This is a genomic window from Enterococcus sp. DIV0755f (assembly GCF_051713725.1).
In the GTDB taxonomy this organism is placed as follows: domain Bacteria; phylum Bacillota; class Bacilli; order Lactobacillales; family Enterococcaceae; genus Enterococcus_D; species Enterococcus_D casseliflavus.
The window spans coordinates 519,045-630,000 of sequence record NZ_JBIOQL010000001.1; the positions used below are offsets into that span (position 1 = coordinate 519,045).

At 40.6% G+C, this 110,956-nt stretch carries 91 protein-coding genes, 2 rRNA genes, 1 other RNA gene and 2 pseudogenes (1 of these 96 running past the window's edge); 67 read left to right on the top strand and 29 right to left on the bottom strand.

The window, feature by feature from the left end; all coding sequences use genetic code 11:
• The first annotated feature begins 828 nt into the window (after positions 1–828).
• From IGI73_RS02415 to IGI73_RS02460, 10 genes and pseudogenes are all read left to right on the top strand, one after another.
• Positions 829–1,581 (top strand): GntR family transcriptional regulator, encoded by a 753-nt coding sequence (locus IGI73_RS02415; protein ID WP_003128371.1) that lies wholly within the window; start codon positions 829–831, stop codon positions 1,579–1,581.
• A gap of 2 nt (positions 1,582–1,583) precedes the next feature.
• Positions 1,584–2,771 (top strand): glycoside hydrolase family 88 protein, encoded by a 1,188-nt coding sequence (locus tag IGI73_RS02420; RefSeq protein ID WP_005227400.1) that lies wholly within the window; start codon positions 1,584–1,586, stop codon positions 2,769–2,771.
• A gap of 17 nt (positions 2,772–2,788) precedes the next feature.
• The gene (locus IGI73_RS02425) at positions 2,789–3,289 is read left to right on the top strand and encodes a PTS sugar transporter subunit IIB (RefSeq protein WP_005227402.1); all 501 of its coding nucleotides are present in this window, start codon (positions 2,789–2,791) and stop codon (positions 3,287–3,289) included.
• Positions 3,290–3,302: 13 nt separating this feature from the next.
• On the top strand, positions 3,303–4,133 hold the full coding sequence (locus tag IGI73_RS02430) for a PTS mannose/fructose/sorbose/N-acetylgalactosamine transporter subunit IIC (protein WP_117474734.1): 831 nt from the start codon (positions 3,303–3,305) through the stop codon (positions 4,131–4,133).
• The gene (locus tag IGI73_RS02435) at positions 4,123–4,938 is read left to right on the top strand and encodes a PTS system mannose/fructose/sorbose family transporter subunit IID (RefSeq protein WP_003128376.1); all 816 of its coding nucleotides are present in this window, start codon (positions 4,123–4,125) and stop codon (positions 4,936–4,938) included. The genes IGI73_RS02430 and IGI73_RS02435 overlap by 11 nt, the downstream gene beginning before the upstream one ends.
• Before the next feature lie 54 nt (positions 4,939–4,992).
• On the top strand, positions 4,993–6,894 hold the full coding sequence (locus IGI73_RS02440; RefSeq protein WP_034868816.1) for a heparinase II/III family protein: 1,902 nt from the start codon (positions 4,993–4,995) through the stop codon (positions 6,892–6,894).
• A 2-nt stretch (positions 6,895–6,896) separates the two neighbouring features.
• A complete protein-coding gene (locus tag IGI73_RS02445; protein WP_003128381.1) occupies positions 6,897–7,340 on the top strand; it encodes a PTS sugar transporter subunit IIA in 444 nt (147 codons plus the stop codon).
• A 399-nt stretch (positions 7,341–7,739) separates the two neighbouring features.
• On the top strand, positions 7,740–10,940 hold the full coding sequence (locus IGI73_RS02450; RefSeq protein WP_438759032.1) for a polysaccharide lyase 8 family protein: 3,201 nt from the start codon (positions 7,740–7,742) through the stop codon (positions 10,938–10,940).
• A 76-nt stretch (positions 10,941–11,016) separates the two neighbouring features.
• Positions 11,017–11,811, top strand: coding sequence for a hypothetical protein (locus tag IGI73_RS02455; protein ID WP_438759033.1), 795 nt, complete (start codon positions 11,017–11,019; stop codon positions 11,809–11,811).
• A gap of 80 nt (positions 11,812–11,891) precedes the next feature.
• Positions 11,892–12,587 (top strand): annotated as a pseudogene (locus IGI73_RS02460) (phage tail protein); the annotation flags it as partial.
• 1,235 nt (positions 12,588–13,822) lie between these two features.
• Here the strand turns inward: IGI73_RS02460 and IGI73_RS02465 are convergent.
• Together IGI73_RS02465 and IGI73_RS02470 are read right to left on the bottom strand one after the other, a co-directional pair.
• Positions 13,823–15,116 (bottom strand): annotated as a pseudogene (locus IGI73_RS02465) (ISL3 family transposase).
• A 319-nt stretch (positions 15,117–15,435) separates the two neighbouring features.
• Positions 15,436–16,506, bottom strand: a complete 1,071-nt coding sequence (locus IGI73_RS02470; RefSeq protein WP_438759034.1) for an MATE family efflux transporter — start codon at positions 16,504–16,506, stop codon at positions 15,436–15,438.
• 390 nt (positions 16,507–16,896) lie between these two features.
• On the opposite strand from IGI73_RS02470, the gene IGI73_RS02475 reads away from it, so the two are divergent.
• The gene (locus IGI73_RS02475; protein ID WP_008377855.1) at positions 16,897–17,412 is read left to right on the top strand and encodes a hypothetical protein; all 516 of its coding nucleotides are present in this window, start codon (positions 16,897–16,899) and stop codon (positions 17,410–17,412) included.
• Between the two features lie 13 nt (positions 17,413–17,425).
• Positions 17,426–18,712 carry a hypothetical protein gene (locus IGI73_RS02480; RefSeq protein ID WP_413159445.1) on the top strand — a complete coding sequence of 429 codons (1,287 nt, stop codon included), beginning with the start codon at positions 17,426–17,428 and terminating at the stop codon, positions 18,710–18,712.
• A gap of 270 nt (positions 18,713–18,982) precedes the next feature.
• Here the strand turns inward: IGI73_RS02480 and IGI73_RS02485 are convergent, their stop codons facing one another.
• Positions 18,983–19,291 carry a hypothetical protein gene (locus IGI73_RS02485; protein ID WP_008377858.1) on the bottom strand — a complete coding sequence of 103 codons (309 nt, stop codon included), beginning with the start codon at positions 19,289–19,291 and terminating at the stop codon, positions 18,983–18,985.
• An 883-nt stretch (positions 19,292–20,174) separates the two neighbouring features.
• Here IGI73_RS02485 and IGI73_RS02490 point away from each other — a divergent pair.
• The 13 genes from IGI73_RS02490 to IGI73_RS02550 all read left to right on the top strand — a co-directional run bounded on the left by IGI73_RS02490 (position 20,175) and on the right by IGI73_RS02550 (position 38,996).
• On the top strand, positions 20,175–21,869 hold the full coding sequence (locus IGI73_RS02490) for a DUF2075 domain-containing protein (RefSeq protein ID WP_438759036.1): 1,695 nt from the start codon (positions 20,175–20,177) through the stop codon (positions 21,867–21,869).
• A complete protein-coding gene (locus IGI73_RS02495) occupies positions 21,832–22,167 on the top strand; it encodes a nucleotide pyrophosphohydrolase (RefSeq protein WP_061053736.1) in 336 nt (111 codons plus the stop codon). The genes IGI73_RS02490 and IGI73_RS02495 overlap by 38 nt, the downstream gene beginning before the upstream one ends.
• A gap of 474 nt (positions 22,168–22,641) precedes the next feature.
• Positions 22,642–23,385, top strand: coding sequence for a hypothetical protein (locus IGI73_RS02500; RefSeq protein ID WP_074934368.1), 744 nt, complete (start codon positions 22,642–22,644; stop codon positions 23,383–23,385).
• Between the two features lie 707 nt (positions 23,386–24,092).
• Positions 24,093–25,373, top strand: coding sequence for a PTS cellobiose transporter subunit IIC (celB, locus tag IGI73_RS02505; protein ID WP_413159467.1), 1,281 nt, complete (start codon positions 24,093–24,095; stop codon positions 25,371–25,373).
• Positions 25,374–26,273, top strand: a complete 900-nt coding sequence (locus tag IGI73_RS02510) for a DUF7916 family protein (protein WP_438759037.1) — start codon at positions 25,374–25,376, stop codon at positions 26,271–26,273.
• A gap of 178 nt (positions 26,274–26,451) precedes the next feature.
• Positions 26,452–27,270, top strand: coding sequence for a MerR family transcriptional regulator (locus IGI73_RS02515; RefSeq protein ID WP_413159465.1), 819 nt, complete (start codon positions 26,452–26,454; stop codon positions 27,268–27,270).
• A gap of 119 nt (positions 27,271–27,389) precedes the next feature.
• Positions 27,390–27,833, top strand: coding sequence for an SAM-dependent methyltransferase (locus IGI73_RS02520; RefSeq protein WP_438759284.1), 444 nt, complete (start codon positions 27,390–27,392; stop codon positions 27,831–27,833).
• A gap of 166 nt (positions 27,834–27,999) precedes the next feature.
• Positions 28,000–28,581 carry a GNAT family N-acetyltransferase gene (locus tag IGI73_RS02525; RefSeq protein ID WP_413159463.1) on the top strand — a complete coding sequence of 194 codons (582 nt, stop codon included), beginning with the start codon at positions 28,000–28,002 and terminating at the stop codon, positions 28,579–28,581.
• A 344-nt stretch (positions 28,582–28,925) separates the two neighbouring features.
• Positions 28,926–31,163 (top strand): ATP-binding cassette domain-containing protein, encoded by a 2,238-nt coding sequence (locus tag IGI73_RS02530; protein WP_438759038.1) that lies wholly within the window; start codon positions 28,926–28,928, stop codon positions 31,161–31,163.
• 241 nt (positions 31,164–31,404) lie between these two features.
• Positions 31,405–32,883 (top strand): helix-turn-helix domain-containing protein, encoded by a 1,479-nt coding sequence (locus tag IGI73_RS02535; protein ID WP_438759039.1) that lies wholly within the window; start codon positions 31,405–31,407, stop codon positions 32,881–32,883.
• A gap of 374 nt (positions 32,884–33,257) precedes the next feature.
• The gene (locus IGI73_RS02540) at positions 33,258–37,838 is read left to right on the top strand and encodes a hypothetical protein (RefSeq protein WP_438759040.1); all 4,581 of its coding nucleotides are present in this window, start codon (positions 33,258–33,260) and stop codon (positions 37,836–37,838) included.
• A 293-nt stretch (positions 37,839–38,131) separates the two neighbouring features.
• Positions 38,132–38,527 carry a hypothetical protein gene (locus IGI73_RS02545; protein WP_115231767.1) on the top strand — a complete coding sequence of 132 codons (396 nt, stop codon included), beginning with the start codon at positions 38,132–38,134 and terminating at the stop codon, positions 38,525–38,527.
• Between the two features lie 121 nt (positions 38,528–38,648).
• Positions 38,649–38,996 carry a DUF7006 family protein gene (locus IGI73_RS02550; protein ID WP_231473253.1) on the top strand — a complete coding sequence of 116 codons (348 nt, stop codon included), beginning with the start codon at positions 38,649–38,651 and terminating at the stop codon, positions 38,994–38,996.
• Positions 38,997–39,368: 372 nt separating this feature from the next.
• Here IGI73_RS02550 and IGI73_RS02555 read toward each other — a convergent pair whose 3' ends face one another.
• On the bottom strand, positions 39,369–40,112 hold the full coding sequence (locus tag IGI73_RS02555; RefSeq protein WP_218212312.1) for an EAL domain-containing protein: 744 nt from the start codon (positions 40,110–40,112) through the stop codon (positions 39,369–39,371).
• A 134-nt stretch (positions 40,113–40,246) separates the two neighbouring features.
• On the opposite strand from IGI73_RS02555, the gene IGI73_RS02560 reads away from it, so the two are divergent.
• The 3 genes from IGI73_RS02560 (at position 40,247) to IGI73_RS02570 (ending at position 42,738) form a co-directional block, all read left to right on the top strand.
• Positions 40,247–41,371, top strand: coding sequence for a GGDEF domain-containing protein (locus tag IGI73_RS02560; protein WP_231473252.1), 1,125 nt, complete (start codon positions 40,247–40,249; stop codon positions 41,369–41,371).
• Between the two features lie 448 nt (positions 41,372–41,819).
• On the top strand, positions 41,820–42,137 hold the full coding sequence (locus tag IGI73_RS02565) for a hypothetical protein (protein ID WP_231473251.1): 318 nt from the start codon (positions 41,820–41,822) through the stop codon (positions 42,135–42,137).
• Between the two features lie 58 nt (positions 42,138–42,195).
• The gene (locus IGI73_RS02570) at positions 42,196–42,738 is read left to right on the top strand and encodes a DUF3267 domain-containing protein (protein WP_413159459.1); all 543 of its coding nucleotides are present in this window, start codon (positions 42,196–42,198) and stop codon (positions 42,736–42,738) included.
• A 193-nt stretch (positions 42,739–42,931) separates the two neighbouring features.
• On the opposite strand, the gene IGI73_RS02575 is transcribed toward IGI73_RS02570, so the two are convergent.
• Together IGI73_RS02575 and IGI73_RS02580 are read right to left on the bottom strand one after the other, a co-directional pair.
• Entirely contained in the window at positions 42,932–43,351 is a 420-nt protein-coding gene (locus tag IGI73_RS02575) for a DUF2000 domain-containing protein (RefSeq protein ID WP_413159458.1), read from the bottom strand.
• On the bottom strand, positions 43,344–44,177 hold the full coding sequence (locus IGI73_RS02580) for an AraC family transcriptional regulator (RefSeq protein ID WP_231473250.1): 834 nt from the start codon (positions 44,175–44,177) through the stop codon (positions 43,344–43,346). The genes IGI73_RS02575 and IGI73_RS02580 overlap by 8 nt, the downstream gene beginning before the upstream one ends.
• A gap of 367 nt (positions 44,178–44,544) precedes the next feature.
• Between IGI73_RS02580 and IGI73_RS02585 the strand changes: the two genes are divergently transcribed.
• Positions 44,545–44,649, top strand: a complete 105-nt coding sequence (locus tag IGI73_RS02585) for a putative holin-like toxin (RefSeq protein ID WP_411798430.1) — start codon at positions 44,545–44,547, stop codon at positions 44,647–44,649.
• 159 nt (positions 44,650–44,808) lie between these two features.
• On the opposite strand, the gene IGI73_RS02590 is transcribed toward IGI73_RS02585, so the two are convergent.
• Entirely contained in the window at positions 44,809–46,200 is a 1,392-nt protein-coding gene (locus IGI73_RS02590) for a PLP-dependent aminotransferase family protein (RefSeq protein WP_438759041.1), read from the bottom strand.
• 90 nt (positions 46,201–46,290) lie between these two features.
• Between IGI73_RS02590 and IGI73_RS02595 the strand changes: the two genes are divergently transcribed.
• Both IGI73_RS02595 and IGI73_RS02600 read left to right on the top strand, forming a co-directional pair.
• Positions 46,291–47,259, top strand: a complete 969-nt coding sequence (locus IGI73_RS02595) for an ornithine cyclodeaminase family protein (protein WP_016609698.1) — start codon at positions 46,291–46,293, stop codon at positions 47,257–47,259.
• Complete coding sequence (locus IGI73_RS02600) at positions 47,256–48,134, top strand: PhzF family phenazine biosynthesis protein (protein ID WP_438759042.1); 879 nt, start codon at positions 47,256–47,258, stop codon at positions 48,132–48,134. The genes IGI73_RS02595 and IGI73_RS02600 overlap by 4 nt, the downstream gene beginning before the upstream one ends.
• On the opposite strand, the gene IGI73_RS02605 is transcribed toward IGI73_RS02600, so the two are convergent.
• Positions 48,118–49,280, bottom strand: a protein-coding gene (locus IGI73_RS02605) for an IS3 family transposase (protein WP_438759043.1) whose coding sequence is annotated in 2 segments (ribosomal slippage) — positions 48,118–49,004 and positions 49,004–49,280 — 1,164 coding nt in all. Because the reading frame shifts where the segments join, the coding sequence is not laid out codon by codon here. The two genes, IGI73_RS02600 and IGI73_RS02605, sit on opposite strands and share 17 nt — an antisense overlap.
• Positions 49,281–49,688: 408 nt before the next feature.
• On the opposite strand from IGI73_RS02605, the gene IGI73_RS02610 reads away from it, so the two are divergent.
• Genes IGI73_RS02610 through IGI73_RS02630 form a run of 5 tightly spaced genes read left to right on the top strand, consistent with a single transcriptional unit; the run spans position 49,689 to position 55,233 of the window.
• Complete coding sequence (locus IGI73_RS02610) at positions 49,689–51,728, top strand: BglG family transcription antiterminator (RefSeq protein ID WP_413159428.1); 2,040 nt, start codon at positions 49,689–49,691, stop codon at positions 51,726–51,728.
• Positions 51,725–52,006, top strand: a complete 282-nt coding sequence (locus IGI73_RS02615) for a PTS sugar transporter subunit IIB (protein ID WP_413159429.1) — start codon at positions 51,725–51,727, stop codon at positions 52,004–52,006. The genes IGI73_RS02610 and IGI73_RS02615 overlap by 4 nt, the downstream gene beginning before the upstream one ends.
• Before the next feature lie 16 nt (positions 52,007–52,022).
• Positions 52,023–53,387, top strand: coding sequence for a PTS ascorbate transporter subunit IIC (locus IGI73_RS02620; protein ID WP_413159430.1), 1,365 nt, complete (start codon positions 52,023–52,025; stop codon positions 53,385–53,387).
• A gap of 22 nt (positions 53,388–53,409) precedes the next feature.
• Entirely contained in the window at positions 53,410–54,267 is an 858-nt protein-coding gene (locus IGI73_RS02625) for a transketolase (protein ID WP_231473245.1), read from the top strand.
• A 3-nt stretch (positions 54,268–54,270) separates the two neighbouring features.
• Positions 54,271–55,233: a transketolase family protein gene (locus IGI73_RS02630; protein WP_413159432.1), complete on the top strand. Its 963-nt coding sequence runs from the start codon at positions 54,271–54,273 to the stop codon at positions 55,231–55,233.
• Positions 55,234–55,350: 117 nt separating this feature from the next.
• Here the strand turns inward: IGI73_RS02630 and IGI73_RS02635 are convergent, their stop codons facing one another.
• From IGI73_RS02635 to IGI73_RS02660, 6 genes are all read right to left on the bottom strand, one after another.
• Positions 55,351–56,817, bottom strand: coding sequence for a PH domain-containing protein (locus IGI73_RS02635; protein WP_231473243.1), 1,467 nt, complete (start codon positions 56,815–56,817; stop codon positions 55,351–55,353).
• Positions 56,807–57,298 carry a PH domain-containing protein gene (locus IGI73_RS02640; RefSeq protein WP_118215562.1) on the bottom strand — a complete coding sequence of 164 codons (492 nt, stop codon included), beginning with the start codon at positions 57,296–57,298 and terminating at the stop codon, positions 56,807–56,809. Before IGI73_RS02640 ends, IGI73_RS02635 begins: the two co-directional genes overlap by 11 nt.
• A gap of 316 nt (positions 57,299–57,614) precedes the next feature.
• Positions 57,615–57,968 carry a DUF3784 domain-containing protein gene (locus IGI73_RS02645; RefSeq protein ID WP_074536588.1) on the bottom strand — a complete coding sequence of 118 codons (354 nt, stop codon included), beginning with the start codon at positions 57,966–57,968 and terminating at the stop codon, positions 57,615–57,617.
• A gap of 61 nt (positions 57,969–58,029) precedes the next feature.
• On the bottom strand, positions 58,030–58,491 hold the full coding sequence (locus tag IGI73_RS02650; protein WP_060792756.1) for a GNAT family N-acetyltransferase: 462 nt from the start codon (positions 58,489–58,491) through the stop codon (positions 58,030–58,032).
• A gap of 99 nt (positions 58,492–58,590) precedes the next feature.
• Positions 58,591–59,109 carry a helicase gene (locus IGI73_RS02655; protein ID WP_438759045.1) on the bottom strand — a complete coding sequence of 173 codons (519 nt, stop codon included), beginning with the start codon at positions 59,107–59,109 and terminating at the stop codon, positions 58,591–58,593.
• A 41-nt stretch (positions 59,110–59,150) separates the two neighbouring features.
• Entirely contained in the window at positions 59,151–60,059 is a 909-nt protein-coding gene (locus IGI73_RS02660) for a helix-turn-helix transcriptional regulator (protein ID WP_438759046.1), read from the bottom strand.
• A 93-nt stretch (positions 60,060–60,152) separates the two neighbouring features.
• Here IGI73_RS02660 and IGI73_RS02665 point away from each other — a divergent pair, with 93 nt between their 5' ends.
• The 4 genes from IGI73_RS02665 to IGI73_RS02680 all read left to right on the top strand — a co-directional run bounded on the left by IGI73_RS02665 (position 60,153) and on the right by IGI73_RS02680 (position 65,072).
• Positions 60,153–60,602, top strand: coding sequence for an effector binding domain-containing protein (locus IGI73_RS02665; RefSeq protein WP_413159436.1), 450 nt, complete (start codon positions 60,153–60,155; stop codon positions 60,600–60,602).
• Positions 60,603–60,617: 15 nt separating this feature from the next.
• A complete protein-coding gene (locus IGI73_RS02670; protein ID WP_086293992.1) occupies positions 60,618–61,130 on the top strand; it encodes a ClbS/DfsB family four-helix bundle protein in 513 nt (170 codons plus the stop codon).
• A 422-nt stretch (positions 61,131–61,552) separates the two neighbouring features.
• Positions 61,553–63,916 carry an HAD-IC family P-type ATPase gene (locus IGI73_RS02675; protein ID WP_438759048.1) on the top strand — a complete coding sequence of 788 codons (2,364 nt, stop codon included), beginning with the start codon at positions 61,553–61,555 and terminating at the stop codon, positions 63,914–63,916.
• 229 nt (positions 63,917–64,145) lie between these two features.
• Positions 64,146–65,072, top strand: a complete 927-nt coding sequence (locus IGI73_RS02680) for a LacI family DNA-binding transcriptional regulator (protein ID WP_179135473.1) — start codon at positions 64,146–64,148, stop codon at positions 65,070–65,072.
• Between the two features lie 415 nt (positions 65,073–65,487).
• Here IGI73_RS02680 and IGI73_RS02685 read toward each other — a convergent pair whose 3' ends face one another.
• A complete protein-coding gene (locus IGI73_RS02685; RefSeq protein ID WP_005227564.1) occupies positions 65,488–65,676 on the bottom strand; it encodes a hypothetical protein in 189 nt (62 codons plus the stop codon).
• Positions 65,677–66,633: 957 nt separating this feature from the next.
• Here IGI73_RS02685 and IGI73_RS02690 point away from each other — a divergent pair.
• The 4 genes from IGI73_RS02690 to IGI73_RS02705 all read left to right on the top strand — a co-directional run bounded on the left by IGI73_RS02690 (position 66,634) and on the right by IGI73_RS02705 (position 69,710).
• Positions 66,634–67,092: a hypothetical protein gene (locus tag IGI73_RS02690; protein ID WP_128488306.1), complete on the top strand. Its 459-nt coding sequence runs from the start codon at positions 66,634–66,636 to the stop codon at positions 67,090–67,092.
• A gap of 322 nt (positions 67,093–67,414) precedes the next feature.
• Entirely contained in the window at positions 67,415–68,722 is a 1,308-nt protein-coding gene (locus tag IGI73_RS02695; protein WP_270788087.1) for a DUF3440 domain-containing protein, read from the top strand.
• Between the two features lie 36 nt (positions 68,723–68,758).
• The gene (locus IGI73_RS02700; RefSeq protein WP_438759049.1) at positions 68,759–69,250 is read left to right on the top strand and encodes a hypothetical protein; all 492 of its coding nucleotides are present in this window, start codon (positions 68,759–68,761) and stop codon (positions 69,248–69,250) included.
• A complete protein-coding gene (locus IGI73_RS02705; protein ID WP_438759050.1) occupies positions 69,177–69,710 on the top strand; it encodes an IbrB-like domain-containing protein in 534 nt (177 codons plus the stop codon). The genes IGI73_RS02700 and IGI73_RS02705 overlap by 74 nt, the downstream gene beginning before the upstream one ends.
• Before the next feature lie 51 nt (positions 69,711–69,761).
• Here the strand turns inward: IGI73_RS02705 and IGI73_RS02710 are convergent, their stop codons facing one another.
• From IGI73_RS02710 to IGI73_RS02720, 3 genes are all read right to left on the bottom strand, one after another.
• The gene (locus tag IGI73_RS02710; RefSeq protein ID WP_270788088.1) at positions 69,762–69,914 is read right to left on the bottom strand and encodes a hypothetical protein; all 153 of its coding nucleotides are present in this window, start codon (positions 69,912–69,914) and stop codon (positions 69,762–69,764) included.
• Positions 69,915–70,404: 490 nt separating this feature from the next.
• The gene (locus IGI73_RS02715; RefSeq protein WP_438759051.1) at positions 70,405–71,280 is read right to left on the bottom strand and encodes a LysR family transcriptional regulator; all 876 of its coding nucleotides are present in this window, start codon (positions 71,278–71,280) and stop codon (positions 70,405–70,407) included.
• 457 nt (positions 71,281–71,737) lie between these two features.
• Positions 71,738–73,243 carry a helix-turn-helix domain-containing protein gene (locus IGI73_RS02720; protein WP_413159437.1) on the bottom strand — a complete coding sequence of 502 codons (1,506 nt, stop codon included), beginning with the start codon at positions 73,241–73,243 and terminating at the stop codon, positions 71,738–71,740.
• Between the two features lie 266 nt (positions 73,244–73,509).
• Here IGI73_RS02720 and IGI73_RS02725 point away from each other — a divergent pair, with 266 nt between their 5' ends.
• Positions 73,510–76,407, top strand: a complete 2,898-nt coding sequence (locus IGI73_RS02725; RefSeq protein ID WP_438759052.1) for a bacterial Ig-like domain-containing protein — start codon at positions 73,510–73,512, stop codon at positions 76,405–76,407.
• 169 nt (positions 76,408–76,576) lie between these two features.
• Here the strand turns inward: IGI73_RS02725 and IGI73_RS02730 are convergent, their stop codons facing one another.
• The gene (locus IGI73_RS02730; RefSeq protein WP_005227582.1) at positions 76,577–77,152 is read right to left on the bottom strand and encodes a recombinase family protein; all 576 of its coding nucleotides are present in this window, start codon (positions 77,150–77,152) and stop codon (positions 76,577–76,579) included.
• A 177-nt stretch (positions 77,153–77,329) separates the two neighbouring features.
• On the opposite strand from IGI73_RS02730, the gene IGI73_RS02735 reads away from it, so the two are divergent.
• Positions 77,330–78,820: a helix-turn-helix domain-containing protein gene (locus tag IGI73_RS02735; RefSeq protein ID WP_081116968.1), complete on the top strand. Its 1,491-nt coding sequence runs from the start codon at positions 77,330–77,332 to the stop codon at positions 78,818–78,820.
• A 196-nt stretch (positions 78,821–79,016) separates the two neighbouring features.
• On the opposite strand, the gene IGI73_RS02740 is transcribed toward IGI73_RS02735, so the two are convergent.
• A complete protein-coding gene (locus IGI73_RS02740; RefSeq protein ID WP_081116967.1) occupies positions 79,017–79,220 on the bottom strand; it encodes a hypothetical protein in 204 nt (67 codons plus the stop codon).
• 880 nt (positions 79,221–80,100) lie between these two features.
• On the opposite strand from IGI73_RS02740, the gene IGI73_RS02745 reads away from it, so the two are divergent.
• Positions 80,101–80,964: a hypothetical protein gene (locus IGI73_RS02745; protein ID WP_228077445.1), complete on the top strand. Its 864-nt coding sequence runs from the start codon at positions 80,101–80,103 to the stop codon at positions 80,962–80,964.
• Here the strand turns inward: IGI73_RS02745 and IGI73_RS02750 are convergent.
• The gene (locus IGI73_RS02750) at positions 80,869–81,636 is read right to left on the bottom strand and encodes a helix-turn-helix domain-containing protein (RefSeq protein WP_010748824.1); all 768 of its coding nucleotides are present in this window, start codon (positions 81,634–81,636) and stop codon (positions 80,869–80,871) included. The two genes, IGI73_RS02745 and IGI73_RS02750, sit on opposite strands and share 96 nt — an antisense overlap.
• A 205-nt stretch (positions 81,637–81,841) precedes the next feature.
• Between IGI73_RS02750 and IGI73_RS02755 the strand changes: the two genes are divergently transcribed.
• The 5 genes from IGI73_RS02755 (at position 81,842) to IGI73_RS02775 (ending at position 89,672) form a co-directional block, all read left to right on the top strand.
• Positions 81,842–82,642: a MurR/RpiR family transcriptional regulator gene (locus IGI73_RS02755; protein WP_010748825.1), complete on the top strand. Its 801-nt coding sequence runs from the start codon at positions 81,842–81,844 to the stop codon at positions 82,640–82,642.
• Between the two features lie 113 nt (positions 82,643–82,755).
• Positions 82,756–84,126, top strand: a complete 1,371-nt coding sequence (locus IGI73_RS02760; RefSeq protein WP_008378052.1) for a glycoside hydrolase family 1 protein — start codon at positions 82,756–82,758, stop codon at positions 84,124–84,126.
• Positions 84,127–84,131: 5 nt separating this feature from the next.
• Entirely contained in the window at positions 84,132–85,421 is a 1,290-nt protein-coding gene (locus IGI73_RS02765) for a PTS sugar transporter subunit IIC (RefSeq protein WP_438759054.1), read from the top strand.
• A 108-nt stretch (positions 85,422–85,529) separates the two neighbouring features.
• Entirely contained in the window at positions 85,530–87,236 is a 1,707-nt protein-coding gene (locus tag IGI73_RS02770; protein ID WP_074934545.1) for a glycoside hydrolase family 3 protein, read from the top strand.
• Between the two features lie 24 nt (positions 87,237–87,260).
• Positions 87,261–89,672: a glycoside hydrolase family 2 TIM barrel-domain containing protein gene (locus IGI73_RS02775; RefSeq protein ID WP_438759055.1), complete on the top strand. Its 2,412-nt coding sequence runs from the start codon at positions 87,261–87,263 to the stop codon at positions 89,670–89,672.
• A gap of 125 nt (positions 89,673–89,797) precedes the next feature.
• On the opposite strand, the gene IGI73_RS02780 is transcribed toward IGI73_RS02775, so the two are convergent.
• Both IGI73_RS02780 and IGI73_RS02785 read right to left on the bottom strand, forming a co-directional pair.
• Complete coding sequence (locus IGI73_RS02780; RefSeq protein WP_438759056.1) at positions 89,798–91,582, bottom strand: ABC transporter ATP-binding protein; 1,785 nt, start codon at positions 91,580–91,582, stop codon at positions 89,798–89,800.
• Positions 91,575–93,308, bottom strand: a complete 1,734-nt coding sequence (locus tag IGI73_RS02785; protein WP_438759057.1) for an ABC transporter ATP-binding protein — start codon at positions 93,306–93,308, stop codon at positions 91,575–91,577. The genes IGI73_RS02780 and IGI73_RS02785 overlap by 8 nt, the downstream gene beginning before the upstream one ends.
• Before the next feature lie 106 nt (positions 93,309–93,414).
• On the opposite strand from IGI73_RS02785, the gene IGI73_RS02790 reads away from it, so the two are divergent.
• The 6 genes from IGI73_RS02790 to ffs all read left to right on the top strand — a co-directional run bounded on the left by IGI73_RS02790 (position 93,415) and on the right by ffs (position 97,731).
• Positions 93,415–94,218 carry a MerR family transcriptional regulator gene (locus IGI73_RS02790; protein ID WP_438759285.1) on the top strand — a complete coding sequence of 268 codons (804 nt, stop codon included), beginning with the start codon at positions 93,415–93,417 and terminating at the stop codon, positions 94,216–94,218.
• Between the two features lie 99 nt (positions 94,219–94,317).
• Positions 94,318–95,067, top strand: a complete 750-nt coding sequence (locus IGI73_RS02795; protein WP_080650839.1) for a YczE/YyaS/YitT family protein — start codon at positions 94,318–94,320, stop codon at positions 95,065–95,067.
• 138 nt (positions 95,068–95,205) lie between these two features.
• Positions 95,206–96,573 (top strand): RsmB/NOP family class I SAM-dependent RNA methyltransferase, encoded by a 1,368-nt coding sequence (locus tag IGI73_RS02800; protein ID WP_438759058.1) that lies wholly within the window; start codon positions 95,206–95,208, stop codon positions 96,571–96,573.
• Between the two features lie 68 nt (positions 96,574–96,641).
• Entirely contained in the window at positions 96,642–96,977 is a 336-nt protein-coding gene (locus IGI73_RS02805) for a hypothetical protein (protein ID WP_005227636.1), read from the top strand.
• Positions 96,978–97,108: 131 nt separating this feature from the next.
• Positions 97,109–97,615 carry a tRNA adenosine(34) deaminase TadA gene (gene tadA / locus IGI73_RS02810; protein WP_015509027.1) on the top strand — a complete coding sequence of 169 codons (507 nt, stop codon included), beginning with the start codon at positions 97,109–97,111 and terminating at the stop codon, positions 97,613–97,615.
• A gap of 29 nt (positions 97,616–97,644) precedes the next feature.
• Positions 97,645–97,731: signal recognition particle sRNA small type (gene ffs, locus IGI73_RS02815), an RNA gene on the top strand.
• Positions 97,732–97,943: 212 nt separating this feature from the next.
• On the opposite strand, the gene IGI73_RS02820 is transcribed toward ffs, so the two are convergent.
• Positions 97,944–98,351 carry a type II toxin-antitoxin system death-on-curing family toxin gene (locus IGI73_RS02820; protein WP_005227640.1) on the bottom strand — a complete coding sequence of 136 codons (408 nt, stop codon included), beginning with the start codon at positions 98,349–98,351 and terminating at the stop codon, positions 97,944–97,946.
• Positions 98,348–98,590, bottom strand: a complete 243-nt coding sequence (locus IGI73_RS02825; protein ID WP_005227642.1) for an addiction module antitoxin — start codon at positions 98,588–98,590, stop codon at positions 98,348–98,350. Before IGI73_RS02825 ends, IGI73_RS02820 begins: the two co-directional genes overlap by 4 nt.
• 326 nt (positions 98,591–98,916) lie before the next feature.
• On the opposite strand from IGI73_RS02825, the gene IGI73_RS02830 reads away from it, so the two are divergent.
• The 4 genes from IGI73_RS02830 to IGI73_RS02845 all read left to right on the top strand — a co-directional run bounded on the left by IGI73_RS02830 (position 98,917) and on the right by IGI73_RS02845 (position 102,417).
• Positions 98,917–100,299 (top strand): bifunctional metallophosphatase/5'-nucleotidase, encoded by a 1,383-nt coding sequence (locus IGI73_RS02830; protein WP_438759059.1) that lies wholly within the window; start codon positions 98,917–98,919, stop codon positions 100,297–100,299.
• Positions 100,300–100,389: 90 nt separating this feature from the next.
• Positions 100,390–101,010, top strand: a complete 621-nt coding sequence (locus tag IGI73_RS02835) for a YutD family protein (protein WP_438759060.1) — start codon at positions 100,390–100,392, stop codon at positions 101,008–101,010.
• 1 nt (position 101,011) lies between these two features.
• Entirely contained in the window at positions 101,012–101,782 is a 771-nt protein-coding gene (locus tag IGI73_RS02840) for a TIGR01457 family HAD-type hydrolase (RefSeq protein WP_438759061.1), read from the top strand.
• Complete coding sequence (locus tag IGI73_RS02845; protein ID WP_438759062.1) at positions 101,779–102,417, top strand: TIGR01906 family membrane protein; 639 nt, start codon at positions 101,779–101,781, stop codon at positions 102,415–102,417. The genes IGI73_RS02840 and IGI73_RS02845 overlap by 4 nt, the downstream gene beginning before the upstream one ends.
• Before the next feature lie 57 nt (positions 102,418–102,474).
• On the opposite strand, the gene IGI73_RS02850 is transcribed toward IGI73_RS02845, so the two are convergent.
• The 3 genes from IGI73_RS02850 to IGI73_RS02860 all read right to left on the bottom strand — a co-directional run bounded on the left by IGI73_RS02850 (position 102,475) and on the right by IGI73_RS02860 (position 104,717).
• Positions 102,475–102,984, bottom strand: a complete 510-nt coding sequence (locus IGI73_RS02850; RefSeq protein WP_005227653.1) for a phosphatidylglycerophosphatase A family protein — start codon at positions 102,982–102,984, stop codon at positions 102,475–102,477.
• A 108-nt stretch (positions 102,985–103,092) separates the two neighbouring features.
• Positions 103,093–103,734: a bis(5'-nucleosyl)-tetraphosphatase (symmetrical) YqeK gene (gene yqeK / locus IGI73_RS02855; protein ID WP_156236303.1), complete on the bottom strand. Its 642-nt coding sequence runs from the start codon at positions 103,732–103,734 to the stop codon at positions 103,093–103,095.
• 5 nt (positions 103,735–103,739) lie between these two features.
• Positions 103,740–104,717, bottom strand: coding sequence for an NAD(P)/FAD-dependent oxidoreductase (locus IGI73_RS02860; RefSeq protein WP_010748839.1), 978 nt, complete (start codon positions 104,715–104,717; stop codon positions 103,740–103,742).
• Positions 104,718–104,857: 140 nt separating this feature from the next.
• Between IGI73_RS02860 and IGI73_RS02865 the strand changes: the two genes are divergently transcribed.
• Complete coding sequence (locus tag IGI73_RS02865) at positions 104,858–105,445, top strand: peptidylprolyl isomerase (protein WP_005227659.1); 588 nt, start codon at positions 104,858–104,860, stop codon at positions 105,443–105,445.
• Between the two features lie 90 nt (positions 105,446–105,535).
• On the opposite strand, the gene IGI73_RS02870 is transcribed toward IGI73_RS02865, so the two are convergent.
• Positions 105,536–106,717: a MalY/PatB family protein gene (locus IGI73_RS02870; RefSeq protein WP_438759064.1), complete on the bottom strand. Its 1,182-nt coding sequence runs from the start codon at positions 106,715–106,717 to the stop codon at positions 105,536–105,538.
• A 93-nt stretch (positions 106,718–106,810) separates the two neighbouring features.
• Here IGI73_RS02870 and IGI73_RS02875 point away from each other — a divergent pair, with 93 nt between their 5' ends.
• From IGI73_RS02875 to IGI73_RS02890, 4 genes are all read left to right on the top strand, one after another.
• On the top strand, positions 106,811–107,191 hold the full coding sequence (locus IGI73_RS02875) for a CvfD/Ygs/GSP13 family RNA-binding post-transcriptional regulator (protein ID WP_005227662.1): 381 nt from the start codon (positions 106,811–106,813) through the stop codon (positions 107,189–107,191).
• A 67-nt stretch (positions 107,192–107,258) separates the two neighbouring features.
• Positions 107,259–107,621 carry a hypothetical protein gene (locus tag IGI73_RS02880; protein ID WP_005227664.1) on the top strand — a complete coding sequence of 121 codons (363 nt, stop codon included), beginning with the start codon at positions 107,259–107,261 and terminating at the stop codon, positions 107,619–107,621.
• Positions 107,622–108,187: 566 nt separating this feature from the next.
• A 16S ribosomal RNA gene (locus IGI73_RS02885) occupies positions 108,188–109,746 on the top strand.
• A gap of 229 nt (positions 109,747–109,975) precedes the next feature.
• Positions 109,976–110,956: ribosomal RNA gene (locus tag IGI73_RS02890) — 23S ribosomal RNA — on the top strand (it continues 1,934 nt past the right edge of the window).
• The 16S and 23S rRNA genes sit together here, the layout of an rRNA operon.

Here is a 110,956-nt window from a genome sequence, read left to right on the forward strand (position 1 = left end):
GCGCTCCCCCTCCTAAAAGAACAAAAAAGTAGAAAACGTATTTAGTTGTTTTAGTAATATTATTTGCACTTCTTATTTTAATAGTAATAATATAAAATGCTACGAGAATTAACAATGGTAGGGCTCTGATCAACAATTCTTGTTCCTCCTTTGGTAAAAGCGGTATGAACATTTTTTATAGTTTTCAATTAAACAATATTTCTGTGATCAGATACCTAAAAGTTTTTGATTTTATTTAGAATGCCCAATTCATATGCCCTTCATCAACTCACTTAAATAGTTCAATTATAAATTGTTTATGTATAAACATGATATATTTTGTTAGCCAAATTACCAGTTTTAATCTATAAATCATTCTTAAAAACGAAGTAAGTTGAGCATAATTAAGTATTAAACCATAGAATATTGATGTTGAAATTTTATAAAAAGAGTTTGAAAAAATAATAGAAACATAACATGTTGTATTAAAGTTTTAAAATATCATCAATCAAGTCAAATAATTGTCATTTGTATTATTCTTAAAGATGACAATGAAACTTTATTACAAGAAAACTTATCTAACTAATAATTCACTATAGTTTTTCTAATAAAAAAATAGAAAGTAATAAAGTAGAATAGATATTTTTAATTAGTTAATTATTCATCTATATTGATGTTAGATAAACATATTAAGTTTTATGGTAAAGATTATTAATTAAGCTTCAGCTAACATAACGCTATAACTTTTATTATTTTTATGTTTTTTTGAAATAAAAGGGTTTACAAAGTGGGTTTTTGTGGTATTATTAGCTAAGTCAACACGTTAAGTAAGAGAGGAAAGATAAAATAATGTTACCTAAGTATGAAATAATAAAACAAGACATTATTGAGAAAATTAATACTGGAGAATTTGAAACAGGGACAAAAATTTACTCCGAAGGAGAACTCAAGAGAATTTATGGTGTTAGTAATACGACAGTTGTCAGAGCTTTGCAGGATTTAGTTTTGGAAGGATATTTAATTAGAAGACAAGGTGAAGGTACGTATGTAAGAAGGAATTTACGTCATAAGAAAGTGTACTTTGATGAATTAGGGCCTTTTATTAAAAGGAAATCAGAAGAAACTATTAAAGAAGCAACTGAAAAAACAATAACAAAATTTTATCGTAGTGTTCTACAGAAGGAAATTGCAAAAAAATTGAATTTAAAAGAAGATGCAAGTCTAACTCAGATTGTTCAAATAGCTATGATTGATGACTTGATTTGGAAAATTCAAATTCGCTATGTGTCAGATGAAATGTTAACAGATGATATGATAGTTCAATTACAATCTGGGGGGAGTTTATCAGAGGAGTATAAAAAAAAGAGCCAATTAAAGCAATTACCAATGAATCAAGAAATTAAGTTTAGTGTAGTAGCAAATGAAAGTGATGTTTTAAATTTAATTCCTGAAGAAATGCTGTATGTTGATTGGGCATTAAATTTACCGATTGTTAAATTTAATAAAACTTATTTTGATAATCATAAAAAAGCTATTGAATTTTCAACGACATTAATTCATTACAAACATTATGCAATTAAGATTGAATATGAAGGGATATAAGTATGAACAAGTTAAATGTTGAAGTTTTAAAAGATAGTCATCGTTTTATGAATAATGGCTTATTGACTAAAGAGAAAGTTGAAAAAGCGATTGAAGAAGCTATTCAAAAGATTGATCACAACATGAGCCGTCTAGGTGAACGATTTCCATCTCCTAATACGATTAACCATAGTTATCAAACAATTGAAAATGTAGAATGGACAACAGGTTTTTGGACAGGAATGTTGTGGTTAGCTTATGAATATACACAGGATGAAAAATACAAACAATTAGCAGATAAACATGTGGATAGCTTTTTAGAAAGAATTGAAAAAAATATTGCAGTGGATCATCATGATATGGGTTTCTTATTCTCGCCTTCTTGTGTAGCATCATACAAACTTACAGGAAATAAAAAGGGTAGAAAAGCAGGTATTTTAGCCGCAGATAAGTTGATGACTCGCTACCAAGAGAAAGGAAAGTTTATACAAGCTTGGGGAGAATTAGGAACTAAAGATAATTATCGATTAATTGTTGATTGTTTATTGAATATCCCATTACTTTATTGGGCTTCTGAAGAAACAGGAGATCCTAAATATAGTGAAGTAGCGGATAAGCACTATCAAACAACAATTGCTAATGCAATAAGGGAGGACGCATCATCATTCCATACATTTTATTTTGATCCAGAAACGGGAAAGCCTGTTGGAGGAAGGACTCGTCAAGGGTATGCTGATGATTCAAGTTGGGCACGTGGACAAAGTTGGTTGATTTATGGTATTGCGTTAAATTATAATTTCAGACCAAAAGAGGATGATTTTGTTAGTTATGAAGCAGTTACTAATTACTTCTTAAATCGTTTGCCAAAAGATTTAATTTGTTATTGGGATTTGATTTTTGATGATCAATCACAACAATCAAGAGATTCTTCTACTGCTGCTATTGCTGTTTGTGGGATGAATTTAATGAACAAGTACTTACCAGAGTCTTTTGATAAAAAACAAGTTTATACTTATGCACAGCATAGCATATTAGAAAGTTTAATTGACAGTTATACAGAACAGTTGAGTCAAGGAACTGTAGCATTAATAAATCATGGCGTTTATTCTTGGCACAGTGGTAAAGGAGTAGATGAAGGAAATATATGGGGGGATTACTACTATTTAGAAGCACTTATTCGTTTTTATAAAGACTGGAAAATGTATTGGTAATAAAGGGGGAAATGTAAATGGATGAGAAGCCAAATATTAAGATGATTAGAATTGATGAAAGATTGATTCATGGGCAAGGACAGCTGTGGATAAAAAGTTTAGGTGTTAACTTAGTTATTTGTGCAGATGATAAAGTATCTTCAGATAGTATGCAACAGTCGTTGATGAAATCAGTTGTTCCTCAAGATATAGCTTTACGTTTTTGGGATCTTGAAAGAACAGCAAAAGTAATTTGGAAAGCGTTACCTAGTCAATCGATTTTTGTGATTGTGTCATCTCCAAAAGCTGTATTGACATTAGCAGAACAAGGTTTTCCAGTTGGGGAAGTGAATGTTGGGAATATTCATGCAAAAGAAGGTAAAGAGAAGATTTCACAATTTATTTATTTAGGTGAAGAGGATAAAGAGTCGTTAAGAACTTTACGAGACAAATATGGATGCTCATTTAACACTAAAACATCACCAATATCAAATGATGGAGCACAATCACTAGAAAAATTGGAAAATATTTTAGGATAAGGAGAAAAATTATATGGATATTTCAATGACACAAGCACTGTTAATTGCTTTAATCACTGGTTTTTGCTATGCAGGTCAATTGTTGGGGATTTATACAAATCGTGCGTTAGTAATGTCATTTTTTGTTGGGGTTGTTTTAAATGACATTCCAACAGCTATTACCATGGGGGCTATTGCTGAACTTGCTTATATGGGATTTGGCGTAGGAGCAGGAGGAACAGTACCTCCTAATCCAGTAGGTCCTGGTATTGTAGGTACAATAATGGCAATTACTTTGAAGGACCAAGGAGTAACACCAGAATCGGCCTTGGCATTATCCTTTCCGTTTGCCGTACTGTTTCAATTAGTAACAACTGCGCTTTACTCACTATTTGCTGGTACTACAAATAATGCAAGAAATTTAATTAAAAAAGGTAATTTTAAACAATTTAATTTGTTAGCTAATTTGACATTTGTAAGTTTCTTTGTTACTGGATGTGCGATTGGTTTCTTTGCCTCGGTATCACGTCCAGCTTTACAAGCTTTTGTAGAAGCGTTACCAGAGTGGTTGATTACAGGATTTTCAGTTTCAGGCGGATTAATTCCTGCAATTGGTTTTGCAATGATTCTTTCTGTTATGCTAGATAAAAAACTTATGTCGTATGCATTACTCGGATATATTTGTGCAGCATACTTAGAATTGCCAACAATGGCAATTGCTTTAGTAGGAACTTTCTTTGCCTTAATTACTTTTTATGCAAACCAAGATAAAGATTCAATAAATAAGACTAAAACAAAAAATGATAAAGAATCATACCATGACTTATCTAATTTTGCGGAGGAGGATTTTTCTAATGGAATCTAAACAAAACAGATTAACACAAAAAGACTATATGAAAACTGCACTACGGTCTTATCTTTTGCAAAATGGATTTAACTATAATGTTTACCAAGGAACTGGATATTTGTATAGTATTTTACCAGCCTTAAAGAAAATATATGCAGATGATCCAGAAAAACTAAAAGAAACAGCTGGTGCTAATATTGAATTTTATAATGTAAATCCTCATATGGCTCCATTTGTTACAAGTATGCAATTGGCTATGTATGATCATGGAGAAGAAATTGAAGATGCTCGAAGTATTAAAATGGCTTTAATGGGACCTCTGTCAGGTATTGGTGATTCATTAGCACAATTTGGGATTGCTCCTTTATTTTCTACTATATTTGCTGGGCTAGCATTAGATGGTTTAGGATTTGCTCCTATGGGATTCTGGGTATCAATGTTGGTATCAATGTTTGTTATTAAAATGTTTTCAGGATATTTAGGGTTCAAATTAGGAACAAGTATTATTGATACATTAAGTGAGCAAATTAGTAAAATATCTGCTGCAGCTAACATCGTTGGAGTTACAGTAATTGCGGGGCTTTCTACTACCTTTGTAAAAGCTAATATCCCTATTCAATATACTTCTATAATGGCAGATGATACAGAACAAATTATCTCTCTTCAAGAAATTTTAGATAAGATTTTACCCAAATTGTTACCTGTTGTACTTACTATTATTGTTTTTTATTTAATTAAGAAACGTAACTGGTCAACATACCGTTTGTTAATTTTATTATTTGCGATTGGAATTTTAGGTTCTCTTTTAGGTATATTAGGATAAACTTAAAAAGGAGTTAATATAATTTATTAACTCCTTTTTTGAAAGGATCTATTGATGGATTTTAAATTAATTGAAAAATATAATAATGAATTTTTTAAAAATCAGTCTATAAAAGAGGAAGTATCAAAAAATAGAATTTTTTTTGATACGATTATTAATAGAGGAAATTACTTAAAAAAAGGGCAAATTATATTTAACGACTCCTTAGATATGGAAGCAGTAAGCACACCTTACAACCTAGACTTAACTAATTTGGAAGAAAGTCCAAATGGCGATTTAGAGTGGTGTTACATGGCTAGTCGTAATGGATATCTTGTAGACTTAGGAATTCTATACGCTTATACAAAAGAAGAAGTGTATTTTAAGCTTTGGAAAAAATATCTCTTTTCTTTTATTGACTGGCAAGAGAAGAGTCCTCATGTATGGCGAAGTTTAGATGTAGGGTTACGTTTAAATAATTGGATGAAAAGTTTTATTTACATTTCTGATTTGACTAATCAATTATCCAGTACAGAGAAAATTAAATTAGAGAAATCTATCATTAAACAGATTATTTATTTAAAAAAAAATTTTCCTAACAAAAGTTACTTAAGTAACTGGGGTGTATTAGCTATAACAGGAGTTTTATCTACTAGTCAATTATTACCAGAATTAGTTGATAAAGAAACAGAAGAATGGGCATGGACAACTTTAACAGAGGCACTTGAAATTCAATTTTATGATGATGGAATCCAGTGGGAGCAAAGCCCCATGTATCATCATGAAGTTACCATTTGTATGTTGCAATTATGGTTAAATAGCTATTACTTAGAACATTCTTTCCCTGCACATATACAGTCTATTTTAGAAAAAGCAATTAACGTTAGTTATTATTATTGCGATCATGCTTTTAATTTATTATCTTTACATGATAGTGATGCAGTGGATTTCACATATGTTTACAGCATCTATGAATTATTAGGTTTTTTGGATATAAATATGAATAAAACACCAGGAATTTTTTATACTGGAAAAAAAATTAATACAGAAAAGAAGAAACTGTTACCCAATCTATTTGAAACAGGTGAAAGTGGTTTTCTAGCATATAAAGACGCGAATATTTATTTAACTTTATTTAATGGACGACATGGTAGTGGGCATGGTCACGGGTCTTTAGGATCTATTACTTTGGATTATCAAGGAAAAGAACTAATAAAGGATCCAGGAAGGTATACATATCTTGAGGTTCCTTTAAGAAGTTATTTAAAAGAAGAGTTTAGTCACAGTTCATTAATTGTTGATGGGAAGCCGTTAACTCAAATAGATTCATCTTGGTCGTATAGAACGATGGCAGAACCAATTTTTCATAAGAGTTTTGAAGATAGGGAGTATGTATTATTTGAGATTAGTTGGCATGGAAAGCAAGAGAATAATTTAGTTATCTTCAAAAGAACAATTATTTATTTTAAGAAGTTAATGGTTATCCTAGTGGTAAATACAACAGATTGTCCTGGGAACCATATTTTGAGCACACGTTACCAAATGGGAGATAATCTTCAGCTAGATAAACAAGAAAATAATATTTTATTAAAGTCAACTCCATTTGCATTACTTGTTGGAAATCAAGCCGACGTGGCTATTAATAAGAAAACATGGTCACCTAAATATAATGAAAAAGAGCAATATGAAGAAATATTGCTTGAACAGTCATTTAATAATAATTTAGTGACGTATGAATGTTTTTATCCTTGGAATCAAGTGGAAGTTGAAAAAGTTGATTGTTATCAAAATAATCAATCAGATCCTTGTGATATGCTGTTATGTTTTGGAGTAAAAATGACTACTAATCAAGGAGAAGTTTATGAATATTATCACAGTGCATATGATACTTTTAGAGGCGATAAGCTTTATTTAGGGGACCAAGGACGTTTATTATATGGGAAACACAAAATCTTCAGAAAAAAGGTAGGGGAATAGTTATGATTGGGTTTATTATTACAGGACACGGAGCTTATGCGCCGGGAATTCACGGTGCCATGGAAATGATTACTGGAAAACAAGAAAAGGTTAAGGTAATTCCTTTTTTACCTGAAATGACATTAGAAGTTTTCAAAAATGAAATTGTTGCAAGTATTGATACTCTTAAAAAAGAGGTATCAGAAATAATTATTTTTTCAGACCTTTTGGGTGGAACTCCATTCAAGATTGCTGCAGAAATAGTAATGAACCAAGGTGGTATTGAGATAGTTTCAGGTACTAACTTATCGATGTTGGTAGAAGGTTCAATACTTAGATTAGGAATGTCAAGTTCTCAAGAATTAGTTAATCAGTTGCTTCAAACTGGGAAAGACGGAATTAGTAGATTAGAGTCAATTAGTGAATACTTTAAAAATGACACAGAGGATTTTTCAGATGGGATTTAATTAGAATCACTTAACCAAATATAGTACAAAATTGAATAAGCTGTAATAATAAATGTTTTTCCGATTGAAGGCATATCTTTCAACTCAGTGATAACCTAATATTGTTACAGTTTATTTAACTTTAATAAGCTCATACGGAACTTTTTTTGAAAACGTATACATTTTTTCGGAAGTAAACCAGTATAGGAGTAATTTTTTTAATATTTACGCTTAAAAATATTTTTTATTAACTATCTAATCGCCTTTCAGGACGGTTGCATTTTAAAAACTAAGATATATCGAGGGAGAAATTTATGATAATTAAGAATTAATTCAAGGGGTGTATCGTTTGATTTATAAAGAATAACCTAATAGGTGTTAATTTGACTTTTATTATAATATACGACAAGGAGAATAATTATGAAAAATAAAATAGTAGTGAAGAGCTTGTTTGTTTTAGCACTATTGACATCTACAAGTTTAAATGCCTTAGCAGAGGAACCAGAATCAGTTAATGAAGCAGAACAATCTATAGATAAAATAGTAATACAATCTGATGATAATCAAGGTAATTCTAATTTAGTGCAGAACGGTGATTTCTCAAATATTGAATCTCAAGAAGGTAAGTGGTCAGGAAATAAACCAAGTAGTTGGGGTATATGGATACCTAGAGATATGACTTCTGCAGACTATACAGCTGAAGTGAATGCTAACAATCAAATAGTATTATCTAGTTTAAAAGATGATTTTCGTGTAGGGATAACACAAAAAATTGAAGTAGATCCTAATAAACTTTATCAGCTTTCATTCAAAGTAAAAACGGATGAGTTAACAAATGTGGCTCGTGTACGAATTAATGAGCAGAATGAAAATGGTCAAACTAATTTATGGTATTCAAAATCTGTTAAGGGAACAACTGATTGGCAAACAATTATGCAAGACTTCGAACCAAATCCAGAAACTAGTTTTGTCACTATTGAATTGTTCTTTGAAAAAGGTATAGGGACACTTTATTATGATGACGTATCGTTTTTAGAGAAGCAGATTGAAGAAGATGATGGTATTACAATCGAAGATAAAATTGAGATCAATACAAACAATATTTATGTGACCAAACAAGAAAATTATAAATACGTTGTAAGTGATTCTTCACTAGCAACCGAAGAAGAAGGGATGTTGTATCCTGTTAAAGAAGGAGAAACAACTGTAAAAATTTTGGATGAAAAAGGTATTTTTATGATGGAAATTCCTTTGGTTATTTCTTCATATAATGAAACAAAGTTTAATAAAATGCTTAATCAATGGAATGGAATTATTGCTGGAAATTCTTATTACAATGATAATAATCATGTAATGGTTCAGCAAAATAAAGATTTGGATTCCTCAGTAGAAAAAATTATATCTTTATATACTTACAAAGAAAATTTTAAAACACTTTGGAGTGATATTACAGACTATAAAGTGTCTGCTAATATCACTGAGTCATATAGAAGAATTGAAACAATTTCAAAACAAGTGACTCAACCAGCTTCTAAATACTATCAAGATAAAGAAGTCATTCGCATTGCAAAAAACGCAATGGAGTGGATGAGTAAAAATGTCTATAACGAAAATTCTTCTCTTCAAGGTAATTGGTGGGATTATGAAATTGGAGCGCCACGTGCTATTAACAATACGTTGTCTCTGATGCAAGCATATTTTACGCAGTCAGAAATATTGATGTATACTAATCCGATTAATTATTTTGTACCTGATCCTTATAATTTTAGAGTGACATTAGGCACACCCTTTAAAGCTTTAGGTGGCAATTTGGTTGATATGGGTAGAGTAAAAATTATTTCAGGCGCCTTAAGAGAAGATGGAGATATTGTCAGTAAATCAGTAGAATCCTTGCAACAAGCTTTCGAGTATGCGAAACCTGGTGAATCAGGATTTTATGAAGATGGATCATATATAGACCATGATAATGTTGCTTTAACAGGTGCGTATGGGAGTGTTTTAATAGATGGCTTATCACAATTACTACCAGTAGTATTGGAGAGCGAATTACTCCCTGTTAGCAAGCTAGATAATTTATATAATTTTATAGAAAATTCATTTATACCGTTAATGTACAAAGGTGAAATGATGGATATGGTCCGAGGTCGAGCTGTTAGTAGAGAGGAGCTTCAAAGTCATGCTGCGGGAGGAGAAGTTCTTCGAGGTTTGATGCGAGTAGCTAATTCATCAGAAGAAACTCAAAAGAATCGATTGAATAAACTGGTTAAAACATTTGTTAAAGGAAATACCTACTATGATATATACGACAGTCTAAATTCATATAAAGATATTGATTTGATGGATAAATTATTAGCAGATGATTCTATTTCAATAACTGATTTTTCAACTAGTTTAGCAACTTTTAATGAGATGGATAAAGTAGCTTATCAAAATGTAAATGCTAAATTTGGTATTGGGGTAAGTATGTATTCTGATACAACACAAAACTATGAGTATATGAATGAAGAAAACTCGCATGGATGGTATACATCAGATGGGGCAGTTTATCTATATAATTTAGATTTAAGTCATTACAATGATAATTATTGGGCAACTGTAGATCCTTATCATATCCCGGGAACCACTATTATTCCAACGGAGAGAAAAGATGGGTCTGGAATGGTTAGATCACCTAATAGTTTTATTGGTGCAACTAAGCTGGATGACACAACAGCTTCAATAGTTATGGAGTTTACTAACTGGGATAAGACACTAAATGCGAATAAATCTTGGTTCATCTTCAATGATAAAGTTGTATTTTTAGGTTCAGATATTCAAACTACTGGAGATACACAACCAATTACTACAATAGAAAATAGAAAAAATACTGACACAACACAATATGATGTGTATGTAAATGGAGATAAGCAGATATTAAATAATGAAAAAGTAGAATTAAAGAATGTACACTTTTTATTGTTATCTTCACCAAATAACCAAGCAATGAATATTGGCTATATTTTCTTAGACAAAACTTCATTAGATTTTCTAAACAAGACAAACCAAGGGAGATGGAAAGATATTAATGCAAGCCAGTCAGATCAATTACACGAAAATAATTTTTTAACATTCTATAAAACACATTCTAAGGAAGACACAAGATATGCTTATGTGATGTATCCGAATGTATCAAATGATGAACTAGCAAAGAAAGAAGAATCAAATAAAGTCAAGATATTGCAAAATAATGCGTCTGTTCAGGCTGTCTATGATGCTGATGAAGAAAGTTGGGGAGTTGTATTATACGAGGATATGCCTTTTGAGATTGATGGAGCTATAACACTAACTAAAAAAGGTGTTTATAGTATTAAGAAGAAAGATGAGTATAGAGTTTCATATTTTAACCCGTCAGATGAGGAATATCATTCAGACACAATTGAGACTATCTTATCTCAAGAGATAGTACAAGAAGCAACAAATAAAGATAAAAGCACGATTATTAGACTTAGCATTGATAAAGATACAAGAAAAGCATTAAAAGACAAACAAAAAGAGAAAGAAAAACAAGCAGAAAAAGATAAGCAGAAAAAAGAAAATCAGTTAGAAAAAGAAAAAAGAGCTAAGAGAAATAAAAATCTTTAATGGATATAATTTGCTCGAAGGATAGAAATAATGAGCTTTTATATTATGAAGAAATAGATGAGTAGGAGAAATTGTATTGTTAACATTAATATTAAAAAACGAAAACAAAATTATTATGAAAAGAAGTCATTCTACAGAGACTTATTTAGCGTTGAAACGTAGAGAATATGCAGAAGGGGAAGTAGTAGAATTAATCTTAGATAAAGCTAATCAATTTGTATGGGTTCAGGTAGATGAAGCTATTGAACCAAGCCTAATTTATTTAACAGAAAAAAAATGGAAATTTCCGATTATCTTAGATGAGAAGTTACGTTTAGCATATTCACCTAAAATTTTTACAGGAGATCGTCATTATATAAGAGCTTGGTTACCTACAGAAAACGAAATTCATAGTTACCGCAATTTAGCACGTAATGCACACGATCAAAAGGATGTTACGAATACTTACCCTCATGCGTTTGCTAATGTCGAGACACGAAATGACTCAACATTCTTTGCTCGTAATGCGATTGATGGTATATTAGCAAATGAAGGTCATGGTGATTATCCATATCAATCATGGGGAATTAACCAGAATGAAGACGCAAAGATTACAATTGATTTTGGTCGTGAAGTTGAAATTGACAAGTTAGCATTAGTTTTACGTGGTGATTATCCTCATGATAGTTTTTGGACACAGATTTCAGTTGTTTTTTCAGAAGGTGAAGAAAAAACCTTAGAAACAACTAATGAACTGAATCGTCAATATTTTGATTTTCCTTTCATAAAAACAACAAAGATTACATTAAAAAATCTCATTAAGAATGAAGATGAATCTCCGTTTCCAGCGTTAACTCAATTTGAAGCATACGGAAGAGAGGTATCAAAATAGTTATGTTATATGAGGAAAAAAGATTTCAAAATTAGTTCCTGTGTATGTTATTTTGTTATTAGTATGAACCATTTGCCTTGCTTATTGCAGGATTAGTTCTCGCCTATAATAAGGTTGAATGGTTTAGAAATGGCGTTAATGCATTCTTTCAAGGTGTTTCAGATGTCGCCGTTGAGGTGTTCAACTTTATTGGGGGATACATTAGTGGAGTATTCGAAGGACTTTGGACAAATATTTCCAACGTATTCGAAGCTGGTAAACGCATATTCACTGGTTTTATTGATTTTATCACTGGAGTTTTCACAGGGGATTGGGAACGAGCTTGGAATGGTATTGTAAACATTTTTGGTGGTATCTTCGATGGAATTGTTGCGATTGCGAAAATGCCACTAAACAACATGATCGGACTTATCAACGGATTTATTCGAGGGCTGAATAATATCAAGGTTCCAAAATGGGTACCTGGTGTTGGTGTTAAAAGCTTCAGTATTGGAGAATTACCTTATCTAGCAAAAGGCGGTCATGTATTGAATGGTCAAGCGATCGTTGGTGAAGCTGGACCAGAATTACTTACGAATAAAAACGGTAAGACGACCGTTACTCCGTTATCAAACGAAGAAAAACGCAAAGGCATTGGTGGCAAAGTACAGCCTGCTAAAGTGGAACAACATATCCACATTGGGAATGTCGATGCGAATAACCCGAGCGAATTAAACAAAATGAACCGTAAATTTTACCGTGCAAGCAAACAAGCACTTGCCGGCGTGGGAGGATAAATATAAGGCACCTAGCTTATCGGCTGGGTGTCTTTTTTGTTATGCTTGCAACACCATGTACTAGGAGGATGATTAGAAAAGCGAAAATTATGATTGAGTTTGAAAATATCAATGTTCAATAAGCGTGTTACTTTGCCTATTCAGTAAATTACTATATAATTATTATGATGACGGAACATAGTTCCCCTTGCGCGGCGTATGAGAATATGCTGTGCTATTTTTTTTGCAAAAAAAACAACCACTCTCGGGGAGGAGTGGCACACGTAGATAAAAAAGTTTTTCAAATTTCATGCTGGTCAAAAAAAGTTATATACTTCTCTAAAAGTTTAAAATCCTGTTCCAAATTTTTTCTAATGATTATCTGATCTCCCAAAAACGATTTTCGAGATGTACGTGCTATCTTGTGATAAACATCATTTTTAATTAAATAGTCTAATTCTTCATTAATTTTCTCGAGGTTGCTTTGGTCAGACGAAGACTGAAAGTATCGTATCGAATTGTATTCTAGGTGCCTTGCGCTGTTAATGACTTTTCTATAATGTAGTTTATCAACTTTCATAGAATCACCTCTAATACAAATTTACATCATTCTTAACTTTCTATCAATATGTTTAATTAATAAAATGGAGATTTTAATCCTATAATTAATATAAATGGGTAAAATTTTAAAGTTAAGAACATATATAAGAGATTTCTAATCAATAATTTCTATTACGTTGAAATAATGATAAAATAAAAAAGAAGAGTATTAGGCGCACTTCCCCAAGTTTTCACCGCCTAACTACTCTTCATAAAATATTGCACGCACTAACTAATTTATAGCATAAACTAAATTACTGCAAGTAATATGAATATATTTATGTACAAGCTCGCCTTAGCAAGTCATTTGTTTACCAAGGAAATTTGATGAAGATAAGAAGAAAAAAATTATAGAACAATTGATTGCCCCCAGCTAAAAAAGCTATCTAAAAACTATCTATTTGTAAAAATAGTTGTGAATATATGGATTTTAGAAGATAACTTTTAGAGATTTTTTGTTGATATAACAGCATTTGTGCGTATTAAGATAGAAAATCGTTAAATGGAAGGTTCTGTGGGGTAATTGAATTGCATAAGCTAGAAATGCCTATTTGAAGGCGTTTCTGGCTTTTTTTGCTCTTTGTCAATAAGGACTGATGAGTTGTGCAAAATCAAATCTGGGTCAGAATGAACCACATTCTGGCTCAGATTTTTTGTTATCTTACATTGATTATTTGATTGATCAAAAAGATTCTAATTCTCATGTTCTCGAATGATTTAAATCCGTAGGATACTCGTTTCATTGTCTTTATGTGGGTATTCTTCGCTTCTATTTTCCATTGGAATAAGGTTAGATCATTGCGTTGGTAATGCCTTCTTCATAGGTCAGAAGGTTTTGAAGCTTCTCCCGAAAGCCACCATCTAACGTTTCTGGAAGTTCTGCCAATAAGGAGAAAAATAAGTCAGGGTCTTTGTCTCGAAAGGCTTCAACTAATTCATGAAAAATGGGATACGCCTCCTTTAGGGGCGTAGAAAACTCAAGCAATCGATCAATCATCATTGCTTCAGTAAGAAATGGGTATTTTGGTGCTCGGAAACTTTTCCATGTTTTGTATTCATAATGGTTGATGTTTGCACGATTTTTTAGCAAAAAGCGCCAGTTCTTTTTCAGTTTTTCTGCCTGGCTTTTCTGTCCTGCTTTACGAAGTTCATTCATTTCACGGATACGCAACTCATTGAACGCTTGATTCATGTGTTTGACAATATGAAAACGATCAATCACTACTTTCGCATTTGGCAGAACACGTTTGGTGAGCTGGAAGTAGGCGGCGTTCATGTCTGTCACCAAGAATTCTACTTCTTCTGGATTGGTACAACCTAAGAAATAGCTTGTTAATCGAGGTAATTTACGCATAGGCAAAACATCTATTAATTTTCCTGTTTCGCCATCTGCGCAAATAAAGCTCATTTTATCTTCTATGGAAGCATGCGAGCGAAATTCATCAACCATCAATACTCTGGGGAGAATCTTCTTAGATTGCTTTGGCAAATAGCTTTTAAACTCTTTCAATGTACGAATAACGGTGGTCAAAGATACCTGACAGCTTTTCGCAATAAAAGATAAAGATACTTTTTCAGTCAGTAAAGAAGCAATTTTATATCTAACATGATTTGCGATTGAATGTCTGGGTTGGACAAAATAACTTTGAGCAGTCCAATGGGTGCGGCAGTTTTTACAGGTATAGCGCTGCTTTTTTAGGCGCATAACCAAAGGCATATGATTGCATTGTTCAAAACGGACAATCGTTTCCTTCTTCCCATTTTTCACTATAATTGCTTTCCCGTTTCCATCTACCACAGTAGAACCACAACTTCTACAAGCTCGAGGAGTAGGCGAGAGAACAGCATCGACGACCAACGTCTTTTTCTTCTGAAGGGTCTCGTAAGAGACCTCTGTAATCATCAAATCTTTCTCTATTATTCTCAGCATTTTTTGATAGAATCATTCATATAGCATATCGTCCTCTCAGTTTGTTTATTTTGTGGTGATTTAATCATACTAGAGAACGATATGTTTTTTAATATCTAAAATGAAAATGGGGCTGAAGAATCAATTCTGATTCATCAGTCCCATAAATTATAGAGCCCTTTTTTCATGTGAAAACAATTACCACTTACGTCAACGTATGCTGATACCATTTCTTCCCTCAAAATCGCAGCAAGAAAATCAGGCCCCGAACGCCCCATTCGATGGTCATCACGACATAAATCCCTGTCAATCCATAAAACAAAACGATACGAGCCAAGTACCCATACCAATCCGGAAAATTTAAATCGAAAGCAGCGAAGCGATGGTCGTGAAGTTGGTATCGCCAGCAGCGCGCAATGCAGCAGGCAAAATGAAGACAATGCTCCAAGTTAGAAAGTGCATCACGATGGCAATCAAATAAAGCCGATAAATCGCTGGAACAATAACTGCCGGCGGATTGAACAGGCGCATCCCATATGAAAAGAAGGGCAGCAGACTTAAGTTAATCACAAGAAACGCCACCATACCAGTCAAAACAAAGGCCTTCGAAAACTTCTTGGCGTCTGCAATATTGCCCCGTCCAGTACTTTGGCCCACGATTAGCACAAGTGATGTGGCCAAGGCGCTAGGAATGATTTCTAAAATCTGAATCCCTGAAGACGCAATCGCGTTGGTAGCAATCACATTGGTTCCAAAACTGACGATCATTGTTTGGATAATGATTTTTCCACCATAAAAAAACAAAGAGTCAGCAGCAAAGGGAATACTGATCTTTAACACTTTGCTGATGACTTTCATGCGAATATGCATAAGTCTTCTTTCTTTAATATAAAGAGCCCGCGATTGATGCGCAATGTGTAGACAGCAAAGAGCAACCCAATCATCCCCATGCCTAATACATGCAAAAAGAGAATATTGAAGACAATGTAGACAAAGTTCATTAGCAAAGACAATTTTAAATGAGGCCTTCGTGTGGCCAATCCATCTCAAACTGCCATTGGTTCCTTCTAATATTGCTTGCAATCGGTATGAGGCCAATAGACCCAACAAATAAATCTTGGCATGGTCCAAAACCAGCGACTCTGCTTGTCCGAATAACAACTGCAAGATACCTTTCTGAAAAACAGCAATCAAAATACTGACTGAACAGGCCAAAAAGACGGTACCGTAGACTGTGCCACTGCACACTTTGCTATGTTGTTTGCGCTCTTTTTTGGCGAAATATTGTGCCATCAAGACTGTTCCACCCAATCCGATAGCAGTAAACGTATTGACCAAGAAGAAATGCAAACTGCCAACCATACTGACCACACTAACTGTTTCTGTACCAGCGGAGCTGATCATCGCTGTATTGACAAAATTAAAACTCACAAGAAAAAATTAATCGAGGATCACGGGTAACACAAGAGCGAGGATAAACGGATAAGCAATATCTTGCCCGAAATAAACATTCTTTAGCCAATTGCCGCTATGATGCAGGATAGACTTGATCATATTCAACGAGGACACACCTTATATTTAATTTTGCACACGGTTTCATTTTTATGCTATCGTTTATGGTAGCTTATGTCAATGTGGAATAAGTCGCAGGATGTGCAAATTGGCGAAATTGTAAAGGTTTATCTCGGATTTTTTATCACCTGACAAAAAGGATTAGGTGTTTTATGAAAAAGACAGTGGAAACGCAAAATATACATTGCTACGACTGAAAGTAAAGGCTATTATAATCTTGTTAATAAATAAAATAAGGGTGGTAAAAAAATGAAAGAGTACCAAGATATTATGGGTAAATATCAGAAACAAAAGCAATACTATAAAAAAGTCATAGTAGTATCTATCGGATTGATCCTACTAGCAAGCCTCATCGTTTTTTTAGATGTGGTAAGAATCAATCCTTTGCTTGTTTATTTGGTGGGAATGAGCACTGCTCTTTTTTATGCAAATAAAACTCGTGTTGAAAGTAAATCATATGCACAATTAAAAAAATATTTGCGAAAAGCAAATCCAAAATTATTGCAACAAGAAGCGCTTGTCTTTTTTATTGACCAACAACTCAATAAACTTCCTCAAGAAGAAGCAAGTGGTCTTTTTGATTGGTTAGCAGAAGAAAAAAAATGGCAAGACAAGAAGGAACGGTCATATTTCCATGGAAAAGTGGATGAATTGCGTGCGTATTATTTGTTCCTCAACGATATGACCGATGATGAAGAGAATGGGGAAATCACTTTGGATACATTTCGGGCATTAGGAATAAACAAATATAAAGAGTTGGTCTAATAGGAGAGAAAGAATGAAATTAAGAAAAGAGTTATTAGGGATTGTTTTGGCTTTTTCAATGACAGGGATCATTGCAACCTCTGTGAATGCAAATGCCTACCAAGATGTCTATGATCAGCAAGAAAAACAAGAACAAAAAATCAATAAATTGCTTCAATCAGTGTTTATCTCAGAAGATGAACAAAGCACATTAGAACATGAATTGACCTCGTTTGATCAAGTGAAGGATCGTGAAAATAGACAAGGTTTATTGGATTTGATTGCGCAAAGTGAAGCAACGCTCGCAAAAGTTGAAAAGAATGTGTCATCTGCAGAAGCCAATGCCGTTAAAACAGAACTTAGCCAAATCAAAACACAACTAGATGCGTTGGCTAAAAAAAGCGATGAAGCGTTTATTACCAAAGATGATCAAACGCAAATCAATGAAATCACAGAGAAGTATCAAACGGTATTTGGAACCAGTGAGATTACACCTGTCAGGTCTTTAGCAAATGAAGTAACAACACTGGCTAAAGCAGTCGAGAGGCATCAAAAAGAACTGATTTCTCTAGTTGATAAGCTCAAAGAAGATAACAAAGCAACAGATACATTGCTGAAAAAAGACTATTTGTCAGAGCGCGATAAAAAAGACTTAACGCAAAACAAAGCAGTCAACCAAACATTTTTCGAAGATGCAGATGAAAAGACAGCTGTTGAAGAACGACAGAGTGATTCGGCGAAGCTGATTGAAAACATCAGGCAAAAGCAAGAAGCGACTGCTAAAGAATTCAAAGACTATGAATTTAAAGCCAAATCACTGATTAAAGAAACAACATCATTGCTTGATGATGGTGATCTTACGAAGGATGAAACAAAAGAGCTTACAACTGCGAAAACAACTCTGGAAGATTCATTGGCGTTGAAAGATTACTCACCAGGTACCTTAAAAGATGACTTTGCTGCATTGGATAGTCAATATGACAGTGCAAAGACAAGCAGTGACAAACGGATCGCTGATAAGAAGAAAGAAGCCGAAGCGGCTGCAAAAGCTGAGCGTGAGAAACAGGCCAAAGAACAAGCAGAAGCCGCAGAGCAAGCGAAAGCTAATGAGGAAGCAAATCAGGCGAATGCCAACCAAGCCACCCCATCTCCTTCATTTGTTGGCGAATGGTACCAAGCACCTGCAGGGTATAAGTTCTTGAAGGTCGAAAGTGGCAAGACCTATGGACAAGTAAAGATTCCAGAGAACTTCACGTTGATTACAGATTCAGAAGCACAGAGTTATAGTCCGGGTCATGGTAACGGATATGCGAAGCAATAATGAATAGCCACGTCAGACAGACCAAATTTGAGTATTTGGTCTGTTTTTCTATATGCAAAAAATAAACGAATAATAACGATGTAACAGATGCCTTTGTTTTCGTTCATCAAAATACTACCTTATTAATAATTGGAATAATTTTATCGTAAAGTAATAGTTTTAGAATATTCGGACTGTTTTCTCGTCCAAAAAGAAGTTGGCAAATCGAAGAAAAAAACTGATTGATAACGGTATCAATCAGTAAGAGCTTAAAACGATCGAAGATTAGTATTACTTAGCATCGTTTTCTTTAAAGTAGTCATCAATGTAATCCTTAATTTTTTCAAAGTCCTTAGTCAGAAAAAATTTTGAAGGAACTTTTATGATAGGGAGGTTATTTTCATTATCAAAAGGAGCAAATGGCTCAGGAAGGACCAAGTAATCAACAGTATCTTTATCTCTCAGATAATTGATTGAAACGTCGTAAAACGGTGAAAAATAGTCTTTGAGGCTTGTGTCTCTTTGATAAAGAACACCTGGAGTTAATGGTGTGTAAGATAATCCATTGCTCAAAACTAAGACAAAACAAATTCTTTTCATAAAAAATCACCTTTCCTTTCGATTAAATACTAGCGTCATCTCAACAGTCAAGGATTCGTTAATCATTTAATAAATCCATTTTAATAGACAAATGGATAAAATAGTGAGCAATAGAAAAATAATTCAGTTGTTGGGTAGAAGGGAACCAACAATCACAAGTTGTTCCTTTAAAAAACAAGAGATAGGAAAATACCAAGAACAATTGTGGTTAAGATTTCTAGAGCTCTTTCCAGAAACAAATTGTTGCTTTTTAAAAATATTGTTTTCTTTTTATAAGGGAACCAAAATGACTGGTTTGCGTAGTCTGGCGGGTACACGAGATCTAAAATACCACTGATTAACAGTAATGGAATTGCTTCGAAAATATTGTCATGGACGGCTAAATAAATATAGTATGTTAACAAAGAAATTTGAGCGATCCGTAGATATCTTAGGCTGGTAACTGTATGGTTCATCAAATCATCCTTTCGTAAATGATTATCGCATATTGAATGATTTAGTCAAATTAAAATTATAAAATATTTATTTATTTTAATATTGAAAAATAATTTTTTAATTTACTAAACAATTTATAAATATCCTAAACAGAGGATGTTTGATGAATTGTCAAAAGGGATTTTCAGCTATTTATTTTAGAACGTCTTAGAGAGGATTCGTTTGAAAAGAGTTTCAGGATAATAGGTTAGTCTATTAAATCATTAGCAAAGTATGCACGTTGGACAAAATTAGTAGATTAATCAACAGTGATTTTTTTAGATAATGGTTATTTTGCTAAAACAAAAAATTACCAATTTTGTCTTTAATGCTTTAAGAGCAAAATATGCAATGATATACTAAAATAAATAACCTTAATGGAATAGACACTAAACGGAGACTCTAAAATATGACCAACCAACTAATCATAGAAGATCATCATTTCAAGAAAGGTGAGCTATCTAGCATAACGACGGCATATATCGATCAGTACCCAGTCGTGTACATACTCTACAACCGAAATGAAAAGAAAAGACCTGTTGCGTACATTGGTCAAACGGTTCAAGTGAATAAACGATTGAAGCAGCACTTGAATAACTCTAAGCGCAGAGAAATTAAAGAAGTCTTGCTGATTGGACATGAAAAATTCAATCAATCAGCGACCTACAATATCGAAACCAATTTGATCAATCACTTCATTGGGGATGAGCAGTTTCAGTTGCAAAATGTCAGTCAAACAAGACAGGTGCAGATGCATCAGTATTATGAAAAAGAGTATTATGATGAAGTGGTCTTCCAAGAGTTATGGGAAGAATTGCAAGGGCGTCAATTGGCGAAGCACTCAATCGATATGATTCGCAACAAAGATGTATATAAATTATCCCCTTTTAAAGAACTGACGCCAGAACAGTTAGATATAAAACTTGAAATCATTGAGTACTGTAAACAAGCGATTCAGCAGGATGAAACACAAAAAGTCTTGATGATCGAAGGAGAAGCTGGAACAGGAAAGAGCGTCCTATTGGCATCTCTCTATAACACCCTTCAAGACTATACAAAGTCAGAGCCTGTATTAAAAGGCACCGATAACTATTTGTTGGTCAACCATTCAGAAATGTTAAAAACCTATCATACAATGGCAGAAAGTTTGCCAAATTTAAAAAAGAATCATATGTTAAAGCCAACTTCCTTTATTAATAAAACAGATAATCAGAAGTTGCACCCAGACATCGTTATTGTGGATGAGGCCCATTTGCTTTTAACGAAGAAAGACAGCTATAACAGTTTTCACTATGAAAACCAACTAGAAGAGATTATCAAGCGAGCAAAAATCACGATTTGTATCTTTGATCCGAAGCAAGTATTGAAAATCAAAAGTTATTGGGATCAGGACAAATTGGATCAGTTTCAGAAAAGGTACAATGCTTCTCGCTTTCAGCTAAAAGATCAATTAAGAATGAAAAGTAGTCCACAAATTATTCAATGGATCGATGATATCGTAGAAAAACGTGTAACACCGATTCCAGAATCGACAGCATCTTTTGAGCTTCAGATTATGGAAACCCATGATGCGTTGAAGAATAAAATCTTTTCTCTCGATAAAAAGGAAGGGCTGTCACGGATCATCTCAACATTCGATTATGTTCATAAGAAAGACGGAGCTTCTTATCTTGTAGATCCTGGTGGGATCAACCTGCCCTGGAATACGACCGATACGAAGCGAACATGGGCGGAGCGACCAGATACGATCAGTGAAGTCGGATCAATCTACACCGTCCAAGGGTTTGATTTAAACAATGTAGGAGTCGTCATTGGCCCTTCCGTTGATTACGATCCAGAGACCGACCAGCTTGTCATCGATATCGATAAATATGAGGACAAAGGGGCGTTTACGGGACGTGACGATATGAACCAAGAATTGACGAAGAAAGCCAAAGAAACGATCATCCTTAATTCATTGAATGTATTAATGAAACGAGCAATCAAAGGGCTTTACATCTATGCAATCAATCCCAATCTCCGCCAAAAACTCTTAGCCCTACAAAACGAAAGGAGCCAGTCCTACCATGCAAAACCAACCCTCTTCAATGGAACGAATCAATAAATTCCGAGATGATCGCAATTGGCGACAATTCCATAATGAAAAAGATCTAGCTATTTCTATCTCCATCGAAGCCGCCGAATTGTTGGAGATTTTTCAATGGAAAACACCTGAAGAAGCCACTCAAGATTTCGAACATCTAAAAGAAGAAATTGCCGATGTTCTGATTTATTCCTATATGCTGGCAGACAATTTGGGCCTTGATATTGATGAGATCATCAAAGAAAAGCTGGAAAAAAACAACATGAAGTATCCGGTGAAAGAAAGTAAAGATTCGAAAAAGAAGTACAATGAATTGTAACAAAAAAGAAGCAAGGACGCTGCAAGTTCTTGCTTCTTTTTTTTGATGGAACAGGAGCAACAACGGCTTTCTGAATTCATCAGTAATTGGTTACGAACGTCAAAAATCTGTCATAATTGAGAAAGTTGAAGATAACTTCAAATTGGTTACAATTTTTCGGAAATTTGAAGTTATCTTCAAATAAGCCCAATTTTTTATAAAAAATGAAGTTAGACCTACTGTCTGCAAGAGCAAAAACAAGATTATCCTATCCGAAAATGAAGGCAAGATCATTGGGAAAAAATCGGCAATAATGAAGGTCATTTTCTATCAAAAATATTTCTCCCCAAAAAACTATTGCCCCCCAAGCACACTTACTGTATAGTAAACAAGAATATTTCATGAAAATAACCAAAAATAAGTAATTAAAAAGACTTTGTTATTGAAAATTGCGCTTAAACGATGCCGCGAACGGAATGTAAGAAGGAGAAAACAATGACGTATCTAACAAACAATTTTGTGAATTGCATGATCACTTTAGGGTTTATCTTCATCCATCTATCTTCAAATGTTATCTCATCCAGAAAACTAAACGTGCAATACATGAGCTCCTTTGCAGCTGGGGTAGGGATCTCCTATGCGATTGTTCATCTATTGCCCCATTTGGCGTACTTTCAAACGGTGTTGATCGATGAATTTGGCTGGGATTCGGGGATTTTTTATAGTCATGGGGTCTATGGCATCGTTTTGTTTGGCTTAGTCTTCAGTTACGTGATCTACAAAATCGATGAGCGGACGTTTATGGTGTTAGAAAAGAAAGACATCACCAGTGCCAAAAACGCCTTTTTTTGGTCGGATATCGCTTTTCATGTGATCTACAATATCATGATCGGCTATATCGTGATTGCCAATACGCTATCAGAGCGTTTTTACATTTTGACCTACTTTATTGCCTTTGGTTTGCACTTTCTCATGAACGATTGGCTGCTCTATCATCATCATGGTGCCCTCTATAACAAATATGGCCGCTTTGTGCTTTCCTTCAGTATTTTCGCGGGAGCTGCGTTCTCCCTCTTTGTTTCATTGCCCTACTATTTGGTGGTCATCATTGAAGCCTTGATCACTGGGGCTTTGCTGGTGAATATCATCAAATTTGAGTTACCCAATGAAGGAGAAGGCAGTATTCGTGGGCTATTGGTAGGCACGATCTGTTCTGGAATTTTGTTTGTATTTGTCTAACGCAAAAAGGAGGACTGAATCATGGATGATTCGGTCCTCCTTTTTTTATAAATACGCAAAGTAATTACTATTTTCTGTTTCAATCGAACAAATCACAATAGTTTTTTATTTTTTTGACCATTAATTACAATTTTGTTGCAATGTTCGCTTGCTTTTCCCAAAAACATTCTATAAAATGTAAGCGAATAGAAACCAAAAAAATAGGCACCTCGTATCTCTGCGCCAACAGATTTACGAGGCCCTGATCAGTCACTTCTCTAAACAGGATGACCAATCAAGTTGCCATAGTTGATCGCCAAAGGCATCAACGTGTTTATTGTACCCGATTTTCTTGTCGATTTCTAGTAGATTCAGGCAGGTTTTTGGGCAAAAACCGTGGGATGCTGGACGCTTATTTTGCTATGCCAAAGGCATTGGACAATCTTGTCCAATGCCTTTTTTGTCGTTTGAAACGGTTCATGCGCAGGATCGTTTGCGGCAAATAACAGGTGTGAAGATCAGTTGAGGACAGTCGCATGGAAAATAGGCAGTCATAGTTGAGAAATCCAATGCCATGCGTTCTTACTGTGTTCATAGAAATAGCGTTCTGGCGATCAGCACTTCAATCCTAGGTTCTTGAAGGTGGCAAGCCTTGGTTTCTATTCACACTTCGAAAAGATACCTGAAAGCAATCTGTCAGCGTTCTTTTAAGGTTAAGGAGGAAGCTTATGAAGGATTCGTTAAAGAAATTTATGGAAGAAAAAATGCTGCCCTGGGGAATGAAAATTGGCGGTGAAAAGCATCTATTTGCCATCCGTGATGGACTTGTCACTACGATGCCTTTGATTATTATCGGTTCCATTTTTGTTATTTTATCTAACGTTCCATGGGAAGGCTTTAACCTATTTGTTACTAGTATTTTTGGCGGGGAATGGCGCAGCAAATTAGACTTTGTCGTACAAGTGACCTTTGGTGTGATGGCGCTGTTCAATTCCTTTGCTATTGCGTATAGTTTAGCAACCACTTACCGCGTCAGCGGTTTATCTGCCGGTGTATTGGCAGCTTCGGTTTTTCTTTTAGTCACTCCGATTGAAGATGGCGGCATTCAAATGTCTTATCTTGGTAGCCGCGGGCTGATCGTAGCAATCATCACTAGTCTAATCACGGCGGAGATTTTCCGATTATTCGTACAAAAGAATATCGTGATTCGCATGCCAGAAAACGTTCCCCCGGCGGTCAGTCGCTCCTTTATTGCATTGATCCCCTCATTCTTTTGCCTCTCGCTTTTCTGGGTGATTCGTTTATTAGTGGAATCATTCGGTAACACGAATGTTCATGATCTGCTGTACAGTCTTGTGGGACAACCATTGTCGATCATTGGCGGAGGCTTTATAGGCGGTCTGTTTGCCATTATGTTTACGTCATTGTTTTGGTCAGTGGGCATCCACGGGTGGGACTTGGTCTTGAGCGTCTTGCAACCGACATGGATTCAAATGATCGATGAGAATCGAATCGCTTTTCAAAACGGCGAAACGATTCCGCATATCATCAATTATACCTTTATGAATACCTTTGTTTGGATTGGCGGTAGTGGGGTGATTTTGGGCTTGGCGATCTTGCTATTAGTCAGAAGTAAAAGCAAGTATTTAAAAGCGTTGGGGAAACTCGGATTTCCATCAACAGTTTTCAATGTCAATGAACCCATCATGTTTGGATTGCCCGTTGTCATGAATCCCTTGATTTTGTTCCCATATATTCTGACGCCGGTCGTTTGCTATATCATTTCTTATACGACAGTTGCCATGGGGATCGTCCAACCTGCCGTCGTTTTGGTTCCCTGGTCGATGCCGCCAATCATCGGCGGTTATCTAGCCACAGGCGGACATATTTCGGGCGCAATCTTACAACTGGTGAATCTGACGGTTTCTATCGCCATCTATTATCCATTCTTCAAAATGCTGGATAATCGGACATTAGCCAGTGAACTCGGTTCAGAAAGTGAGGAGTAAATGGAGACAAAACGATTATTGAATTGCACGGCAGCTGATTTTAAATCATTTGATAAAGACCAGCTATTGGAAAGTATCCGAGGAAGTGCGGGGCGGACGATCGTAGCAGAAAATGATGTCCAAATCGATCCGATGTCTAGAGGAATCACCAATGCTGAATTCGTCGCTGCATTTGGGGCGGATTTGATTTTACTGAACCTATTTGATTGCGAAAACGGCGCTATCAAAGGATTACCGACAACGGATAACCCCATTCGCTTTTTGCAATGCTTAACGGGGCGGCCTATTGGGGTCAATCTTGAGCCTGTCGACGATTGTGCGGAGCAGATGGAACAGCTGACAACTATCGCTACTGGGCGTTTGGCAACAAAGAAAAACACGGCTCGTGCAGAAGCACTTGGATTTGATTTTATCTGTCTGACAGGAAATCCTTCCACTGGCGTTTCAAATAAAGAGATCACAGCGGCAAGCAAACAAGCAAGAGCCATTTTCTCTGGGATCATTATTGCTGGAAAAATGCACGGAGCTGGTGTCAATGAACCCGTGTTAGATGAAGAAATTGCGTCTGCGTTCATTCAAGCTGGAGCCGATGTTATTCTTGTACCCATTGCGGGCACGATTCCTGGGCTGAGTGAACAACATATGAGTGATCTAGTGGCCTTTATCCACCAAAAAGAGAAGTTGGTCATGGGCACTATCGGTACTACACAGGAAGGTGCAGATACAGGTACGATCCGTGCCTTGGCATTTACTAGCAAACGTGCCGGCTGCGACCTTCATCATATCGGAGATGCAGGTTTTTCTGGGACCGCTGATCCCGAGAACATCTTGCAACTATCCATCGCCATCAGAGGCAAGCGCCATACCTATCACCGAATGGCCGTCTCAGTGAACCGATAGGTGGAACAAATCGGCACATGCCTATGAAAGGCAAGAATTGTTAGAAGAATTTTTCGTAGAATGTTGAATAATGAAGCAAGACCGAAACAGAGAGTGAACTCTTTGTTTCGGTTTTTTATAGTGAGTAGCATTGAAGTGTGGATAAAGTGTTTTTATAATACATCTATCGGAGGTGCGTATGTTTAAGATAGGTGAATTTTCAAAGCTCTCTCAAGTGAGTATCAGAATGTTGCGTTCCTATGATGAGATGGGTCTATTAAAGCCCGATAGGATTGATATGTTTACTGGTTATCGACTGTATTCGGCTGTTCAATTGCCTGAACTCAATAAAATACTCTATTTACGTGATAGCGGATTTAGTGTAGCAGAAATTGCGGTGTTGCTGAAAAAACCAGAGCAGGACTTCCTTGCAGAACAATTAGAAAGAAAAAAAGATGAAATTGAGACAACTATAGAGACGGAAAAACAAAAATTAATCAAACTAGAAGTGGCTAAATTAGAATTGACGAAGGAACGAACAGAGCGCCATTATCAGGTCACAATGAAAGCAGTCCCGAGTTATCATGTGCTCTCCCTTCGCAAAGTCATACCAAATTATTTTTCTGAAGAGGAACTGTGGAGAGAACTAGCCACTTTTATGGGAAAACAGAAAATAAAGAATTTCGGACAATCATTTTCGATTTATCACGACAAAGAGTTTAAAGAAAAAAATGTCGATGTTGAATTGTGTGTGCAAGTGAAAGCAGGCCTGCAGGTAGATTCCAAAGTATTTTCCATCTACGAAACGGAGGCAGTGCCAATTATGGCGTGCACGATGGTGTACGGTGCATTCTCCAACATAGCCAACGTCTATTTGTCCTTGGCTGAGTGGCTACAAGAACATCCTTATTACCAAATGGACGGACCAGACAGGCAAATCGTGCATCGCGGTCCTTGGAATGAGCAGGAAGAACGTAATTATTTGACTGAAATACAAATACCGCTCATAAAACGTTGAGTAACAGATTTTTTCTGTTTTTTCTTGACTCTCACACTGTGTCAGGCACTATTCTGAGAGCACAAAGAGGAAATGGAGGAAAGAAAATGACAGAATAGAAACTACAACCGATCGGGATCATTCAAAACAATGAGGACGGATGCTTCCTCAAGCTTAAGAAAGAATATATTCCAGCTTTAGCAGGGATTGAAGGATTTAGTCATCTTCAATTAGTATGGTGGTTCAGTGATTTTGCGGATGCAAAGTATCGAAAGATTTTGGATGCTGAGAAACCCTATAAATATGCGCCTGAAAAAATGGGGATATTTGCTACGAGATCACCCATTCGACCAAATCCAATTGCATTAAGTGTTGTTCAAGTGTTATCAGTCGATGTTGAGAAAGGAATTCTTTCTATTCCTTATATTGATGCAAACGACCAAACGCCGCTAATAGATATCAAACCTTACACACCAAGTTTAGATCGAGTAGAAGCGCCTAGAGTTCCTTCATGGTGCCATCATTGGCCGAACAGCTTGGAAGAATCTGCTGATTTTAATTGGGAAAATGAGTTTAATTTTTAGAGGATGAAAAAATAGAGGAATCAATCGGAAGATTATTGGCGCAACAATGAGTAGTTAAGAAATGTCGATGTTCGATTCAAGTAAAGAAAAAACACGGTTTGTTTTTAAGGGACATCATCCGCTATAAGTGGGGTAAACATTAGGAAGAGCGAAAGGAGTGTGCTACATGCTAACAGGCAACAAAGTCACTTTAACCCCTGCGGAAATCAAAGATAAAGAAGCGGTCTATCAATGGTGTTTTCACTCTGAAACCACAAAATATCATTCCGGACCACCTTCTTATCCTAATGCACCGATCGCCACCGAACCAGAGTTTTTTGAGGACTATCAAGAGTATTACTTTACTGGTGCCCAACCGCAAGATGGCAGAGGCTTTTTGATTCTACATGCAGGTGAACCTATTGGCTTTATTAGCTACTCTTCATTTCATCTAAAAGACGGCATAGCAGAACTGGATATCTGGTTGAATCGGGAAATTCATTGCGGCAAAGGATTTGGCACCGATGCGATCGTCACCCTCGGTGATCATTTACATGAAACATTCGGCATTCAAAAATTGATGATGCGACCATCGAGAAAAAATATTGCTGCAGTCAAATCTTACGAAAAGGCTGGTTTTACGCAATCTTCCCAAGACCTTGCTGACTATTTGTTGGAAGAGTATCTTACTTTATATGCCGAAGGGGATTATGGGGCAGAAGAAACGGTGACATTGATCAAAACGTTTCCGTCAACTGCATTGAGCTGATCTATAATAGTCGGCTTTAAACGGTTAAAGGTTATTTCATGAAAACAGTCCATTTCACTTTGCAAGCAAGGGGAAATGGACTGTTTTTTTACCTTTTAGCAATTTAAGGTCATTCAAAATACTCGTTCTTCGCTCTGTCTTCTAACTTCGTTCGCACGCTAAATTCCTTCCTATGCAACAGTTATCGAAAAATCGCATAAGCCCTCTATCCTTGCTATTCCAGCATTCAGAACAAAACATAAAATAAACATAGTTTTTTTTCAAAATTCCGAGAAACAGCGAGAATGTTTGTTCTATAATGGTCGCTCACTGAAAAAATTCAACAGAATCTGGGAGGGTATAGCATGCAGGAATACATTACGATCCACAACGCCAGGCAGAACAATTTGAAGGGCTTTGACTTGAAGATTCCCAAAAGAAAAATCACGATTTTCACGGGTGTCTCTGGTTCAGGCAAGTCATCGATCGTCTTTGACACGATCGCACAAGAAGCTGGGCGACAGCTGAATGAGAACTTTTCGAAATTTGTCCGCAACTTTTTGCCAAAATATAGCCAGCCCGATGCGGATGCCATCGACAATCTTTCGATGGCGGTAGTAGTTGATCAAAGCCGTTTAGGCGGCAATTCCCGCTCCACATTAGGGACGATCACGGATATCAATCCCTTGATCCGCTTGCTTTTTTCTCGTCTTGGTCAACCGTATTTAGGTCCTGCATGGAATTTCTCTTTCAATGATCCTCATGGGATGTGTCCCACTTGCGAAGGGATTGGGCGCATCGTCGGCTTAGATTTAGAAAAGGCACTGGATCTTGAAAAGTCCTTAAACGAAGGGGCGATCTTGCTTCCTGGCTATAAAGTTGGCTCTTGGCTGCTGAAGTCTTTCACCAATACGGGCTTTTTTGACAATGACAAGCCGTTGAAAGAATATAGCGAAGAAGAAATGAACCGCTTTTTGTATGCCCAAGGAGAAAAAATCGATTCCTTGTATATGGAAGGGATGAGTTCCACCTATGAAGGCTTAGTCGCTCGTTTTAATCGCTCCAATATCAAGGGTGGCAATGAAAGCTCCGCTGCTACCCAGAAGAAAATCGCTTCTTTCATGAATGAGCAGAAGTGTCCTGACTGTCAGGGAAAACGCTTCAATCCACAAGTACTCGCGTGCAAAATCGCGGGCTATTCGATTGCGGACTTTTTGGCGATGCAAGTGGATGAACTATTGACGGTTCTTCAAGAAATCTCGGAGGAGAGTGTCCAACCGCTGCTTCAAAACATCCAAGCGAGAATCACTGATCTAATCAATATCGGGTTGGATTATGTTTCCTTAGATCGTGAAACGACGACCCTTTCTGGTGGGGAAAGTCAGCGGGTAAAAATGGTCAAACACTTGTCTTCTAGCTTGAACGATGTGATCTACATTTTTGATGAACCGAGTATTGGGCTGCATCCAAGAGATGTCCATCGATTGAATGAATTGTTAGTCAAACTACGGGACAAAGGGAACACCGTCATCGTAGTGGAGCATGATCCAGATGTCATTAAAGCAGCTGACCATATTATCGATGTTGGTCCTAAAGCGGGGAAAAATGGCGGCTATATTACCTACGAAGGAACCTTTGAAGGATTGCTGCGCTCAGATACACTGACTGGCAAAGCATTTGGACAGATGGTGGACTTTAAAAAAGCACCTCGCCAGAGTCAGCAGGTTATCGAAACGAAAAAATCGACGCTGCATAACTTGAAAAATACAGTACTGCGGGTGCCATTAGGAGTATTTACAGTGGTGACCGGTGTCGCTGGTTCTGGAAAGAGTAGTTTAGTGAATGGGGTTTTTGCTAAAGAATACCCTGAAGCCATTACGATCGATCAATCAGCGGTGGCGGGAAATATCCGCTCCAATCCAGCGACCTATTCTGGGATTATGAATGACATTCGGAAGTTATTTTCGCAAGAAAACAAGGTCTCAGCAGGTCTTTTTTCCTACAATTCCGAAGGTGCCTGTGAAACGTGCAAAGGCCACGGGTCCATCAAGATGGAGCTGTCCTTTATGGATTCCGTTGAGGTTTTGTGTCAGGCCTGTGGCGGCAAACGGTTTAAAGAAGAAGTCTACCAGTATCGCTTGAAAGGCAAGTCGATCGATGAAGTCCTTGCCATGAGCATCACAGAAGCGGTGGAATTCTTTGAGGAAAAAGCGATTCAAAGAAAACTAAAACAGATTTTGGCTGTGGGACTAGGATACATGACCCTTGGACAGCCATTGAATACCTTGTCTGGTGGTGAATGCCAGCGACTGAAATTAGCAAAAGAATTAAGCAAAAAAGGCAATATCTACATTATGGATGAACCAACAACCGGATTGCACATGGCAAACATCAAGAGCATTTTGGCGATCATCGAACGACTAGTGGAAAAAGGCAACACGGTGATCGTGATCGAACACAACCTTGAGGTCATGAAAGCAGCGGATTGGCTGATCGATGTCGGCATTGATGGCGGGATTCGCGGTGGCGAAGTGTTGTACGAAGGGATTCCAGAAAAACTGATCGAGTGCCAGTCCTCGATTACAGCCCAGTATTTATTTTAATGAGAAAACCAAAATAGCCGCAAGCAGCTCTTTCATCGAGCGCTGCTTGCGGCTTTTTTTCTTTTTCCTCCAGCAAAAAAGAAAATGATAAGTCTAAAAAGTGAATTTCTCCTCGTTATTTTTTTCATTTTTAGTAGGTTTTTTGATTAAAAATATATAAATTTGAGTATATAATTACCAAATAGTGTGCTATTTATGTAATAGTATAGAAAAGAATTTCTTGAAAAAAGGAGTGGGATGAATGAGAGAGTTGCAATTGGCCTTCATCAGCAACCGTACGACTGCGCGCTTGTTTCGGCTGCTGAGTACGATTGAGCGAGACCGTGTGTTCACGATTGGCGACTTAGCAGAGCGCAATCAGGTGACGCAACGAACGATTGCCAATGATATCAAATACATGAAAGAATATTTTGGGGACAGTATTGCCCTCGTTTCGGGCAATAGCGGGTTTGTTTTCGAAGAGAAAAAGCCAGCAGACTATCAAAAAAGAAAGCAAAGCTTGTTAAAAAATGAATGCTTATTTGAAATTATCGGGAATATTTTCCATGGCAAACTATCTAAGGTGGATGAGCTGGCACATCATTATCATTTTTCAGAGAGTACGTTTCGGCGTCTACTCAATCAGCGAAACCCTATTTTAAAAAGCTATGGCTTGCAGTGGGCATCTAATCCCTTAACGATTGAAGGAAGTGAAGCCAACTTGCGTAAGTTTTTCAAAGATTTTTATTACGAAGGTGTGGAAACGATCTATACGTTGGTTCCAGATCAAGCCTTTCATGACTTGATCTTAGGTCAATTGGAGGACAAGTTCGGCTATTATGAAATCGGATCTGGGGCGACTCCCGCAGCGTTTTACTACACATTTTATATTGCCATCAAGCGTGCGAGTCTCGGCTATCGTATCACTATGCCGAAAGAACTGGTTAGACAGGCGTATAAAGGGAACAGTTTTTCCAAGCTCTACGCACTGAAGGAAGGCATTGAAAAAATCTATCAGGTTCAGCTGCCCAAAGAAGAATTCGCTTGGATCTACTTAGTCACCTTGTGCAAGCGAACCTTGGATCAAGAAGAACGAGAGGAAAAGTTTTACCAACAATTTCATCAAGGCGAAGCCATCACAACTGTGACGGACTTGTTTCTTAAAAACCATGAGGTGCCCCAAGCACAAGTCAAAACGGTTGCGACATTTTTACGTTCTTTCTTTTTATCGAGAAAAATTAACCATGCAATTGCGCCGGTTTTGAACAAAGAAATGGATGATATCAAAGAGGTGATCATGCGTTCCAACAGTGAGAGTTACCAAAAGAACTTACAATTTCTTAAGGAGCAGAGCAAAAAACTCTCTTTGTCTACTGCTTACTTAGAAGACATCTGTGTCAGTTTAACGATTTATAGCGAGCTGATTTTCGATTATTATTATGCACCAGCAAAAACCATTTATTTCCTCTTAGAAGGGGATCATTTTGTGTGCCAGCATATCCAAACAAGAGCGATCCAGCGATTTGGCAGCAAGCATAAATTGACGTTTGTTCAACTGCAATATTTAACAAAACATACGCTTAATGCTGCCCATATCGATTTGATCGTGACCAATTACAATCGCTACCTCGTTGATTATAAAGTCAAAACAGATTACTTATTGTTAAAATCTCTCCCGGATGATCGCGATTGGGAACACCTCGAAAGGAAAATAAATCCCCATCAAAAACCGCTCTTTTAAACCAATTGCTGTGCTGTTCACGCGTTTAAATAGGTATGTTATTTATTCATCTATTTCAGGTGTTTATGAAAATAATGATTTTCCTTTGAGAAACGACCACGCTATTCTTAGTTTAGTAAGCAACACGCGTGTCATACTTACAAATAGTTTGTCCCAATAACCTTCGTTTTTGAGAATCCAGAACTCATATGTAGTTATTATTTTATGAAAACTTAATCTAACAACTTTCTCCAGACATTTGATTCATCAAAATGTCTTTTTTTGTCGTTCCCTCAAAAACGAAGAATATTGAGACAGCTTTGCGTGAAAAAGCAAGAAGCTATTCCCTAGTTTTCAGCTTTCTTAACGCAACAAAGACTTGAAGAAAGGAGGATATGATGAAATTACTTACATTGTTTTCTGCCGTATTACTACTGAGCAGCACGGGCGTCAACACGACGATGGCGTTCCAGCAAGTTGCTTATGCAGAAACAGAGTCACTTTCTGAAGGGACGCAACAATCTTCTGGGGAGGAAACCAATAATTCTGCTGATCAATCGGAAACGCAAGAGTCAACCGAGCAAAGCAGCGAGGAACAAACAACCTCATCGGAAGCCACCGATGATTCAACGACCGCTAGCCAAGAAGAAGTAGAAGAAACTGAAGCACTGCCCGAAGCAGAAACGCCAGACAGCTCAGAAGATGAAGAGGAGCCAGAATCTGAAAACGAGCAAGTCGAAGGGTTCGATGCAGATACTGCAACCATCCAACTGACTGTAGCAAGTGAGGCGCAATTGCGGGCAATTTTACTTGGGGAATCCTTCACCGATGAAGAGGGCACGGAGTATCGTTACGAAGAAATCGCCAATGAGCAATCGCTAGTACTTACTTTTGCCAGCAACTTGGCATTAACTGAGCCAATCAGTGGGATCCAACGGACGAACGTTACTTTTCGTAGTCAAGAGATGCCTGTGATCGTTTCACAGACGGCAGCCGAGAACCTGATGCAGTTTGCAGCACCTGTTCAACTGACTTGGCAAGGGGTGCAGCAACAAGGCATCCAGTCAGCGCAAGGGCTGGCTCAAACAACTGGGGCATCAACGATTACTTTTGAAGATACCCAACTGGAGCTGACCACTACCGCAGGACGCGTGGTGAATAACAACCAAGCACAACTTCATTTCAAAGGAACCGATGTGGTGACGACAGCGACGTCTTCTATTCCAACCTTGTTCACGGCAGAAAGGCTTTTGGTTGAAGGGCAATTGACGATCAATCATCGCTCCTCAAATGCCACACCGATTTTTGAAATGAACCAAGTAGCAGTCGCTAGCCAAGCTGAAATTTCTGTCACTCGCAGTACCAACAGCAATACTGGCACCGTCTTTCACATGACGGGTACCGCAGCAAGCCTTGATTTTGGTCAAGGAAGTGTGACGACGATTCGCCAATCTGGTGCGATGGTCTCCTTGCCAAATGCCAATCAAGACAGCCGATTGACGTTAGCCACAGGGGCAACTCTGGATGTTGGTACAGGACAAGGACTTTCCGGGAACTCTACCAGTACGTTAGGAGAGATACGGTTACAAGCAGGTAGTCAGTTAAAGCTATCTGAATACGGGACGGTCAGCGGGACGCCTGCCATCAATGTCGGACGCCGCTTCATCGTTGAAAATAGTACTGCAGACCAACCTACCATCATCGAGGGAACGCGGACGGGCACAACGACCGGGGCATTTATTCAACTTCGAAGTGCGAATTCTGCCATCGATTTGGGGGAGCACACACAAACCAAGGTCTCGCAGCATGGACCGATGTTTACAGGTGTGGCGAGTTCCACGATCGTGATCCAAGACCACGTGAAAATGAACAATCAGCATAGCAACGGGTTTAATGGCAACATAGCCGTTGACAGTATTTCGATTGGTGATCAGGTGGATATAGCCATCAGTGAACCTAGTAATGTCACTGTTGGTCAAGCGTATCGCACCTTTTTCGCAACATCTTCGGTTCAAATTGGCAGTCATACAACAATTGACGTACCGAGAACGCGAACGACCTCTTCAGCAAGTACATCGAACGTCGTCATCGGTTTAGCATCGAGCAACGGAAAAATCACCATTGGTGACTATACAGAAATAGCTGTGAATCAGCGTGGGGCGTTCGTCAACGCAAGCTTGGCTCAGGTAACTTTAGGGAAATACGCGAAACTTACTGGTGTGTTAGGTCATGGCTTCACCGCTGGAACGATGGTCGATCAATTTGAGCTGCTTGAAGGGGCTGAAATCACGATTGCTGAACATTCAACGAGTGCAGCAGCCAATGCGTTTTCCGTGCAACGACGCTTCTTTCTAGGAGAAAAAGCGACGATCAACTATTCTCGCACGTCATCAGCCGCCAATCCTTTCATTGCATTGGGTTCAACGTCGGCGGCATCCCAATTTCTATCAGAAGCAAATGCAACCATCACCCTCAATCAAGTAGGACCATTGGTCACTGGTCGCAGCACAACAGATATCTATATTGGTGAAGCAAATACGATCAGCCTACAAACCGCACAAGGCTTTACCGGCGGTACCTCATCTGCTGCTTCTTCAACCATTCGCAGGTTGCATGTGGGCGATAACTCTGAGATCACCGTTTCTGGACGAAGCAATGCAAATGTTGATTTTTTCCGCTTTAGAGAAGAAATCAAACTCGGACGTGAAGCGAAAGTAACGGTCAATCATACTACACGACAAGCAGCACGAGCGGTCTTTCGTTTAACCTTGGCGAACTCGAAATTTACGATGGAAGAAGCAAGTAAAGTCGAAGTTGATACGGGGGGACGATTTTTACAAGGCGTCGGAACGACGGATCTGCTATTTGGCGAAAATTCCTATACGAGAATCAACGCAGCGAGGGGAATGACAGGAAACACCACTGTTCGTTCCGTTACGCTTGGACAACATGCTGAAGTTCATTTGACAGAGCCAACAACGACGGCGATTCAAAATTCAGCAACAAGTCAAAACTACTCCAGAATCCAAGTGTCGCAAAGAGTGGAATTGCAAGACAATGCCACCATGACGTCAAGAAGAGATCGAACGACTTCAGATTCCCGCTTTATATGGTTGACGGCTAGTAATTCATTTGTTCGGATTGGCAAAGGAGCTACCCTTGACGTGGATCAATCTGGAGGAATCTTTAGAGTCACGACTTCCTCTAATTTCATTCTCAATGATGACGCGACCTTTAAAGGAGTTGCGAGAGGGTTAAATACGCAAGGAGGCGGAAACTGGTCATCTAGTCACTCGAATTCGTTCGCAAACATTACCGTTGGTAAACGAGCGGAATTTTCCCTTACTGATAACCGAACAGGCATGGGGACATCAGCAGAATTTATCAATCGACCACTAGTCAATGTGCGTAATTCATTTTCGGCAGAAGAAGACGCTACGGTTGCATTAGAAACCATAAGAAATAAATCTGAAGTTCTTTATTTCAGACTAGCCAATGCACGATTGAATATAAACAATGTGAATTTGTTTGAAATTAGTCACCCTACGACAAGAACTGGTCAAGCCAATGCGCAATTGCAGCGTTTGATCCGCTCCGCACAAAATACGGTTGCGAATGGTTTGCGAATCAATGTGGCAAGTCAAAAACTAGCAGTTTGGGAAAATGCTTCTTTAGAGGCACCAACGGAAGAATTTATCAATATATCAGGAACGATGCGAATCAATCGAAATGGTGGCAATACCTTCCCCTATGGAGGCACAGGAAATGGCGAAGCACGTTCCAGATTGCTGAGTGGCGAACAATTCGATGGTTCCTTAGAAAGTCTTGAAACACAAACAGATATTTATCAAGTGATTGCGAAAAATAATTACAATAAAATTCGTTTTTCAGAACCAGAAGGCCTCGTTGCCCGAATCGATGCATTGAGTGATCAGTCGACTGAAATCACAGGTTCTATGTACGAGGATACCGATATCACAGTGATCTCCTATACCAATACTGACGGAGAACTCGTCGAATTAGACAAAAACTCTGAACGAATCGAATGGGGCGACTATCGTGATGAAAATCAGCTGTATCGCTATTTCCGTATTCCACTAAGAGAAAATGAACGATTGGAAACCGAGACAGAAGTGTCGATTTTCTTATCAAAACCGTCGATTGAGACCTATGTCGATGTCACAGCTCGTCAAACCGTCATCAAAGGGGTAAACCTTGAAGCGTACAATATCACCTTAGATCGTTATAAGATCAACGAGTTACCTACAAAAGAGGCATTGGATGCTTTGATCCTTCAAGAAAGTCGCGCGCAAGCCGCAAACGTCTTGACGGAAGCGGATATGACGGATGACTTTCGCATCGTAGAAACGGATCTTACACGAGAAGTGGACGAAGACGGCAGCTACTTTGCTGTTCTTGAGGTGGGGAATAAAGCCTACCAGCTGACTATCGGTATCGATGTGACATCGAAACTGGAGCATATGCGAGTGACGATCCCGACCAAAATGGTCTTTGAATCCTTGTACAATACGGCGGAATCGAATCGTAATTTTGAAAGCCAAACGTATGAGATCCGCAATCAATCGCCACTTGCCGTGGATACCTACGTCAATCAACTGGCGATCGATGATAGTGCCAGTATTGTCTTATTAGAAGCGGGAGAAGATCCTCTCGACTATGCCGAAAGTGAAAGCGAAGAAGAAGACCCAACCCTGACCTATGACGACATCTCAACCCCGCTGTTGCGATTGAATCTAAAAACGGAAGAAACACAGATTCAACTCTATGAAGCGATGGAGGAACAACACTTGGTTCGCCTAGAAGAAAGAAGCCGCGTGCCGATTTCCTTAACGGGGGACTTCTATGGAGACTATCCCCAATGGATCGTTGATACAGAAGCCGACCAAGGTGGGTATTATGAAGACTTGCTCGTACCGAAGTATCGCATCGTCTTACGCTTTGTCCCCCGAGATTAAAGAAAAAAGATCGTACCAAACGTGAAGGAGGTGAATCCATTGGAGCAAACGAATCAAACCGAAACTGTTTGTCGTCGCAGTAACAAGAAAAAAGAAACACGGTGAAAGCGTCGCTCCTTAACTATAGGCATCGCTAGAAGCGTAAAGGAGAAACTGTGGGGAAAACTTGCAGTTTCTCTTTTTTTGATGAAAGATTTAACAAAAAATGGACCAAAAGAAGAAACAGTACTTAGTGATACCACAAACGCTGCATAAGTGAGGTCAGTGATAGTTTTGAAAGAAGGATACAGAAGATGAAAATCAAGAAAGAAGCGTTTGAAAGAACCATCATAAATAGTGAATACATCGGGTACTATACCCATCTGCTGAGTGCAGATACTTGCCCGTATCACCAAGGAAAGCAACTCGATACCATGCGTTACTTACTAGAAAACGATCGTATAGAAGAAATAAAAGCCAGTGCTCGCTATTTATTTCCTTTACGTAAATATAAATTACCCAGCAACCTGCAAAAAGAGTATCAATTATTGGAAGAAAGTGTTTCCTTTATCTCAAGCTTAAACACCCATCTGCTGATTCCTCAAGCAGCCATTGAGCAAAGTCTTTCAATCAAGGCAGAAAATGGAGCAAAAGATCAAAAAGAGCATTACAAGCAGCTGGTTAGAGGATTGCTGGATATTCTGCATTGACACCTGTTCTTGGTACTTTTTCAGCAAATAGAAAAAATAGTGAATGAATAACTAGAAAAAAAGCTGAGCTTTACGAAGAAAATAACGGGGCTTGTTCCCCTCAAAGAAAGGAGTAAAAAGCATGACGGTATTTACTTCAAAATCAGAATACCTTGATGGATTTCAAAAGAAATTTGCGGAGTCTCACCGCGCCAATGGCGCTTTAGCGGCGTATGTTGAAAAGCAATTGGCCCTCCTTGATGAATTGGTAGCAGCCATTTCACCAGAAACATTTTGGGCGATCACCCCAGATATTTTGGGCATCGACGCCAAGCTGGTCTTAGTCACAGAAATGATGCGATTCGACGATTTTTCCGACAATGAGATCATTCGAATCGTTGAAAATGATTACCGCTTTTATCTAAAAGAACTGTGTGGTTACAATCTAGGAACAAAAGCGAAACATTCTCTGGTTTTCAATGTGAGATGAATCAAGGAGGGGAATGGTAGGCATCACTTCTAGCAAGACGAGAAGGTAAGAAGTGATGACTATTTTTAATACTTTTGCAATTAGGGAAGGTGAGCGATTGAAATAGAAGGGGTGTATCGAAAAAAGAATGAATAGACAAAAAGCATTCAGGAATTGACTTCTTGAATGCTTTTTGTCTATTCACCTATCAAAAAAAGGTCTTTTCTTTGATTTCTACTTTCTCTCATGTGAAATCACCGTTAAAACGATGCCGAATCAGCAAAAATTCTGCAAATAAAATTATTTGTGTTATATTTGAAGGGCATCTGTTCATTTTTTTAATAATCGTTTATTTTTGATCGCGTATAGTGAGAAAAATAAACGATGCGATGGCTATTTTTTTCGCTTTAATTGATCAGCTGGGGCAGGTTTGTCCAAATAAAACCCTTGTTGAAGAAAAATCTCTTCTTCAAGTAGGTACTCATGGATATCCGAGGTTTCGACCCCTTCGACAATAAATTGGATTTTACGATTGCTGGCGATATTTCGCCAGAAGTCGATCAAAAAGAAAATCTCTTTTTGGGACAGGACTCGCAACGAGATAGGCGAAAATTTGATCACATCGATTTTATCCAGCATCGGTGCAATATTTGTCAGTGAATGAATGCCTGTCCCTACATCATCCAATGCGACAGAAAAGCGCATCTTTTTTATTTGGTTGATTTTGTTCATAAGATAGGACTTGGGATCACAGGCGATAGAAGGTTCTGTATCGTCTTCGGTGATCTCGATCAAAATACGATCATGGTAGGGAGCTAAATCAGCTAACATCAAAAAGGTTTCTGGGTAGCTGAGTTGTTGCGGGTGGATATTGAGACTGATTTTTGTTTCTTCGTTCGGATGAAGCAAGCTGAAAATTTCATTTCGATACCACTGCAGTAAACGAGTATGTAATTTTTTGTATTTGATCACTTGCTGGAAGAAGGAAAGGGGAAACCTATTTCTTTCGGTACTTCTCAATAATAATTCGTAGCCAATCACTTTCTGACTATCTGCTTTCATTTGAAAGATAGGCTGAGCATCAAAATATAATTGGGGAAATATCGATAAGAGTTCTTGTTCTATTTTCTCAGACATTGGTTTCTGCTCCTTTCTGGGGTCGCTTTATTTTTGGTTTCATGAAGTGCAGGAAAAAAGCTTATCTCGTGCGCTGCATCGTTAAAGAATCGAGCCTTTCAAAATCATGGGCGAACGATTTTAAAGAAAAATCTATGAAAGAAAGAAGGAGTAGTGTGTTTGTCCATCTGATTTATGCTGCGATCTATTCTGTGTTAGTCGTGAGCTTGCTCATTTCGTATGATTTGTTTATCAAGAACTTCAAAGAATTGAATTTACGCCTGTCGTTTAAAATTCTTATTGGTATTGTTTTGTTTATTTCGCAAGTCTACTTTATTATATCATTTTCTTTGAACAGTATCGGTTATGTTGCGTATGAATATACGATTCCAATCTTTATTTATTATTTTGGCATTCTCAAAGAAAAAATCTATCTGGTTGGGTTAGTACCCGTCATTTTGCTGACCTTTTTTGCATTGATCAATAAATTTGAATGGGAAGCCATGCTCTTTATTATCGGATTAAATTACATCATTTTAATCGTTACGGGCTTATTAAAGAAAAGATTTTATGGACAACCAAATCACACGGCATTTTACCTATTTTCGATTTTCGTTACGGTTGTCTCGCCGATGCTCAACGCCTTGCTTTTTTATCGCCGCGAAATTAGCGTTTGGGATGTAGTGTCTTTAGGCATTGGATCTGTGGGGATCGTTTCTTTATGGAAGTATTATTTGCAGAATCAAAAAAATTTCCTGGAAAAAATTAACACAAAAATCATTGAACGCAATTATGATGAGTTGACCAAGGTGAAAAATTTCCGCAGTCTGAACGAGGATATTTCAAAGCTGGCGCTACCTGAGAAGGACCAGCTCGTCGTGGTGATGATGGATTTAGATCATTTTAAGCGCATCAATGATCACCATGGGCATCAAATCGGCAATCAAGCCCTATCCTTCTTTTCGGAAAAACTGATGACGTTTCTCTACCAGAAAAGTCCTTCCCATTTAGTCGAAGTCTATCGATATGGCGGCGAAGAATTTTTAGTCCTATTTAAAGAGAATACTTCTGATGCTGTGAAAAAAATTATTGAAGAATTCCATTTGTTTTTAAGCAATGAACAGTTGAAATTAGAAACCGCCCAACTGACCCTTTACTTTTCGGCAGGGATTTCAGAAGCAGCCTCTGCGTTAGACATTTCAGAAACCTTTTACCAAGCAGATCAAGCATTGTACGAAGCCAAAAGGAAGGGCAGAAACCGCACGATTATTTTTTCTTGAGACGTTTGCTTTTCTAAAGAAGGTTTCACAGTCTTTTCTCAAGTAGATCAGGTGTTGTAAAAAACCAAAAGGAAAGACAAGGTCGTATGATTTTTTTAGACGAATGCTTTTCAGAAGAAGTTTTAATAGAAAGACAAGGTTCGCAGGCTTCTTTGTCCAGCGTCGTAGCTTTTTCAAAAGGAAGAGAGGAAGCAATCTGGTAAGTATAACGGTTTACCGATTATCTTGAGAGGTTAATTGAAGGGAAAAAACAAGTAGAGTGCTTTTTAAGAAGTGGGAAGAAACCACTTCTTTTTTTGCACCAAGCATTGGGCAGTCGCGCTTGGCAGCATCGACTTGGTTTTCTGGCGTGTTTACAGTCTTTAAAAGCAATGGTATATTTATTTGATAAGTAAATAAAATTATTTTGTACCTGTGTGTAACGATTACTGACTAAGGAGACTTCCCTATGAAACCAATTCGACGAATACTGTACCAAAGTGTTTTGTACGTAGCTATTCCTTTGATCGTGAGTCTACTGATTGGTTACCTAGCCAAATGCTCACTCCTGATTCCTGCATCCATTATTTATGGCGTTCTTTTAGTGTTTATGATCCCTTCCGACAGCTTTTTATCAAGCAGCGTGGACTACCAAACGAGAAGCATGAATCCAAGTTTTCGTCCTCCGCCATTAAAGAGAAGGTTTGAAAGTGCGCCAGAGATGATCAATTTCCTCTTCGTTTTAACGGCACTGGTTTTGTGTTTGCTGCTCTTATTGGTTGGGTAAAGGGAATTCATAGAAATCATGTACTAAGAAGAATGACAAAAAGAAGAGGAGAACAGCGATGAAATTACTCAAACAAATCAATTTGATGGATGATAAAAAAACAATAAAGAGATTGAATCTCGCGGCGATCCCTAGTTTTATTTTTTTCTATGTGTTCTTTACACTCTTTGTCTTAGGTGGTCATGGGTCAAATGCTGAAACTTCGTTTGTTTTCGATCTTTTGATCTTAATGGTTGCGTATTTTATTCTCATCATTATTCATGAATTGATCCATGGTGTCTTCTTCAAGCTTTTTGACCCCAAAGGGAAGGTAAAGTTTGGGTTCAAAAATGGCGTAGCATATGCTACGAGTCCCCATTCCTTTTATTCAAAAGGGAAATTTGCCATCATTTTATTGGCGCCATTCCTTGGCATTTCTGTGGGTCTCTTTCTATTTTATTTATTTGGCTGGTTGACGGCATCTCTTTTTATCTTGATTGCTGCCGCACATGCCGCTTCTTGTGTGGGAGACTTTTACTTTCTTTTTCTGATTGTTAAAGCACCAGCGAACAGTTGTGTAGAAGATACTGAAGTGGAGCTGAATATTTATCAAGGAGAGTAGTTTATTTTTCAATTGATCTTGGCAAAATCAAAGAGCAAGAAAATGTATGCTAGAAAATCTCTTACAAAAAAACAAACACCTCAAAAGTGTTTGTTTTTTTATAGGACTGTTTATAAAAAACGTATATAGCAAGAAGACTGTTCGGTCGACAAAAAGAAAACTTGTTTTAAACGATCGTTTTCTTATTAGCGCTTTACCGATACAACGGTAAGCTGCCAGCGACTTTATTGATACTCTTTTTCTTGCCTTTTAAACAAAGGCCGAAATAAGCCAGTGTTTCTGTGGGAATTGTCTCAAGCGTCTGACGGTATTGCTCATAAGAATTGGTGGTCTGAGCAACGTCGGAAAAATCAATGATGGTTACTTCTGGATCTGCTTGTTGACTGATCGATTCACGAATGGTCTGCAACTGTTCCTTGTTCGTTTTTAAGATAGGAATGGGGAAGTTGACAATGCCAAGGTGTTTTCTGCCCGTCGAATCGTAAATAGCTTCTCCGATTCCTTCGGGAAACAATTTGCCTAAGGTTGCGCCTAAAATTGCTGCAGTATTTGCAACTAAGCCAATCGGTAATTGTTCATCGATAATCATGACACATTTTTCTTGGTTATTCATACGTTCTCACTCCATCTTCTTGGTAAATTGTTTGGTAAGCTTTCGGGGTGACCCCAATCAAGCTTTTAAAGATACGGGTAAAATGACTTTGGTCACTAAAACCTGACAGAAAAGCGACTTCTGCAATTGCTTCTTGTGCTTCTAGTCTTTTCTTGGCAGCACTGATGCGCACCGTACTTAAATATTGAAACGGCGACAGCCCATACGCTTTGGTAAACTGCCGAATCAAGACGTACTGATTCATTCCAAGAACGTCACTTAATTCACTCAAGGACAATTTTTCGGCATAATGTTGATCGATATAGGCTTTTGCCGTTGCGGCTTTATTTGACACCGGGTCCGTTTGTTCGTGGGTGAAATCCGCATACTGAACAAGCAGGTCGTGAAGCAGACAAGTAAAGCGTTCTTGCTTTTCAAACTCATCACCGTGATCCGACAGCAACAGCTGGTGCACTGCATGAAATTCCTCTTTTTCTTTCACTTGGCGAATGACCGGTTCAGGAAAGTGGGGCGTCAATTGAGTGTTAAAAATTTTTTGTACTTGTACCGCCATGTTCTCCGGGGTTAAGTGGATATTGCGGTAAACCAGCTTTTCCTCCGTGAGTTGCTGGCAGCGGTGGGCAGCCTTTGGCGGAATCAAAATCAAGTCGCCTGCTTCAACGATATAGCAGGTGTTTTGACAGGTGAATTGACGCGTCCCGGCTTCCATCAAGCCAATCACATAATATTCGTGCCAATGGTTAGGAAACTCCTGCTGGATGCCGTTAAATAACAAAGCTTCTACACCAAGGGTGCTATCTTGAATGATTTTTCGTTCATTTCTCATCTGCATTCTCCTTTTTGTTACTATAACAAAAGTGGTTTTTGGTGAATAGAATGATATTGACTTTTGACTATTTTTCTTGATGGAAGGCACTTGATTGGGAATGAGAAAAAGGGCTAGAGAAGTCGGGAAAGAGCGGATCAGCCTTGAAGAAAGAACAGCAGGTTATTTTGACGATTCTATGGAATGAATCAAAACAAATGGACCATGCGCCGTGAAAAAAATAATGATAAATCCTTGGCATTTGAAAGTTTTATTGATGGAAGTATGGTACCATTTGACTGCAGTAAAGTTTGTGACGGTGGCTATCTTTGAAAGGTGGTGGTGCTTATGAATGTAAGTACTAACTCTTCAGAAAGGAGAAGCCTTTTTGTCCACAGCGGAAGCAATCGGGCTAATGATCAGTTTTGGTACATTTACCGCCATGCTGATCTTTGGTATCCGAGCCGCAGTGAAAAATGACAAAAAAAAATAACCGTCAACTTTAACAGGGAAACGGTTATTTTTTAAATAATAAAAAACTGTTGCCTTCTTAAAAGGTGCGAAAGAGGAGTTGGTGACGCAACTCCTTTTTATATGGAGCGTGTAACAAAATTGCAAAATCTGTTCAACGGATTGCTGATTTTTTAGACAGCTACTGATAGGTCTTTAAGGAGTCCTTTACAATACGCAATCCTTTTTCTAACACCTCTAAATGATTTGATGACAGGGACAATCGAATAAATGGGTCCATTTGCTTTTGGGTCGTAAAACGATTGGAATGATAGATGCGCACGCCCTTTGCCAAATAGTCTTGTTCAATATCGAATTGAGCAACATCTGAGCGAATCGGTAAATGACGATAATAGGGATAGACTGCTGGTTTTGATTGACAGTCAAAGACAGCATCAAAAAGTGCATTCGCTTGTTTCGTAAGAGCAAATTTTTGATGAAGAATGGTTTGCGCCACTTCACTGTTCAAAACCTCGGTAACGATCTCTGCCTCCAAAGGTGAGGTTTTTACATTGATCGTGAAAATGGCTTGTTCGATTTTCCCTCGGACCGCTTCTGGAAAAACAAGATAAGCGATCCGCAGTCCCGAACAGATAAATTTGGTCATTCCAGAAAGATAAATGACTTGTTGAGGGAGCAGCGCTTGAAAGGGAGCGATCACTTTATTTTGTTGATACGTCGTTAAAAAAGAATGAATATCATCTTCGATCACCCACAATGATTCTTCTTCGATAATTGTTGCGAGTGCTTTTCGTCTGGACTCGGTGATTTGAAAACCAATCGGATTATTGCAAGAAGGCATCACGAAGAGTCCGTGTATTTTTTTCTTGCGGCATTCTTGTGCAAGTACTTCCGGACGCATTCCTTCCTGATCGTAATCGATAGGAACAATTTCTAAATGGAAGAGGTGTGCCAACTCAATAAAATTTGAGTACGTGTAACGATCAACTGCGATCCGATCTCCTGGAGAAAATAAAGCTGCCAAGGCAATCGCTAAGCCGTTTTGTACACCAGAAACAATCGCAGTCGTGTCTTTGTCTGTTTTGACCCCTTGCGTCCTTAACCAGTTGCTGGCGGTCGTCAATTGATAATCGGATCCTTGAGGTTCTCGATAATTCATGATCCCAACAATATTTGAATGATTGACGACTTTTTGAATCGTGGGCAGTATCAAGGAATTGCATTCTTCAAAGGAACTGACGAGTCCCAGATCAATGATGTGCGTTGCCACATTGCTGGTAGAAATAGAGATCGAGTCGAATGCATTGGCAGAAACATAAGTGCCGCTGCCAATCTGGCTATAGAGAATTCCTTTCTCGACACCATATCTATAGGCTTGACCAATCGTAGTGAAATTAAGATCTAAGAAATCTGCTAACTCTCTTTGAGAGGGTAAGCGGGTATTTTTGGCGAGCTTGCCAGAGAGGATATCTTCTTCTAAGCGCTTGATCAAGGAACGATAAAAGGGACGGGTAAGCTGCGTTTTGTCTGGGCGCCAACTAAGGGCATAATCTTCATAAGAATTGATGGGCATAAGAACACCTCCTAAATTGTATTCCATACAATTATATCATTGATTGTATGAATTGCTGAGAGTAGGATATTGAAAAAAGGAGGAATTTTTATGGAGATTATAACAGAAGAAGAGATTTTACGTGAACTGACATTTCCTGAAGCCATTTCGGCTATGAAAAACTGCTTTCGTGATTTTGAGCAGCAAGCTGTTTCTCAATGGCAAAGAGCGGTATTGCCGTTGCCAGACCAAAAGCAAGGAAATCTCTTTGCTTTAATGCCCGCTTACTTAGGTCCGAACCGAGTGTATGGCGCAAAAATCATGTCCTTTTTCCCAGAGAACGGAACGTTACAGCTGCCGACTCATTTAGGACAAATTCTTTTGCTTGATAGTCAGAATGGGGCGCCACTCACGTTAATGGATGCGAATAGTATTACTTGGATTCGCACGGCAGCAGTATCAGCAGTAGCGACGAATTATTTAGCAAAGAAAGAAGCGACCAAATTGTCACTAATTGGTGCGGGACATCAAGCTTCCTCCCATCTACAAGCGATGCTGACTATTCGTCCGATCCACACTGTATTTGTTTATGATCTAGATAAAAGAAAACTAGCGAACTTTGTTGAATCAGTCAAGAAAACTTATCCGCAGCTGCAGGTTATTGCCTGTAAACATCTGATGGAAGCGACACGTGAGACCGATATTATTTGTACCTTAACACCTAGCAAGCAGGCGTTTTTGGATAAAGATATGGTTTCACCTGGCACTCATATCAATGCGATCGGAACCTTTACCCCAGAAACACGGGAACTCACCAGTGATTTAGTGGCTTCGGCTAGTGTATATGTGGATGATTATCAAGCAACACTGCAAGAAAGCGGCGATCTTCTGATTCCAATCGCAGAACAATCCTTTCATCCTGCTGCTATCAAAGGGTCGTTAGGGGAATTAGTTACTCATAAATGTCACGGACGAGAGACAAAACAAGAATGCACGGTTTTTGATGCGGTGGGACTCGCAGTAGAAGATCTCTATTGCGCAGAGTACGTATACAACAAACGAAAGGGAGTAGGAAAATGAACTTAGCGTATTACGTAGTAGATGCTTTTGCCACAAAGGTTTTTGAAGGAAATCCAGCGGCCGTTTTTATTTTACCAGAGTGGCTGCCAGAAAATCTGATGCAGAAAATCGCGATCGAAAACAATTTATCGGAAACAGCCTTCGCCGTAAAAGAAACAGACTCTTATAGCCTTCGCTGGTTTACACCGGATCGTGAAATTGATCTTTGCGGACATGCAACGTTGGCAACAGCGTTTGTGCTTTTTCATTATTATGAACCTCAACGAACTTCTATCGTTTTCCAAACAAAATATAGCGGACAGCTGCGGGTGACGAAGGAAGGGGAGCTTTTATCACTGGATTTTCCAGCGATTCTCCCAGAAAAAACGGCGATATTGCCTGTATATGAAGAAGCGATCGGTGCCAAAATCAACGAGGCTTACTTGGCAAGAGATCTTTTCTTTGTGTTGGATAATGAAACCCAGATTCAACAGTTAACACCTAATTTTTCTTTCATAAAAACCTTTGAGCAAGGGGTCGGTGTGATCGTGACAGCTCCTGGGGAAACGGTCGATTTTGTTTCTCGAACCTTCTTTCCTAAGTTGACGATTGATGAAGATCCTGTTTGCGGATCGGCTCATTCGAACCTGATCCCCTATTGGAGCAGCCGATTGAACAAGACCCAAATGACCGCAAAGCAACTCTCTGCACGAGGAGGATTTCTTGAGTGTACCTTAGCAGATGAACGGGTTGGAATGGCAACAGTTTTTTTGACAAATTTTATAAGGTGCAGAACTTCCTTCCGTATGCTATTCCGATTGTCCTTGACAATGAGCCTCCTCGGATGTGACGATCTTCGGCAGGAGCTAACAGTTAAAGTTAGACTGCCTCGCTAGCGTTAGCACATCCGAGCTCATTATCAAGGATTCGCTGCGCCAATCTCTGGTTACGGTAACCAACCGGTGTCTCGTAGCCAAGTGTACCGTGCAACCGAAGGTGGTTCCACCAATTGACATAGTCAAATAACTCCAAATCCAATTGTTGTAAGGTTTCAAATGTGTATTGATAGACAAATTCTACTTTCAACGACTTATAAGTTGATTCAGCTACGACATTATCAAAAGGACAGCCTTTATGACTCAATGATCGATTGATGTCAAAAGTTGTTAATAATTCATCAATAGCTTGGTTATCAAACTCTTTTCCACGATCAGTATGAAAAATCTCAACCTCTGTCAGAGGTTGTTTGATACGGCTAAATGCTTTTTTTACTAGAACGGCATCTTTATGTTCTCCACAAGAATAGCCGAGAATTTCTCGATTGAACAGATCCAAAATGAAACAGATATAATTCCATTTTTTCCCGACTCGTACATAAGTCAAGTCTGTTACGATCGCTTCTAATGGGTTGTCTCTTAAGAATTTACGATTCAATACGTTTGTCGTTTTGGCTTCATTGCAAGTAGAATGATGTACTTTAAAATAAGCAACAGTATAGCTCGATTTTAATCCTCTATTTTTCATGATTCTACTAATTTTTCGTCGGCTGATCCGAATGCCTCGTTTTGATAAGGCTTTTTTTATTTTTCTTGAGCCGTAGGCCTTTCGGCTGCGGATAAATTCTTCAGCGACTACTTCTTCAAGTTCTGATTCGTCTTTCTTTGGTTTTGATTGATAATAATAGGACTGACGTGATAGACCTAATATTCTGCACATCGCTGATATAGGGTAAAGATGCTTATTCGCATCGATTACTTGTCTCTTCGTCCGAATATCAGCGCTGCTTGCTTTAAAATATCATTTTCCATTTCTAATTGCTGGTTTCTTTTACGTAGTTCTAACAATTCTTTTTGTTCAGGCGTAAGATTATCTTTTCCTTTGAATGAACCACTCGTTTTAGATTGCTTTACCCATTTGTCAAATGCTGAAGCCGTTAGTTCATATTCTCGAATGATTTCTACACGTGGCTTTCCAGCTAAGTAAAGATTGACGATTTGTTGCTTGAATTCTTGTGAAAAAGTTCTTCGTGTTCTCTTAGACATAAAAATTCCTCCTGGTATGTTTTCTTCTAGTCTACACACCTTAATTTTTCTGTCTAGTTAATTGTAGCCTATCCAGGTAATCATTGGCGGAAAAGATGTGCTTTATGCGAAAGGAACCTGTTTCTTATAAGCAATCTAGATTTCATTTTCCTAGAGTTTAGTCCACTTTTGCCATCTGTTTCTATTACTTATCACTTTTGAAAGGCGAATCATCAAGCTGATTCGCCTTTTTTGCGTTAAAAAACAAATAATGGTCTTCGCATATCCTCTTTTTATGTAAAAATGGTATGGTAATCCTTGAAATCACCTCTTCGGTCCATCGTTTAAAAAAAACGGAGTTTCAGTTGTACCGAGAAATGATGGCGATTTCATTTTGTGCAAGCTATAATTTAGGTGGGGGTAGCAAATATGATTCATTTCAAATTGACGTATCTGTTTTCAGAACCAAATGTTGAGGCGTTTCTTGATTTGACGAAGTGGAGGGATGAGGATTTTTTGGCGGAGATTGCCAAAATCAATCAAATCACTGAACAGCGGTTGAATCAACGAATCATGATTCATGAGGGAGAAGTTTTGATTCCTTCACTGATTCAACGAAAATGGCCGGAAATTCTTTTCGATGTCCAGAAGAATACGTTATTTTTTTCGGAAGAAGAGCGGCGGTCCATGATTTATCTTCTGACTTTTTCAGCAGTGAAAGATTTATCCGTCTATCAGTTTCAAGAGCTGTTCTATGTCAGTAAAAATACGATTTTGAAGGATGTAAAGGGGATCAGAGAGGAACTTGCAGCTTTCAAGATTCAACTATTGTACTCTCGAAAATATGGCTTTTATCTAGAGGGAGAGGAATATCAGATTCGCGCTCTTGCCTTTCGAAAGGTCAGCACGTTATCCAATACGAAAAACGGGAACTTGCTCTTATTTGAGGGAATCTATGAGCAGGATAAAACGATCTATGTTCAAATCAGAGATCGTTTGTCCGCAACACTGACTGATTTCAATCTGGTGATCGTTCCGAGTCGCTTCGAAGAAATGCTTTATTTTCTTAATTATCTATCCTTTCGGATGGCAGAAACGGCTGTTTCTTTAGCGGAGACAGAAATACCGCTGCTCCAGTCGCTGCATGTCCATCAAGTCAGTCAGCAGTTTTTAGCAGAATTTCCTGACATCAAAGATCGGAAAACAGAAGAACTTTATGTAACGATCCTGTTGAAAACGATTCTGCAAGGAGATATCGAAGATACTTCATTAGAGTTTTTATTGGAATGTGCCAGTAAGATCATTCATGAAATGGAACGGCTGGCAGCTATCGAGTTTGTGGACTATCGCACCCTTTTGATGAACACATTCTATCATCTTGTCCCAGCGTATTTTCGAATCCGCTACGGTTTTCCACTGGAGAATGTACTGATTGAAGAAATCAAGCTGCAATACAATGAGTTGTTTGAACTGACGAGACGAGCACTGGGTTCTTTAGAAGACCTAGTCGGCACGATCCCTGATGAAGAAATCGGTTATTTTACGATTTTGTCTGGTGGAGAAATCAGTAAACAAAAGGCCAAACGTGATTACTTCCAACTGAATGCATTAGTCGTTTGTCCCAGTGGCATCAGTTCATCCTTGATTTTGGAATCAGAATTAAAGGAACTGTTTCCCCAGATCCATTTTTTGCCGGCTCGTTCGATCGAAGAGTATGAAAATGTTCGGTTTAATGAAGAGATTGATCTGATTTTTTCCAGTGCGCCGATCAAAACCAAACGACCCTGTTATGTGATCAATCCGATTATGACACCCATTGAGAAGGATGAACTGGTTAAAAACGTACAAGCGGCATTTTTCCCTTCAAAAAATGGATTGCATTCCATTGACGATGTGTTAGAAGTGATTTTGCCCTATGTTGATTTAAAAGCAGGAATCAGTAAGCAAAAGCTGAGAAAAATTTTGCAAAGAAAAATCAATCGAGAATTGAATAGAAGGGAAGACCAACGTCCGATGTTATCAGATTTATTAACAGCAGAAACCATCCAATTTACCGAGGTGCCGCTGACTTGGCAAGAAGCCATTCGAGCAGCTGCTGCGCCATTAAAAAAGACCAATAAAATTGAGGAGCAGTATATTACCGCCATGATCAATAAAGTGGTGGATCACGGTCCTTTTATCCATATTGGAAAAGGCATCGCTTTGCCTCATGCACGTCCAGAAGATGGGGTCAATGCCATCGGGATGTCGTTATTAAAAGTCAAAGAACCAGTGCTTTTGAATGATGATCCGCAACACCCCATTCACGTGTTTATATGTTTGGCGGCGGTTGACAATGAACTCCATCTAAAAGCGTTAGCGAGTTTGACTAAAATTTTGTCGAATAATGAAAAACTAACTGCGTTACTTTCCGCAACCAATGCGGATCAAATAATTGAAGTGATTAGAGAAGGAGAAGATGAAAAATGAAATTTGCAGCAGTGTGTGGGTCAGGATTAGGATCAAGTTTTATGGTGGAGATGAATATCAATTCTGTTTTAAATGAATTGGGTGTCTCAGGCGTGGAAGTGTCCCATTATGATTTAGGAAGTGCCGCACCCGATATGGCGGATGTTTTCTTCGTTGGCGGCGATTTAGCCGATAGTGCGCAGCGTCTAGGTGAGATCGTAGTTTTAGACAGTATTATCGATCTCGATGAATTGAAGCAAAAGGTTCAAGCCGTTTGTCAGGAAAAAGGATTATTATAAAAAGGAGTAGACAGTCATGAACGAATTTTTAGATATTCTTGTTGATATCGCCAGTACCCCAGCGATCTTAGTTGCGCTGATCGCTGTTTTGGGGAATGTGCTGCAGAAAAAAGACATTGCCACGATCGTCAAAGGGGGGATCAAAACCTTTGTTGGGTTTCTCGTGGTCACTGCCGGGGCTGGGGTGATCGAAAGCTCTCTGGCGCCATTTGGGGAGATGTTCCAAGCAGCCTTTAACATGCAAGGGGTCGTACCAAATAACGAAGCGATCGTTGCGCTAGCGTTGACGACTTACGGCACCTATACCGCACTTATTATGTTAGCAGGAATGGCCTTCAATATTTTGATTGCCCGTATCACTCGCTTTAAATACATTTATTTGACTGGGCATGCCACGTTGTATATGGCTTGCATGATTGCGGTGATTTTGAGCGTTACTGGAATGAATACTTTTAATCTAGTTTTATTTGGCGGCTTAGCGTTAGGGATCTGTAACACGATTTTCCCAGCGATCGCACAACCGTTTACTCGAGAAATTACTAAAAATGATTCCGTCGCATTGGGGCATACGGGGAACTTCGGCTACGCATTGAGCGGGTTGATTGGGAAATACGTCGGCAATAAGGAAAAATCTACCGAAGACATCAATTTTCCGAAAGGTCTGTCTTTCTTGCGGGATTCTACTGTTAGTATCACGATTACGATGGCGGTTGTATACGTGATCGTAGCAATTTTTGCTGGGAGTGAATTTATTACGGAAAATCTTAGCAATGGCACGAACTCGATCATTTATTCGTTGCAGCAAGCAGGTTCGTTTGCCGCTGGTGTCTTTGTGATTTTAGCTGGTGTCCGTCTGATTTTGGCAGAAATCGTACCAGCCTTTAAAGGGATTTCTGAAAAGCTTGTTCCTAATGCGATTCCTGCATTGGATTGTCCAATCGTCTTTCCTTATGCGCCAAATGCTGTTCTGATTGGTTTTCTAACCAGTTTTGTCGGAGGGATCGTTAGTTTGATCATCATGGTCTTCACAGGAACAACCGTTATTATTCCAGGTGTCGTGCCCCATTTCTTCTGCGGCGCTACAGCAGGTGTTTACGGCAATGCAACGGGTGGTGTGCGAGGCGCCGTCATTGGGTCCTTTATTCATGGAATCATTATCAGCTTCATGCCGATCTTGTTGATGCCAGTCATGGGCGATCTTGGGTTCCAAGGATCAACTTTCTCTGATACTGACTATGGGGTTGCAGGGATCTTCCTAGGAAACTTAGCCAATATGGGCGGTCAAATCGCCATCTTCTCAGGGATAATTGCGGTAGTCGCGGTCTTGATCGGATTGACGATTCTCAAGAAAAACAGTCGGGCAAAATCTGTTTCTGAATAAATAGAGGATGGAGGGATAAATAGTGGCAATCAGTGAACAAAAATGCCACGAGCTCGAAGAATTAGCGGCAAAGATTCGTTTAGATACCCTTTGCAGCATCAAGAAAATGGGGCAAGGCCATCTGGGCGGTTCCTTTTCAATTGTTGAACTACTGGCCGTTTTGTACGGCAAACAGCTGCGGATCAATCCACAAGATCCACAGTGGGCGGACCGTGACCGACTCGTCTTGTCAAAAGGACATGCTGGCGCCGCACTGTATAGTGCATTAGCAAATACGGGCTATTTTGATCGGTCGTGGTTATGGACGATCAATGAGGGCGGCACGAGACTGCCTTCCCATCCGGATCGCTGGAAAACGCCGGGGGTTGATGCCACCACAGGTTCACTGGGGCAGGGAACTTCCATGGCTGCTGGGATCGCGACAGGCCTGCGCTTGGCAGGCAAGAACAGTTTTGTTTATTTGATCGTTGGAGATGGTGAACTAAATGAAGGACAGTGCTGGGAAGCCTTCCAATACATTGCTCACTTTAAACTGAATCACTGTATCGTCATTATTGATGACAACAAAAAACAGCTAGATGGGCCAACCAAAGACATTCTTGATCCTTTTGATATCCAGCAGAAGATGACTGCTTTTGGCTTTTATACAGAAAAAGTTCCAGGGGCAGACATGCAAGCCATTGATGAGGCAATCGAGCGCTGCAAAGCAATCGAAGACCAAGCGGTTTGCATTGTCTTGGACAGCGTGAAAGGACAAGGCGTTCCTTTCTTTGAAGAACTAGATGCCAATCACTCCGTGAAGTTTACCACGGATGAGATCAATCAAGCGGCAGAAGCGGCAATCAAAGAATTGACGATAAAAATCGAAGGAGGACGCTAAGGCATGTTTACATTAAGCAAAACCACTGCTGCTGCTAAAGAGCTGCGAACTTGTGTCGTTGACACATTGGTGGAACTCATGGATGAAAATAACCAGCTAGTTGCGTTAGATGCCGACCTTGGTTCTGCCAGCGGCTGGACCACGATTGCCAACAAACATCCCCAACGCTTTATCAACATGGGGATCGCGGAAGCCAATATGGTTGGTGTCGCGGCTGGCTTGAGTTTAACTGGTTATACACCTTTTATCCACACCTTTGGGCCATTTGCAACGCGTCGGGTATTCGATCAGCTGTTTATTTCTGGCGGCTATGGCGGCAATACGATCAATATTTACGGTTCTGATCCAGGGTTTGCAGTCGGGCACAACGGCGGCACCCATACGACATGGGAAGATGTGGCTTTGATGCGAATGATTCCCCAGTCGATCGTCTGCGATGCAGCGGATGAAGTCCAAATGGCTTGGATCATAAACACCTTTAGCCAATTATCAGGCATTCATTACGTACGAGGCAATCGGAAAGCGGTTCCGACGATTTATGAAAAAGGCTCGACCTTTGAACTAGGAAAAGGCAATATTTTAAGACCAGGCGATGAACTGTTGTTGATTGCCAGCGGCCAATTGGTTTCTGAAACACTGCAAGTGGTAGAAGAATTAGCAGAAATAGGAATCAGCTGCGAAGTGATCGATATGTTTACCATCAAACCAATCGATAAAGAATTGATCCTCCGCGAAGTTCAGGGGAAACGGCAAGTCATCACCATCGAAAACCATTCTATTATCGGTGGACTAGGGAGTGCCGTCGCCGAAGTGCTTGCTGAAACTGGCAGTGCTGTCCCCTTAAAACGTATTGGTGTCAATGAACGGTTCGGTCAAGTCGGCACACCCGATTTTTTGCAAAAAGAATATGGCTTAGATGCTGCTTCAATCAAGCAGCAAATAGTCGAAGGGAAGGTTAAGGGATAGAAAAAGGAAGCATCAACGAATCAATGGTTGATGCTTCCTTTTCATTCCTTTCAGATCTTGTAAAAAAAGCGTCAAACAGCGCGTCAGTCCTGCTGTTTGACGCTTTTTTTTTATGAACTAAGACAAAAACCAGCGCCGTAAGTTTTCTGCTTCGGTTAATGGAAAATAGAACAGCTTACTTTCGGTGAGAGTATCTTCGGTTTTGATGGTTAGCTGTGACTTGCCAAGCCCTCTTTTGTGCTGCCAATGCGTGGTGGTGACAGTGAAATCTTGGATTTTATTTTTCTTCAGATAAGCGGTCACCTTCGTAAGACCGCGGATCGTTTGGCACAACAATACGTGGTTATCTAAAAATTGATAGCCTTGTATTTTGCCTCGCCAGATGCTTGATAACACGAAGGAGCCAAAGAACACGAAGAAAATCAGCGCTATCCACCAGAAAAAGAAGGCAGAGATTCCTACAGCAAGCAGTCCGATCAGCAGCGGCCAACGGCAGAAGTACCAAAAGTTGGGTCGTGGATTTTTCACTAGAGCGGTTTGTTGAAACGACCATTCGGGTAAAAAGCGGGTCAATGTTTCGGTCAGCTGCGCCTCTTTCAAAATGGGGAATAGATAGACCGTATCATCGCTTTCTGACGAACTGCCAGCAGCCAGCAGTAATTTGACGGAGCTTAGATGAAAGATTCTTCGATAAAGATTTTGTTCGACACTCAGCCCTTGGATCCTAGCGAGGGGAATCGTTTGGTGACGTTTAGAAAACAAGCCTTGCGTGATCAGCAGCTGTTGTTGGTTCGTTTTCACCGTAAAGCCATAATAACGGAAAAGATTTCTGGCGATCGCAAGGAAGAAAAACAAAATCAGCAGCCCGAGTAAAATTGCAGCACCTAATAAAAGGCCAAGTTGCTGCAATTCCGATGCATAGGCAAAGAGATTGGGAATGTTGTCGATCACGTTGTAGCCGATGACTAGAACCAAGGTGAAAACAGAAAAATCAGTGAGAGAAAACAAGAAAATCTCCTTGAATTTCAAAGTGAATGTTTCCAGCGGCGGCTTGGCTGACTTCTCAGCTGAAAACGCAGCATAATCGTCGGTTGGTTCTTCTCTACTAGTTGTTTGGGCAATAGGCTGTTGTGGTGTCGCGGCCGCCTTTTTTGACGCTTCGATGGAGGCAATGAGAGCCAGCGGTAATGCAGGGAAAAGAATTTCGGCTTCGCCACTCGAACTTGCGGCGCTTTCCAACTTCACTTCAGCTAGTTTAAACGGACGTAAATAAAAGTAATGATTCTCTTGAATGGTTTGGATGCGTTCAAATGGCAAAATCGTTTGTTTTTGGATAAAGAGTCCTTTGTTGACTAGCACACTCGTTTGATCGATTTGAAAGGTAAAGCGGGCGTAAGACAGTACCGCAAAAAGCAGACAGACCAGTAAAAATAGCAGAATACCGCCCAGAATCATCGGAAAAGAAGGGGCGTCGTTGAATAATTTGAATACAAGCAGAAATGCTAGTACCAGAAAATTTTTGCAATTTTTGAACCAATAAAGACCGATACACAGCAACGGCAGTCGTTGTTTTTCATAGATCATCTTTGACCACCTCGACTAAATTCATGATGGTTTCTCGCAATCGTTCGGCTTGCGCCACTGGCAAGCCTTCAATGGTGTGGTTGGTGGCAGCCGTATGAATCTGTAAGGAGACTAAAGCGTATTTTCGTAAAAAGATCCCTTGGTCCGTTTCGATGTGCTGGATTCGGCGGATCGGAATATACGTGGTGCTGCGAAATAGATAGCCACGTTGAATAGCGATATCCTTTTCTTGGATCTCGTAGCGATGGAATTTGTAACGGTAGCTCATCAGCACAAAAGAAAGCAGATGACTGATCAAAGTCAGTGCCAATAGGCTTGACCAAAGGGCGAACACCCAGAAATGAAGCCAGTTTTGCATGGATAAAAACCAAAAAGAAGTAGCGAAAAGTAAACTGAAAATGATCAGTGAAGTAATTGTCCGTAACCGCCAAACACGGATGATGGTCTGAGGCATTTGTTCATTTAATAAGGGATAATTCAAGGGAAACGTCCTTTCTATAAAAAAATGACTAATAAGTATAAATATAATGGTGCAGTGTAAGAAAAACAAGAGGCAAGGGAGAATTCAGAAAGGACAGCTGGCTCGATTGCGAAAAGATCTGTGAGAAATCTTCTTATAAAACAAGGAAGAACTGTCGTCTAGTAACCTAAAAAAAAAAACCGTCTTAGATGACGGTCCTAGGGGGATCACATTCAGATGTTTTCGTTTAAAACAACCAATCATTGGTTAAAAAACTTGGATTACAGTGATCGCTTAGAAATACCTTATGAGTAAAACGAGAAATTCTCTCTTTATCTCAGTCTTTATTTATCGAATAGTACGAACGATTTTTTCGGACTTCATTGAAAATGAAGAGAACAAAAAGCAAGGTAAGGAGGGCACATACTATCCTAATTATTGACGAATCACCGATTTCTTCAAGCAGCAGGTAGAGCACAAGACCCAATGACAAAACATAAACACCTGTCCAAAAGGCGCATTTGCTCATTGATTTTGAGATTGCCTGACTATCTGCTTGTGCTTTTTGGTTTTCAGTCAAATCATTGTATCCAGCTATCAAGAATCCCCATTTTTGTTTGCGAAACTGAACACCACACAAAAAGCATCCGAGAGCAAATACAACGACCAAAAGATAAATCAACCAATACAAGTTTTCTCACTCCTTTCTTATCGTTCAAGAACGATCGTTAGGTTTCGTGTTTCAACACCACTCATTCAGCGAAACGTCGAACCATCGTAATATCTGTTTCCAAATAGCCCATTTTTTTGTATAACTGATACGCAGACTGATTATGGGCAAAAACGTGCAAGCCGATTTCAGTGATGCCTTGCTGGATCGCCCACTTTTCCAAAGCCTGTAACGCTTTGGTGCCATAGCCTTTTCCTCGCTGGTCTTCCTCGATGATAAAGTCATAGATGAAGGCTTTCTGGGCAGCTGTGTTGACCCAAATCACCCCGATCGGTTCACTAAAATCAGCTGCAAATAAAGAAAACAAGTGATTGTTTTCGGTGGCAGTCCCTTGAGGAAGCAGGGAAGCAAAGCTTTCTTTGGCTAGGGCGAGGGCCTCGTCTTTGGCCCATGTGCCTGCTTGGACTTTGTCATTGGCGTATTCGAAAACTGCATTGGTTAAGTAAGCAGCATAGTCGCTGTCTTTCATTGGGATTAAGTTCATCTATTTCTCCTTTTGTCCTTTTCGGCTCTTCTTAACCTACGGAATGATTGTAGGCAATGAGAAACAAGGACATTTGATATGAAACGGTTTGTTTCCCCTTCAGTTGAGGCGCTCTGGCAACGGGTCTCGTCGTTGAAACAAAAACAGGTCATCCGGTGCAAACTGGTGGCGTGCATCGCAAGTATAGCCTCGTAGCCAGTCAACTCCATCGATGCGGCGAACGTAGAATCCTTTGGGGAAATCGTCGGTTTTTTCCAAAGGCACAGAAGCGATCGTGATTGCGGCAGCTGGCGCTTTTCCTTGGGATTTCAGTCCGGTACTATTTGCCAGTTGGCGATAGCTAAGACGAAAGTGTAAGGCCATTTCCAAGGTACAACAAGTCAATCCATAAGAAGGCGCAGCTGCAAAAATCTCCGTCAAAGAGCCGCCTTGGGGGAGTCCCAGTTCTTTAAGGGGAACAATCACACAAGCAGCACGCTGTTTATCGGCACTGTGGGAGAGCTGGGGATGGCGCAAGAGCTGGTTGGCATACGCGTTTAAGTGAATCTGATTTTCTTCCAACTGCTGGCAAAGGCGGTTTAGCGAAACCCCGCCATACTGTACGATCACTTTTTTCAAATCAAACACTCCTTTCAATAGGGATCCTTTTCTTAAAAAAATCAATTCGCACCCTCGTTCTCGGACAAATTGGCATAAATCGCAGCAACTTCTTCTTGGTAACGATTCTTTAGTCGAGGGGGACTTAAAATGCGTAGGCTTTTTCCAAAAGAGAACAAATAGGGCACTACCCAGCTTTCCTCGGGCAAATCAACGGTAACCACAGCAGTGCCTTCCTCCGTCAAAGTAATATCCTGATGATCGAACTCATCATATAGCCGATAAAGAACGTCGGCTTGAAAGAACAAACGCGCAGGATAGGTGTCAACAGTCAACTCAATGGCAGAATCAGGCGCAGTGACTGGGAAAAAATGCTGGTCAGTGACGTAGACCTGACTCATGCGGCTGATTTTAAATGTCCGAAAGGCATTCTTTTGCTGGTCGAAGGCTTGCAGATACCAAGCTTGCGAGCGAAAAAGCAGTTTATAAGGCTGGCAGATGCGTTTTTGCAGTCCCTGTTTACTGACATAGTCAAAGGTGATCACGTGGTTTGTTAAAATACTCTTTTTTAATAAATCAAACATGTCGTGGCCGTTTTCTCGCCGATGCCAAGTGGAAAAATCCACTTCTAGCCAATCAGCATCGGGCTGCTTAAACAAGGATTGCAGTTTTGCCAGCGATTGCCCACTGATCTGTGGCGTCAGCTGGCGAATCCCTTTCAACGCCAAAAGCAGGTTTTTTCGTTCTTCCTCTGATAATAACACTTTATCCAACACAAAACTGCTTAACAAATAAACGCCGCCATTTCGACCCGTTTCAGTATAGATGGGCACGCCAATACTGCTTAGGGTATTGATATCTCTGGTGATGGTGCGAGTCGAGACTTCAAATTGTTTGGCCAATTCAGAAGTGGTTGCTTTTTCATGATTCAACAGGTGGTAGATAAGGCCGAATAGGCGTGTCGTGCTCACTTGGTTTACTCCTTTTATAAAAAGATGATAAAACACTGACACAAGGTGTCTAGGTTTCTATCGTATCATAAAGACAAAGAAGGAGGAAATCCAATGAAATTTTCGATAATGGCAACGGAAAGAACCAATAATTTTACTGATCCAGCGATTCAAGCAAAAATCACTGGCTTATGGGAGAAAAACAGCGAGGCGGTCAAGAAAGCCGCAGAAAAAGGAACGGTCATCGCTTGCGTTTACCACGAGTATGAGTCAAACTATCAAGGAGACTATGCCGTTTCGCTTTGTTTCGAAGAAACGGAGCAAGCAGACGAAGAAACGGAGCAAGCAGACTTTGATACAGAAAAATATACTTGGAAAAAGTATCCGATCGATCGGCGCGATGCGCAGGGCATTTTGACTACTTGGCGTCAAATCTGGTCTGAGGAAGAAAACCAGCAGCTGCAGCGCAGGTATTCCTTTGATTTTGAGCAGTATGCGCCAGACGGCGAAGTAACGATTCTTATCGCCATTGCTGAAAGCGACAAAGAGCAGCTATTTTCCTGAATAGGAGGACAAACAATGAGACAGTATGAAAGCAAAGTAGCGCTGATCCAAGAGATCACAGAACGTTACCAAAAATTTCGCCAAGAATTTGATGAAATTCCTGAAGCCTTGCGAAATCAACGGATAGCAAGTGTCGACAAGACCCCTTCAGAAAACTTGTCTTACCAAATTGGCTGGGTCAGTTTGTTATTGTCATGGGAAGCACAGGAACAGCAAGGGATGAGCGTTCACACACCTGCTGAAGGGTACAAATGGAACAACCTTGGCGGATTGTATCAATCTTTTTATCAGACATACGGCAGTTTGACCTTAGCACAGCAACAAGAGCTCTTAGACCAAAAAGTGACGGCCCTTTGCCAGTGGATCGAGGGCTTATCCGATCAGGAATTGTTTGAAGCAAGGCAGCGGGATTGGGCAACCACCAAAGCACAGTGGCCAGTCTATAAATGGATCCATATCAATACAGTAGCACCCTTTACCAATTTCCGAACGAAAATCCGAAAATGGAAAAAGGAAGCACTGCATTGATCAATAAAAGAAGCAAGCTGGTTGAGCGTTTTTTAGCAACTGAGGGAACAGCTAACTTAAAGATTTGTTAAACAGTTGATCTACGAAGATCAGCTGTTTTTTTGTTTTGTGTCATCGCAAGAAACCACCTGGAAAGCCTATGATAGCTTATTGTCTAGTCGGTTCAGGTTAAGGAATAAACTGTTATTTTAATTCCTAAAGTGACGCGAAGGTGACAAAAATGAAACGCCAATTCGTAAAAGGGTATGCTATATTTTAAACAGTACTTGTTTTTTTACAGAAAAAAAGCGGGGAGTCGATGGCGCATCTTACGCAATCGACGCCAATTGTTTTTATAGAAAAAACACAAAACCATTCCCAAGTCTGATGCAAGTTTGCTGAATATTCAGCAAAATAAAAGTAAATGACCAAGAATAGAAAGGGTGAGGATCATCGAAAACAACCAAACCATTGGCTTGACGTCAGGAGAAGTCAAGGCGCGGGTGCAGCGCGGTCAAGTCAATAAGACAAAAAAGGATACGACGAATACGTACCCGAAAATCCTTTTTACCAATATCTTTACCTTTTTCAATTTGATCAACTGTGTCCTATTCTTTCTCGTCTGTTTGACGGGTTCTTACCAAAACGGCTTGTTCGTCTTTGTTGTCTTCAGCAATGTGATCATCAATCTCTTTCAAGAAGTTCGTTCCAAACGAACGCTGGATAAGCTGGCATTGCTAAAAGTTGCCAAAGCCGATGTTTATCGGGATGGCAAGCTGGAGAACTTGCCAATCCACAAACTCGTAATGGATGATGTGTTACGACTGAAAAGCGGGGATCAAGTGCCGACGGATGCCAAAGTCATTCAAGGATCTTTAGAAGTCAATGAATCCTTGCTGACTGGTGAAATGGATACGATCTACAAGCAGCCAGCAGACGAGTTGTTTTCTGGCAGTTTTATCACTGCTGGCGAAGCGTTATGCCAAGTGATCCACGTAGGCGCTGACAACTATATCGCAAAAATCAACAAAGAAGCCAAAACCATCAAACGACAAAAATACTTGATCCAAGGCAGTTTAAACAAAATCATTCGTTGGATCAGTCTGATTTTGGTGCCGTTATGTACCCTCTTGTTCGTCAAACAGTTCTATTTCTCTCATGCAACTTTCAACACCGCCATCTTACGGACGGTGGCGGCAGCTGTGGGAATGTTCCCCGAAGGTTTGTTTTTATTGACCAGTGTCACATTGACCATCAGTGCCGTCTATCTGGCGCGCAAAAAAGTGATGGTGCAGGAATTGAACTGCATTGATGCCTTGGCACGGGTCGATGTTCTTTGCTTAGATAAAACGGGCACGATCACCGAGGGCAAGATGACGGTGGAAAAGACGATTTCCTTTCAATCGGACACACCGTTGGCAGAAATCACTGGTAACTTAATGGCGCAGCTACCCGATCAGAACCCAACGGCAATGGCGCTGCGAACCTTTTTCCCAGAAAAAACGACGTACCAGATGCAGCAAGTCGTCCCTTTTTCATCAGATCGTAAATTCAGTTGCGTCACGTTTGAAGGACAAGGCACTTATTTCATCGGAGCTGCGTCGATTTTACTAGGAACCAACCATGAAGCTGTCTTAAAACAGGAAAGGAAGCTGGCAGAAGAAGGCTACCGAGTGATCGTTTTGGCTCACAGTACGCAAGGCTATGAGGAGGCAGAACTGCCGACGGATATTGAACCGCTGGGCTTTTACTTACTGTCAGACACGATTCGTGAAGATGCCAAAGAGACCTTGGAGTATTTTCGTTCACAGGCAATCCAATGCAAGATCATCTCTGGCGATGATCCAGTGACAGTCAGTCAAATCGCGAAAAAAGTCAATCTACCAGGGGCTGCTGATTTTATCGATGTATCAAAATTAACTGCAGCCGAATTAAAAGAAGCTGTCAGCAACTATCAGATTTTTGGTCGAGTGACGCCGCAACAAAAGAAAGAAATGGTGCTCTACTTGAAAGAACAAGGGCATACCGTCGCAATGACTGGCGATGGCGTCAACGATGTTTTGGCGCTGAAAGAAGCCGACTGCTCCATCGCGATGGCTTCTGGTGTTGATGCTGCGCGCCAAGTATCAAATTTGGTGCTTTTGGAAAATCAATTTGATGCTTTGCCATCGGTCATGGATGAAGGCCGCCGAGTGATCAATAACATTACCCGCTCAGGTTCATTGGTGCTAGTGCAAGTCTTATTCTCCATCATGATCACCATGGGGACGTTGTTATCAGGAACGACCTATCCTTTTGAGCCGATCCAATTAACGATCATCAATGCCTGCTTTGTCGGCATTCCGACCTTCTTTTTAAACTTTGAACCAGACTTCAATCGGATCAAAGGGGACTTTATGACGACGATTTTCAAAAATGCTTTTCCAACAGCCTTGACGATTACGGTAGGAACTTTGCTGATCATCAACTTTGGTTATTGGTTCAACAGCAGCAGTAAAGCTCTATCGATCATGAGCATTATTTTTACTGCTTGGAACTATCGCTTGATCCAGAAAAAAGTCTATCCAGCGATCAACAGCTATCGAACGATGATTTTTTTCAGCACTCAGATCTTGTACTTTGCTGCTTTGATCGTCGGTCGCGACCTCTTTAACCTAGGCAATACCAGCTATCTCAACCTCATCCTCTTGATTGCCTTGTTGAATTTTTCCGCCTACATGCAACGCTTTGCGGATAAGGGCATCGAGCTGCTGATGCGAAGATATACGAAGAAACGTAAAAGTTTATCAAAAGAAATGATTCAGTAAATAATAGAAAAACTGATTGCTTAAGCAGCTTTTGCAGCGTGCTAGGCAGTCAGTTTTTGTTTATAAATAAATTTCTTTTCAAGGAGTCTAACTAAGTCTTGCTATGAAACTCGTTTCATACCGTACAATCAACCAAGAGACCTTTTCAGAAAATTGTCGAAAGTGGAACAACTAGTTTTCTATGGTAGACTTAGGTCACGAGCAAAACAATCAGATAGGAATGAAAGAAATGGCAACGATTCGCGATATAGCAAAAATTACTGGTTTTTCGATCACGACGGTCTCTCGTGTGATCAATGGCCATCCTTATGTTGATGAGCAAAAGCGAGCAGCGATTTTGGCGGTGATGGAAGAACTGGATTACAAACCGAATAAAATCGCCCAAAAACTTAGCTCGGGGAAAACCTATAATATTGGAGTCATCGTACCGTTTGTCAATCACGCCTTCTTTGATGGAATTTTAAATGGCATCATGGAAGAAGCCTTTGCCCAAAAATACAAGGTGACGTTGCTTCCGACCAATTTTGATCGGAAGCTGGAGCTAGAATATCTAGAAGAATTCGCTGCAAAGGGATTTGACGGCTTGATCGTCATCACCCGCGCAAATCATATCGAGACATTTTATCCCTACATGGAAAAAGGCCCGATTGTTTTTTGTGAAAATTCGACCGGTACTGCCGTTCCTTTCGTTGCGATCGACTTGGTCGGCTCTGTGACAGCCAGTATCAAGTATTTGAAAGAACAAGGTGTAAAACGCTTGGGACTGACGCTAGGGCGCAGCAAACGCCTCAGCTGCAATTCAGTCAACACGATCGCAAAAGCCAAGGAGCTGTTTCCAAATTTTTCTGAAGCGGATATTTATTGGGATTGCATCAAAGCACAAGATGGGATTCCCGCAGCTGCATTTTTTAAGGAACGAGGAATCGATGGGGTGATCACAAATGGGGACGAGATCGCAGCGATGATCTTAAATCAATACCCTCACGGGACAGCACCCATCGTGATCGGACAAGAAAACCTGCTCATCAGTCAAATGCTGCACTTTTCTTCCGTTGAGTTTCATCTGGATCAGTGCGGCAAAGAAGCCTTTCGCTTGTTTCAAGAAAGAAAACAAGAGCAGATCATTCTGCCTTACGAACTTATTATTCGTGAATAATCATTGTTATAAAAAGAACACACCTTTTTGTCGAGAGGTGTGTTTTTGCCTGCTTATTAAAGGGGAATTGTAGAGATAAAATAAAAAAATAAAGAAAAAATTTATTTTGAAAGCTTGCTTTTCACAGAGTAAAGGGCTACCATTGGTCTGTGGCTTTTTCGCCACAAAAATAGGAAACGTATCAGACAAGAGTACTTGGGGAAGATTCTCTTGGGGGAAGCCTGATACGTTTCCTTTTGTTCATTCTAACACTATTTATATATAAAGTAGAGAGATATTGAGTAGATAAATAAAAATACTACTGTAATTGATGAATAGGAAAAAGGCAATCTCACAGACGAGTATCTCTGGAGCGACTTCCTACAACATGCTGGATGGCAAATTGCTCCATCATGTTTTGATTAATTACAAAGCATCAACTAACTAATTGTGTTGCACCCACTAGAAAATTACATAATTTCGCAACACCTGTTTCAGCTGTTTCTTTGATTAGAACAGTCGCAGTATTTTCGTAAACATGAATCACACTAACTTCTTGTAAACCGGTAAAGCCAATAACATTTGCCTGATAGTTTTGACCAGGGAACACTTGGTATTTTTCCATGTTTTTATCTCCTTCATTAATCTTATTTCAAAAGAATAATAATTAAAATTTAAGAAAAAGTAAAGTGAAACGATTTTTCATTCAAAAACTCGTCCTTTCGGCTATTTATTCGAGTTGAAATCAACTTTTTCTGTAATTTTTCATTTGGTTTTTCAATAAATATACGATGGCTAGTTGAATATTATTCAATGGATCGTACCAATTTACTGAGCAATCGACTACAAAGTTGAGGGAAAGAAAGCCAGAAACTACCAGCTATATTGTTTGTTTTGTCCCGTCTTCACGCTTATAATAAAGGTAGGAAGAACGATCGGCGTCACCACTTCCTAATTCAATTGAAAAGGGCGTGCAAGTTATGGAAAACGTATACCGAAATAACTTTGTCAAAAGAACGGTTCAACTGATGTTTGCACCAAAAAAAATCAGAAAACGTCCACCCGAACAATGGATCAAAATGCCTACCGACCGAGGTATTCGGAGAAAGGACGCATGATCCAGCATCTCGCAGCTATGCGTGAAATAGTATTTGAAGAAACGAAACTCAGGAAGTCCCGTCATGGGACTTCCTTTTTTATGTCATTTTTATCACATTCTTCATTGAGAAAATTATTAGTACAGGCGCTCTTTTGCAGACGCAAGGTCAAGAATACGATGGAATAAGAAATCACAAACTACAAAGAAACCAATGTCAGCACTCAATGGATCATTGGATAAGGGACTACAATCCTTCTTTTCATTGAGGGATTTCCCTGTTTCTTTTGATCGATTTTAAATTGGATATTGCCAGGAAAAATACGCGCCAACGAATTATCATTCTCTAATGGTACAGGAGACCAACGTTTAAGGAACGTAAAAGCAATCAAAAAAGCGCTTTTTCGTACAAAGATTCTGTTAAAATGAAGATATGGATAAAAAAAAGTAATTGCTGCAAATCAATCATTTAAAGAAGGTGAAAGCATGGACTACCAAGAAATCGCGCGTCATTTTCAGACAACATCGTTTGATCCCCAACCGTTTGTGCAAACGGCGATCGATGATCGAAAGGTAAGGGAGAAGCTAGTGGAGAATGTCGTTGATGGTCAAAATCATATCAATGAGTATTTCAATAGTTATTTGATCATTAAAGAAGTAGCCATTAAAAACCCTGAGCTGATTTATGATGAGTGGGAACGGATCTGGGCACTGCATACCCACAAAAATTCCTATCATCGGTGGATCGCCCATGATCTGATCACGCAACTTTTGGTGATCGATCATGAAGACAAGTTTGAAGCAATCAAGCGAGAATATGTACTGCTGCCCAAAGAAGAAAAAATCAGTAATTACAAGAAGATGTCTGAGAATATCCAAAAGGCTATGAAGCTCAAAGACCTCAGCAAAGAAATTTCACTGTTATGGAAAATTAAGTACATGTGATGAATGAACGGAAAATCAGGTTGATGGTATTGCTTTCTATTAGCTAAATCATAGAAAAAACAGGCTATCTTTTTGTGATTCAAAAAAGAGCAGATGTATCAGTAGCAAGCAGTGATTATGAAGTTTAAAAAATTGATATCTCTGCTTTTTTAGCCTGTAGTTGACTCATTATCCGATACTGAGCGCGCGTATTTCAACATGTCGCTGTATGAAATAACAGGGAAATCTCCCTTAAGTCCTTGTAAGAAGCCAAGTGAAACTTTATACTAGAATGTAATACTTATTCAAAAAAAGGACAAATAAAATGAGGACATGAGCTTTTATGAAGAAATATTGTAAGGAAAATGTGCTAGAAGCGGCGATGACGCGTTTGGAATATATTTTTGATACGTTTCCCCATGTGTATTTCTCTTTCAGTGGTGGAAAAGATAGCGGGGCCATAATCCAGTTGGCTGACCAAGTCGCACAGAAAAAAAAGAAAACCTTTGATCTGCTGATTTTAGATATCGAGGCAAATTATGATGCTACGAGAACGTTCATGGAAAAAATCAAAGCGTTACCAAGTATCAATCAAACCTTCCACTTCTGTTTGCCCTTTTACGAGGACAACAATACCAGTGTCTTTCAGCCACAATGGCTGATGTGGGATGAACAAGAACGTGAGAAGTGGGTACAGCCGATGCCTAAAGATGCGATTTCACTTGCTGATTTGGATGAATCATTGATGGAAATCTATCAGAGTGCAAATATGAACCCTGATAAGTTTTTACGAAACTTTGCTCATTGGTACGCAAGCTATCATCAGTTTGAGCCGGTTGCTTGTGGTGTGGGGATACGAACCCAGGAAAGTCTGTATCGGTATCGATCGATCACATCGCCAAAGTATAACTTTCGGAAGCAATGCTGGATCAAACGGCAAGTAGCAGATTCAATGGTCGTTAATTTTTACCCAATCTATGATTGGAAGACCGAAGATGTGTGGGGAGCATATGCCCATTTTGACTGGCCGATCAATGGCTTTTATGAAAAGTTGTATGATCATGGCGTTCCGATCCATCAAATGCGGATCTGTCAGCCTTACGGTATGCAGCAACGAAAAGGCTTGTACCAATATGCTTTGGTGGAACCGGAAACGTGGGAACGCGTCGTAAATCGTGTGTCAGGAGCCAATTTTGGTCGATTGTATGCCCAGACAGGATTGCTGGCGCATTACAATACGAGAAAGCCTAGTCATATGACTTGGCAAGAGTATGCGGTCTTTTTACTGGAATCAATTGGACTTTATTCAAAGAAATTACAGGATCATTATTACCGCAAAATCACGATCTTGATTGATCATTATCGAGAAAAGCACGGGATCGAAGTGGAAGATATACCCGATGTGACCAAACGTAAGGACTGGCTGAAAAACGAAGTACTCTGGCATGACTGGAAAGGGATCGCTCGTGTGTTAGAAAAAAATGATTTTTCTTTGAGTACGCGACAATATAGTTTGACGAAAAAAGATGAGTCTGAATTGTATGAGTTGGCGGTCGATTTTGGGGCGGCTTTGGGGATCGAGCATTTACCCAAGTATCAGTTAAAAAAATTGAATGCCAAATACGAGTATTTAACGAAAAAAATCACCTAACGATGGACGAGTGCGTCCTTAGAGAGGAAGGGTTTTGTGAACGAACGATTGGTTTTATTTTTTTCACCGTATAAGAAAAGCCAATTCTATCAATTGATGGGGGCTTTTTTTGCAGAACGGGTGTATCAGCAGCAATTTCCGTACTTGGTCAATGATGAGAACTGCTACTGGTACGTGATTCTTGATGACGAAAAACGGGTGACTGCTTTTTCTTATTATGAAAAAGGCGCCAATAAAGTGGAGCTAGGGGAATTTTATGAAAAAGATCCAGCCGCTCAATTTAAAAAGTTTCTTTTACGGAAGATGCTGGTGGATATCAGCCGCAACTACCCAGAAGCAGAGATTCTCGCTTCTAGTAACCAGCCTAGTGAAATTGCACTTTTGGAGTCAAAAGGGTTTGCGGTTTATCGACAAACAAAAAATTATTCATTTCTAAAAAGGAGTGTAGTACCTCATGAGCGATATCGATTTTCCAGTGTTAGCGGCGAAGCTGATCCCAGTCAGCAAGATTCAAGCGAATACGTATAACCCCAACACCGTGGCTGCTCCAGAAATGGATCTACTGGAACTGTCGATTCGAGAAGATGGCTTTACCCAGCCATTGGTTTGTTACCACGATAAGGAGCAAGACAAGTATATTTTGATCGATGGGTTTCATCGGTACATCGTAGCAAAAGACCGCTTGGAATTGCCAAGTGTTCCGGTCACGGTGATCGATAAGCCATTTGAGAATCGCATTGCTTCAACGATTCGCCACAATCGAGCACGTGGTACCCATGGTATCGAGAAGATGGGAAACATCGTGCAGCAGTTGGTAGCTAACGAGTGGTCGGATGAACGAATTGCCAAGGAATTGGGGATGGACCGCGAAGAGGTCTTTCGCTTTAAGCAGCGTTCAGGTTTGAAAAGTGCCTTTTCTAACCATGAATTCAGCAAGTCTTGGATTGAGTTTGAAAAAAGATACTACAAAGGCAAAAAAGAGACCTGAGAGGTTGAAAAAACTATTTAAAAAAGCTATCTATTAGAAGATAGCGATTCGTTAATAATTCTTTTTAAATTTTGAATAGGTGTTTTTTACAACGATAATGATCAAATTGACCACCATCGACAAGCAAAGCGTCCCTAAGAGAATAGCTAGGATCACACCTAATGCGTCTCTTAGAAAGCTGAAGATCGCTTCAATGATAAACATGGTTTTTCCTCCTTTTCTCATCGTCTATTTTTTCTGACAATTGCAAAAACAGCTTCCTTGAGCAATAACTACCCAAAGACTTTGCCCTGCGGGGTACAAGCCTCAGTTTCTTGAGAACTCGTCGCTTCAAAATTGAGTATACTTTGTAAATAATGAAAAAACGTTTCTATTTTTTACAATCGGAGAAAAAATCGGAAATGTTAAGAATAACGACATCTTTTCTGATTTTTCCTCGGTTTACATGAATAATCGTATCAGGTTGCATAAAAAAAGTAAAATGATAATAAAAAATCGAATCGAGAAAAAAGATACTATTTCGTAACTTTATAACCGTAAGCGAATTCAAAAACCTTGCTGCACCAAGTCTTTAAAACGTAAAGATTTGGTGCAGCTCTTTTGTTTCCCGCTGTGACGAGGGTTACAAAATGACTGACATTATTTTTCCGTAAAAAGCATCATTGCATAAAAATCAATGCGGATTAAAACCGTTTTATAACAAAGATAGTAAGCGCATTTTTAGCTCGACGACAAAATTTTTTGTGATGCTGGGAGAAAGCATCAGTGGATGTTTTGACAATAAGCCGATCGACATGTGGGGATCAGGTAAAGGAAGCGAGACGATTTTTACTCGAGCATGAGTTTGCTCAATGATGGAACGAGGGATCAGACTGCAGTATCCAGTTCGTTCGATCAAGTAAGGAATCGTACTGATATTGCTGACAGACTCCCAATGGATCGAAGGAACCTGATTGTCAAGATAGCTTTCAATTTTTGTGCGAGCTGGACAGTCAGACTTGGAACGATAGAGATGGCTCCCTTTAAGATCGGCTAGCTCATTGATGATTAATGGGTTTGAGATTGAGGTAATGCAGCAAAGCTCTTCTTGAAACAATTCCTCGTAGGCAAAATGTTTCTCGTGAGGAAGTGAGCATAAGGCGAAATCAATTCGGTTTTCATTTAGTGCATTGGCTAATTCCAGTGTTGAGCCCACGATGATCTCGAAGTTTATTTTTGGATAGTGCTGCGAAAAATCGTGAAGCAGTGCAGGCAAAACCAAAATGTCATAGGGTTGAAGGATGCCCATCCGCAACGAATACTCGACCGTATGGGAAGCATTGATCAACTGTTCTTTGACCCGCTCCCAGTGGGCAATCAGTTCGGGTACTTCCTGTTTCAACAATTCGCCTTCCAAGGTCAATACATTGCTTTTTCCTTCCAAAAATAACGCTACTTCTAATTCGTCTTCTAACTTTTTGATATGGTTCGTAACGGTCGACTGGGCATAGTTTAGTTTGGCGGCAGCTCTAGTAAACGTACCTTCCTCGACGATTGTTTTGAAGGATTGCAGCTCCTTGATAAAATCCACGTTTGTTCCCCTCTCTTTTTACCTATTATACAAAAAAGGAGCGGGGAGAAAATTTCTTTTTTTTCTAGTAAATAAAAAAATTAGATACAAAAGTTATTTAAAACATGCAGTCTGTTATGACCGTATGTTTCTTTGCTTTTAAAATAACACTTCTCACAGCTGGGGCTAAAAATAGCCGCTAAAATTTCTTTCATTAAAAATTCACGAAGCAGGCAACTTTTCAGGGATTACGAACAGCACATAAAAACAAGACAGTGGCTTTCTCCGCTGCGCTTGAATGGAAAAGCGTTTATTAGGAAAGGAATCTTGCAAAAAAGGTCTGATTTTTTTCTGATGTGAAAAAAATAGACACGCTAAGAGAAAAGAAAAATGGATACTTAGGAAAGGGTCAAAATAGTAAACCGCGCAATGAAAAACTGGCGGCGCTTCCTTCAAGAAGGCCGTCAGTTTCCTTAGGTCAACGAATCGGTGTGATTCTTGGCTGAATCAGCTGTTCAATCGTTTTGTGGATGATCGTCCAGTCCGAAAAGGTGGGGACATTTGAAATGCGTAGTTGCTGAAATTTGGTGTTGCTTTTCAGATGCAAGTCAAAATTGCTGACGATCAAATCTATTTCCCGATGGATCAATTCTTGTTCATCAGGAGCCACTTCAAAAAAGTAACTGATTTCTGTATGGTCGTTTTTAAATAATTCCGTTGATGCAGCTAAGAAAGCATCTAATCCAGCACCGCCTTGAAAAGCAAAGGCTACTTTGAGGTGTTTTTTCAGCTGGGGATTAGGCGCTAACTCGCTTAACAAAGTCAATGTGACTGCGATATGTTCCAAGTGAGTAAAGGAAAAGAAGCGGCTTTGATCGTTGAAAGGTTTCAACCACTCATTCCAAGCAAGGTAATCCGTCTTGAATGTCGTTTCAACAAAGACTTTGATCTGCGGATCAGCAAACTCATAATTGGCAGAAATCATCGTCAGCAGGCGAAGATTCACGAGATACGCGATGATCTTGTGGGCGGCTGCAGGTGGAATAGCGACGCCAGATTTCTCTAAAAAGGCAGCCGCTTCTGCAATAATTTCTGGTCTTTCTGTATGGTGAAAAATGTAATCCGCATCGCTTTCGCCGTTGATGTCCATCGTACTATAGGAAAGACAATGGAGCGCATTGACAAAGATCCAAAGCAGTTCTTGTTGCGGCAAGTGGATGATTCGGTATTTTTTCAAGTAATGTTCGTTTAATATTTCTGAGAAAATAGCGAAGCGTTCTTTCTCCAATAGATTGCGTTCTAAAGACGGCGGCAAGGTCAAAAAGTAAGAATAGCGCCACCTACGCTTGGCGATACTTAGCCACAGAGCAAGTCGGTAATGGCTGTAATGCAAATCTTTCGTGTTGGCTTCCTTGGCTTTTTGGACCAGCAGGCGGGCATCCGCGGGACTATCCTTATCTAAAATCGTGCTATCGCCATAAGCAGAAAAAAAGACGAACAGACAAAATCGGATGTCCGCTTCGGTACCAATAAAGTCAAGATGATTCGTGGCAATAGTTACAGAATAGGTTTGCAACGACTTGTTCATGTAGCTGATCGTCCGTAAAAGATGACTGCGAGAATAACCGAATTCAATCGTTGCTCGGTGAATAGAGTATTTTTTATTATCAATAATACTCGTCATGATTTTAAACTCCAGCGTTTCCATCCCCAGGTATTGGATGGCAGAATTGATGGAAGCGTTCGGCGCATAAGCGATCGAGACGATGTTCGTTTCTGAGAGTGTGATCTTGACCAGGTCTTTTGGCAAACTGTCACTTAAAATACTCAGCTCTTTGGTAACTGTAGGCAAAGATAGCCCTAGTAATGTCGCCAATTCTTGTGGATGATACCCTGTCGGTGCAGCATTTAGCACTTGTAAGATTTTTACTTGTCGAGAAAATGCTTTGTCCCGATGCAAGTTGATAGATAAATTTTCTAACATTGAAGTCACCACCTATCCATTGAAATTACGCTCGTTTTAAGTAAATTATATAATACTCTGCGCCAATCAAGAAGTCTTATCCCTTGAAAATTGGCGGATTTCATGTTAATGGTGCGCCGCATGTTTCATCGAGTGTGATACAGTCATTGAAAACAGCTTTTTAGAAAAAACAACCTTGCCAGTTGCAGACCTAAAACGCTTGGATAGATTGGTCCAAAGATAAGTGTGAATAACGTTGGGGAAAAGAAAAAGGAGAAAAAATGAAAATGAAAAAATGCGTAGTTATAAGTAAGAGCGCTTTAGTAGGGATGCTGATTTTAGGGACAACCTTTCCAAGCACATGGCCGATCGCTCAGGCAACAGAAACACAACAAACAGAGCAGCAAACACCATCCATAGACTCATCGGTTCCCTTGCTGGCAGATTCAACAGGAAGCATGGACTCAGGAGAAAAGACAGATTCCCAAGAAGGAAATGCTGACGTCGTATCTTCCGAAACAACCGCAAGTGAAGTGGTGACCACCCCTTCAAACCCAGAAACAAATCAATCTAACGCATCTGATACTGCAGAAAAAACTCAAATTTCAGTTACTGCCCCATCTGCTGAAACCATTGTAGAATCTACGGATAGTCAACCTTTCGCTGCAGAATCAACGAAGAGTATCGAGAGTTTCAACTACGATCTGACTGTAGAATATGATCCGATCAAGTATAAAGCACTGGTTTTGGATTTGCCAATCCCGGAAAAATACGCACACCAAACACTATACCAAGACCCGCAGCTGACAGAAGATTTTTATGTCTACAAAACGGATAAGGTATACATGCTGGTGGGGCTATGGTATACAAGTGAAGTGACTGGTACCAATCAATTAAATATATCTTGGACAAGCTTCACAGGTTTTACGATCAACTATTACGGTTTAACAGCGGTTTTAGAATATACCGACGTTAACGGAAACCTTTTGTTCACGGCGACATATAATGTTCGCTTTACGAATAGCCATTTGACGGTTAAATATGTGGATGAATCAGGGATGGAAATCTATCCTTCTCAAACCATCCATAATAGCACCAATGAACCCTATAATGTCTCTACAAGTGCGTTTATTCCAGAAATTCCAGGGTACGTTCTTGATACCAATCAACTACCGACGAATGCAAAAGGGAATTTTCCTCGAGGCGAAGCGACAGTGACCTACGTCTATCAAAAAGCACCAACGGATTTCACAGCGCTATCCGTGAAAGATACCACGATTTATGAACAGGATACATGGTCAGCGGCGGATAATTTTGAACAAGCAGTCTCAAAAGAAGGAAAAATACTGACTTACGAGGAATTCCTCGCTGAGGGCGGCAGTGTGTCTGGGCAAGTCGATACTAGTCAAGCGGGTACTTATACAATCAGCTACCACTTAAACAATGTAAGCAAAGAAGCAACGGTCCTCGTCAAACCTCGATTCACTGCGATTACTGTTCACGATTCTTCGTTGTACGTCGGCGAAAATTGGTCCCCAGAAGATAACTTCGACCAAGCCGTCGATCGGGACAACCATCCAGTTGCTTTTGCCGATGTGAGCGTTGACGGAAGCGTGGATACCAAGAAAGCGGGGACCTATGAGGTAGTGTATCGTTATGATGGGATAGAAAGCAAAGCCATTATCACCGTCAAAGCCGATCAAACCAACGTGACTGCCCATGATAGCGAGTTGTACACAAGGGAAAACTGGACAGCCAGAGACAACTTCGATAGTGCAACGGATCGGGATGGTAAACCTGTTGAATTTGGGGATATCACTGTTACAGGCAAAGCAGATACAACAAAAGCTGGCGAATATGTGGTTATTTACAGCTATAACGGAATAGAAAGCAAAGCCCTTGTTACCGTCAAGGCGGATCAAACGACAGTCAAAGTCCACAATAGCGAGTTGTATACAGGAGAAAACTGGACAGCCAAGGACAACTTCGATAGCGCAACGGATCGAGATGGTAAACCTGTTGCTTTTGAGGATATCACTGTTACAGGGACTGTCGATACAACGCAAGCAGGCAAGTACGAGGTCACTTACAGCTATCACGGTGTAGAAAGCAAAGCCATTATCACCGTCAAAGCCGATCAAACGACAGTTAAAGTTCACGATAGCGAGTTGTACACAGGGGAACAATGGGAAGCCAAGGACAACTTCGATAGTGCAACAGATAGAGACGGTTCATCTGTTGATTTTGGGGATATCACTGTCACGGGGACTGTCGATACAACGCAAGCAGGCAAGTATGAAGTCATTTACGGCTATCATGGCGTAGAAAGCAAAGCCATTATCACCGTCAAAGCCGATCAAACGACAGTTAAAGTTCACGATAGCGAGTTGTACACAGGGGAACACTGGGAAGCCAAGGACAACTTCGACAGCGCAACGGATCGGGATGGTAAACCTGTTGATTTTGGGGATATCACTGTTACAGGCAAAGCAGATACAACAAAAGCTGGCGAATACGTGGTCATTTACAGCTATCACGGTTTAAAAAGCAAAGCCACTATCACCGTAAAAGCGGATCAAACGTCCCTGAAAGTTCACGATTCAACGATCAAGCAAGGCGATGAATGGCTACCAGAAACAAACATTGATTCTGCCATCGATCGTGATGGCAAAGAAGTAGCCTTTTCAGAAGTAGAAGTCAACGGCACAGTGAACAACAACATAGTCGGTCAGTACACGGTCTCCTACCATTACGGAGCAGTGATTGCCTATGCCGTGATTACTGTACAAGCAAAAGTCAGCGAAGCGCCTAACGAAACACCTGAAGAAACGCCAACAGAAGTACCAGAAGAAAATCGTCCGGAAAGTGAGTCGCCTGTGACTGAAATCCCTGAAACTGCAGCGTCTGATCCAATAATAGAAGAACCGATCAAGACACGTCCTGAGACAGAGACGTCAGAAACAAACGATCAAGAGAGAAACGGAAAACGGCCATCAGAACAATCAGACAAACCCTCAGCAACGGAACAGAAAGCACGGATCAAAGCAAGCAAACAATCCACTGCTAAGCAACTGCCAAAAACAGGAGAAACAAGCAGTGTCTTGCTAAGTGTGACAGGTATCTTATTCTTAATCGGCGGACTGGTGTTCTTGTTCCGTAAGAAATCATGGAGAAAACAACAATAGGATCAACAGAAGAGCTAGCAGAATAAAACATACAGGACGAACAAGCTGGATGAATCGCTTATAAGAGAGAAAAAAATCGATCTTTAAGCCATCACAAACATCAGCAATGTTCGTCCTGTTTTTTATATAGTGAGAAGCCGAAAGTACGAAGTTCAACCAGCACGTGTATTTATGAAATGACCTCATCCTTCTCCAGACTAAGATAGCGATAAAAAGTCGAGCGCTTTAAGCCTGTTTGGGCACAGATATCCACAACGGCTTTTCCTTCCTTTTGATAAAGGTGCAATGCGTGTTGGATCAGTGCGGGATCGATTCGTGGACGACCGCCAATATTTCCTCTAGCACGCGCGGATTCTAAGCCTTCTTTGGTCCTCTCAACGATGATGTCTCGTTCGAATTGGCTAAAGGCTTGGAAAACAGTCATCATTAATTTTCCTTGAGGGGTTTGTGTATCAAAATTTTCTTTGATACTGATGACTTTTACCCCTTTCTTTTCAAAAAAGTAGACGAGATCAATCAGGTCTTTGGTACTTCTTCCTAGCCGCGAGAAACTTTCAATAATGATTTTATCGTTTTCTTTCACTCGTTTTTTTAGTTTATTTAATTCAGGACGATTTGCGCGTACACCACTGATCTTTTCAGTATAAATTTTGTTGCATTCATACCGGTCAAGTAAATCCAATTGACGAGAGAGATCCTGTTGTCTTGTGGATACACGGGCGTATCCATAAACCATATTTGTCATACAAATTCCTCCAGTTGCACAAAAAGAGTCTACATAGAGAATACCTTGTTTGTTCACTTAAGTACATATTCTAACACCAACTTAAGTAAATTTGGGAAATAGGAAGGTTTTTTATAGACGCAAATATTGTACTATAGAAAAGAAACCAGTCGGTGAAGGAGAAACACGGAGGGCAAAATGAGAGAATTGCAGTTAAATTTTATGCTAAACAAAACGACCGTTCGATGGCTTCAAATGTTAAATACCTTTGAGCGAGAACGGACTTGTTCCATCGCAAGTTTAGCCAACAAGCTTGATGTGACCCAACGGACGATCAGCTCTGACATCAAGGAATTGAAAACCTATCTGCAGGAGGCAGCGGAATTTACTCTTGAAGCCAATGGCTATCATTTTAGGGAAACTGATCCGAAAAGATACTTGTCTCAAAAAAAGGAGCTTGTTGCAGAAGAAGGCATGTATCAAATCGTGGAAGCCATTTTCCACGGGGAATTCTGTTCGGTTGAAGAGTGGGCGCAGCGCTTATATGTATCAGAAAGTACGATGCGTCGTTATTTGAATACCGCTTCTGCGACGTTACGAAAGTATCATTTAGAGTGGATCTTGCAACCGGTGAATTTGAGTGGATCAGAAGCCAATATTCGCAAGTTTTTTAAAGATTTTTATTATGAATCAGATGTCACGCCGCATACGCTCTTGCCCCCCAAAGAACTGATCGCGTTAGTCAGTGATGCCTTCTCAAAAATTCCCACAGCGCTGGTGAATACAGGCGTTTCTCCGAGTGATTTTTATTATAGTTTGTATATTACGATCAAGCGCTATCAACTGGGAAAGACTGTTCAGATTCCTCGATCGTTGGCAGCAATCGTCGAAACGCATGAGGCGTTTGCGATAATGAAGAACTTAGCGCCTAAAATCGAAGCGCTATACCGAGTAAGACTACCGCAACAAGAAATGATGTGGCTTTATTTAGTGACCGTGATGAAACGAACTTTGACCGAGCCTGAAAAAGAGCAGCAATTCGTTGCAGCGTTTGGGCTGTATCCTGAACTCGAAGAACTGAGTCAGCGCTTCGTGCAAGAATGGGGCATTTCCTTTCAAGAGCCTCAACAGGTCCAGACGATGATCCACGCCTTTTTCCTGTCAAAGAAAATCAATGAGCAGCTGGCGCCCGTTTTAAATCACTTGCTAACAGAAGTAAAAACTGAAGCGCAAAAGCATGGTTCTGCTGCTTATCAAAAAAATCTGGCATTTATGAAGCAGCACCAAGCGATTCTAGGGGTCAAACAGGAGTATCTGTCAGATGTTTGTGCGGCACTGACCCTTTACAGTGAAGCAATCAGGGAGCTTTATGCTCAAAAAGTCAAACGGATCGCGTTGATAATAGAAGGTGATCTCTATGCCTGTCACACGATTCGTGCGCGCTTCTTGCGTTATGTCGGCAATGATCATCGGGTATTTTTTCCAAAAATCAATGAATTGACGAGCGATTATTTGAAGGAAAACGCCATTGATCTTGTGGTCACGAATTATAGTGAATATTTATCAGAGTTCATCTTATCGACTGATTCTCTTTTACTCAAAGCAATCCCCGATCATCAAGATTGGCTAAGAGTGATTGAAAAAATCGATCCTCAGTTAGGGCAAGCGTTAAGCGTTCCCACAGCCTAATCCACGTGTTGCAACACAGCATGACGAGGACATGGGTGGATAGATCAAAGAGAAAAGCCGCAACCGTTACGATCGACGGGTGCGGCTTTTATTCGTTTGTCTAATAAAAAAGGGAGTTATCTGAAAATATGCCCACTATTCCTGAATACCAAAAGATTGGGTTATTTTGGTGAAAGAACAGCCTACGCGAAAATAATTAGTTGGCATTTACTAGTTTATCAAAAATCGCTTCAAAGGTTTTGAACGTATCACTGTCTAACTGACACAGCCATAAAAGGTAGCTTTTTTCTTTGAATGTCCATTCGATTGAAGGGTAAGAGGCAATCAAGGCTTGGTATTTCTCTCGTTGTTCACTGGTAGCTAATAACCAGCGCTTCTCAAAAATCTTTTTCTCTTCCATTTTTTATCTATCCCCCATAAAGAAACGTTGCCTGAAACTTCACTAACGGGCAACGTAAATCTAATGATATGCAGATCTACGTTTAGTATACCAAAGAAAAATGAATTTTTTTAGAAGATGTGTAAAATTACATATAATTTCTTTTATTTTGCTTTTTTCTGACATTTTTTATAGAAAAGAAGCATTCTGTTGAAGATAACTGTTGATAAAAATGTTTCAGACAATGCTAAGAATGAGTAGGCAAAAACAATGTATCCATCGTATTGAGTCAAGTGGTTACAGGTAATAACAAAAATGGACGATCCTTTTTAAATCATAAGGAATCGTCTTTTTTTATAACGCTTTTTTTTGCACAAACTTTCAAAATGCCTTATTTGAAAAGAAAATGAAAATCAATTTATTCACACAGGTTTGCAAATCTTGATTTATTGCTCGATGAGCAACCGTGTTAAATTTAACCTCGATTAAAACAATAAAATTTCGTCAAAAAAACATCTTTTTTTAGAGCTCATCTATGATATTTAGTGAGTTTCTATCGAATAGGTTGTTCCAATAAGGTCTAAGACAGATTTTTTTTAAGGGAGTAAGAAAGGACGCGTGATAAAAGTGAAATGAATCTTTAACGTACGAAAGAATAGAGAAGCAGGGGTGACTTATGAATAACTAATTTAGTGATGAAGTCACAGGTTTGTTAATGATCAGTCATCGGACAATGTTCTCCATTCTAGCAGCGGTGATTGGCTCAGAAGAAAATGCGAAGTCATTCTATGACAAACTACCTGATGAGGAAGGATGAATTCGTACAAGCATCATTAACCGGAGAACATGAAGAAATACAACGATAGAAAGATATATAGGTTGAGTTGGAAGGGAAAATAAAATGAAAAACAATTTTAAATTGAAAGCAACAGGTTTATTACTCGTTTGCCAAATGACTTTATCATCATTACTAGTGGTAGCGATGGCACAAGAGCACGAGGATTTGGAAGAAAATTATAACATAGAAAAACTAGTGGATGGGTTAGAAGAGAAGCAGCCAGAGGCAGCAAAACAAGCTGAAAATGAACCAGTCGATCCACAAGAACAACATTTAGCACCAGATGATACCCAAAAGTCAGAAGCTAGGGATATGACGGACACAAACGCATTATCTGAACAAGTACTACAGATGAATACTCAAGGAAGCCCCATCTATTCTTTGAAGGGTCTTAACAAAAGAGAAACACTCAATACAACTGGAAGTAGTGCTTATATTTTTAATGTATGGATAGAGGAAGATGCGAATGGGTTACCTGTATTCAATCATGATATCAGTAAGCATTTCATAAATTATGGCGCGAGGGTTACATTTAGCAATGGACAGTCGGCTCAGACATTTAAAAATGCTGCGACAGGCTCCCATATGATTTGGCAAGTAAATTTAAATGACCAATTGAGACCGAGACGTGGTGATACTTATACGATCAGAGATCTTAATCCATCAGGTAATCCGATCCATGCGGCAGCTACCGGCGTCTTGATGGAAGATCGCTATTATGAAGATGATCGCCAATTCGGGCAAAGTGTCTATGATCTTTTTGTAGGGGATACTTTTGAGCAACTACAAGAAGGTGTAACACAGCAAACAATTGCATCAACAAGAAGTAACTTAGAGGAACAAATGTTTCCTAGTGAAGAGAAGCAAAGATTGATTGAGGGGCTGGATTTCTTGGAAGAGTTCATCTGCCAAGACGATCTTTTTTAATTGTTCGGAGACAACGACAGTTTCTCCCGCTTGATGACGCTCAAGGATAATATACAACCAATAACTGATATACCAAAATGAAGCTGTATTATTGGTTTTGCCGCGTATATTGCGAAAAAAATCTAAGACGATATTTTGCACAGCGATGGTTGGACGTACCGTATGAGGCGTAGCATCCGACTCATAATAAAAGGCATGGAAAAATTTGCGAATATCCGCTTCTGATCCGATCAGACGGAAATTCTTATGATCAACAGATAACTGAAAGGGCTTCAGGGCTTTTTCAAAAAGTGTCAAATAGCGTAAAAGGGAACTCTCAGAAAGATAAAAATAGTCTGCCCATTCGGAAACTGTCCGATATTCTCCCTTAAACAGATGCTCAAGAATAACGAATAACGGTTCATTCTGAAGGAGCGCTCGTTTTCGTTCCAGATATTCTTTCGGTAGTAATTCATGAAGAGAATAGCCATTCGACGTGGATTCGATCATTAGCGTACTTCCAAAGTAGTTCCGTAGCCCCTCCATATCATAAATGATCGTGCGCCGCGAACTCTGGACAGCTTTTGACAACTCACGATTCGAAAGGGTCTTATGCCGTTCCAAAAGATTCAATAGTTTCAACCAACGATTGGTGGTCGTAGAAGTAATAAACGTCATCTGAAAATTTTTCATTCGTAACACTCCCATACGGTCTGTTTGATGGATCATCGCTCACGTCTGATTATGGAATATGGATACGGGCAAGGCAAGGGAAAGGTTTTTAGATTTAAATTATCGAAATGGGCGCAGAGTATAAGGAGAATTTCACCAATTCAACTTTGCTTTCCCTAGCTTTCATTGTATATTTAGGTGAAAGCGTATTTAGGAGGTAGCACGAATGGAAAATAAAGGAACCTCAGTCAGAAGTCTTTTGTTGCGCTATTTAAATAATCAGAAAAAACAAGACAATAATTACTTTATTGCACAGGCGATTCTAAGAAGTTTTTCGAAAATCCCTAAGATGACCATTTATGAACTCGCAGAAGAATGCTTTGTGTCGACTGCAGCGATTTCGCGATTCATTCGAATTTTGGCTTTTTCATCTTATACGGAATTCAAACAAGCGGTTGAAAAAGAGATCGATATCGTCAGCGATTATTCCAAAAAAGTGATCCAGCCCGTGGAACAAAGGGAGAAATTTCTGGACGAATTCACCTCAAATCTTTTGATCAATTTGAGGTACGCCAAAGAACATCTCTCGATTTCAGAACTTGAAACAGTGGTCTCTGCGATCTATGAAACAGAAAACGTTGCTGTGTTTGGCTTAGAATTTGCTGCTTTTATGGGACAGCATTTGCAAAGCAAATTAGCAAGCATGGATAAAATTATTCGGATTGGTTTTACAGTGGAAGAGCAATTAAAAATTGTGGAAGAAAGCTCGCCAGATAGCTTGGTTTTGATTTTTTCGATGGAGGGTGGTTTCTTTTACTTTAGTGAAAAAGTGATTGCAGCATTGAAGAAAAAGGGAATCAAAATTATCGTCTTTACGTTTAAGCATTCTCCAATCATTGAGCGAAGTGCAGACCAAATTATCCTCTGTGGAGAGATCAACGAAAACACCGAAGGACGGATTGCTATTCTATACACGATGGAGTTACTGATTTATATGTATATGAAAAAGTTCTATTTGCCTCAATAGTTTCATATTTTGAAACAAGACCTTTGGATTTGAAACCAGAGGTCTTGTTTTGTTGTCGTTAGAATTAATTCTGAATGGTATCGTTTTCTTATAAGGGAAAGGTGGAAGGAACAATGGTTAAAAAAGATTTTTATTGGGGGGCATCAACCTCAGCATTTCAAGTAGAAGGAGGCTTTGGTGAAGGTGGAAAAGGGATTGCAACAACAGATGTGCGTCACGTACCGGAGGGAATTGCAGATTCGAAGATCGCGTCCGATCACTATCATCATCTAAGCGAAGACATTGAATTAATGGCAGACTTAGGGATCGATCTCTATCGTTTTTCGTTCAATTGGACACGTGTCATGGGTGATGGTGATCAGCCGAATCAAGAAGGCATCGATTTTTATAATCGTTTGATTGATGGGTGTCTTGAAAAAGGAATCACACCTTTTCCTACCCTCTATCATTTTGAAATGCCGCAAGCATTGGTAACCAAATTTGGCGGATGGAAATCAAGAAAATGTATTGATTACTTTGTTGCTTATGCAAAAGTTTGCTTTCAGCATTTCGGTGATCGAGTCAAGTTGTGGGGAACGATCAACGAGCAATTGATCGTCACAGCAGCTTCTGATTTAAATGGCAATCACGAAACGGATGCAGATGAAAAAATGAAGCAGATGTATCAAATGAGTTACAATATGTCGCTAGCTGAGAAAAAGACAATTCAAGTTTTTCGAAAAATCGTAAGAGATGGGAAAATTGGACCGGTGTGCTCTATGCAAGTTGTTTATCCTGAAACACCTTCGCCAAGGAACATCTTAGCAGCTAAGAACGCCGAAGACTTTTTACAAAATTGTTTTCTCGACATGTCAGTATTCGGCGAGTACCCGAAAAGCTACTGCAATTATTTGAATGAGAAAGGTTGGTATCCAGAAACGGAACCAGCTGATCAAGAAATTTTGAAGAAGAATAAACCAGATCTTATAGGGATAAACTATTACTGTAGTACCTGTATACGTGCCGTTGAACCGGGAGAAGATACAAGCAAACTACCACCATTTTATCGAAATGAGCGATTTACCTTAGGGAACAATCCTTATTTAACGAAGACGAAATGGATGGAATTTGGTATTGACCCTGAAGGATTATATATAGGTATGCGGTCGATTTATGAAAAATACCATTTACCAATGATGGTGACTGAAAACGGTTTAGCGTATTCTGATCGTATTGAAGATGGGCAAATTCACGATGTCTATCGTATTGATTACTTAGAACAGCATATTAAGCAATGTGAGCGTTTTATGGAGGAAGGATATCCTTTATTGGGTTATAGTCCTTGGTCACTACTTGATCTGGTTAGTTCACACCAAGGGTTTAAAAAGCGATATGGTTTGATTTTTGTTGATCGCACAGATGAAGATCCAAAAGAATGTCGACGAATTCCTAAAGACAGTTACTATTGGTACCAAAATAAAATAAAAAACACTAAAAAGGGGTAAGAAAAATGAATGCATTTATCCACTTTATGGAAAAAAGATTTATTCCCGTTGCGAATAAAATTTCTTCGAATCGCTATTTAAAAAGTGTGAGTACAGGTTCGATGTCATTACTAGGCGTTATTATGTTAGGTGCCATCTTTACAGTTATTTCTAGTTTAAGCTGGGAACCGTATCAAAACTTTCTATCAGTGACCAACATTGGGACAGTAATGAATTATATTCCAGCTTACACAATTGATTTATTAGGTTTGTATATGGCATTTAGTATTGCCTACTGTGGAGCAGGAATATTCGGGATCAAAGAACAAGCCTTGGGGACGGGGTTCATCTCATTGGTATGTTTCCTGTTATTAACGCCACTCACTGAAAATCCCGAAGCAAGAGCTTCATTTTTAAGTACCAATTATTTAGGCGCGCGCGGGGTCTTCGTGGCAATTTTCGTTTCACTGATCACGATTCAACTGATGAAATTGTTTGTGGAAAAAAATATTACGATCAAAATGCCCGATGGGGTGCCAGAAATGGTGACCAAGTCATTTACTTCTTTAATTCCAGCAGTTGTGATTGCGTCACTTTTTGGAATTGTTAAATTTGGTTTTAGCGTAACTAGTTATAATTCAGCGACAGATTTTGTTTATACATTGCTTCAAGAACCATTGCAGCGATTGACGGGTTCCTTAACTGCCTTTTTGATTCTTATTTTGATCTCGAATCTCTTATGGTTTTTCGGGATTCATGGTTCAATGACCGTATTGCCGATTCTCATGCCGATTTTCTTGGGTTATCTTGCAGACAATAGTGCTGCTGTGGCGGCGGGAGAAGCAGTCCCTCATGCCATTAATTTTGGGTTATACGATTTGGCATGTTTAGGGGGGAGCGGTGCAACGATTGGTTTAGTGACTGACATGTTTTTATTTTCCAAGAGTAAGCGCTACAAATCATTTTCAAAAATCGTATTTCCAAGCGGTCTTTTTGGTGTAAATGAACCAGTTGTCTTTGGAATGCCGGTAATGTTGAATGTGATGCTTTTGATTCCGTTCTTATTGACGCCATTAGTGATCACTTCTCTTGGGTACGCATTGATTTCTATGGGAATCATTACCGCACCGATTGGCATCCTAGGGGCGAGCTCGTTACCTCCGCTGATCCACGGCATCGTTCAAGGGAGTCTCTCTTTTGGTATCTATCAACTATTTGCAGTTGCTATTTCTATGGCTATCTATTACCCGTTCTTTAAAACCTTAGATAATCAAGCAGTTCAAGAAGAACGTTTAGCACAAGAACAAGCTGGATAAGAAACTCGCACAGGATTTACAGTTAACCATAATAACAACAAACGAGCGCAAGAGTGAAGTGATTCTTGCGCTCGTCGTCTGTGAAACTATCGATTGGAGGACAACTCAGTGAGAGAGACAAGAGAAACACTTTTCAAATTTACAGAGACAAGGAAAAAACAAATTCAGAAGATCGTAGAAAACATGTCAGTTATGGAAAAAATTGGTCAGCTTTTTTTCGTGATTGGACAATCAGGTTCTGTAAAGGAATTGACGGCTTTTATTAAGAAATACCAACCGGGAGGAATGATGTATCGCCCCGACAATGCTGAAAAATTGAAGGATCAGCTAAGAGCAGTCCAAGATGCTAGCACAATACCGTTATTTCTTTCAGCAAATTTAGAGTCAGGTGGGAATGGTATTCTTACGGAAGGGACATGGGTCGGTAATCCTATGCAGATCGCCGCTACAGATTGCACCGAAAATGCCTATTACTTAGGAAAAATTGCTGGGCTGGAAGCGGCTCGAATTGGTATTAATATGGCTTTTTCACCGATTGTCGATATTGATTATAACTTCAAGAACCCAATCACGAATACTCGCACATTTGGAAGTGATCAAAAACGAATTATTCGCATGGCTCAAGCGCAGATAGACGGTTTTTCTGAGAGTAACATCATTCCAGTGATCAAGCATTTTCCTGGGGACGGTGTTGATGAAAGGGATCAACATTTACTGAGTTCGATCAATTCACTCTCCGCGAATGAGTGGATGGAATCGTATGGGACTATTTATCGCCAGTTTATTGAAAAAAACGTCAGCTGTATCATGGTGGGACACATTTATCAGCCTGCATGGGAGCGAAAACTTTCACCAACTATCAGAGAAACCGAATTGATGCCTGCTTCTTGCTCGAAACTTCTAGTTAACGGGTTACTAAGAGATACACTGGGCTTCAATGGGTTGGCTATCACTGATGCAACACCAATGGTCGGTTACACGACGATCATGCCTCATAGAGAGCGACTCGTTGCTTCAATCAATGCAGGAATCGATATGTTGCTTTTTAATAAAAATATTGATGAAGATTATGAAGTGATCGCATCTGCTGTAAAAGAGGGAAGCATTCGTATGGAACGTTTGGATGAAGCAGTCGCACGAATTTTAGCAGTCAAGATGTACCATGGTTTATTTACTGAAGTAAGGGAAGAGACAGTCAATAGTACTCCTAAAAGTGTCATCGATCGTACTGAATATCAGTGGGTAACGAAAAAAATTGCTGATGAGTCGATTACATTGGTCAAAGACAGAGAAAAACACTTACCACTCACCCCACAACGATACCCTCGAATCCGTCTCGTTATTTTGGGTGATTCTGACGACGGTGGATTTAAAGAGGGAGGACGAGTGGGTCCGCTTTTTAAAGCTGGATTAGAAGCTGCTGGATTTGAAGTCAACCTTTTCGATAATCAACAATTGGATTTCCAAGAGGTTTTCGAGGCAGGGGTTGAGGATCTTAGAAATAAATTTGATTTGGCATTGTATGTTGCTAATGTTGAGACCGCCAGCAATCAGACAACAGTTCGTTTGGATTGGAATCATTTGATGGCCGCAAATGCTCCCTGGTATGAAAAGGATCTCCCTACCATTTTTGTTTCTACTGCCAATCCCTATCACTTATTTGACATCCCTTATGTTTCAACTTTTATCAATGCGTATACAGGAAATCCAGAAACAGTGGAGGCTGTAATCCAGAAATTGCTAGGGAAAGAACCGTTTAAAGGTAAGAGCCCGATCGATCCATTTTGTGGGGACTTTTTAGCTAGAGCAAAATAACTTTTATAAGAAGGAGGAGAAAAAATGAGACAAAATCGATTACTGAATGATGGCTGGCAATTTCACTTAGGTGAGATAGAAGAGCCAATGAAAACAGTCAGAAAAGCCGCAGCTATCGGTGGCTTGGCAGCTCCGCTTGAAAATGAAGCGGGGGATACTGTTTTGATAGGTGCTGGTGGAGAACATTTTCTACGGCTGATTGCTCAAGGTGATCGTGAAAAAGGCTTGAGAATGTTGGCGAACACTGCTTTGGAAAGTGAACTTGACGAAGATTGGGTATCTGTTGATCTCCCTCATGATTGGAAAAATGAACTTCCGTATGTTAATGATCCCGATTTACTGATGAGTGGATCAAAGCCAGACGGCATTGCCTATTACCGTAAGACTTTTGCGTTAACTCCAGATGAAGTGAACGAAAAGCAAGTGACTCTCCACTTTATGGGCGTCATGCGTATGGCATCTGTCTGGTTTAATGGTGTATTTCTAGGTGATCATTACAGTGGATACTCTGATTTTTCTTTTGATGTCTCTGAACTGATACGCATTAGCTCAGAGGGAGTGAATGTGGTGTTGATCAAAGTGGATACGACGAAAGGCGCGGAAGGCTGGTGGTATGAGGGAGCAGGTATATATAAGGATGTATATTTAGAAATAAAGCCAAAGCTTCAGATCGTGGCAGAAGCATCGTTTATCGAAACAACTGAAATAAACCAGCAGGAAGCGCTCCTTAAAATCACCGTTGGTCTTGCTAACCATCATTTTGAGAAAAAACAAAAGATAACGATCAAAAGTCAGGTGGCTGATCAACAAAATATCCATGAGTGTAACGTGGATCCTTTGGCGACAACAGAATGGAGTTATTGTCAAAAAATCTGCGCGCCTCAGCTATGGTCTCTCGAGAATCCACATCTATACCAAGCTACTTTTCAACTATTTGATGGCGAGAACCAAATCGATGACTATCAGCTTTTTTTTGGTATTAGGACAGTCGCATATACTACGAAAGGTTTTCTGCTTAATGGGGAACGTAAAGAATTAAGAGGGGTCTGTGAGCATCAAGATTTTGGTGGTCTAGGTGTCGCATTACCAAAAGATATTTTACGGTATAAGCTGTTGAAAATGAAAGAAATGGGGGTAAACGCCTATCGCAGTGCACATCACTTTGCTTCTAAAGACCTCCTTGAATTATGTGATGAGTTAGGTATCATCGTTATGAACGAGAACCGCATCTTGGAATCTAGTGAGTGGCGGACAAATGAGCTGGCAAAAATGGTGAAGCAAACACGTAATCATCCTTCTCTTTGTTTTTGGTCCCTTTGTAATGAAGAGGTGATTGGTCATACGCCGCTTGCTTACCGAATGGCACAAAAATTAGCAGCTGTGATCCGAACCCATACTTCGCAAAGTCTTATTGTTTCAGCGGAATTACTTAATCCTGCTGGTCAGGTGGATGCTTCTTATATGCGTATTTTTGATGTGAACGGGGTCAATTATCCTGAGTCTGCTGTAAATGGGACAGGTTTAGTTGCTGTAAAGGAAAAGTATCCGCTATTTTCATATCTTAGTACGGAAAGTGCTTCTTACTTTTCGACAAGAGGGGTCTATCAAGATAACAGCGAAAAATGTCATACTTCAAACTTTGGTTCTCTTTATTCTATGGTCTTACCTGGGAAACGAAAGCCTGAAGAGCCCGGAACCGGTGGTACGGCTAAACCGAAAGAAGTACTGCGTTACTTAGAAGAACATGCCTATATGGGAGGTGTCTTCTTGTGGACATTTATGGATTACTACGGTGAGCCAGCACCGTTTCACTGGCCTGGAATCAGTTCTCAATTTGGAATTACAGATACGGTCGGATTTGAAAAGGATTCTTTTTATTATTATCAATCAAGGTGGACTGAAACACCAATGGTTCATGTGTTTCCTCACTGGAACAAAGAAGGGTTAACAATTGACCAAGGGGTTACGGAGGTGAGGATTTTTTCTAATTGTCATACTGTTGAGTTGTTTCTGAACGGGAAGAGTTTTGGAAAGAAAAAAAATGATAAAGATGGCCTATCTTGGCATATTCCTTATGAACCAGGTTGTTTAAAAGCCATTGGTGTCAAAGAGGAACAAACAATTGAAGCAACTCGAAAAACAAGTGGTCCGACTGATTCTGTCACAGTTAAAGAACGATTCTGTGGAGCGGACTACTCTCTATTTGAGATCCAAGGAATCGATTCAGAAGGGATCGAGGTGCCAACTGCAGACGAACTTGTAGCGGTTTTGGTAAAAAATGGCACAATCCTCGGACTTGCTAATGGCGATCCCGCAGATCTAGACGGGTATAATTGCCAAGAGAAAAAACTTTTTTCAGGAAAATTAATGGCAATCATAAAAAAAGAACCAGGAAAAGTACCACTTATCCAAGCAGCACTAAAAAAAGTTGAGTAAAAGAGAAACAATTGAAGGTAATAGTAGTTAGCTTTGGTGCTCACAGATTTTAACGGAAAAAGAAAAAAGCCGAACCACAACCTCGACAGTTTATAAAGTCATTGGTTGGTGGTTCGGCTTTTTCATCAAGCTGTTGCAAACTGGCTGTTATATAGTTGGGCGTAAAGGGAATCTTGTGCCAATAATTCTATATGGGAGCCTTTTTCGACGACAGAGCCGTCTTTCATCACTAAGATCAAGTCAGCGTTTTTGATGGTAGAAAGACGATGGGCGATGATAAAGCTGGTTCGTCCTTGGGTCAAACGATCCATCGCTGTTTGGATCATTTGTTCCGTCCGCGTGTCGACACTGGAGGTGGCTTCATCAAGGATCAGAATCGTTGGGTCTGCTAAAATCGCCCGAGCGATCGTCAATAATTGTTGTTGTCCTTGTGACAGTTCGCTTTCGGAACCAATGACGGTATCGTAACCGTTGGGCAGGGTCCGCACGAAGTGGTCGCATTGGGCGGCTTTGGCGGCAGCCAAGATGTCTTCTCGAGTGGCATCGGGATTGCCATAAGCGATATTTTCAGCGATGGTTCCTTGGAATAGCCACGTATCTTGCAGCACCATACCGAATTTTTTTCGTACTGCTGGTGCCGAAAAGGACATCATGTCTTGATCGTCCAGCAAGATCTTCCCACCATTCAATGGATAAAAGCGCATCAAAAGATTGATCATGGTGGTTTTTCCAGCACCTGTTGGTCCAACGATCGCGACCGTTTGTTTTGGTTTGACGGAAAATTCGACGTTTTCCATCAAGAGTTTTTCCTTGCTGTAGCCAAAGGAGACGTGTTGAAAATCGATTTTTCCTTTGATAGTTTGTGGAACTGGCAGTTGTTGGGTCGCAGTTTCTTCTTCAGGATAATCAAGGATCTCAAAAATTCGTTCGAGAGATGCTAAGGCACTTTGCAAGGTGTTCATAATATAAGAGGCTTGCGTGATCGGTTCAGACACTTGGTTGATGTATTGCAGATAGGCTTGTACGAGACCAATGGATAATTGCCCTTGCAACACCATCAGACCACCAACGACGGCGCTTAAGATAAAGCCGATTTGATTGATAAAGCGCACGAATGGATTGATAGCTGCACTGACGAACTGTGCTTTCCGAAAGGCTTTAAATTGGGCTTCGCTCAATTCCGCCATTTCCGCTTCAACGGCAACTTGTTGGTTGTAGGATTTGATCAGCGGATTTGCGGTATAAAACTCTTCCGCACGACTGCTGACAGCACCTAATGTTTCTTGGTTTTTGGTAAAGTAGCTCAAGTTTTTTCGTGCGAGAACGGTGGTCACAAAAGCACTCAAAAGCAAAATCAGGACCACACCGATCGTCAGTAATGGGCTGAGATAAAGCATGGCGATCAAGCCGAAGGTAATGCTGATGGTTGCGGTGATCAGCTGCATCAAACCGACTTGCAAGACTTCAGATACTTTATCTAAATCGAGAATCACTCGGCTTAAAATATCGCCAGTATGATGTTTGTCGTAAAAACTGATAGGCAGGCGATTGAATTTGTCACTGATTTGTTTGCGTAAAGTCAAGGTCAGGGTTTCACTGACACTGGCCATCGTATACTCTTGCAGCAAGGAAAAGAGACTGATCAAAAGCCACGTTCCCGCTAAAAGGACGACTGGACCTAAAATACTTTGCCAAAAATCATTGATCTGCCAGCCTTCTTGTTGAAACAAGGCAATCAGATTATCCAGTCCACGCCCCAAGATCAAAGGGGCGATGGACATTAGTAAGGAAAAGAACAAGGCGGAAGCGATAATCAGTAGAAAGCGGGCTTTTTGTTCCATCAGCAAACGCAGCAAGCGTCGGCTTGTATGTTTCATGTTTTTTGGTGTATCCATTGGTTGTTTACTCATCCTTCATTCCTCCCATTCCTTGAGATGAGGCAAACTCTTGATAAGTTTGGCAATTGCGTAATAATTCTTCGTGGGTTCCTTTACCGACCATCTTGCCGTTATCCAAGACAATGATTTGATCGGCATTTTTGACGGTCGATACCCGCTGAGCCACGATAATGACGGCGGCATCTTTCGTGTATTCTTTCAATGCACGCCGCAAATTGGCGTCTGTTTGATAATCCAAAGCAGAAAAACTGTCGTCAAAGAAGTAGATTTCTGCTGGCTTTGTCAGCGCTCGGGCAATACTCAGTCGTTGCTTTTGACCGCCAGAGAAATTGCTGCCTTTTTGAGCAACCGGGCTTTCATAACCTTCAGGCAAGCCTTCAATAAATGACTTGGCTTGAGCAACTTCAGCGGCTTTTGCCATCGCCTCATGGGTTGCTGGACGATTGCCGAAACGCAAGGTTTCTTGAATCGTGCCGCTAAGCAAGAGCGCTTTTTGCGGGACATAACTAATTTGGTCCCGTAATTCGGCTTGTGAGATCTCTTTGATGTTGCGGCCAAAAAGCGTGATCGAACCAGCAGTCACATCTTTGAAACGCAACAGCGCTTTGGCGATGGTGCTTTTTCCAGAGCCAGTTCCGCCAACGATCGCTGTCGTTTTGCCTCGGTGGATCTCAAAGCTGATATCTTCTAAGACAGGTTCTTCGGCGCCTTCATACGTAAACTGCACGTGATTGAAAGCTGCGATCGTTTCTGACACGGCAGTCTTGTTTAAGGTTTGGTCACCGTCGATCAAATCAATTGGTTCTTCCAAAACTTCTGTGATCCGTTGCAAGGAAGTCAAGCCTTTAGGCACCATCACGATCACCATCGCTGCCATAGTCAAAAACCAGAGACTCAGGATCGTGTATTCGATGATGGCAGTAATACTACCAATAGCAAGGTGGCCCTGCAGACTTTGATAGCCGCCGTAGACAAGGATAGTCGAAATCGAGAGTCCCATTACTAAATTGACGGTCGGATTCAAGACAGCAAAGAGGCGATTGACTTGGATCATGGTTTTCGCATATTCCGTCAGTGTTTGATCTGTCCGTTCTTTTTCGTAAGCAGCTTTGTCGAATGCTCGAATCACCCGAGCGCCAGTAAAGGTTTCTCGTAAGATCCGCATCATTTTATCGACTAGTTTTTGCGTGATTTGTGATAATGGGATCGCTTTGCGAATCACTCCATAAGCGATCATTGAAAAACATAGGATCGCTACGATTGGGACCCAAATCATCCGTAAAGAGACGGTGCCGGTTAGAAAAATTGAAGCAGCGACGATCATTGGGGCTGGTAAAATCATTTGCAGCGCCATCATCAAAATTTGTTGGATGTTGTTGATGTCGCTGGTGGTACGTGCCAGCAAAGTGGGCGTACCATAGCCATCAACGGCGGATACAGAGAGTTCTTGTGTTTTTTTGAAAAGGCGCATCCGCAAAAAATGCCCGAATTTTCCTGAAAGGTGGGCAGATAAATAACTACCGCCTACAGAGACGATCACGGTGCCGATGGCAATGGTAAACATCCACCAGCCATTGTGCCAAATGGCTGTCGTATCGACTTTCAAGATCCCTTCATCAATGATTTTTGCCAAAAAATACGGCAACAAGAGTGTGCCGAAGGATTGGACCAGCATCAAAAGAAATAAACTGAAAAAGAAGCGTCGTTCTTCTTTATAAAATAACTGTAATTGTTTCATGATTTCCCTCCAAAAATGTCGTTCTATGGTAGAATAAACTGTAACGTTACGTTACAGTCAAGCAAGGAGTGAAATTTTTTTGAAAAAACAATTGACCATCAGTGAGATGTCCGCTTATGCTGGCGTGAGTCGGCGCACATTGATTTATTACGATCAGATCGATTTATTCAAACCGCATTCGATTGGTGAAAACGGCTATCGCTACTACGGCTTTGAACAATGCCTTGAGTTAGACGTGATTTTGCTCTTGCGTTCTTTAGACATGCCCTTGCAAGACATTCGACAATTTTTGAAAAACCGCAACCCTGAATACACGCAAAAGGAACTTGTGGAACGGCGAGGAGAAGTTCGTGCCAAAATCGCTGCGCTACAAGAATTGGAACGAACCTTCGATCGCTACATCCAGCGCTATGAAAAAGTACAGAAAGCCGATTTTGAGACCTTTACGATAGCGCACCACGAAGCAGAGGCGTTTATCGTTTCTGAAGAGATTGCTGGCGATGATCCAGAATCTGCTTATCAAGTGTACGCTCGTTTTTATCCGCTAGTGGATTATAAAGATGCCTTCAGTGGCTACCCCATCGGCTTTTTAAGTGCTGGAACGACATTAGAGGATCAGACCTTTCACGCATCGCCTTATCGGGCACTGATCTTGATTCCACAAGATCGGCTGCATCTCTATCCTGAAAAGCTGATCATCACGCGTCCTACTGGAACGTATGTGTCTGGGTTTGTCAGTGAGGGAGAGGAGCAAATTGCTGCTTTTACCCATCGCATCCAAGCCTTTCTAAAAGAGAATCAGTTGAAGATCGATGGCGATGTTTGGGAATTGTTATGGCAAGATGAAGTCTTTACCGCCCAAAAAGAATTGCAGATATTTGAAGTGATGGTTCCAGTGAAGGCTGAGTAATGGACGAGGCACGCGTATCTGTAGGAACCGAAAATCAAGATACACAATCGCAATGGTTGTTGCGGGCGTTTCAATGGAAGCAAAATGGAAGCAAAGGAGATGGACGAAGCCAGATTGTATCCCTACAAAGAGCCCTGTGAAGCGTTGAAATTCCCATTTTCCTTTTTTCTCGTTATACTTGAAAGAACAGATGAGAAAAAAGGGGAAATTTTAATGAAAAAAGAAACAGGATTACGCTCGCTTTATGCGTTGATTGGTGTCGCCATTTTAGGATTCGGGGCGGCATTGCTGCGGGTCGGCGGAGTGGGACTAGACCCATACACTGCAGCCAATATCGGTGTCGGCGAGCTGCTAGGGTTATCTCTTGGGGTCTATCAATTGATGATCAATATCGCTGTCCTAGTATTGATTTTTATCTTTGGCCGTCGCCATATCGGCATCGGGACGGTCATCAATATGGTGCTGACAGGATTTTTCATCGACTTTTATACCAACGTCTTTGATTGGTTATCCGTCGGTCCAAATAACTGGTGGCAGCAAGGCTTGTTCTTGTTGATCGGGATTATCTTCTTTACCTTCGGTGCGTCGTTTTATATGTCAGCGAATTTGGGCAGCGCCCCCTATGACGCGATCGCCCCAACCATCGTCGATCAGACGAAAGCCAACTATCGAGTGGTGCGGGTGATTCAAGACGTTGCCTTTGCCTTGATTGGGCTCTTCACAGGCGGACCTATTGGCATCGGAACCTTCATCAGTGCCTTTTTAGTGGGCCCACTGATCAAATTCTGGGACAACCGTGTCTCTCAGCCATTCATCGAAAGCAGTGTCAAAAAAGCGATTTTTAAATAAAAAAGGTCTGCAGCAAAGAGAAGTCGAAGCGATTAGTCGCCCACTTCACTCAGCTGCAGTTTTTTTGCCATTTGATCAAGGAATTCTTGCATAATTGCTTCTCAGTCGCTAGAATAAAAAAGCCGAGGAGGGGTAAGTATGCAATTACCAACACCATTTATTGAAAAATACCAACGGTTGCTAGGAGAAGAAGCGCCAGCTTTTTTTACCGCTTTAACCGATAATCAGCCAGTCAAAGGCTTTCGTTTGAATGTTGCTAAGCCGCACGCACAAGCGATGCTGGCAAAATATGGACCAGCCGCTGTACCCGCCCCCTATGCAGAAGCTGCTTATATTGGCGAAGTCAAAGGCCGTTCGCTGCTCCATAAAGCTGGCTATGTCTACAGCCAAGAACCTAGTGCGATGATTGTAGCAACGATCGCAGCCGCTCAACCAGGGGAGCGGGTCTTAGATTTATGTGCGGCACCAGGGGGCAAAACAACGCAGCTGGCAAGCCAATTACAAGGAAAAGGGCTGCTTGTAGCAAATGAGATTTTCCCCAAGCGTGCCAAAATCCTATCAGAAAATGTGGAGCGTTGGGGCTTTCCGAATGTAGTCGTCACCAATCAGGCACCGCAAGAATTGAGCCGCCATTTTCCTCAGTTTTTTGACAAGATCGTGGTGGACGCCCCATGTTCTGGTGAAGGAATGTTTCGTAAAGATCCCGTCGCCTTAGAAGAATGGCAAGCAGAAACACCTGAGCAGTGTGCGATCCGGCAAAAAGACATTTTGGCACAAGCCGTTGCGATGCTAAAACCGGGGGGCCAGCTGATCTATTCCACCTGCACCTTTGCCCCAGAAGAAAACGAAGCGATGATGGCTTGGTTAATGGAGGAGTATCCCTTCACGATCGAAGCGATCGACTTGGACAATGTATCTCATGGGCGCAGGGAGTGGGGAGCTGCACCTGGGATTGAGAAAACCATCCGCTTATGGCCGCATTTAAACCAAGGAGAAGGTCATTTCGCTGCGAAATTGACCTCCCAAGCAGAAGCAGCGCCAGTGAAAAAGAAGAAAAAAGGCAAAGGAGCGATAGCCAAGAGCCCATTAGATGCAGCGACTCAAAAGTTGTGGCAAGCCTTTCGCAAGGAGTTTCCGTTTTTACAGGCACTGAATGCGACGCCACAGCTGCTAGGAGAAAATCTCTGGCTCGTTCCTGAAGAAATGCCTTCTTTAAAAGGGATCAAGTTTATGCGCCCAGGTTTGCACGTCGGCGTCGTTAAGAAGAATCGGATCGAGCCAAGTTATGCGTTGGCATTGGCGATCCATGCAGAAGAAGGGGCACCGACAGTGCCGATCACTTTGCCGCAATGGCAGCAGTATGTGGCAGGTGAAACCTTGAGCGTGCCAGGAAATGCTGGATGGGTGATTTTGACAGTCGATGAGATCCCAGTCGGTTTTGGAAAACAAGTCCAAGGAACCGTAAAAAACTTCTTTCCTAAAGGATTAAGATTCAAAGCGATTTAAACGAAATAGTGTTTTTATTTCAGTCCTCGTGCTATGATGGAAGTAGCAAAATAAGGGAGCTGATCGATATGAAAACATCATCAAAAGTAACGATTGGATTAAGCATTGCAGCGATCGCTGGGATCACTACTGCCGTCGTTGTATCAGACAAAGTATTCAATAAAGTACGCTTCGCTTGCAACCGACACAAAGTAAAGAAATTTGTCGATGACAAATTCAACGGCAATGAAAAATTGCTGGATGTCGTAGACGGCTTGTCTGACAATGAATTGGATTCGTTGTTAGGTGTGATGAAAAAAGTCAATGAGGGCCGCAACAAAATCTCTGTTTACGGAGACAATATCAAAGATTCGACAGAACATGTCAAAGACAAGTTGACGAGCTTTGTTGATTCCGTCTTTTAAGCCAATCATTCCATTTGAAACTCGCAGGGACATCGGTCTTTGCGAGTTTTTCTCGTCTTTCTAAGCGTTTTTCGTTATACTAACAAGGAAATGCACGAAATGGTGCGAGGTAGAGGAGTGAAAGTGAAGTCGTGGAAAAAACAAGTACCTTGACTGCCGAGGAAAAAGCCTTCTTTATGGAAGAAGCAATCAAAGAAGCCCGAAAAGCAGAAGGGTTGGCAGAAGTACCGATCGGTGCTGTCGTCGTCTTGGATGGCAAGATCATTGGTCGTGGGCACAATCTACGAGAAACGCAGCAGCAAGCCGCAGCGCATGCGGAGATGTTTGCGATCGAAGAAGCCTGTCGCACTGTCGGAAGTTGGCGCTTAGAACAAGCGCAGCTGTTTGTGACCTTGGAACCATGCCCGATGTGTAGTGGGGCGATGTTATTGGCACGGGTGGAAGAAGTGTATTTTGGTGCCTACGATCCCAAAGGCGGCACTGCTGGTACATTGATGAATTTATTGGAAGATGAGCGCTTCAACCATTGGTCCTATGTGGAAGGCGGCATTTTAGAAGAAGCATGCGGCCAGCTGCTAACAGATTTTTTCCGAGCATTACGAGAAAAGAAAAAACAAAAAAAGGCTGGCAATCTCTAACGAAATACGTTATACTAAGTTTTGCCGAAAGGCTAGGACAATGGAGGTCTTGTGAAGCGTGTCAGATCCGGAAGGAAGCAGCACTAAGCAGGATTCTCCATGTGTCTGATTGAAAAACTGCTTGTTTTGAAGAAAGCAGTAGTGCTAATTGAATCGATGATCATTCAAACCTGAGACAGACTGTCTTAGGGTTTTTTATTGTCTGAAAGTCTTTAGTTGAGTCTTCTCTTTGATAAATTTTCATGATCAATTATTAGCCAATCTAGTAAAAAGTGAATCACGATTGTTTGATTGTAGGTGAAGAATTGCTGATTAGCTAGTTACTTTTTTACGACTTTCTTGTGTATTTTCGAAGGTAGTCAGAGGTTGATCGTTTTAAAGTATCAAATTTATTTTCGTCATATTTCGCAATGTGCACCAGAAATGCAATCGTTTGATTTTGTTCGAAAAAAGTTTCATAGTGGTTAAGCTTGAAAAAAACATCCGTTGCCATGAAAGCCGTTCGTTTATTGGCATTATGAAAGGGATGTTTTTTGATTAAGTTGATTAGAAGGATTGCAGCTTTTTCCTCCATTGAGGGATATAATTCTTTTGAAAAAACGATTTGTTGCGGTTGTTTTACAGCCATGGCTAATCCAGATGGATCACGCAAGCCGATCTCTTCATTTGGTGTTTGACTTTTGATAAGCACGACATTCATTTTTATGATTTGTTTTTCTGATAAGTAGATTGTCAATGATTTGCGAGCTCCTTATACATCTCTTCATATTGAGAAAAAGATTGATCGATTAAACGATTGATTTCGAGTTCCTGCTCAGAAGGTAATGACTTTTTCGTGATTGCAGCAGCTAATTTGTCTTCATCAACAAATACGTAATCATTTTCTTGAATTCCTATTTTTTCTAATAATTCTTTCGATAATGTTAAAACAACTGAATTTCCGCTCTTTCTAATTTTTCGTTCTTGAATACTCACTTTACATCTCCTCCTTATATCGTATATACAGTATATACGATAAACGAGAATTACTCAATAATTGTATGATCGTATGTTAGTGCTATATATTTTGGATCGTATTTGCTTGGAAAAAAATCATTCCAACAATTGAGCAAAACATGGCGGTACTTTTTGACAAATGACTGTCTATTTATTCCATTCTTTTCCAAGCATTCCAATGGTTTCCCAGAGATTTTATGCTATGCTTATTTTGTAGAGACTTCCGTCGTCTTTCTACTGGCAACCCTTGATGCCAAGAGAAATGGGTAGTGATTTCAGGCGACGTATTTGAAAAGAGGCGCACAATGGAAAAAATTACGATTATCCATACGAACGATCTGCATTCCCACCTAGAACATTGGCCGAAGATGCGGCGTTATTTGGATCAAAGAAAACGAGAAGCGGATACGACCGAAGAGACAGTGATCGCGGTCGACTTAGGCGACTTTGTCGATCGCTGGCATCCTTTGACAGAAGCAACTGACGGCAAGGCGAATGTCGATTTGATGAATCAAGGACATTACGATGCGGTGACGATTGGGAACAATGAAGGGGTCGGCAATCCCAAAGAGGTCTTGCAGCATTTATATGACCAAGCAGAATTTCCTGTCATTTTAGGCAATTTATTTGATAAACAGGATTTACGTCCGCCGAAGTGGGCACAAGAATACAAAATCATGGAAAGCAATCAAGGAGCCAAAATCGGTTTGATCGCTTTTACGGCACCATTTCCGCTAACATATGCCCCAAACGGCTGGGATATTCGCGAACCCTTGGAGATTTTGCCTTCATTGGTGCAGCATTTGCGTCCCGAGGTCGATTTGCTGGTCTTGATGAGCCATCTAGGCATCAATGCTGACCGCCAGATTGCGAGGGACTTTCCAGAACTAGATGTTATATTAGGTTCCCACACGCACCATTTGTTTGAAAAGGGCGAAGTCATCAATGACGTTCAAATTGGCGCAGCTGGCAAGTTTGGTTTTAACATTGGCGAAGTCGAAGTGGTCTTAGATGATCACCACCGCCCGATCAAGCATCGCGCCCGTGTGATTCCGACGGATTCGTTGGTGGCTTTTCCGCAAGATGAGGAAGAGATCGCCGAATATCTGTCGATCGGCCATCGCTTGCTGCGGGCAAATCAGGTGGCAGAAATTCCAGCAGCGTTTACGAGGGATTGGCAAAGTGAACATTCCTTGGTTCGGGAGGCGCTTTTGGCATTATGTGCCAAAGGACAGACAGATGCCGCCATCTTAAATACGGGGCTATTCTTAGATGATTTGCCGCAAGGACGGGTTGATCAAGATCAGCTGCACACGATTTTGCCCCATCCGATGCATTTGATTCGGGTGACGCTGCAAGGCGCGGATGTCATTCGATTGATCTTAGAGATGGAAAAAAATCGCAACTTTTTGCGCAATTTCCCAATTATGGGAATGGGTTTTCGAGGGAAGATTTTTGGTGAACTGGTTTATGAAGGCATTCGCTTTGATGAAAAAAACCACCAAGTATTGTGGAAGCAAGAGCCCGTCGATCCTGCTCAAAGCTACACGTTGACCCTTGTGGATCACTACTTGTTTATTCCGTTTTTCCCGACGATCGAGATTGCTGGAACCGTTGAGTTTCTTTTTCCAGACTTTATTCGCACAGTGGTCGGAGATTACCTGAGTCAGAAATACCCCATTCAGTAGTTCGTCACTTCTCCAGCTGGTTTTTGAGAGAAAACCGCGACTATCATTGGGGAATAAAACAAGGTATAATAAACAGCAGGTGGTGAAAAAATGACCGAAAAACAAACGATCACAGATGAAATGACATCTGTACTAGAAGAAATTATTGAAGAACCAGCGAAACAACCGCAAAAAGGCGAGTTGGTGACTTTGTTAAATGATGAGGAATTAATGATTGGCAATCGACAATACAAACTGGTCATGGATTATCGTGAAGGCTTCAATCCAGAAAAGCTTGGCGAGCGTTATAGTGAAGTGTTGGCACGTTATGATTATATCGTAGGCGATTGGGGTTATGAGCAGCTGCGTTTGAAAGGCTTTTTTGAAAAGGATAACCGCAAAGCATTACCCGATCAGCGTATCGACATGCTGGAAGACTATTTGTATGAGTATTGCAACTTCGGTTGTGCCTATTTCGTGATCCAACGAGTTGGCGGCAAGAAAGAAAAAAGTACCTCCCGCCGACGCAAGAAAAAGCCAACCCAAAACAATCAAAATCAAAACGCACAACAAAACGCCCATATAGAAGGAAAGCGTGACACCGTACCGCAGAAAAAAAGCAAACCAACGATCAAAAATCGTAAACCAAAAGAAAAGAACGTCAAAAAAACCGAAACAACCACGGTGAAAAAAGGCAAAAAAGAGTTTACGATTCGACAAAGGGAAGAATAAGATGAAATATAAAGGCTATTTGATTGATTTAGACGGCACGATTTATTTAGGAAAAGCGCCGATCCCTGCTGGGAAACGCTTCGTAGAGTCCTTACAAGAAAAAGGACTGCCCTATTTATTTGTGACCAATAATACGACCCGCAGTCCTGAAGTCGTGGCGCAGCGATTAGCGGATGAATTTTCGATCCGTGTGGCACCAGAAACGATCTATACCGCAAGCTTGGCGACGATCGATTTTATGAAAGACCATGGCAAAGGCCGCAAAGTATTTGTGATCGGCGAAGCGGGGTTGATCGATTTGATCTTAGCTGCTGGGTTTGAGTGGGAGGAAACCAACCCAGATTATGTCGTGGTTGGCTTAGACAACCACGTGACGTATGAAAAATTTGTTTTAGCAACGTTAGCGATCCAAAAAGGCGCTACCTTTATCGGGACCAATCCAGACAAAAATATCCCGACGGAAAGAGGCTTGTTGCCAGGTGCGGGTTCACTGATTGCAATGGTGGAGACTGCCACCCAAACGCAACCGATTTTTATTGGCAAACCAGAAGCCATCATTATGGAAAAAGCGGTGGCACACATCGGCTTATCAAAAGAAGAGGTCTTGATGGTGGGGGACAATTATGAAACGGATATTCGCTCGGGGATTCAAAACGGGATCGATTCTTTGCTCGTATTATCTGGCTTTACCCCGAAAGCGGCAGTTCCGACATTACCAGTAGCACCAACCTATGTGGTGGATTCTTTAGATGAGTGGGATTTTGAACAATGAAAAAACAAGTGTGGCTTGAACGCTTAGGATTTGTCTGCTTGTTTTTGTTTTTGGTCAGTCTAGCGATCACCCTAACGATCAATTTTCGACCGTTATATTGGTTTGATGTCGAACACTTGAATCTGCTGGATTATACCTCGCTATCAAGAGAAGAGTTGTTGAAGAACTATGGCTTATTGTTAGATTTTCTAAACAATCCCTTTGCAAGTACGCTCGCCTTGCCAGATTTTCCAATGTCTGAAGCTGGCGCTGGGCATTTTTACGATGTGAAGCAGTTGTTTCTATTAAATTATGCCGTCATGATCGTCACTTTGCTGCCCAGTATCTGGTTCGTCAATCGGTTACGGCGAAAACAACAGCAATGGCGCTTGATTCGTCCCTTTCAATGGGGAATGATTTTGCCGCTGATTTTCGGGTTTTTGATGGCTGTCGGCTTTGACCGCTTTTTCGTTACGTTCCATGAGATTTTCTTCAGTAACGACGATTGGCTCTTTAATCCAGCCACCGATCCGATCATCAACGTGCTGCCAGAAACGTTTTTCATGCATTGCTTTATTCTCTTTTTCGTCTTGATTGAAGTCTTCTTTTTTGCCTTCTATTGGTGGGGCAAACGAGGCTTGAAAAAAACAGCGTAATGAAAAAAAGACCAACGATCCCCTTCCTTTGAGGGAGGCGAATCGTCGGTCTTTTTTTTATTGCGTAATGTAATGAGATTTACTTGGGTGTTGATGGGCTAAGCGACTTGCGGCAGAAGCTGCGATGGCACCTACGATATCATCTAAAAAGGTGTGAACGCGGGGACCGTCGTGCTTGTTCAGTTCTTTCAAAATACCCGGTTTGACTTTATCAATGTATCCGTAGTTAGTAAAGCCGATCGAGCCGTACACGTTGACGATGGATAGAGCGAGGATCTCATCGATCCCATAAAGCCCTTCGTCTTCTTTAACGATTTCTTGCAGTGGATGCAGCAGTTGATTTTCTTCTGCCAAAATATCTAACTGAACACCCGTTAAAATCGTGTTGTGGACTTCCCGCTTGCTTAAGACAGCGTTGACGCTTTCGATACACATCTCCAAGGTGATGCCTTCAATGTAGTCTTTTTGCAAAAACATCACCAATTCGCCGATGTCTTGCAGTGAGACACCGCGGTCGGCCAACAATTCTCTTGCTTTGTCTTCAAGTGTTTTGCTTTCTAATACCATATAGTTCCCCTCCATGTAAAAATAGTTTATTCAAAAGTCAACATGCGACTGATGGATTGCAATCATAAGTAGTGCCCTATTCCAGTTGCAGCCCATGCCGTTTGGGTTTTAATCCCTTCTGACATCCACTGAAGCACAGGTGTTGGCTAGTTCTGCTTTGGCTGCCACTGCCCAAGGATGGGGGACCACCAAGTCACCAGCAAAAAGCCAGTCCATATAATACCCAGCGGCGGCTTCCAAGGAATCATCGAGGCGGTCTAATAAGCCGGTTAAGAAAGGCGCTTGATCTTTACGATCCCATTTGATTTTGTCGGCTAAAAAAACGAGTAGATCGAGACGACGATAATGGGCCTTTAAGGTGGTATGACAGCTGATGGCAGACAGAATGTCTGGATCAGACACCTGAAAAACCGTTTTTGCCAACAAAGCGGATTGCTGCTGATGCAGCAAAAAAGGTGCTTGCCGCTCCGCATCTAAGATCGGTTCGCCTACTGCTATCTGCAAGGCGATTCGCTGGTCATGAGGGATGACGACGCTGACATCGTGCAGCAGTCCTGCCAAGTAAGCTTTCTCCGCATTGACTTGAAATCGTTCTGCCAATCGTTTGGCTTCTTGGGCAACGGCTAGATTGTGGACTGCCGTTTCGGCATGATCGAAGGCTTCCAGATACTGAACCATTTGCTCAGTGAGGGTCTCTCCCTGCAAAGGGAGAGTATAGGCGGCAAGTTGACGTTGACCAGCTTGTTTCATCTCAGCTACTCCTTAAAAAGACTTGTACTATGGGCTGGTTGTGTCCGCGTTTTGGGATCAATGTAGTGGAGCGCATTGTTCACCGCAGTTGGGGCTTCCCCGAAACCAGTAGCGATCAGGTCGACTTTTCCATCGTATAAAACGACATCCCCACAGCCATAGATCCCAGGAACAGACGTGCTCATATCTGAAGAGACGAAGACTCCTTGGCGGCTGCTTTTCATGCCCCAATCCTTGATGTTCAATGTGGAAGAAAAACCGTAATTGACGATCAAAGCATCCAATGAAAGGCTGACTGTTTCATCACCCTTGACTTGCTGCAACGAGACACCAGTCAAACGTTGCTCTCCTTGGATTTCTTGGATCACATAAGGAGTCAAAATGTTGACGGCAGAAGCCTGTAATTTACTAACGCTATGTTCATGGGCACGAAATTCAGGACGGCGATGGATCAAGTAGACTTCACTAGCGATCGGCTCTAGCATCAATGCCCAATCGATGGCAGAATCGCCGCCACCGGCAATCGCTACTTTGCGTCCAGCATACTTCATCAAATCGGTGACAAAATAGTCTAATCCGTATCCTTCAAACCGCTCGCTTTCTGGCAAAGTCAGTTTGCGCGGTTGAAAGGAGCCGTTTCCTAAGGCCAAAATCACGGCTTTCGAGTAATGGATTCCTTTGTCGGTGGTGACTTCGATATAGTCTTCTTGTTTTTCGACCGACAAGACGGTTTCTTCTAAACAATATTGGTGATTGAAGGTCGTCAACTGTTTTTCCAGGTTTTGGACAAGATCGCCCGCTTTGATTTTCGGATAACCTGGGATATCGTAGATGTATTTTTCTGGGTATAAAGTAGCAAGCTGACCGCCTAATTGCGGCAAGCTGTCGATGATCTTGGTTTTGGCGTTACGCATACCGGCATAGAAAGCAGAAAACATCCCGCTAGGTCCCGCGCCGATAATCGTTATATCAAAAATATCCATGTTATTCCTCTTTTCTAACCACGTTGGGGTGAAGCGTGTTCGTATTGTACGAATAGCTTCATTATAGCAAAAATTATCCAAACTAGCATTTTTTCAATTTTCTGCTATCATGGGTTTATGAGAGAGAAGGAGGAGTTAATGTGTCTGAATTTCCACAGTTAGCATTAGAAAAACAAACTGGCCATAAAGCAGTCATCAAAACCAATCGTGGGGATGTAGTTGTACAATTGTTCCCAGAATTGGCACCAAAAACAGTGAAAAACTTCGTTGAATTAGCGAAAAAAGGGTATTACGATGGGATCATCTTCCACCGTGTCATTCCTGATTTTATGATTCAAGGCGGCGATCCAACTGGTACAGGGATGGGCGGCGAAAGCATCTATGGTGGCAGCTTTGAAGATGAATTTTCAAAAGAATTGTTCAATCTTCGTGGCGCTTTATCCATGGCAAATGCTGGTCCGAATACTAACGGCAGCCAGTTTTTCATTGTAAACAATCAAAATGTTCCTAGCAACATGTTAGGTCAATTAGAAGGTGCTGGTTATCCAGCTGAAATCATCGAAGCGTATCAAGCAGGTGGTACTCCTTGGTTAGATTTCCGTCACACAGTCTTCGGTCATGTGATCGAAGGAATGTCAGTCGTTGATGAAATCGCTGGCGTGCAACGGGGACCACAAGATCGTCCAGTGCATGATGTAGTGATCGAAACGATCGAAATCAGCGAATAAAACAAAAGAACCCAAAAGCAGTTTCAACGGTTATCCTCAAGGAGATCGTTGAAATGGCAGCTTTAGGGTTCTTTTTTTCATAAGAAAGAGTTAACCGATCGGTTGGTCTTTAAACGCGGCGGCGATTTGATTGAGTGCTTTTTCTAATAGCTCTTTAGGACAGGCAAAGTTTAGCCGCATATGGTGACTGCCGCGAGGACCAAAGATATTTCCTTGATTCAATACGACATTGGCTTCTTTAATCAGTTTTCTTTGTAGCTGATTGTCCGTTAGGCCATAGGCAGAAAAATCCAGCCAGATCAAGTAAGTACCTTCGGGCTTTTGAAACGTCACTGCTGGGAGTTGTTCAGTCAAAAAGTCGCAGACAAAGGTGCGATTTGCTTCTAAATAGGACAGTAGTTCTTCTAACCATGCTTCAGATTCACGATACGCTGCCTCAGTAGCGACCAACCCAAACGTATTGATTTCCCCTTGAACGTTACGTTCCTGTGTTTTTGCAAATTGGCTGCGCAAGGTTTTGTTTTTGATGAATACCATCGAATTTTTGATCCCAGCTAAATTAAAGGTCTTAGTTGCTGAGGTCAAGATGATCGAAAAATCGGCAAAGCTTGGCTCGACTGTTTGGAAAGAGACAAATTGATTTGGTGCAAAAACGATGTCTTGATGGATCTCATCACTGACAACGATCACCTGGTGCTTTTGACAAATACGGCCGATCGTCAGCAGTTCTTCTTTTGACCACACGCGACCGCCAGGATTATGAGGATTACATAGAAGAAACAATTTTACCTTCTTTTCGATGATGGTTTGTTCCATCGCCTCAAAATCGATGACAAAGTGGCCATCTTTTTCTAGTAACGGTTCTTGAATTAAGGTCCGCTGATTGTTTTTGACAACATGGGCAAAGGGATGGTAGACCGGATCGTGGATCAATACGGCATCTCCTTCTTGCGTATAACTTTGGATCGCCAGTGCAATACTAGGGACCACACCGCTATTAAAAAGGATCGCTTCTTTATTGATGGTATAACCATGACGTCTTTGCTGCCAATCGATGATGGATTCAAGCAGCGAATCAGGGATGGTGGAGTACCCATAGATCCCTTGGGCAACTGCTTTTTCTAACGCTTTTTTCACAGGTTCTGGTGCCAGAAAATCCATGTCGGCTACCCAAAGCGGCAACAAGTTTTCTTCCTTATAGGTTTTTGCAATGGTATCCCATTTGACGCTATTGGTATTTAAGCGCGGATGAACTTTGTCAAAATTGATCATGCGTTTCCCTCCTATATTGTGCAACGTTGTTTCTGATGCTTCAAATCTACCACTAGTTCAAGTATAATGAAAGTGGAAAAGAGAGGAAAGACTATGAATTATCAAATCGGGAACATTATAGAAGGAACAGTCACTGGGATTCAACCCTATGGTGCATTTGTTTCGTTAGATAAGGAAACACAAGGATTGATCCATGTTTCAGAGATCCAATCTGGGTTTACCAAAAATATCCATGAAGTCTTACAGATCGGGCAAAAGATCCGTGTACAAATCATTGATATTGACGAATACAGCCAAAAGATCAGTTTGTCCCGCCGTACATTGGAAACGAGTTTTGTTCAGCCACCCTTTAAGCGTAAACGCTACTTTACAAATAAGAATAAGCGGATCGGTTTTCGTACGATTGGAGAAGCTTTACCAGTGTGGGTGAAAGAGGCCAAAGAAATGTTAGAAAAAGAAAACAGCAGCAGATAATCGTGCATATTTTCTGAAAATGTGCTAAAATTAGTTTACAAACAGATGAATAACTGAGGTGGGTATTTTGGGATCCAAAAAAGTAGCGGGTACAGTTATGATGCACTTAGCAAATGGTTCGAAACGATTTTTGATGCAAATACACGAAGGCACTGCGGAATTAGCGTCAACGGATTTTTCTGAAGATAAAACCGGCTTGGCTACGATCTTACAATTGTTTAAAGACCGTATCCACCTTGATGTGACAGCGATCGAACTCGTTGAGCTCACAAATGGCAATATTGATACGCAAAACATTCCTTTATTTGTTTTTGAAACACAAGAAGCAGGACAAACGCAACAGCTGCCAGAAGGGTATGCGTGGGAAGAGCCCAATATCTTTCGTAAGATCATTGAAGACTACGAGATTGAAGGCGTTCCGTTCTTTTAGCACCTGAATATTAGCGAAAAGACTGAAGACCGTTACGACGGTCTTTTTTTATTGAAAACTTTTTGTAAATAAAATGAAATATTTCCTTGACCTGAGTCAAGAAGAATGGTAAATTAGTCAACGTTGGCAATGGAGCCAGCGGGTCAAAACAACAGTTGAAAAAACTTCAAAAAAAGACTTGACCAAAAATGCAACAGATGATATTATAACGAAGTCGCAATAATAAAACAGTTAATCAATGTTGATACATCAACAAAATTAATTGAAAAAAGTTGTTGACAAATAACAAATCATTTGTTATTCTAATTAAGTCGCTGAGACAGCCGCTACGAAGTTGAAAAGCAACGAGCGAAAAAAAACTTTAAAAAAAGAGTTGACAATTAAATGTCACTCTGATATGATATAAAAGTTGCTAACGCAGCACGGTAGACCTTTGAAAACTGAACAAAGCAAGCAAACGAACCAATGTGTAGGACGTTTCAATTTATTGAAACAAATACATGCAAGCAATAGCTAGCAAAGTTAATTTTTATGAGCTTAATGACCGTATGGTCATTCAAACAAATCATTATGAGAGTTTGATCCTGGCTCAGGACGAACGCTGGCGGCGTGCCTAATACATGCAAGTCGAACGCTTTTTCTTTCACCGGAGCTTGCTCCACCGAAAGAAAAAGAGTGGCGAACGGGTGAGTAACACGTGGGTAACCTGCCCATCAGAAGGGGATAACACTTGGAAACAGGTGCTAATACCGTATAACACTATTTTCCGCATGGAAGAAAGTTGAAAGGCGCTTTTGCGTCACTGATGGATGGACCCGCGGTGCATTAGCTAGTTGGTGAGGTAACGGCTCACCAAGGCAACGATGCATAGCCGACCTGAGAGGGTGATCGGCCACACTGGGACTGAGACACGGCCCAGACTCCTACGGGAGGCAGCAGTAGGGAATCTTCGGCAATGGACGAAAGTCTGACCGAGCAACGCCGCGTGAGTGAAGAAGGTTTTCGGATCGTAAAACTCTGTTGTTAGAGAAGAACAAGGATGAGAGTAAAATGTTCATCCCTTGACGGTATCTAACCAGAAAGCCACGGCTAACTACGTGCCAGCAGCCGCGGTAATACGTAGGTGGCAAGCGTTGTCCGGATTTATTGGGCGTAAAGCGAGCGCAGGCGGTTTCTTAAGTCTGATGTGAAAGCCCCCGGCTCAACCGGGGAGGGTCATTGGAAACTGGGAGACTTGAGTGCAGAAGAGGAGAGTGGAATTCCATGTGTAGCGGTGAAATGCGTAGATATATGGAGGAACACCAGTGGCGAAGGCGGCTCTCTGGTCTGTAACTGACGCTGAGGCTCGAAAGCGTGGGGAGCGAACAGGATTAGATACCCTGGTAGTCCACGCCGTAAACGATGAGTGCTAAGTGTTGGAGGGTTTCCGCCCTTCAGTGCTGCAGCAAACGCATTAAGCACTCCGCCTGGGGAGTACGACCGCAAGGTTGAAACTCAAAGGAATTGACGGGGGCCCGCACAAGCGGTGGAGCATGTGGTTTAATTCGAAGCAACGCGAAGAACCTTACCAGGTCTTGACATCCTTTGACCACTCTAGAGATAGAGCTTCCCCTTCGGGGGCAAAGTGACAGGTGGTGCATGGTTGTCGTCAGCTCGTGTCGTGAGATGTTGGGTTAAGTCCCGCAACGAGCGCAACCCTTATTGTTAGTTGCCATCATTTAGTTGGGCACTCTAGCGAGACTGCCGGTGACAAACCGGAGGAAGGTGGGGATGACGTCAAATCATCATGCCCCTTATGACCTGGGCTACACACGTGCTACAATGGGAAGTACAACGAGTTGCGAAGTCGCGAGGCTAAGCTAATCTCTTAAAGCTTCTCTCAGTTCGGATTGTAGGCTGCAACTCGCCTACATGAAGCCGGAATCGCTAGTAATCGCGGATCAGCACGCCGCGGTGAATACGTTCCCGGGCCTTGTACACACCGCCCGTCACACCACGAGAGTTTGTAACACCCGAAGTCGGTGAGGTAACCTTTTGGAGCCAGCCGCCTAAGGTGGGATAGATGATTGGGGTGAAGTCGTAACAAGGTAGCCGTATCGGAAGGTGCGGCTGGATCACCTCCTTTCTAAGGAATATTTCGGAAGACTACACATCGTTTGCCTTTGTTCAGTTTTGAGAGGTTTACTCTCAAACAAAATTTGTTCATTGAAAACTGGATATCGAAGAAATAATCAAAACAAGTAACACACACCGAGTTGAAATGTTAAAAGAGTTTTTTAATAAGTTCAACGCTTATTTTCTTGAGCAACCTTCTATCGCTAGAAGAAGTACTCAAAACCGACCGTAAGGTCAAAGGTTAAGTGAATAAGGGCGCACGGTGGATGCCTTGGCACTAGGAGCCGATGAAGGACGGGACTAACACCGATATGCTTTGGGGAGCTGTAAGTAAGCTATGATCCAGAGATTTCCGAATGGGGGAACCCAGCATCTTTTATAGGATGTTACGTCTGCGTGAATACATAGCGCAGTCGAGGTAGACGCAGAGAACTGAAACATCTAAGTACCTGCAGGAAGAGAAAGAAAATTCGATTCCCTGAGTAGCGGCGAGCGAAACGGGAAAAGCCCAAACCAACAAGCTTGCTTGTTGGGGTTGTAGGACTCCGATATGGTAGTCTATTCAGATAGTCGAAATACTTGGAAAAGTATGTCAAAGAGGGTAAAAACCCCGTAGGCGAAATTTGGATAACACCTAGGAGGATCCTGAGTACGGCGGAACACGAGGAATTCCGTCGGAATCCGGGAGGACCATCTCCCAAGGCTAAATACTCCCTAGTGACCGATAGTGAACCAGTACCGTGAGGGAAAGGTGAAAAGCACCCCGGAAGGGGAGTGAAATAGATCCTGAAACCGTGTGCCTACAACAAGTTAGAGCCCGTTAATGGGTGATAGCGTGCCTTTTGTAGAATGAACCGGCGAGTTACGATAGCATGCGAGGTTAAGTTGAAGAGACGGAGCCGCAGCGAAAGCGAGTCTGAATAGGGCGAATGAGTATGTTGTCGTAGACCCGAAACCATGTGATCTACCCATGTCCAGGTTGAAGGTGCGGTAAAACGCACTGGAGGACCGAACCCACGTACGTTGAAAAGTGCGGGGATGAGGTGTGGGTAGCGGAGAAATTCCAAACGAACTTGGAGATAGCTGGTTCTCTCCGAAATAGCTTTAGGGCTAGCCTCGGAATTGAGAATGATGGAGGTAGAGCACTGTTTGGACTAGGGGCCCATCTCGGGTTACCGAATTCAGATAAACTCCGAATGCCATTCATTCATATCCGGGAG

Excerpts from the sequence above, each read along its gene's own strand:
- IGI73_RS02510 (WP_438759037.1), top strand. The coding sequence starts at position 25,374 with ATGGAGACAAAACGATTATTGAATTGCACGGCAGCTGATTTTAAATCA.
- IGI73_RS02760 (WP_008378052.1), top strand. The coding sequence starts at position 82,756 with ATGGTTAAAAAAGATTTTTATTGGGGGGCATCAACCTCAGCATTTCAA.
- IGI73_RS02785 (WP_438759057.1), bottom strand. The coding sequence starts at position 93,308 with ATGAAACAATTACAGTTATTTTATAAAGAAGAACGACGCTTCTTTTTC.
- IGI73_RS02775 (WP_438759055.1), top strand. The coding sequence starts at position 87,261 with ATGAGACAAAATCGATTACTGAATGATGGCTGGCAATTTCACTTAGGT.
- IGI73_RS02550 (WP_231473253.1), top strand. The coding sequence starts at position 38,649 with ATGACGGTATTTACTTCAAAATCAGAATACCTTGATGGATTTCAAAAG.
- IGI73_RS02580 (WP_231473250.1), bottom strand. The coding sequence starts at position 44,177 with ATGAGAAATGAACGAAAAATCATTCAAGATAGCACCCTTGGTGTAGAA.
- IGI73_RS02530 (WP_438759038.1), top strand. The coding sequence starts at position 28,926 with ATGCAGGAATACATTACGATCCACAACGCCAGGCAGAACAATTTGAAG.
- IGI73_RS02745 (WP_228077445.1), top strand. The coding sequence starts at position 80,101 with ATGAAAAACAATTTTAAATTGAAAGCAACAGGTTTATTACTCGTTTGC.
- IGI73_RS02575 (WP_413159458.1), bottom strand. The coding sequence starts at position 43,351 with ATGAATAACCAAGAAAAATGTGTCATGATTATCGATGAACAATTACCG.
- IGI73_RS02590 (WP_438759041.1), bottom strand. The coding sequence starts at position 46,200 with ATGCCCATCAATTCTTATGAAGATTATGCCCTTAGTTGGCGCCCAGAC.
- IGI73_RS02475 (WP_008377855.1), top strand. The coding sequence starts at position 16,897 with ATGAAAGAGTACCAAGATATTATGGGTAAATATCAGAAACAAAAGCAA.
- IGI73_RS02445 (WP_003128381.1), top strand. The coding sequence starts at position 6,897 with ATGATTGGGTTTATTATTACAGGACACGGAGCTTATGCGCCGGGAATT.
- IGI73_RS02630 (WP_413159432.1), top strand. The coding sequence starts at position 54,271 with ATGTTTACATTAAGCAAAACCACTGCTGCTGCTAAAGAGCTGCGAACT.
- yqeK (WP_156236303.1), bottom strand. The coding sequence starts at position 103,734 with ATGAAACAAGCTGGTCAACGTCAACTTGCCGCCTATACTCTCCCTTTG.
- IGI73_RS02490 (WP_438759036.1), top strand. The coding sequence starts at position 20,175 with ATGACCAACCAACTAATCATAGAAGATCATCATTTCAAGAAAGGTGAG.
- IGI73_RS02685 (WP_005227564.1), bottom strand. The coding sequence starts at position 65,676 with ATGGAAAAATACCAAGTGTTCCCTGGTCAAAACTATCAGGCAAATGTT.
- IGI73_RS02725 (WP_438759052.1), top strand. The coding sequence starts at position 73,510 with ATGAAAAAATGCGTAGTTATAAGTAAGAGCGCTTTAGTAGGGATGCTG.
- IGI73_RS02665 (WP_413159436.1), top strand. The coding sequence starts at position 60,153 with ATGAAATTTTCGATAATGGCAACGGAAAGAACCAATAATTTTACTGAT.
- IGI73_RS02430 (WP_117474734.1), top strand. The coding sequence starts at position 3,303 with ATGGATATTTCAATGACACAAGCACTGTTAATTGCTTTAATCACTGGT.
- IGI73_RS02515 (WP_413159465.1), top strand. The coding sequence starts at position 26,452 with ATGTTTAAGATAGGTGAATTTTCAAAGCTCTCTCAAGTGAGTATCAGA.
- IGI73_RS02555 (WP_218212312.1), bottom strand. The coding sequence starts at position 40,112 with ATGTCTGAGAAAATAGAACAAGAACTCTTATCGATATTTCCCCAATTA.
- IGI73_RS02765 (WP_438759054.1), top strand. The coding sequence starts at position 84,132 with ATGAATGCATTTATCCACTTTATGGAAAAAAGATTTATTCCCGTTGCG.
- IGI73_RS02795 (WP_080650839.1), top strand. The coding sequence starts at position 94,318 with ATGGACGAAGCCAGATTGTATCCCTACAAAGAGCCCTGTGAAGCGTTG.
- IGI73_RS02425 (WP_005227402.1), top strand. The coding sequence starts at position 2,789 with ATGGATGAGAAGCCAAATATTAAGATGATTAGAATTGATGAAAGATTG.
- IGI73_RS02805 (WP_005227636.1), top strand. The coding sequence starts at position 96,642 with ATGAAAACATCATCAAAAGTAACGATTGGATTAAGCATTGCAGCGATC.
- IGI73_RS02750 (WP_010748824.1), bottom strand. The coding sequence starts at position 81,636 with ATGAAAAATTTTCAGATGACGTTTATTACTTCTACGACCACCAATCGT.
- IGI73_RS02755 (WP_010748825.1), top strand. The coding sequence starts at position 81,842 with ATGGAAAATAAAGGAACCTCAGTCAGAAGTCTTTTGTTGCGCTATTTA.
- IGI73_RS02540 (WP_438759040.1), top strand. The coding sequence starts at position 33,258 with ATGATGAAATTACTTACATTGTTTTCTGCCGTATTACTACTGAGCAGC.
- IGI73_RS02780 (WP_438759056.1), bottom strand. The coding sequence starts at position 91,582 with ATGAGTAAACAACCAATGGATACACCAAAAAACATGAAACATACAAGC.
- IGI73_RS02485 (WP_008377858.1), bottom strand. The coding sequence starts at position 19,291 with ATGAAAAGAATTTGTTTTGTCTTAGTTTTGAGCAATGGATTATCTTAC.
- IGI73_RS02735 (WP_081116968.1), top strand. The coding sequence starts at position 77,330 with ATGAGAGAATTGCAGTTAAATTTTATGCTAAACAAAACGACCGTTCGA.
- IGI73_RS02595 (WP_016609698.1), top strand. The coding sequence starts at position 46,291 with ATGGAGATTATAACAGAAGAAGAGATTTTACGTGAACTGACATTTCCT.
- IGI73_RS02830 (WP_438759059.1), top strand. The coding sequence starts at position 98,917 with ATGGAAAAAATTACGATTATCCATACGAACGATCTGCATTCCCACCTA.
- IGI73_RS02420 (WP_005227400.1), top strand. The coding sequence starts at position 1,584 with ATGAACAAGTTAAATGTTGAAGTTTTAAAAGATAGTCATCGTTTTATG.
- IGI73_RS02545 (WP_115231767.1), top strand. The coding sequence starts at position 38,132 with ATGAAAATCAAGAAAGAAGCGTTTGAAAGAACCATCATAAATAGTGAA.
- IGI73_RS02845 (WP_438759062.1), top strand. The coding sequence starts at position 101,779 with ATGAAAAAACAAGTGTGGCTTGAACGCTTAGGATTTGTCTGCTTGTTT.
- IGI73_RS02565 (WP_231473251.1), top strand. The coding sequence starts at position 41,820 with ATGAAACCAATTCGACGAATACTGTACCAAAGTGTTTTGTACGTAGCT.
- IGI73_RS02440 (WP_034868816.1), top strand. The coding sequence starts at position 4,993 with ATGGATTTTAAATTAATTGAAAAATATAATAATGAATTTTTTAAAAAT.
- IGI73_RS02415 (WP_003128371.1), top strand. The coding sequence starts at position 829 with ATGTTACCTAAGTATGAAATAATAAAACAAGACATTATTGAGAAAATT.
- IGI73_RS02560 (WP_231473252.1), top strand. The coding sequence starts at position 40,247 with ATGAAAGAAAGAAGGAGTAGTGTGTTTGTCCATCTGATTTATGCTGCG.
- IGI73_RS02650 (WP_060792756.1), bottom strand. The coding sequence starts at position 58,491 with ATGAACTTAATCCCAATGAAAGACAGCGACTATGCTGCTTACTTAACC.
- IGI73_RS02695 (WP_270788087.1), top strand. The coding sequence starts at position 67,415 with ATGAAGAAATATTGTAAGGAAAATGTGCTAGAAGCGGCGATGACGCGT.
- IGI73_RS02875 (WP_005227662.1), top strand. The coding sequence starts at position 106,811 with ATGAATTATCAAATCGGGAACATTATAGAAGGAACAGTCACTGGGATT.
- IGI73_RS02850 (WP_005227653.1), bottom strand. The coding sequence starts at position 102,984 with ATGGTATTAGAAAGCAAAACACTTGAAGACAAAGCAAGAGAATTGTTG.
- IGI73_RS02500 (WP_074934368.1), top strand. The coding sequence starts at position 22,642 with ATGACGTATCTAACAAACAATTTTGTGAATTGCATGATCACTTTAGGG.
- IGI73_RS02710 (WP_270788088.1), bottom strand. The coding sequence starts at position 69,914 with ATGTTTATCATTGAAGCGATCTTCAGCTTTCTAAGAGACGCATTAGGT.
- IGI73_RS02790 (WP_438759285.1), top strand. The coding sequence starts at position 93,415 with ATGTCCGCTTATGCTGGCGTGAGTCGGCGCACATTGATTTATTACGAT.
- IGI73_RS02860 (WP_010748839.1), bottom strand. The coding sequence starts at position 104,717 with ATGGATATTTTTGATATAACGATTATCGGCGCGGGACCTAGCGGGATG.
- IGI73_RS02740 (WP_081116967.1), bottom strand. The coding sequence starts at position 79,220 with ATGGAAGAGAAAAAGATTTTTGAGAAGCGCTGGTTATTAGCTACCAGT.
- IGI73_RS02615 (WP_413159429.1), top strand. The coding sequence starts at position 51,725 with ATGAAATTTGCAGCAGTGTGTGGGTCAGGATTAGGATCAAGTTTTATG.
- IGI73_RS02800 (WP_438759058.1), top strand. The coding sequence starts at position 95,206 with ATGCAATTACCAACACCATTTATTGAAAAATACCAACGGTTGCTAGGA.
- IGI73_RS02840 (WP_438759061.1), top strand. The coding sequence starts at position 101,012 with ATGAAATATAAAGGCTATTTGATTGATTTAGACGGCACGATTTATTTA.
- IGI73_RS02450 (WP_438759032.1), top strand. The coding sequence starts at position 7,740 with ATGAAAAATAAAATAGTAGTGAAGAGCTTGTTTGTTTTAGCACTATTG.
- IGI73_RS02525 (WP_413159463.1), top strand. The coding sequence starts at position 28,000 with ATGCTAACAGGCAACAAAGTCACTTTAACCCCTGCGGAAATCAAAGAT.
- IGI73_RS02680 (WP_179135473.1), top strand. The coding sequence starts at position 64,146 with ATGGCAACGATTCGCGATATAGCAAAAATTACTGGTTTTTCGATCACG.
- IGI73_RS02705 (WP_438759050.1), top strand. The coding sequence starts at position 69,177 with ATGAGCGATATCGATTTTCCAGTGTTAGCGGCGAAGCTGATCCCAGTC.
- IGI73_RS02610 (WP_413159428.1), top strand. The coding sequence starts at position 49,689 with ATGATTCATTTCAAATTGACGTATCTGTTTTCAGAACCAAATGTTGAG.
- IGI73_RS02535 (WP_438759039.1), top strand. The coding sequence starts at position 31,405 with ATGAGAGAGTTGCAATTGGCCTTCATCAGCAACCGTACGACTGCGCGC.
- IGI73_RS02570 (WP_413159459.1), top strand. The coding sequence starts at position 42,196 with ATGAAATTACTCAAACAAATCAATTTGATGGATGATAAAAAAACAATA.
- IGI73_RS02720 (WP_413159437.1), bottom strand. The coding sequence starts at position 73,243 with ATGTTAGAAAATTTATCTATCAACTTGCATCGGGACAAAGCATTTTCT.
- IGI73_RS02730 (WP_005227582.1), bottom strand. The coding sequence starts at position 77,152 with ATGACAAATATGGTTTATGGATACGCCCGTGTATCCACAAGACAACAG.
- IGI73_RS02870 (WP_438759064.1), bottom strand. The coding sequence starts at position 106,717 with ATGATCAATTTTGACAAAGTTCATCCGCGCTTAAATACCAATAGCGTC.
- IGI73_RS02480 (WP_413159445.1), top strand. The coding sequence starts at position 17,426 with ATGAAATTAAGAAAAGAGTTATTAGGGATTGTTTTGGCTTTTTCAATG.
- IGI73_RS02690 (WP_128488306.1), top strand. The coding sequence starts at position 66,634 with ATGGACTACCAAGAAATCGCGCGTCATTTTCAGACAACATCGTTTGAT.
- IGI73_RS02670 (WP_086293992.1), top strand. The coding sequence starts at position 60,618 with ATGAGACAGTATGAAAGCAAAGTAGCGCTGATCCAAGAGATCACAGAA.
- IGI73_RS02835 (WP_438759060.1), top strand. The coding sequence starts at position 100,390 with ATGACCGAAAAACAAACGATCACAGATGAAATGACATCTGTACTAGAA.
- IGI73_RS02620 (WP_413159430.1), top strand. The coding sequence starts at position 52,023 with ATGAACGAATTTTTAGATATTCTTGTTGATATCGCCAGTACCCCAGCG.
- IGI73_RS02495 (WP_061053736.1), top strand. The coding sequence starts at position 21,832 with ATGCAAAACCAACCCTCTTCAATGGAACGAATCAATAAATTCCGAGAT.
- celB (WP_413159467.1), top strand. The coding sequence starts at position 24,093 with ATGAAGGATTCGTTAAAGAAATTTATGGAAGAAAAAATGCTGCCCTGG.
- IGI73_RS02435 (WP_003128376.1), top strand. The coding sequence starts at position 4,123 with ATGGAATCTAAACAAAACAGATTAACACAAAAAGACTATATGAAAACT.
- IGI73_RS02635 (WP_231473243.1), bottom strand. The coding sequence starts at position 56,817 with ATGATCTATGAAAAACAACGACTGCCGTTGCTGTGTATCGGTCTTTAT.
- IGI73_RS02600 (WP_438759042.1), top strand. The coding sequence starts at position 47,256 with ATGAACTTAGCGTATTACGTAGTAGATGCTTTTGCCACAAAGGTTTTT.